The following is a 110637-nucleotide window of genomic DNA, read 5'->3' as shown; positions in this document are numbered from 1 at the left end:
CGGCGCCGAGGAGGGCGAGGACCTGGCGTTCGCGGGGGGTGAGCGCTTCGGCGCGGCGGCGGGCGGCGGCGCCGGCGGCCATGCGCCCGCCGGACAGCTCGGTGATGACGCGGTGGGCGACCTTGGGCGACAGGAACGCGGCGCCGGCGGCGACGGCGCGGACGCCGGCGATGAGTTCGTGGGGGTCGCCGGACTTGAGCAGGAAGCCGCTGGCGCCGCCGGTGAGGGCGCGGGCGATGTAGTCGTCCTCCCCGAAGGTGGTGAGGATGGCGACGGCGGTGGCGGGGGCGGCGCGGCGCAGTTCGTCGGCGGCGGTGAGGCCGTCCATGCGGGGCATGCGGATGTCGAGGAGGGCGACGTCGGGGTGGTGGGCGAGGGTGAGGTCGACGGCTTCGCGGCCGTCGCCGGCCTCGGCGACGACGTCGATGCCGGGGTCGGCGGACAGGATGGCGCGGACTCCAGCGCGGATCATGGTCTCGTCGTCGGCGAGCAGGACGCGGATCACTCGGGGCCTTTCGTGGCGGGGTCGGCGGTGCTGTAGGTGTCCTTGGCGGTGAGGCGGCCGCCGCTGAAGCACAGGCGGTAGAGGTGGCCGGTGCCGAGCAGGTCGGCGGTGGGGCGGTAGTAGCGGCAGCGGGCGCCGGGCGGTTCGGGGACGCGGGCGCGGACGGTGCCGGCCTCGGTGGCCTGGACGGGCGGGAGCAGGCGCTCGACGTGGTCGCGGGTGTCGCCGACGCGCAGGGCGGCGTAGTCGGCGGGCGGCAGGACGGAGTTGAGGGTGGCGTAGGTGTAGTAGCCGAGCATGACGGCGCCGAGCGCGGCGATGAGGGCGGCGGGGACGGCGATGGCGGTGATGAGGCCGCGGCGGACCTGGCGGCGTTCGCGTTCGAGGTGGCGCGCGGATTCGGAGGGGCCGTCGGGGGCGTCCAGGGGGCGGGGGCCGGGCGGCGGTGTCTCGGGCAGGACGGCGCGGACGGTAAAGCCGCCGCCGGTCGCGGGTGCGGCGTGCAGGGTGCCGCCGGCGAGGCGGGCGCGTTCGGTGAGGCCGGTGAGGCCGTGGCCGCCGCCGGGCGGGAGGAGGGCGGGGCCGCCGGGCGGGGCGTCGTTGGCGACGGTGACGGTGATCGCGGGCTCGGCGGGCTCGGCGGGCTCGGCAGGGTCGGCGCCGCCGGTGGCGGAGGCGCGGCGGGTGAGGGTGACGGTGATCGCGGCGCCGGGTGCGTGTTTGGCGGCGTTGGTGATGGCCTCCTGCACGATCCGGTGGGCGGCGAGCGCGATCATGGGCGGGAGGGGGCCGGGGGCCGGGCCGGCGGCGGTGTCCAGGCGGACGGGGACGCCGGAGGCGCGGGCGCGTTCGACGAGGTCGTGGACGCTTTCGTGGACGGGCCGGGCGGCGGCGTCCGGCGCGGCCCCGGTGGTGGTCTCCCCCGCCGCGGCGCGGCGGGCGGTGTCGTCGCGGAGGATCCCGATGATCTCGCGGAGGTGCTCGGTGGCGTCGGCGGCGCCGGCGCGCAGTTCGGCGGCGGCGGCGCGGTGGCGGTCCTCGAGGCCAGGGGCGACCTGCAGGGCGCCGGCGCGGACGGCGATGAGGGCGAGTTCGTGGCCGAGGGAGTCGTGCATGTCCTGGGCGATGCGGGCGCGTTCGCGCAGGCGCTCGCGTTCGGCGGTGATGCGCTGCTCGCGTTCGAGGCGGTCGGCGCGTTCCCAGCCGGCGTGCAGGAGTTCCTGGTACTGCTGCCAGTAGCGGCCGACGAGCCAGGGCAGGACGCCGAGCAGCACCAGCCACAGCGTCAGGGGGAACCAGGTGGTGACGTCGATGCCGCGGGCGATGTTGATGAGGGTGCCGGCGGCGAACACGGTGGTGAATCCCCACAGCACCGGGCGGGCGCGGGGCGTCCGCAGCCCGGTCAGGTAGGACATGACGGGCATCGCGAACACGAAGTTGCCGTGCACGGGGATCAGCGCGATGGCGGTGAGCAGCGCGGCGGTCGGGCGCGTCCGGGAGATCGCGACGGCGGCGGCCAGGACGCCGAGCGCGGCGATCCGCAGCCACCAGGACGGGGCCGCCGGGTCGAGCGGTGAGACCAGGTCGAACGCGGCGGGCAGCGCCAGGACCGCCCACAGGGCGATGTCCTTGACCAGCAGGGATCTGCGGGGCCGGTGGAGGGCGGCGCGGGCCTCCGCGCGGGCCGCCCGCAGCGCGGCGACGGCGGCATGGGAGACGCGGGTGGCGCGGGTGCCGGTCGGGTGGGCGGGCGCACGGGCGGCGGCGGGTGCGGGGGTGGCCGTGGCCCGCTCCCCCGGGCGCCGCGGGACGGTGGTGGCCGGGTCGTTCACCCGGACCACGGTACAAGCCGGTGATCTGCGGTGATACTGCCGAAAGTCAGGGGCCGCTACGGTGGGCGGGTGACCGTGCCCTCGCCGCGTCCCGGGCGTTCCGTCCCGCCGAGCCCGCCGTCGCGGCCGTGGTCGGCCCGGTTCCGGCGGGAGTGGGACGGCCGGTGGGGTCGCGGGCGGGTCGGCGAGGTGGTGCCGGCGGTGGCCGCGCTGGTGGTCACGCTGGTGATGAGCGCGGTCGCGGTCAAGCCCGGCGACCGCCCGCTGTGGCCGGGCGGGCTGGCGCTGATCGCGGTGACGACGCTGGCGCTGGTGTGGCGGCGCCGGCATCCGGTGGTGCTGCTGGTGGTGGCGACCGTGGTGCCGCCGCTGTACTACCCGCTGGGGTATCCGGACGGGCCGATCGCGTTCGTGTTCCTGGTGGCGCTGTTCAACGCGGCGGTGCAGTGCCGGCTCGCGGTGCCGCTGGGCGCGGTGATCGTGGTGAACGCGGGGTTCCTGACGACCTCGGCGGTGCGGGGCGGGGGCGGCGGCGATCCGGACGCGGTGGCCGACGCGCGGGGCGTGGCGTCGCTGTCGCTGGCGCTGCTGGTGACGGTCGGGATCGGGCAGTACGTGCGGGGGCGGCGGATCCGGGTCGAGGAGGCCGAGCGGCGCGCCGCCGCGGCCGAGCGCGGCCGGGAGGAGGAGGCACTGCGGCGGGCGGCGCAGGAGCGGCTGCGGATCGCGCGGGAGCTGCACGACGTGCTGGCGCACCAGATCTCGCTGATCAACGTGCAGGCGGGGGCGGCGCTGCACCGGCGCGACGATCCGGCGCGGGCGTACGCGGCGCTCGAGGCGATCAAGGCGGCGAGCCGGCAGACGCTGCGGGAGCTGCGCGGGGTGCTGGGGGTGCTGCGGCAGGTCGACGAGCCCGGCGGCGGGGCGGGGCCGGTGGAGCCGGTGCCGTCGCTGGCGCGGGTCGGTGAGCTGCTGGAGCGCACGGCGGCCGCGGGGCTGCGGGTGCGGCGGGCCGGTGACCTCGCCGCCGGTGACGGCACCGGCGGCACCGATGACGACACCGGCGGTGCGGGCGGTGGGCGGCTGGCGGCGGTGCCGGCGCCGGTCGGGCTGGCGGGGTACCGGATCGTGCAGGAGGCGCTGACCAACGTCGTCCGGCATGCGGGCGCGGGGACGGTGACGGTGGAGGTGCGGTGCACCGCGGACGCGGTGATCGTGCAGATCGACGATGATGGGGCGGGCCCGCCCGGCGGCACCGCCGCGGCGGGCGGGCGCGAGGACGGCCCGGCGGCCGTGCCGGCGAGCGTGCCGGCGAGCGTGCCGGCGGGCGGCAACGGGCTGCGCGGCATGCGGGAGCGGGCCGTGGCGGTCGGCGGCGAGCTGACCGCGGGCCCGGGCCCCGGCGGCGGGTTCCGGGTGCGGGCGCGGCTGCCGCTGGACGCCCCGGGCGGCCGCCGGGGGCACGACGAGGGAGCGGGAGAACAGGTGGCGGACGGAAGGCCCGGGCGGGCGATGCGGGAGGACACGTGATCCGGGTGGCGCTGGCCGACGACCAGACGCTCGTGCGGGCCGGGTTCCGCTCGATCCTGGAGGGCGAGGACGACATCGAGATCGTCGCCGAGGCCGGGGACGGCGAGCGGGCGGTGCGGCTGGCGCGCGAGCTGCGCCCGGACGTGGTGCTGATGGACGTGCGGATGCCGGTGCTGGACGGGCTGGAGGCGACCCGGCGGATCGTCACCGACCGCGCCCTGGCGGACGTCAAGGTGGTGATCTTGACGACGTTCGACCTGGACGACTACGTGTACGGCGCGATCAAGGCGGGGGCCAGTGGGTTCCTGGTGAAGGACACCGAGCCGCCGGAGCTGATCCACGGGGTGCGGGTGGTGGCGCGCGGTGACGCGCTGCTGGCGCCGGCGGTGACGCGGCGGCTGATCGCCGAGTTCGCCTCCCGGATCAGCGCGCCACCGCCGTCGGTGGAGCTGGACGTGCTGACGGCGCGGGAGCGGGAGGTGCTGGAGCTCGTCGCGCAGGGCCTGTCGAACGAGGAGATCGCCGAGCGGCTGGTGCTGTCGCCGGCGACCGCCAAGACGCACGTCAGCCGTATCCTGTCCAAGCTGGGGGCGCGGGACCGGGCGCAGCTGGTGGTGCTGGCCTACGAGTCGGGGATGATCCGCCCGGGCTGGCTCGGCTGACTCCGCTCCCCGGCCGGCGACCGGGGCCCGGGGCGGCGTCGCGGGCCCAAGGGCGCAACGGGCCGGGCGGCGGCGGTGTTGAAGGGGATGTGACGGTTACCGACGAGGTTTCGATCCGGCCCGCCGAGGCGTCCACCGGGGCTTCCGGCGGCGGGAGCGCCGAAGGCGGGGGCGACGCCGCGGGCGCGCGGGTCGTCGCCGCGCTGTCCGGCGACCTGGACGGCGGGTTCGCCGTGATGTACGAGGCGTACCGGGGGCCGGTGTTCTCCACCGCGCTGCGGCTGTGCGGCCGGTGGGCGGAGGCCGAGGACCTGTCCGCCGAGGCGTTCCTGCGGGCCTACCGGGCGCTGTGCGGGTACGGGCCGGAGCGGATCGCGGACCTGCGGCCCCGGGCGTGGCTGCTGACGATCCTGACGAACGTGTGGCGCAACGGGCTGCGCACGGCGGCGCGCAGGCCGCCGCCGGGTCCGCTGGAGGACGCACCGGACCCGCCCGACCCCGCCGAGGGCGTGGAGGACGCGGCGGCGCGGCACGAGACCGGGCGGGAGCTGGCGGGGCTGCTGGCGGCCCTGCCGGAGGCGCAGCGCGCCGCGGTGGTGCTGCGGCACGTCACCGACCTGCCGGTCGCGGAGATCGCGGAGGTGATGGGAGTGCCGGAGGGCACCGTGAAGTCGCACGTCTCCCGCGGCCTGGCGCGCCTGCGTCGCCTGCACCATGATCAGGAAGAAGGGGGTGCCCGATGAGCGGCATCGATCCCGCGTCCGACGCGCTGCTGGAGGGCCTGGCCGGGCTCGCCGCCGACGCGCCGCCCGCGCTGCTGGACCGGATCGCCGCGCGCCGCGTCGAGGTGGACGGGCCGCTGGAGCACCTGCGGGTGGCGTTCACCGACCGCGGTGTGGCGTACGTGCGGGCCGGGCTGGACGAGGAGGAGTTCACCGCGTCGTTCCGGGAGCGGTTCGCGCGGCCGCTGCTGCCCGCCGACGCGCCGCCCGCCGGGCTGGTCCCGGCGCTGCGGACGGGGCGGCTCGGCGACCTGGCGCTGGACCTGCGCGGGCTCAGCGGGTTCGAGGCGGCGGTGCTGCGGGCCGCGGCGACGATCCCGCGCGGGCAGACCCGCCCGTACGCGTGGGTGGCGCGGCGTGCGGGGCGTCCGAAGGCGGTGCGGGCGGTCGGGTCGGCGCTGGGCCGCAATCCGGTGCCGCTGCTGATCCCCTGCCATCGGGTGACCCGGTCGGACGGGTCGCTGGGCGAGTACGTGTTCGGGGCGGCGGCCAAGGAGCGGCTGCTGCGCGCCGAGGACGTCGACGTGGACGAGGTCGCCGGGCTGGCGCGGCGCGGGGTGCGGCTGGTCGGCAGCGACACCACCGGGATCGTGTGCTTCCCGACGTGCGCCGACGCGCGCCGGATCGCGCCCTCGCACCGGCGCGGGTTCCGGGACCTGGCCGCCGCGCGGGCCGCGGGGTACCGGCCGTGCCTGCACTGCCGCCCGGACGGCCCGGACCCGTCCCCCGCCTGACCGGCGGGCCCGGCGCCCCCGGGACGGGCCGGGCCCGCCGAACCGGCCGAGCGCGCGGGCCGGTCGTGGGCTGTGCGGGGCGGTGTCAGCGGCGGCCGGCCAGCAGGACGCCGGCGCCGCCGAGGACGAGCCCGGCGCCGGCGAGCGGGTCCAGCGCCTGCCCGAGCGCCGCCCACGCCAGCACCGCGGTGACCGACGGGGTCAGGAAGAACAGGGCGGCGACGGTCGAGGCCGGGGAACGGCGCAGCATGGTGTTCAGCAGAAGGAACACCCCGATGGAGTTCACCGCCACCATCCAGGCGAGCGAGGCGCCGAACGCGCCCCAGTGCGCGACGGCCGGTGTCTCGGTCAGCAGCGACAGCGCGCCGAGCGGCGGTGCGGCGACCAGGAACTGCACGGCGGTGCCGGTGCGCACGTCCATGTCGGTGACGTGGCGCTTCTGGTAGAGGGTGCCGAGGCTGAGGCCGAGGAGCCCGACCAGGCACAGGACCACCCCGAGGGGGGAGAAGGCGACGCGGTCGGCGACGGCCAGCACGACCCCGGCGGCGCCGAGCCCGAACCCGGCCCACTGGCGTCCGGTGACCCGCTCCCCCAGGACCCGCGCCGCCAGCAGCGCGATCACGACCGGGTTCAGGCCCTGGACGAGCGCGACGACCCCGGCGGGCAGGCCCATCGCCATGGCGCTGTAGAGGGCCCCGAACTGGACGGCCTGGATGAGCAGCCCCGACACCGCCAGGTGCGCGAGGGCGCGGCCCCGCGGCCACGGCGCCCGGACGGCGATCGCGTAGCCGGCCAGCAGGAGCCCGGCGGCGGCGAACCGCGCGAAGATCAGCAGCAGCGGAGGGGCGGCGTCCACCCCGATCGCTCCGGCGATGAACGCGCTGCTCCACAGCAGGACGAACACCGCCGGCATCGCCGCGCCCGCCACTCCCCTGCGCTCGCCGCCGGACCGGGTGCCGCTCGGGTCCGCCGGCGCCGCCCTTCGCCGTCCCGCCTTGGCGGACGCCGTCTCCGGAGACGGCGCGGCCGGGGTGCGCGGGACCACCATGAGGCACCTCCATAAGTAACCGGTCTTGATGGTTATTCATCCTCGGACCACCGTTCGTAACCTGTCAAGCCGGTTACCATGGGGGGATGGAGTTCACCTTCCACTCCGGCGACCTCGCCCTCGATCTCGCCGGGACCGTCCAGCACCGCCGCGACGACCGCCGCGACCTGCTCACCGCCCCCGACCGGCTCGCCCGCTGGGCCGTCGCCGCCGGGCTCGTCACCGACCCGCCCCCGGTGAGCGACGCCGACCTCGCCGCCGCCGTCGACCTCCGCGAGGCGATCTACCGCGCCGCGACCGCCGTCCTGCACGGCCGGGCCCCCGCCGCCGACGACCGCGACCTGATCAACCGCCGGGCCGCCGCCGCACCGCCCGTCCCCCGCCTCACCGGCGACGGCGCCGTGCACCGCGACGGCGACGCCACCGCCGTCCTGGCCGCCGCCGCCCGCGCCGCCGTCGACCTGCTCGCCGCCGCGGCCGGACCCGGAGAACGCACCGACGACGGCGTCGACGCCGGCCGCGGCGTGCTCAAGGAATGCCAGGCCGACCCCTGCACCCGCCTCTACCTGGACACCTCCCGACGCCGCACCCGCCGCTGGTGCGACATGCGCCAGTGCGGCAACCGCGCCAAGGCCGCCGCGTTCCGCGCCCGCCGCACCACCCCCGGCACGCACGCCTGACCCCGGCACGGCGCCCCCCCGCGGAAGGCACCGCGGAGGGCACCGCGGAGGCGCGCGCCGCCGGGCGTGTAGACCGGCGCATGGCGGGAATGGGGCCGTCCACCTGCAGGGACGACTGAGGGGGAACACCATGCGGGTCGTGGTCACCGGCGCCACCGGCAACATCGGCACCAGCACCGTCGAAGCGCTCACCGCCGATCCCCGCGCCACCTCCGTCCTCGGGCTGTCGCGCCGCGGCCCCGGCGCGCGGGCCGCCCGCGACGGCGGAGTCGAATGGGCGCAGGCCGACGTCACCGACACCGACCTGGTCCCGCTGCTGCGCGGCGCCGACGCCGTGATCCACCTCGCCTGGCTGTTCCAGCCCACCCACCGGCCCGCCGTCACCTGGGACTCCAACGTCGTCGGCACCACCCGCGTCCTGGACGCCGTCGCCGACGCCGTCGCCGACGCCGGCGTGCCCGCCCTGGTGGTGGCGTCCTCCGTCGGCGCCTACTCCCCCGGCCCCAAGGACCGCGCCGTCGACGAGTCCTGGCCCACCCACGGCTGGCCCGGCGCCGCCTACAGCCGCGAGAAGGCCTACGTCGAACGCCTCCTGGACGCCTTCGAGGCCCGCCGCCCGCAGACCCGCGTCGTGCGGATCCGCCCCGGCTTCGTGTTCGAGCGCCAGAGCGCCGCCCAGCAGCGCCGCCTGTTCGCCGGGCCGCTGCTGCCCGGCCGCCTCGCCCGGCCCGGCCGCGTCCCGGTCGTCCCCGACCTGCCCGGCCTGCGCTTCCAGGCCCTGCACTCCGCCGACGCCGGGCAGGCGTTCGCGCTCGCCGCGCTCGGCGACGCCCGCGGCGCCTTCAACATCGCCGCCGAGCCCGTCATCGACCCCGCCGTCCTGGCCGACCTGCTCGACGCCCGCACCGTCCGGCTGCCCGCCCGCGGCGTGCGCGCCGTCCTGGCCGCCGCCTGGAACCTGCACCTGGTCCCCGCCTCGCCCGGCCTGTTCGACCTGGCCCTGCAAGTGCCGATCATGGACACCGCGCGCGCCCGCGCCGAGCTCGGCTGGACGCCCCGCCACACCGCCCGCGACGCGATGGCCGCCTTCCTGGAGGGCCTGCGGACCGGCGCCGGACGCGACACCCCGCCCCTGGCGCCCGGCACCGGCGGCCCCACCCGCGCCCGCGAGATCGCCACCGGCGTCGGCCAGAAACCCTGACCCCGGGCGCGCAGCCCCCGCGCCGCGCCTCGCCCGCCTCGGCCCGCACGCCCCGCCGAACATCCACAGGAGGTCACCCGATGCCGACGATCACACCAGCCCACCTGCACGAACTGCTGGCCTCCACCGACCGCGGCGCCGCCCTCGTCGTCGTCGGCGGGCACGCCGCCGTCGTCCCGTCCACGCCCACCGGACGCGGCGAGGCCGACGACGCCCTGGTGATCACCACCCGCGACGCCGTCATCGCCGAACTCGACACCGGCGCCAACGACGAGCAGCTCGAACGCCTCGCCCAGCGCCTCGACACCGCCCTCGACAGCCTCGGCGGCTGACGCCCGCGCCACGCCGCGCCCCCGCGCCCTCGGGCGCCCCGCCGGGACCCGCCGGCGCCCGGGTCAGCCGTGCAGGGCCAGGTAGGGCGCCAGGGCGAACAGGCTGACGACCAGCGAACCGGTCAGCGCGCCCGCCGGGACCGCCCGCGCGATCACCCAGCCCAGCAGCACCCCCGCCAGCTCCGGCACCCCGGTCAGCGCCGCCAGCGGCCAGTCCACCGCCCCCGCCGCCACGTACCCGACCGTCCCCACGGTCGCGATCACCACCGACTGCGCCTGCGCCGCCGCCAGCGCCGACAGCACCGGCACGCCCAGCACCACCAGCAGCGGCACGCTCAGCATCGGCCCGCCGATCCCGAACACCCCGCTCGCCACCGCCACCGCGAACCCGACCGCCGCCACCACCGGCGCCCCCGGCCCCCGCGCGCCCCCCTCACCCGCGGGTGCATGGTCGGACGCGGCGGCGGGACGGCCCGCGCGGCGCCACACCAGCGCCCCCACCAGCGCCACGAACACCCCCAGCAGGATCCCGAACACCCGCCCCGGCACCACGCTGTTGACCAGCACGCCCAGCGGGGTCCCCGCGACCGCGGCGGCCGCCAGCACCACCGCAGCCCGCCGCGTGCCGCGCTCGCGCAGCTGCCCCGACCGGGTGTAGGCCGCCGTCGCCAGCGCCCCGGTCGCCACGTGCGTGACGATCGCCGTGCCCGCCACCTGCGCCGGCGACAACCCCGTGAGCGTGAACAGCCCGACCGTCACCAGCACCCCGCCCGGCCCGACCGCCGTGATGCCGACCCCCGCGACCAGCCCGACCAGCACCAGCCCCGCCAGCACGGGCACTCCGAGACCGCCCACGGCTCCTCCTCTCGCTCGCAACGGGACACCCCACGACCGGCACCGGCACCGAGCGCCGCGCCGGGCCCGCCCGGACCGGGCCCGCGCCGCCGCGGGCGCGATCAGGCGCCGGGCGGTCCCGGCGCGCGGTACAGGGTGGCGCGCAGCGTCAGGCGGTCCGCGCGGATGTGCACCGCCTCGCTGTCGACCGGACGCCCGTCGGCCAGATGCGCGAGCCGGTCGATCGCGAAGATCGCCGCGCCCGCCGGGACGCCCAGCGGCGCCGCCGTCGCCGGCGCGGCCGCCACCGCGTGCACCTGCACCTCCGCCCGGCCGAGCCGCTGCCCGGCGACCTTCTCGACCAGCCCGAACAGGTCCCGCCCGGCCAGCTCCCGGCCGAGGTCCGGGCGCCGCAGCAGGCCCTCGCCGATGTCGCCGGGAAGGTAGGTGGTGTCCAGCGACAGCGGCTCGCCCTCCAGCCGCCGCAGCCGCTCCACGCGCACCGCGCCCGCGCCGGGCGGCAGCGCGAGCCGCGCCGCCACCGCCGGCGGCGGCACCGGGACCCGGGCGATCTCGCGGACCTCGTTGGTGACCGTGCCGTGCCCGGTGAGCGCCTCCGCCAGTCCCGCCAGCCGGTCCAGCCCGTGCCCGTGCTTGGCCGCGACCACCGTGGTGCCCACCCCGCGCCGCCGCGTGATCAGACCCTCGGCGCGCAGCAGCGCCAGCGCCTCGCGGACGGCGTTGCGGGACGCGCCGAGCCGCTCGCCCAGCTCACGCTCGCCCGGGAGCGTCCCGCCGGGGAACGCGCCGCCGGTGATCTGCTGGCGCAGCACGTCGGCGGCCTGCCGGGCCCGCTCGGCCCGCGGCCGCGACGACACCCACTCGCCCCGCCCCGCCCGCGACGTCCCGCCCATGCCCCTCCCCGGTCCGGTGGCCGGCGCGCCGCCCCGCGCGGGCGGCCCGCCCCGTCCAGGATGCCCCAGCGAGATTGCGCCACTGTTACGCCACCCGTTTTGACCTGCGTCAACGCCCCACCAGCAGGTCTGCGGAGGCCATCAGGGAGTTCGGCCACCCGCCGACCGCGGCACCCGGCCGCGAGCCGGTGCGCAGGGCCCCCGCGATCTGGCATCCTGCCCGGGAGAGCGATCTCGTCCGGCGACCGCGGGAGGCCCTGTGCGCTACGTGCTGATGATCTGCAGCGACGAGACCGCCGGGACCGATCCCGAAGAGGCCGCCGCCACCGGCTGCGGCGGCTGGTCGGAGGAGATGACCCGCCGCGGCGTGGTGTACGGCGGCGCCGGGCTGGCCCCCGCCGACACCGCCACCACCGTCAAGGTCCGCGACGGCGAGGTGCTGCTCACCGACGGGCCGTTCGCCGAGACCAAGGACCAGGTCGGCGGGTTCAGCCTCATCGAGTGCGCCGACCTGGACGAGGCCGTCGAGATCGCGTCCCGGCACCCCTGGGCCCGGCTCGGCCAGATCGAGATCCGCCCCGTCCACGAACCGTGACCCTCCCCGCCCCCCGTCCCGAGCGACGCCCCGAACCGGCGCCAGGCGCGGCCGGGAACGCGGCGGCCGCGGCCGCCGCCGCGGCGTTCCGCACCGAATGGGGACAGATCGTCGCCACCCTGATCCGCATGACCGGCGACTGGGACCTCGCCGAGGACTGCGCGCAGGACGCCTTCACCGCCGCCCTGCGCCGCTGGCCCCGCGACGGCGTCCCCGCACGCCCCGGCGCCTGGCTCACCACCACCGCCCGCAACCGCGCCGTGGACCGGCTCCGCCGCGACGCCGCCGGCGCCGACCGTCTTCGCCGGGCCGCCCTCACCGCCCCCGGCCCGCCCGCCAGCGGCCCCGGCGAGGACGGCGGCCGCGAGGACGGGTTCGGTGACGACCGGCTGCGGCTGATGTTCACCTGCTGCCATCCCGCGCTCGCGCCCGAGGCCCGCGTCGCGCTGACCCTGCGCACCCTCGCCGGCCTCACCACCGCCGAGATCGCCCGCGCGTTCCTGGTCTCCGAACCCGCGATGTCCAAGCGCCTCACCCGCGCCAAACGCAAGATCCGCGCCGCCGGAGTCCCCTACCGCGTCCCGCCGCCGCACCTGCTGCCCCGCCGCCTCGGCGCCGTCCTCGCCGTGCTGTACCTGCTGTTCAACGAGGGGTACACCGCCGGGGACGACGCCTCGGGGAACGGGCCCGAGCGGCGCCGGCTGAGCGCCGAGGCGATCCGGCTGGCGCGCGTGCTGGCCGCGCTGATGCCCGCCGAGCCCGAACCGCGCGGCCTGCTGGCCCTGATGCTGCTGCACGACGCCCGCGCCGCCGCCCGCGTCGACGCCGCCGGCGCCCTCGTCACGCTCGAGCACCAGGACCGCGCCCGCTGGGACGCGGCCGAGATCGAGGAGGGCACGCGGCTCCTGGACGCCGCGCTGCTCGACGCCCGCGCCGCCGGACGCCCCGCCGGGCCCTACCTGGTGCAGGCCGCCATCGCCGCCTGCCACGTCACCGCCCCCGACGCCGCCTCCACCGACTGGCCGCAGATCGCGGCGCTCTACGACGTCCTCGCCCGCCTCGCCCCCACCCCCGTCGTCGCGCTCAACCGCGCCGTCGCCGTCGGCATGGCCCGCGGCCCCCGCGCCGGTCTCGACCTGGTCGAGCGGCTGGAGCGGGAAGGCGCCCTCGACGGCTACCACCTGCTGCCGGCCACCCGCGCCGACCTGCTGCGCCGCCTGGGACGCCGCGCCGAGGCCGCCGGGGCCTACCGCTCCGCCCTCGCCCTGGCCCCCGGCGACGCCGACCGCCGCTACCTGGCCCGCCGCCTCGCCGAGGTCACCGCCCCCGACACCGGAGCCGGGGCCGGGCAAGGCTGACGGGCGCGGCACGTCCGGGAAACCGGGTAGAAGAAAACTCGCGCCGGGGTGTCCGTTCGCGTCCCGCCCGTACGTCGGTGACACGAACGGGCCGCGCACCGCGGCCCTCCAGAGGCGACCGCCACACCCGGAAGGACACCGCCATGGACACCGTGCACTCCAAGGACGGCACCCCCATCGCCTACGACCGCACCGGCCGAGGACCGGCCCTGGTGTGCGTGGGCGGCGCGCTCAACGACCGCGGATCGGCCGCGCCCCTCGCGGCGCTGCTCGCCGCCCGCCGCACCGTCGTCACCTACGACCGCCGGGGACGCGGCGGCAGCGGCGACACCGCCCCCTACGCCGTCGACCGCGAGATCGAGGACCTGGCCGCCGTCATCGACGCCGCCGGCGGGCAGGCCGCGGTGTACGGGATGTCCTCGGGCGCCGTGCTGGCCCTGCGGGCCGCCGCGCACGGCCTGCCCATCACCCGCCTCGCCCTCTACGAACCCCCCTTCACCCCCGACGAGCCGGACCGCGTCCGGCACACCCGCGACCACGCCGCCGAGCTGAACCGCCGCCTGGAACAGGGCCGCCCCGGCGACGCCCTGGAGCTGTTCATGACCGGCGTCGGCATGCCCGCCGAACTCCTCGCCCAGATGCGCCACGCCCCCATGTGGCCCGCCCTGGAGGCGCTCGCGCCGACCCTCGCCTACGACTCCGCCGTCATGGACGACGCCGCCGGAGGCGTCCTGCCCACCGCGACCGCCGCCGCCGTCACCGTCCCGGCGCTGGTGCTGGCCGGCGGCGCGAGCCCCGCCTGGATGCGCGACGCCGCCCGGCGCCTGGCCGCCGCGCTGCCCGGGGGCGCGCACCGCGTCCTGGACGGCCAGACCCACGACGTCGCCCCCGACGTCCTCGCCCCCGCCCTGGAGGACTTCCTCGGCGCATGACCCCGCGACGCCGGGGTGCGGACCCGCCCGGAGCCCGCACCCCGGCGCCGGACGCCCGTCAGACCGGCACCTCGACGTGGCCGGCCGCGCCGCGCGCCACGGCGGCGCGGCCCGCGGTGACCTGCGCCGCCCACGCCTCGAACGCCTCCACCTCCGCCAGCGGCACCGCCACGTCCGCCTCCACCGCCTCGCCGTAGCGGACGTCGGACGGCTGGACGCCGCGGCCGTGCAGATCCCCCAGGAACCGGCCCGCCAGCGCGTGCTCCACCCGCACCGTCACCGTCAGCACCGGCCGCAGCTCCACCACCCCGACCGCGTCGATCGCCTCCGACACCGCCTGCCCGTAGGCGCGCACCAGACCGCCCGCGCCGAGCTTCACCCCGCCGAAGTAGCGGGTGACGACCGCGACCGTGCCGGTCAGGCCCCGCCGCACCAGCACCTCCAGCATCGGGATCCCCGCCGTCCCCGCCGGCTCCCCGTCGTCGCTGCTCTTGGTGATCTCGCCGTGCTCGCCGACCACGTACGCCGAGCAGTTGTGGGTGGCGTCGCGGTGCGCGCGGCGGTGCCGCGCCAGGAACTCCACCGCCTCGGCCTCGTCCGCCGCGCGCGCCAGCGTGCACACGAACCGGGACCGGCGGATCTCCAGCTCGCGGGAGCCCCCGCCTCTGATCATGCGCATGTCGGCCCCGAGTCTAGGCGCCGCACCGCCCGGGGGCCGGGGTCAGCCCTTGGGGAACGGCCACGGGTTCGGGGAGCAGCCGTACAGCGACTTGGTCTGCTGCACCATCACCGGCGCGGGACGCCCCTTGCCCGGGCACTGCCGGTGGCCGTGGCCGAGCGCGTGCCCGACCTCGTGGTTGATCACGTACTCGCGGTAGGAGGCCAGGTCGCGCCCGTAGGACGCGGCGCCCTCGCCGTAGCGCAGGGCGTTGATGACCGACCGGTTCCCCTGCCGGCACGACAGCTCCCCGCCGGTGACCAGCGGCGCGCACATCCGGTCGGTGAGCGCGGGGCTCGACAGCGACACCCGGAACCGCACCGGCCCGCGGCTCACCCGCTCGAACCGCATGGTGCCGCCGTGCCCCCAGCTTCGCGGGTCGTTGAGGACCCGCTGCACCTCCGCCGCGAACTCCGCGCCCGTGATCGGCAGGCCCCGCTCGACCTCCACCGTGTACCGGATAAGGGTGCCGCGCGACCCCTTCGGCTTCGCCGTGCCCGGGACCACGGCGTACCGGCCGCTCGCCGCCCGGGGGATGCGGACGCGCGGCGGCTGGCGGCGGCCGTTGACCACCGGTCCCTGCACCGCCCTCGTCCTGCCCGCCTTGCCCGTCGCGTTCGGGGACCGCCCGGACGCCGACGGTGACGACGACGCCGAGACCGCCCCCGAGGCAGGGGTCCCGGCGGCCGGGGCGCGGTCGTCGCGGCCCAGCGTCAGCCAGGCGCCGGCGGCGCCGGCGCCCAGCACGGCCGCGACGCCGACCGCCGTCACGGCGGTGCGGCGGCGGCGCGGCCCGCCGCGCGGCGGCAGCGGCGGGCGCGACGGGGCGGGAGGGTCCTGGAGGTCGTGCACGGCGCTCCGCTCGGCCAGGGCGCGCGCAGGCGTCCGGCGGCAGTGCGGCCCGCGGACCGCCGGCCGATCCCGCCGCGTGCCACCGAGCCCTCGACCTGCGCGAACGCACGACGGCGCCTATCGTCGATCTCGCCTTGATCGTATCGGTCGAACGCCGGCCCGGGAGCCGGTCGCAGGCCGGTCAGGCGCCGGTCAGGCGTCGATCAGCTCGATCAGGTCGGCGATGGAGGGCACCACCCGGTGCGGGCGGAACGGGAAGCGGCCCACCTCGTCCTTGCGGGTCACCCCGGTCAGCACCAGGATCGTCTCCAGGCCCGCCTCCACGCCGGCGACGATGTCGGTGTCCATCCGGTCGCCGACCATCGCGGTCTGCTCGCTGTGCCCGCCGACCACGTTCAGCGCGGTCCGCATCATCAGCGGGTTCGGCTTGCCGACGAAGTAGGGCTCCACCCCCGTCGCCCGGGTGATCAGGGCGGCGACGGCGCCGCAGGCGGGCAGCGAGCCCTCCTGGGACGGGCCGATCGGGTCGGGGTTGGTCGCCACGAACCGGGCGCCGCCCTCGATCAGCCGGATCGCCTGGGTGATCTGGGAGAAGCTGTAGGTGCGGGTCTCCCCCAGCACCACGTAGTCGGGCCGGATGTCGGTGAGGACGTAGTCGGCCTCGTGCAGCGCCGTGGTCAGCCCCGCCTCGCCGATCACGTACGCCGATCCCTCGGGCCGCTGGTCGGCCAGGAACCGTGCGGTGGCCAGCGCCGAGGTCCAGATGAACTCGGCCGGGACCTGCAGCCCGACCGCGGCCAGCCGCGCCGACAGGTCGCGGCGGGTGTAGATCGAGTTGTTGGTCAGCACGAGGAACGGCTTGCCGGAGGCGGCGAGCCTGCGGATGAACTCGTCGGCGCCGGGGACGGGGTGGCCCTCGTGCACCAGCACGCCGTCCATGTCCGACAGCCAGTACTCGATCGGCTTGCGCTCGGTCATGTCCCCATTGTCGCAGGTCGGGATCTTCGAGTGGAACGGTCCGCGGCGGTGTCGCCGGGTGGGCCGGCCGGGAGGGGGCCGGCGGCGGGCCGTGCGGGCGCGGGCGGCGGCGGACCGTTGACCAGGGAGTGAGACAAATCATAGATTTGCCCCACGGTGCGCCGAACCGCGTTCGGTGTAAGGGCCGCGCGGCGGCGCGCCGGTACGGTCCGCGGGAGGCGCGCGTGCAGAGCCGCGAAGTGAACGGCCCCGAACTGACGAGCATCGCCGAGGTCAGAGCCCGGCTGACGGCCCCGGGTCAGCTGTTCGAGATGGACGAGGTCGACATCCGCGGCGTCAGGACCCGCGTCTGGAAGAACGCCCCGACCACCCTGCGCGACATCCTGGAACTGTCGCGCGGGCACGGCGACGCCCCGTTCCTGGTCTACGAGGACGACCGGCTGAGCTTCGCCGAGCACCACCGCCGCGCGGCGGCGTTCGGGCGGCTGCTGGTCGCCGAATACGGCATCGCCAAGGGCGACCGCGTCGCGATCGCGATGCGCAACTACCCCGAATGGTCGGTGGCGTTCTTCGGCGCCGCCGTCGCCGGCGCCGTCGTCGTCCCGCTGAACGCCTGGTGGAGCGCCGACGAGCTGGAGTACGGGCTGCGCGACAGCGGCGCCAGGCTCCTCATCGCCGACGCCGAACGCGCCGAACGCCTCGCCGGGGTCCTGCCCGGCCTGGGCATCCCGGTGCTGGTCGCCCGCCCCGGCGGCGCCCCGCCCGCCGGCGGCGAGGACTTCGGCGCCGCCCTCGCCCGGGCGCTCGGCGACGGCGCCGACGGCCTGCCGGACGTGGCGCTCGACCCCGAGGACGACGCCACGATCTTCTACACCTCCGGCACCACCGGACGCTCCAAGGGCGCCCTCGGCACCCACCGCAACATCGCCACCAACCCCGTCAGCCTCGCCTACGGGCTGCTGTCGGCCGGCGTGCGCGCCGGCGCCACGATCGAGCAGCTCACCCGGCCGCAGCCCCGCGTCACCCTGCTGAGCGTCCCGTTCTTCCACGCCACCGGCTGCCACTCGGTCCTGGTCAGCAGCGCCCTGCAGGGCGGCACCGTCGTGCTGATGTACAAGTGGGACGTCACCAAGGCGCTGCAGCTGATCGAGCGCGAGCGCGTCACCGGGTTCGGCGGCGTGCCCACCATGGCCTGGCAGGTGCTGACCTCCCCCGACTTCGACAAGTACGACACCTCCAGCCTCACCGGCGTCAGCTACGGCGGCGCCCCCGCCGCGCCCGCCCTCGTCGACAAGATCAAGGAACGGCTGCCCCAGCGGGTCCCCGGCAACGGCTACGGCCTCACCGAGACCTCCTCGGTCACCACCTACAACGGCGGCGTGAACTACCTGGAGCACCCCGACAGCGTCGGCCCGCCCGTCGCCGTCTGCGACGTGCGGGTCGTCGACCCGGCCACCGGGGAGGACCTCCCGCCGGGCGAGGTCGGCGAGCTGCTCATCGCCGGCCCCAACGTCATCAAGGGGTACTGGAACAAGCCGGAGGCGACCGCGCAGGCGTTCGCGGACGGCTGGTTCCACAGCGGCGACCTGGCCCGCGTCGACGACGACGGGTTCGTCTACATCGTCGACCGCGCCAAGGACATGCTGATCCGCGGCGGCGAGAACATCTACTGCGCCGAGGTCGAGGCCGCCCTCTACGAGCATCCCGCCGTCGCCGACTGCGCCGTCATCGGCGTCCCCCACGACGTGCTCGGCGAGGAGGTCGGCGCCGTCGTCGTGCCCCGCCCCGGCACCGCGCCGGCCCCCGAGGAGATCCAGGCGTTCCTGCGCGAGCGGATCGCCGCGTTCAAGGTGCCCGTCCACTTCTGGTTCCGCGAGGAGGGACTGCCGCGCAACCCCGGCGGGAAGATACTCAAGACCCGCCTGCGCAGCGAACTGCTCGGCTGACCCCCGCCACCGCGACGCCGGCGCGCCCGTCCACCCCCGGGCGCGCCGGTTAACGTGATCACGTGAACGAACAACAGCGACCCAACGGCGGCGCCGTCCGCCAGATCAACGCGCCCGGCCTGGCGCCCGGCCCCGGCTACAGCCACGTGGTGTCGGTGGACGTCCCCGGACGCCTCGTCGTGGTCAGCGGCCAGATCGCGCTCGACGGCGAAGGGAACCTCGTCGGCCCCGGCGACCTGGAGGCCCAGACCCGGCAGGTGTTCACCAACCTGGAGGCCGCGCTCGCCGCCGCCGGCGCCCGCTGGGAGCACGTGATCCGGCTCGGCTACTTCCTGCTCGACGCGAGCGCGGTCGGCGTCGTGCGCGCCGTCCGCACGCAGATGCTGCCGGACGGCGTCGACCCCGCCGCGTCCCTGATCCAGGTGTCCGGGCTGGTCCGCGACGACCTGCTCATCGAGGTGGAGGCCCTCGCCGTCGTCCCCGCCGCCTGACCCCCATCGACCGAGCGCACGAACCGGAGCCCGCGAGCCGGAGCCCGCGAACGCCGGAGCGGCGGGGCGCGGGCCCCGCCCCTCCGGAATCCGAGGAGATCAGACGTTCACGCCGAAGTCGGCGGCGATGCCCGCCAGCCCGGAGGCGTACCCCTGGCCGACCGCGCGAAACTTCCACTCCGCCCCGTTGCGGTACAGCTCGCCGAACACCATCGCGGTCTCGGTGGAGGCGTCCTCGGTCAGGTCGTAGCGGGCGATCTCCCCGCCTCCGGCCTGGTTCACCACCCGGATGAAGGCGTTGCGGACCTGCCCGAAGTTCTGCTGCCGTCCGTCGGCGTCGTAGATCGACACCGGGAACACGATCTTGGCGACCTCGGCCGGGACGGTCTGCAGGTCCACCTTGATCTGCTCGTCGTCGCCCTCGCCCTCACCGGTCAGGTTGTCGCCGGTGTGCTCCACCGACCCGTCCGGGCTCTTCAGGTTGTTGAAGAACACGAAGTGCTGGTCCGACAGCACCTTGTTCTCCGCCGAGCACAGCAGCGCGCTGGCGTCCAGGTCGAAGTCGGTTCCGGTGGTCGTGCGCACGTCCCAGCCCAGACCCACCACGACCGCGGTCAGTCCGGGAGCCTCCTTGGTCAACGAGACGTTGCCGCCCTTGCTCAGACTGACTCCCACTGTGCCTACCTCCGTATCGGACCGGGCGGATGACGGTCACCCGCGGCCTGTCTATGCAGAACGGTAGCCAGTCCCCGCCGGTTCCCCCGCCGGTTTCGCCGATGACCGGCGTGGCGTGCGGTTTCGCGCCCGCACGCCACGTCCGCACCCCTCATCCGGCCCCCGACGGGCCGCCTCGACGGGCCGATCTGCCGCCGCCGCCCGGTCCGGCGCGGCGGGTCAGCCGCCGGTGAGGAACGCCGTCGGCGCGGTGATCACCGGCGGCAGCTCGAACGCCGCCGCCAGCTCCCCGGCGCGCGGCGCGAGCTCGTCGCAGGCCCGCCGCCGCGCGGCGTGCACGTCCTGCAGCCATCCGGGCGGCACGACGCCCTCGTCGAGCAGGCCGCCGGCGCGGCGCGCCATCCAGTTCAGGGCGTGCAGGCGCAGCACGGGCCGCAGCGCCGCCGGCCCGCCCTCCAGCGCCGAGTCGCAGATCTCCAGCGTGACGCGGTCGGCGCACGCGGTGGCGGCCTGCGCGGCGAGCACGAGGTTGTCGTTCCAGGCGGTGAACGGGTCGGCGCCCGCGTCGGCGGCGCCCCGGACCCGTTCGGCGAGCCGGTCGCGCATCCGCCGCTCGGCCTCGCGCGCCAGGAACAGCCACACCCGCGGCGAGTCCAGGTCCCCGTCGTCGGGCGGGCCCGGCACCGCCTCGGGCGGGGTGTAGCGGTCCAGGTCGGCCATCGCCCGCGCCGTGTCGTACAGGATCAGCTCGTTGTCGCCTCCGGCGTTCATGTAGGCGTGGGCGAGGCCCCGGTAGGCGTTGAGGCGCTCGACCGCCGCGAACCCGGGCGCGCCCGAATGCACCCGGCACATCGACACCGTCTCCTGCGCGGTGACGGTGGACGCCGCCTTCAGCAGCGCCAGGTCCCGGTCGACCGCCGACCACGGCGCCCACGCGGTCTGCGGGCCGTCGGCGGGCGCGTCGGCGGAGGTCCGGCGGGTTTTCACGTGGGCGGCGACCGCCGTCAGCGCGTACGCCGAGGCCAGCGCGCCCAGCACCGCCTCCTGCTGGTTGCGGTAGTCGGTCAGCGGGCGGCGCGGCGCCAGGCGGCCGAGGGTGGAGCGGCCCGCCGAGTGCGCCAGCAGCATCCCGGCGGACGCGCGGGTGATCGCGGCGGACGCGGAGATCACCGCGCGCCACACCGCCGGCGCGATGCCCATCGAGCGGGTCAGCCGCGCGGCGGGCGACCCGGCGGGGTCGTGGAAGGAGCCGTCGGCGTCGATGCGGGCGCCGTCGCGCAGCCACGCCTCGTAGGGGACGTGCAGGTCCTCCAGCAGCACGGCGGCGTAGTCGACCTGCAGGCCGGTCGTCTCGGGCGCCGGCACCACCCGCACCCCGGGCGGGACGGCGCCGTCGGGGCCGCGCACCGGCACCGCGAACACGAAGACCCCGCGCTCCTCGCCGCCGTGCACGAGGGTGGCGTAGACGCAGGCGGTCTTGGGCAGGTCGGGGTGGGCGGTGCTGGTGGGGAACTTGGCGGCCTGCACGTCGGGGGTGTGCAGCACGAACCCGCCGGTGGCGGGGTCGTGGCGGGCGATGGTGCGCGGCGACAGGTGGCTGTTGCTGCGGCCGACCTCGGTCATCAGCAGCGTCCCGAAGGAGTCCATCGACTCCAGCGACTCGCGGGCGGCGGGCGGGCCGTCCTGGCCGGCGCCGAACCGCAGGACGGGGCCGAGCGCCAGGGTGTAGTGCAGGAGCATCACGTGGAACAGTGCCGGGTCGGCGATCGCGGCGCGTTCCAGCAGCGCGCACAGCGCCGGCGGGTCGTCCAGCAGCTCCGACCCGGGCGGCGCGGCGAGCCCGGCGCGCCGCAGCCGAGCGTAGGTGAGGGCCTGGTGGTCGCGGGCGGTGAGCCCGCCGGGGTAGCTGAAGAACTCCTCGGGGACGGCGTCGGCGAGCCGCTCCCGGAGCTTGGGGCCGGGGGACGCGCCGCGCACGAAGCCGGCGAGGTCGTCATCGGGGGAGGTGCCCATGAACATGCCCATCGCGCTGCTCTCCTGTCGGGACGGAGTGGTCGGGCTGAAGGGATCGGGCGAAGGCGGGGGACGGGTAGGGGCGGGGCCGGGGCAGGGAAGGCGGAGACCAGGCCGGGAACGGGGTCGGCGGCGGGGTCAGGGCTGCGGGTCGGGGGTGATGCCGGGCGCGGACTTGCCGACCGGCGGGCCGTCCGCCCCGATCGCGTCGGCGGCGCCGCGGGCGGTCTCGGTGGCGCGGGGGCGCGGCGCTCCCTGGCGGGGCCGGTCGCGCAGCGGGACCAGGAAGGTCTGCGCGTCCGGGACGCTGAGGCGGGCGCACTGGCACAGCGCGTTGCCCGAGCCGGCCTCGGCGAACACCGTCGCGCCGGCGGCGTGCACGGCGCGCAGCGCCTCCGGCAGCCGGACGGGCTTGACGATGCAGTCGGCCAGCGCCCGGTGCAGGTCGTCGTCGTCGCGGTAGGCGCGCCCGCGGACCGGCGAGTGCACGACCAGCTCCAGGGGCCGCTGCGGGTACGCGCGGATCATCGCGTACCACTCGTCGTCGGCGCCGGCCATCGCGGGATGGTGCGACAGGTAGGGCACGGCGAGCCGGACGGCCCGCACCCCGCTGTCGCGGGCGGTCCGCAGCACCGCCTCCAGGGGGGCGTCGGGGCCGGAGACGACGGTGACCGACGGGGCGTTCAGGCACGCGACGACCACCTCGGGCGCGGCGGCGTCGTCGATGCAGGCGCGGGCGCCGTCCTCGCCGGCCTCCAGCAGCGCCATCCCGCCGCCCGCGCCGCGCCGCGCCAGGACGTCGACGAGGCTGACGGCCATCCGGGCGCCGTCGGCGATGGCGAACACGCCCGCGCACACCATCGCGGCGATCTCCCCGAAGCTCTGCCCGACGGCGAAGCCGGGCTGCACGCCCAGCGCGCGCAGGGCGCGGTCGACGGCCACGGAGGAGGCGTAGCCGGCGAGCTGGGCGACGCCGGGGACGCGGGCCGCGGCCCGGTACCCGGCGGGGTCCTCCAGCAGGATCGCGCGCATCGACGGCCAGCCGTCCGGCAGGCCCTCCTGGACGGCGTCCAGGACGTCGGCGGCGGCCCGCGCGGCCGCCGGACCGGACCGTGCCAGGGAGGGCAGGTCGGGGACGCCGGCCGAGCCGGTTCCGGCGAACAGGAACGCGCAGACGTCATCGGGTTTGAGTTCCCCGGCGGGGTCGAAGGGGCCGTCCGGCTGGAAAGAGGTGTGGGACACGCGAGGTCTCCTTACCTGGAAGGAAGGCTCTCTTTTCTTTTCGGATAATGGCCGCTTATCGAGGAGTTATAGAACGCAAATCCTGAAATGGGATTATTCACTCATGGAATCGGCCTGGCAACCATCGGTGCAACGGACGGACCGCAGAGGGACCGCCCGCCGGCGCCGGGCCCGGCGACGACCACCGGCCTCACCGCCGGTTGGGGGGAGCGACGCATGAACTGGAGCGACCAGCAGCCCGCGCACACCCGGTGGGCGATCCGCGGAACCGGCTCCTACCTGCCGGAACGGCGCGTTCCCAGCACCGAGGTGGCGCGCTCGCTCGGCCTGGAGGACGACTGGATCGAGCAACGCACCGGCATCCGCAACCGGCACGTCGCCGCGCCCGAGCAGGCCGCCTCCGACCTCGCCGCCGCCGCCGCGCGCGAGGCCCTCGACGCGGCCGGGCTGCGGCCCGACGACGTCGGGCTGATCGTCCTCGGCACCTCGACCCCCGACGAGCTCGGTCCCTCCACCGCCTGCCGCGTGCAGGCGCTGATCGGCGCCCGCGGCGCCGCCGCCTTCGACGTCGCCGCCGCCTGCACCGGGTTCGTGTTCGGGCTGCAGGCCGCCCTCGGCTGGCTCGCCGCCCAGCGCGGCGCCGCCCCGTACGCGCTGGTCATCGGCGTCGAGGTGTACTCGCGGTTCCTCGACCCCGCCGACCGCGGCACCACCGCGCTGTTCGGCGACGGCGCCGCGGCCGCGGTCGTCGGGCCCGTCCCCGCCCCCTACGGGTTCGGGCCGGTGACGCTCGGCTCGGACGGCACCCGCGCCGGCGACGTCCTCATCCCCGCCGGCGGCTCCCGCCGTCCCGCCGACGGCGCCACACTGGCCGATCTCGGCCACACCATCCACATGGACGGCCGCGCCGTCCGCGACTTCATCGCCGACGCCCTGCCCCGGCAGGTCGCCGAGGCGTGCGAGGACGCCGGGATCAAGCCCGCCGACCTCGCCCTGGTCGTCCCGCACCAGCCCAACCCGCGGCTGGTGGCGTCGCTGGCCGGGCACGCCGGTCTCGAGCCCGGCCAGCTGATGATCGCCGGGCAGGACGTCGGCAACATCGGCGCCGCCAGCCTCCCCTACGCCCTGGACCGCGCCGTGCGCACCGGCCGCATCGGCGGCGGGGACCTGGTGCTGCTCGCCGGCTTCGGCGCGGGCCTGACCTGGGGCCACACCCTCATCACCTGGCCCGGCGCCTGACTCCCCCGGGCGCGGTGCGGTCACCGGCGGAGCAGCCCGGTGACCGAGCGCCGCAGGTCCCGGGTCTCGGCGCGGCGGTCCCAGCCGATCACCGCGCAGACGGCGGCGAGCGCGGCGGGGAACAGCGCCCACGCGGCGTCCAGCACCAGCAGGTGGGTGAGGACCGCGCCCGCCAGCAGGCCGATCAGCGCGGTCGCGGCGAACCCGGCCAGCCGCGGGACCACGAGCCCGATCGCACCGGCGGCCTCGACGGCCCCGGTCACGTACCGGAACCACTGCCCCCAGCCGATCCTGGTGAAGGTCTCGACCGCGTCGGCCTGCCCGGCGAACTTCGGCATCGCCGAGGCGAAGAACAGGAACGCGGCGATGAGGATCTGCGCGGTCCACAGGACGCGGCGCAGGACGCGGCGGCGGCCCTCGACGGAGCCGGTGGCGGGGGCGGCGAGGATCTGGGTGACGGTCATGGCGGTGTCCTTCCGTGCGACGTGCTCGTCTCGTGCCTTCACTGACGCGTCGCACGGGCGCACGCCGGATCGACATCCCGCCCCGCTTTTTCTCCGATTTTTTTCGCCGGCCCCGTCAGCGCAGGTCAGGGACGGTCCGGAGCGCGCCCGCGTCCGTGTTCCGGCCTGCGGTGCCGCGGGCGGTGTCGCGAGCGTTGTGGCGGGCGGCGACCGCGGCGGTGACGCGGACGAACGCCGCCAGCGCCCGCGACCGCGACTCCTCGGGCCACGCCAGCACCAGCGTCGTCGGCGGCGCGTCGGGCACCGGCACCGCCGTGAGGTCGTCGCGCAGCAGCCGCCGGTAGGACCGCGGCAGCACCGCCACCATCCGGCCGAGCGCGATCAGCTGCATGACCTGGCCCCCCTCGGTCACCATCGGCCCGTCGCCGCCGGGCCGGGCCGGGGTCCGCGGCAGCACCTCCCCGTCCAGGTCGGCCATCGACACCCGCGCCCGGCCCGCGAGCCGGTGGGTGCGGGGCAGGACGACGACCTGCGGTTCCACCACCAGTTCCTCGACGGCCAGGCCGGTCAGGTCGGCGCGCGGCGCGTACAGCAGGGCGGCGTCGGCGCGCCCGTCGTCCAGCGCCTGCCGCGCCCCGTAGCCGAACACCATCTCCACCGGCAGCGCGTCCGGCTCCCGCTCGTACTCGGCGAGGACGTCCGGCAGCAGCCCGCCGCCGTCACCGCCGGGCTTCATCGCCAGGACGAGCCGGGCACCGGTCCCGCCGGCCCTGCGGGTGCGCAGCACCGCGGCCTCGACGGCCGCCAGCGCCGCGCCGCCCTCGGCCAGCAGGGTCTCGCCCGCCGGGGTCAGTGTCACCCGGCGGCTGGTGCGCTCCAGCAGCCGGACGCCGAGCCGCCGCTCCAGCCGCGCGATCGCGCGCGACAGCGGCGGCTGCGCGATGCCGAGCCGTTCGGCGGCCCGCCCGAAGTGCAGCTCGCGGGCGACCTCCAGGAAGTAGGCCAGCTCCCTCGTCTCCACCAGATCCATACCTCCAGGGTATCGATCGTGGCCCGGTCGGTGTTGGAGTCCGTCCGGGGCCCGGTGATGGGATCGAGGGCATGAGCGAAGCACCCACGAACGCGAAGGTCGCCCTGGTCACCGGGGCCAACAAGGGAATCGGACGCGCGGTCGCCGAGGGGCTGGCGGCGCGCGGCATGACCGTGCTGCTCGCCGCCCGCGACCCCGACCTCGGCGAGAAGGCCGCCGCGGAACTGCGCGACGCGGGGCACGACGTCCGGTTCGTCCGGCTGGACGTCACCGACGACGCGAGCGTGCGGGCCGCCGCCGCCACCGTGACCGCCTCCCCGGGACGGCTGGACGTCCTGGTCAACAACGCCGGCATCTCCGGCGGCCCGAACGACCCGCCCTCGGAGGCCGACCTGGACCGCGTCCGCCGCGTGTTCGACACCAACCTGTTCGGCGTGATGCGGGTGACCAACGCGCTGCTGCCGCTGCTGCGCCGCTCGCCCGCCGCCCGGATCGTCAACGTCTCCAGCGGCACCGGGTCGCTCACCCTCATGACCGACCCGGACCACTACTTCTGGAACCTGGGCGCCGTGGCGTCCTACCCGGAGTCCAAGGCCGCGCTGAACATGCTGACCGTCCAGTACGCCAAGCAGCTGCGCGACACCGGCATCCTGGTCAACGCCGTCGCGCCCGGCGCCTGCGCCACCGACTTCACCCTCGACCACATCCGCGCGGGCCGCACCATCACCCGCACCGCCGAGCAGGGCGCCGCGATCGCGATCCGGATGGCGACGCTGCCGGACGGCGGCCCGACCGGCGGCTTCTTCGACGACGACGGCGCCGTCCCCTGGTGACCACCGGCCTCGCCGGGGCGCCCTGTCCGGCCGCGGCGCGCGCCGACGGCCGTGACGAGGGCGCCCCCGGCCCGGCCCGCCGCGCGCTGTGGCTCAGGAGGGGACCGGCGCGCGCGGGTGGCGGGCGCGCACCGCGTCGATGCACACATCGCGCGACACCGGTCCGCCGAACCGCAGCCGGTCGAAGGCGGTGAACGGCGGCTCCAGCGCGTCGAGCTCGTCGACCAGGGCGTGCAGGCGCCGCGACCAGTCCGGCGAACCCGCGTCCTGCTCGTCCGGCGCCGCGGTGATGGCCGCCACGAGCTCGTCCTTGCGGCGGATCGTCTCCGGCGACACCGACCGCAGGCACACGTACTGCCCGCTCAGGTAGGCCGCCCACTCCCGCTCGCCCTCGGCGCGGTCGTCCCAGTGAGCGACGAACCACTCGCGCAGCCGGTCCTCGCCGCCCGCCCGTGAGGCGAGCCCGAACAGGTCGGCCGGCACCATCTCCGCGCCGTCGGACCGCAGGTAACCCGGGAGCGGCAGCCGTTCGTCCAGCATCAGGGCCCGGACCTGGTCGGCGTCGCGCCCTGCCGCCGCGCACAGCTCCTCCAGCTCCGCGTACCAGGCGGTGACGTAGGCGTCGTCGGCCGGCGTCATCGGATGGTCGCCGTTGACCTCGCGGAAGCGGTCGGCGAGCCGCGCCCGCAGCACAGAAGTACTCATGTTCCGACGCTAGTCCCGGATCGCTTCCACGCCCGTCGAAAGGTCGGTCACCAGGGCGAGAGCACCACCGCCTGGACGGCGAGGGCCGTCACCGCCTGCGCGGCCAGCCACCCCCGCACCGCCGTCCCGCCGGGCGGCCCGCCGGGTGATTCGCCGGGCGGTTCGCCGGCCCGGTCCGTCCGCGCCAGGGGCGCCGCGACCACCAGCCACGCCGCGAACGGCACCCAGATCCGCTCCACCTCGCCCTTGGTCACCCCGGACACGTCCAGGACGAGCGTCCCCAGCAGCGCCGCGAACGCGACCGACGCCACCACCGCCCGCGCCGACCACGCCCGCGCCCGCACCGCCCGCCGCAGCGCCCCCGCCGCCCCCGGCAGCGCGTAGGCGACCGCCGGGCCCGTCAGCAGCCCCAGCACCGCCAGATCACCGAACAGGAAATAGGTGAAGGACCGCTGCGCCGACCCGCGGCTGACCAGGTAGGTGTCCAGCGTGGCGCGCACGCCGTCCGGCCACCAGAACCCCAGCGAGGTGAACGCGGCCGGCGCCACCGCCAGCCCCGCGCCGAGCGCCGCGAGCACGAGCGGGCGGGGACGGCGCGCGGCCAGCACCGCCAGCGGCACCGCGAACAGCGGCAGCAGTCCGTAGGACAGGTAGGGCAGGCACCCCAGCAGCAGCCCGCCCGCCGCGGCGGCCGGCAGCGCCGACCGCAGCCGCGCCCGGCCCGCGGCGACCGCCGCGAGCGCGGTCCCCCACGCCCCGACCGCGAGGAAGAACGCGTCCATCGCGGTCGCGACCCACAGCGCCAGCGGCGCCAGCACCAGGAACGGCACCGCCGCCCGCGCCGCCCGCTCCCCCGCGGCGCACCGCAGCGTGACCGCGATCGCCGCGACCGCCGACGTGCCCGACGCGATCACGAACGCCGCCGCCCACCCGGTGCCGGGCAGCCCCGCCTTCTCCAGAGCCCACAGCGTCAGCGTCGGCAGCGGCGGATGCCCCCGCACGTGCGTGGTGTAGCCGCCGAGCCGCTCGGTGAAGGTCCGCAGCCACTCCAGCGGATCGGGCCGCACCTGTGCCAGGCCCGCCGGGTACTCGGTCGGCGCGTCCAGCGGCCGGGCGAGGGCGGCCCACCCGTCGGACGCGGCGAGCGCCACCGCCCACAGCGCCGAACCCGCCCACGCCACCGCGAGAAGCGCCCGCCACCGCAGCCGGGACGCCGCCCACGGCAGCACCGCGACCAGCGCGGCGGCGGCCGCCGCTCCCGGAGCCATCCGCCAGGTCAGCGGATGCGAGCGCGTCCGCGCGTGCAGCGGCGGCAGCGCGTCCTCGGTGGCGAGCCCGGCGCGCCGCAGGTACCAGCCGACGCCGAACACGGCCGCGATCCCCGCCGCCCACACCGCCACGGCGATCCATCCGGGACGGCTCCCGCGCCGCGCGACCGGGGACGGGACGCCCTGCGCCCGGGTATCGGTGGCGGTCACCTGTCCCGCTCCTTTCTCCTCGGCGGTCTCCCCGGCGAGACGGCGCGGTGCGCTCCGCCGCTCATGCCGTCCCGCCGCCGGCGCCCGGAGACCGCCCGCAAGGCCAGCATCGCGACCGCCACGGCGCCGATCACGCCCACGACGATCGCCAGGTTGCGGCCATAGGGCAGCGGCAGCTGCGACGGGACGTCCGGGCGGCGCCCGTAGCCCAGGACGAGCGGGATCGCCACCGCCGTCACGCACGCCGCCACCACCAGCGCGCCGCGCAGCACCCGCCGGTAGGCGACCGGGATCCAGCCCGTCACCACGCCCGCGGCCAGGACCGCCGGGACCAGGACCCCGTCGTGCAGGACCGCGGCGCCGACGAACCACGCCGCCCAGCGCCGCACCGGGACGTCCGCGACGATTCCGCTCAGCCCGTACCCGATCAGCGCCGTCCCCGCCGCGTACGCTGCGAACCTCGCGGCGCGCGCGTTCATGCGACCACCAGCCGGCCGACCCACTTGGTCTGCATGACGCCGGGGCGGTTCGGCGCGATGAGCCGGCACGGGTACCCGTGGTCGAGGTCGAGGGGCTCGCCGTTCACCCGCAGCGCCAGCAGCGTGAGGGGGTCGTGCCAGTGCGGCGGGCGCACCTCCGAGGTGCGGTAGCGGCCGTAGGGTTCCAGCGACTCGACGCGGACGTTCGCGTCGTCGTCGACGCCCGCCATGCGCAGCAGGTCCCGCATCCGCACGCCCTCCCAGGTGGCCTCCGCGCTCCAGCCCTCCACGCACGCGATCGGCAGCCGGGCCGTCCGCATCGGCATGGCCTGCAGCTGCGCCAGCGACAGGGTCAGCTCGCGCCGGACGCGCCCGGTGACGGTGAGCCGCCATCCCGGGTCGCGGGCGAGCGCGGTGACGCCCGATCCGGCCGCGGACTTGTTGACCGGCAGGCCCTGCGACCCGATCCCGGGACGGCGCGGCGCGAGCACCGCCAGCCGCGCCAGCGGCGAGAACGTCTCCCCCACGGTCGTCGCGACGACCACGCCGCTCGCGCCGAGCACCGTCAGCAGGAACGTGCGGCGCCGCAGCCCGTCCTGCGGCCGCGTCATCACCGTCCGGCGCGTCGTGGCCCACTGGTTGGCGATGTGGATCAGCAGCGCGCCGATGATGACGTAGGCGGTCCAGTAGTGCGCGGTGGTGAAGAAGAACCGGAACGCGTACCAGTAGTCGATGTTCATCACGCCGGTGACCAGCTGGAACAGGGACCCGCCGACGAGCACGAACACCATCAGCCGCTCGATCGCGTGCCCGGCCGAGCGGGCCGGGGGCCACTGCAGCAGCCGGGGGTAGACCGTCCACAGCTTGGCCAGCAGCAGCGGCACCGCCGCCAGGCCGGTCATGACGTGCAGGCCCTGCGTGACCCGGTACAGGTTCACCGGGCGCGACGGCCACGTCATCCAGTTCGCCGGGTTCTGCATCAGGTGGCTGACCAGCCCGGTGCAGAACGCGACGAGGAAGCACGCGCCGAGCGCGATGCCCAGCCACGCGGCGACCCGCTCGTCGTGCAGGCGGCTCGTGAACCGCTGCGGCAGCGTCGTCAGCGCCTCCGGCGGTACCGGCCTGCGGCCGAGGAGGGGCCGGGTCAGGGGCGCAGGGCGACGAACCATCGGCCGGCCTCCTCCCACCGCTCGGTGACCGCCGCCGCGCACGAGGCGGCCAGCGCGCCGACGCCGTCGGCGGACACGTGCGCCCAGGGGAACCATTCGCCGACCGCGCGGCCCGACCGCAGCCGCAGCGGCTCGGTCCGCGTCCCCGCGCCCGGCGGGTCCACCTCCGCCAGCACCCGGCCGCCGGGGCCCAGCAGCCCGAGGACGCGGCGCAGCAGCGCGGCGGGGTCGCCGCCGATGCCGATGTTGCCGTCGGCCAGCAGCACCGTCCGCCACCGCCCGGCGCCCGGCACCCGCCCGAACACGTCCCGGCGCAGCGCCGGGGCGCCCGCCGCGATGGTCAGTGCGACCGCGCGCGGCGCCACGTCGATGCCGAGCACCGGAAGCCCGCGGCCGGCCAGCGCGGCCGCCAGCCGTCCCGGGCCCGACCCGACGTCCAGGGTGGCGCCGCGGCAGCGGTCCAGCAGCCCCGCGTCGCCGGGGCGCAGCGCCAGCCAGTCCTGCACCGGCAGCGGGCGGCGGCGGCCGTCGGCGTGCTCGATCTCCACCGGCGCGGCGCCGCGCAGCGCCTCCTCGTACAGTTCGCCGATCATGCCGGGACGGTCCTGGTCCCGAGCGCGCGGACGGCCGCGGCGAACCGGCCGCCGGGAGCCCGCGCGGCGACGGTCTCGGCGTCGGCCGGGGTGTCGACGTCGGTCAGCTCCGGCATCGCCGCGACCGTCAGGCCGGCGGCGCGCAGGCGGGCGAGCTGGAGCGTTCCGGTGTCGGGCCGCGACATCGGGACGCCGCGCAGCAGCCGCTCGTCGGGGCGGCGCAGCCCCAGCAGCCAGAACCCGCCGTCGCGCGCCGCGCCGAACACCGCGTCGTGCTCGCGCAGCGCGCGCCCGGCGCGGGCCAGCAGCGCGGGCGTGACCTGCGGGGTGTCCATCCCGATCAGGACGAGCGGGCGGCCCTCGTAGGCGTCGGCGAAGGCGTGCGCGAGCCGCTCGTCCAGCCCGGCGCCGCGCTGCGCGAGGACCTCGAAGCCGCCGGGCAGCCACGGGCCGGGCGTCCCGGACAGCGCGAGCACGCGGCGCCGCGCGGGCGCGGCGGCCACCGCGGCCAGGGTGTCGCGCAGCGCGGCCGTGGCCAGCGCGGCGGCCTCGGCGGGCGTGTAGGCGGGCGTCAGGCGGGTCTTGACCCGGCCCGGCACCGGCTCCTTGGCGATGACGATCAGATCGGCGCCGGGGGCGCCGGGGGCGGTGGGGGCGTTCACGGGGCGACCTCCGTCAGGACGCGGCGCATGTCGCGGACGGCGCGGACGGTCCCGCCGACCGTCCCGGTCACCTTCGACTCCCCGGTGCGCGGCAGGTACGCCACCTCCAGCTCGCCGATCCGCCAGCCCGCGCGGGCGGCGCGCAGCACCATCTCCAGCGGGTACCCGAACCGGCGGTCCGCCAGCTCCAGCGCGAGGAGCCCGGCGCGCGGCGCGGCGCGCATCGGGCCGAGGTCGCGCAGCCGGGTTCCGGCGCGCCGGTTCAGCGACCGGGCGAGCACGGCGTTGCCGAGCCGGGCGTGCGGCGGCCACGCGCCGCGCCCGGCCGGGCGGCGCCGCCCCAGCACCAGCGCCGGCGCACCGCCTGCGGAGAGCCGGCCGAGTTCGGCGACCAGCCGCGGCAGCTCGGCGGGGTCCAGGGACGCGTCGGCGTCCATGACGCACACCACCTCGGCGGTGGCGGCCAGCAGCCCGGCGTGGCAGGCGGCGCCGAACCCGCGGGCCGCGGCGGGCACCACGTCGGCGCCGTGGTCCGCGGCCACGCGCGCGGATCCGTCGGTGGAGGCGTTGTCGACCACCAGGGGCCGGAAGCCCGCGGGCATCCGGGACAGCACCCACGGCAGGGCCTCCGCCTCGTTGAGGCACGGGAGAATCACGTCGATCACGGCTCTGACGCTACTTTCGGTGACGGGTCCGCGACCCTTACGAACTGGTGACGGGCCGCCGGGCCGGCTCCGCGGCGTCCCCGGCGGGCTCCGCCGCGGCACGGGCGAACTCGGCCATGCCCTCGCCGAATTCGACCGCCGCGCCGAACCCCAGCTCGCGGCGGGCGCGGTCGGGCCGGGCGACGATGTGGCGGACGTCCCCGAGCCGGTGACCGCCGGTGACGCGCGGCGGCGGGCCGCCGAACGCGCCGGCGAGCGCGTGCGCCATGTCGCCGATGGTGCGGGGCTCGCCGCTGGCGATGTTGTAGGCGCGCAGCCCGCCCGGCTCGGGCGGGCCGTCCGCGAGCCGCTCCAGGGCGAGCACGTTGGCGCGGGCGACGTCGCGGACGTGGACGAAGTCGCGGCGCTGCCCGCCGTCCTCGAACACCAGCGGCGCCTCGCCGTTCATCAGCCGCGACCGGAAGATCGCCGCGACGCCCGCGTAGGGGGTGTCGCGCGGCATCCTCGGCCCGTACACGTTGTGGTAGCGCAGCGCCGCGGCCGCGCCGCCGGTCGCGCGCGCCCACGACGCCGCCAGGTGCTCCTGCGCGAGCTTGGTGTCGGCGTAGACGTTGCGGGGGTCGAGCGCGGCGTCCTCGGCGACGGTGCCGGGCGCGAGGGGGCGCCCGCACTCGGGGCAGTCCGGTTCGAACCGCCCGGCGCGCAGCGCCTCCTCCGGGCGCGGCGCCGGACGCACCGGGCCGTGCGTCCCGCAGGTGTAGGCGCCCTCCCCGTAGACGACCATCGAGGAGGCCAGCACCAGCGTGCCGACCCCGGCGCGGGCCATCTCCGCCAGCAGCACCGCGGTGCCGTGCACGTTCACCGACGCGTAGTCCGGCAGGTCGGACACGTCCACGCCGAGGCCGACCTTGGCGGCCTGGTGGCAGACGGCGTCCGCGCCCCGCAGCCGCCGCGCCACGGCGGCCGCGTCGCGGACGTCGGCGGTGCCTCCCGGCCCGCCGGAGGGGGCGAGGCCGTCGGGCCGCAGGTCCAGTCCGCGGACCCGGTGGCCCGCGGCGGTGAGCGCCTCGGCGACGTGCGAACCGATGAAACCGGCCGATCCGGTGAGCAGTACGTCCATGCCGAGGAACGGTAGGCCGCGGCGGCGGCCGGATCCGGCGTGAAGGCGCCGGTCAAGGCACCTTGTTCGAGACTTGTAAGATCTGCGAATTTCCGCGCCGCCTCCGGCTCTGCCGCCGCCACGCCGCCGGCGGGGGCGGTCAGGCGGCGATGCGGTCGGCGAGCAGGTCTGCGGCCTTGTCGACGTCGGCCTCGGTGGTGGACAGGTGGAACGCGCAGCGAAGCCGCCCGGCGCGCACGGAGGCGATCACGCCGTTGGCGCGCAGCAGGTCGGCGGTGCCGGCGGTGACGGGCACCGACACGATCGCCGAGTCGCTCGGCTCGAGGCCGAGCGCGGTCTGGAAGCGGCGCGCCAGCGCCACGTCGTGGTCGTGGATCGCGGCGACGCCGACCCGCTCGACCAGCTCCAGGGCGGGGGCGTGCCCGGCCCAGCACTGCCAGGCCGGCGACAGGTCCAGGCGGCGCGCGTCGGACGCCAGCCGCAGCGGCGTCCCGTAGATGGAGTCCCAGACGTCGGCGCCGGCGTACCAGCCCGCGCCGACCGGCGGCAGCGCGGAGAGGGCCTCCTCGGTCCCGGCGAGGAAGGAGGTGCCGCGCGGGCCGAGCAGCCACTTGTAGCCCGAGCACACCAGCCAGTCGACGTCGCCGGCGGGCAGCGGCAGCCATCCGGCGGCCTGCGTGGCGTCCAGCAGGATCCGCGCGCCGTGCGCGCGTGCCGCGGCGATCAGGTCGTCCATGGGGGCGATGCGGCCGTCGGCCGACTGCACCGCCGACACGGCGACCACGTCGACGTCCGGTCCGGTCTCCTCGGCGACGCGTTCCAGCGGCACCTCCCGCACCGCCAGGTCGGGGCGGGCCAGGAACGGGAACAGCAGCGAGGTGAAGTCGCCCTCGGCGACCAGGACGCGGGCGCCGGCGGGCAGCGCCGCCGCGACCAGCCCGACGTGGTAGGACGCCTGCGAGCCGACGGCGACGCGGCTCGCGGGCAGCCCGACCAGCCGCGCGAACGCCTCGCGGGACCGGGCGACGGCCTCGTCGAGGTCGGTCGGCACCAGCAGGCCGGCGGCGCGGTCCCGCTCGGAGGCCAGCATCGCCTCGTGCGCGGCGCGCGGCGGCAGTCCGTAGGTGGCGGTGTTGAGGAAGGCAACGCCCGCGGTGAACTCCCGCTGCGCGTCCTGCACGGAAAGGGTCATGTCCCGATGGTCGTGCACCCGGCACCCATAGGACAAAGTGCGGTTCTCTGGGTGACCCATAAGCACGGTTGATATCTTGCGGGGATGCTCGACCTGCACCGCGGCCGGATCCTGCGGGAAGTCGCCCGCCTCGGCTCGATGACGGCCGCCGCGCGGTCCCTCGCCTACACCCAGCCGGCGGTGTCGCACCACATCGCCCGGCTGGAGGCGGAGGTCGGCACGCCGCTGGTGGTGCGGCACGGGCGCGGCGTCCGGCTCACCGAGGCCGGCCGGATCCTGGTGGAGCACGTCGAGGACGTCCTGGCCCGGATGGGCGACGCCGAGGAGCAGATCGCCGCGATCGCCGGGCTGCGCGCCGGGCGGGTGCGGATCGCGGTGTTCCCGACCGCGGCGGCGGCGCTGCTGCCCGCCGCGCTCGCGGGCCTGCGCGCCCGGGCCCCCGGCGTCGCCGTCACCCTGATGGACGCCGAACCGCCGCAGGCGCTCGCGGCGCTGCGCGCGGGCGAGGCCGACGTGGCGGTGGTGTTCAACCACGAGCACCTGCCGCCCGACCGCGACTCGCGGTTCCGGGAGGTGGAGCTGTGCCGCGACCCGATCCGCATCGCGCTGCCCTCCGCTCATCCGCTCGCCGCCGGGCCCGTCCGGCTGGCGGACCTGGCGGAGGAGACGTGGGCGTCGGGCTGCGCGCGCTGCCGCGAGCACCTGACGTGGGCGTGCGGGCGCGCCGGGTTCGTGCCGCGGATCGCGTTCGCCACCGACGACCATGTCGCCGTGCAGCGGCTCGTCGCGCACGGCCTCGCGGTCACCGCGCTGCCGGGACTGGCGCTCGGGCTGCACTCCGAGCCGGGCGTGACCGTCCCGCCGGCGCCCGATCTCGGCAGGCGGCGCATCGCCGCGCTCGTGCCGGCGGGGCCGCGCCCGCCCGCGGTCGCCGCGCTGCTGGACGAGCTCGCCGCGGTCGCCCCGCCCGGCACGACGGGCGGCGGGGCCGGCGGGGCCGGCGGGGCCGGCACGGTCGAGGCGGGCGGCGCGGAGGGCGCGGACGATGTGAAGGACGCGGTCAGGACAGGTGGCGGTGCAGGTCGGTGAGGCGCGTCGCCGCCTTCAGCACCGCCTCGGTCAGCTCCGGCATCCGGTCGTCGCCGAACCGCACCGACGGGCCTTGCAGCGCGACCGCCGCGAACGTGCGGCCCGCGCCGTCGCGGACCGGCGCCGCCACCGCGCGGACCCCGGCGAGGCGCTCCTCGTCGTTGACGGAGTAGCCGCGTTCGCGGATCCGCGCCAGCTCGGCCTCCAGCTCCGCGCGGGTGGTGAGCGTGGACGGGGTGAACCGCCGGTACGGCTCGTCCATCGCGACCTGGTCGTCCCCGAACGCCAGCAGCGTCTTGCCCATCGCGCAGGTGTGGATGGGGTTGCGGTCGCCGGGCGGCTGGTCGTAGCGCAGCGGGTGCGTGGAGGGCAGGTGCAGCAGCACCGCGACCTCGTCGCCGGCGCGGACGCCGAGGCTGACGGCCTCGCCGGTCCCGTCGCGCAGCGCGGTCAGCTCCGGCTGCAGCAGGGTGGTGCCCATCCGCTCCAGCGCCAGCCGCCCGAGGATCGCGGCGGTGGGGCCGAGGAAGTACCGCTCGGTCTGCGGGTCGCGGCCGAGCATGCCGGTGGCGTGCAGCGCGTGCACGATGCGGTGGGCGGTGCTCACCGACAGGCCCAGCCGGTGCGCGATCTCGGTGGGGGTCTGGCGGGCGGCGTCCTCGAAGGTGCGCAGCACCGCGACCGACCGGTCCACGGTCTGCGTGCCGGGTTTCGGGCGGTGGCCGCCCGGCTCCGGGGGTCCGGCGGGCACCGCGCTCACCCGTCCTGCGGCCGCGGGGCCCACAGGCTCGGCAGGTTGACCACGATGCCCTCCTGCGTGCTGCGGGCGATCACCACGACCGCCTCCTCGTCGCCGGACGGGTTCTCCTCGCGGTGCGGGACGTAGGGCGGGACGAACACGTAGTCGCCGGGCGCGGTCTCCACCCGGACCTCCCGGTCCTCCTCGGCGAACACGAACACCGGATGGCCCGACACCACGTAGATCGCCGTCTCGGCCTCGCCGTGGTGGTGGTCGCCGGAGCTGGTCGCCGGCGGGACGTGGGTGCGGCCCATCCACAGCCGCTCCGAGCCCACGGTCGTGCCGGAGATCGCCTCGAACCGGCGCATCCCGGATGTCTGGGCGGTGTCGGAACGCACCTGCGACCCTGGGACGTGCTCGATCCTCCCGTGCCAGGCCGCCGTTCCCCGCGTTTCGGTCTCGTCCGTCACGCGTCCCATCCTCGCACCGGGCCGGTGGTGGCGCCGACCGGGGGCGTCCGCCCCGGCGGGCGCGGCGGGCGCGGCGGGCGTGGGATAGTGGGCGCGTGGGATCCGCGACGATGACCCCGGCCGCGACGATGGCCCCCTCCCCGAGGGTGACCGCCCGACACGGCGTCGGGTTCGCCATGAACCCGTGCGCGAGCCTGCTGCGGCTGTACGCCGAGCACGGCCCGGTCGTGGCCGTCGGGACGCGCCGCAGGCCGTTCGTGCACCTGTTCGGCCCGGACGCCAACGCGTTCGTGTTCGCCAACTCCGGGCTGTTCCGCTGGCGGGAGGCGTTCGACCTGCTGGTACCGGTGAACGGGGAGACCGCGCTGATCGTCAGCGACGGCGCCGACCACCGCCGGCGGCGCCGCCTCGTCCAGCCGGCGTTCCACCACCGCCGCGTCGACGGGTACGTCGCCCGCATCGCCGCCAACACCGACGCCGCGCTGGCGTCCTGGACGCCCGGCCGCACGCTCGACGCCTACGCCGAGCTGCGCGGCGTCATCCGCCGCAGCACCGTGGAGGTGCTGTTCGGCGACCGGCTCGCCGCCGACGCCGAGGTCATCGGCCGCGGCCTGCAGGTCGCGCTGGCCGGCATCGACCGCAACTTCGTGGCGCAGATGATGCTGCGGGCGCTGCCCAACCCGTACTGGCGGCGCGTCACCGCCTCCCGCGCGGCGGTCGCCCGCCGGGTGGACGAGGAGATCGAGCGGCGGCGCCGCGAGGGCGGCGAGCACGACGACGTGCTCGGCATGCTGATGGCGGCCCGCGACGACGACGGCGCCGGCCTCACCCGGCAGGAGCTGCAGGACCAGGTCATCAGCCTGATCTCGGCCGGCTACGACACCACCAGCGCGGCGATGGCGTGGGCGGTGTACGCGCTGCTGACGCATCCGGACGCGGCCGAGCGGGGCCGCCGGGAGGTCGCCGAGGTGCTCGGCGACCGTCCGCCGGAGGCCGCCGACCTGCCGCGGCTGCCGTACCTGGACGGGGTGGTGCAGGAGACGCTGCGGCTGTTCCCGCCGGCGGTGCTGAGCGCCCGCGTCCCGGTGGAGGACTTCTCCTACGCCGGGCACCGGATCCCGGCGGGCGCGATGGTGCTGTACTCCCCCTACGTCACCCACCGGATGCCGGAGGTGTGGCCGCAGGCGGGGCGGTTCCGGCCCGAGCGCTGGATCCCGGGCTCGGACCTGCACCGCCCGACGACCCCGTCGACGTTCCTGCCGTTCGGCGGCGGGCCGCACCGCTGCATCGGCTCGACGCTGGCGACCGTGGAGCTCAAGACGATGCTCGCCTGCCTGCTGCGCGGGCCCCGGCTGCGGCTGGTGTCGTCCGCGGCGACGCCGACCAGCGTCACCGCGATGCGGCCTCGCGGTGGCCTGCCCGTGCGCGTCCTGCCGGCCTGAGACGCGCCGGGCCGCCGCCCCTGCTACTGGCTGCGCAGGCAGGCGCAGAACGGGTGCCCGGCCGGGTCGGTCAGCACCCGCCAGCGGTCGCCGCCCGGCTGGAAGTCCGGCTTGCCGCCGCCCAGCTCGGCGACCTGCGCCTCGGCCTTGTCGAGGTCGTCGACGTAGAAGTCGAGGTGGTACTGCTGGGGGCGCTCCCCGGTCGGCCACGTCGGCGCCTTGTGGTCCGCGACGCCCTGGAAGTAGAGGTTCTGCCCGCCGGGCAGGGCGACGGCCGCCGCCTCGGGGGTGTCGTAGGTGACCTCGCCGCCGGTGAGGGCCGCGTAGAACGCCGCGAGCTTCGGCGGTTCCGGGCAGTCGATGTTGACGGCGATGAATTCGGCGATACCGGACATGCATGTACTCCCTGGTCGTTCAAGGTCGATGCTGTCCAGCCTTCCAGGAGAGACTGACATCTCCTGTCAGGTACCCGAAGAAGATCGTCCGCCGCGCCGCCGCGACGCCGCGCGGACCACGGCGGCAGCCAGCGCGTGGTTCTCCGGGGCGCCGCCACCGCCGCCGTAGGAGAAGCGGCGGCGGGTGTAGGAGTAGGCGACGCCGCTGCGGGGGTCGGCGACCGACTGGGCGCCGTCGGCGCCGCTGTGCCCGAAGGCGTCCGGGCTGAGGAACGGGTAGCGGACGCCCTGCGCCTCGAAGCCGAGCAGGAAGTGGTCGCGTTCCCCGGTGACCAGGTCCATCTTCGCCAGGCCGCGGGCGTTGCCGACGCCGCCCGAGGAGGCCGGGCAGGGGCACCCGGACCTGCGCCCGCAGCACGGCGTGGTGCTCGCCTACCTGGACCCCGAGGGCAGCCGCGCGACCGAGCTGGCGCGCCGGTCCGGGCAGCACAAGCAGGTCGTCGGGAACGTCCTGGACGAGCTGGAGGACCTCGGGTGCGTCGAGCGGCGCCCCGACCCGAGCGACCGGCGCGCGAAGCTCGTCGTGCCGACCGCGCGGGCCTGGACCAGATGACCCGTTCCGACGCGATCCTGGAGGCGATCGAACGCGGGCACGCCGAGGCCCTCGGCGCCGACGCCTATACCGCGCTCAAGCGGATGTACCGGGAGATCGTCGAGCGTCAGAGCGCCCGCCGCGAGGACGCCGCCGGGCGAGGCCCGGGCCGGCGGCGCGCGTGAGGCGGGCGCCGACGGCGGCGAGCCGCTCGGCGAGCTCCGGCGGTTCGACGACCTCGAAGTCCAGGTCGAGGTAGGCGATGCGCAGCGCGGTGTACTCCAGCGAGTCGGGCGCGGTGCGCAGCACGCAGGTGCGCTCGTCGACCGGTTCGACCTCGTCGCCGGTGACGCGGAACCGGTCGATCAGCTCCTCGGCGGAGGCGTGCACGGTCAGCACCGCCGGCCGCACCGGCCGCGAGCGGGCCAGGGAGCGGGTGACGAACGCGGCGGCGTCGGCGGCGGGCAGGTCGCGGGGCGGGCAGCGGACGCCGGTGGGGTGCGGGCGGGCGACGCGGTCGACGCGGAACGTCCGCCAGTCGCCGCGGCCGGTGTCGAAGGCGACCAGGTACCAGCGGCGCCCGGCCGACACCAGCCCGTGCGGGTCGGCGAGGCGGGAGGTCTCGGCGCCGCCGCCGTCGCGGTAGGCGAACCGGATCCGCTCGCGGTCGCGGCTCGCGGCGGCCAGCACGGTGAGGGTCTCGGGGTCCACGGCGGGCCCGGCGGGCGGCCCGGTCAGCGGGGTGGTGGCGGTGTGCAGGGCGTTGACGCGGCGGCGCAGCCGGGCGGGCAGGATCTGCTCCAGCTTGGCCAGTGCCCGCACCGACGCCTCGCCGATGCCCTCGACCGCTCCCCCGGCGGCGCCGCGCAGCCCGACCGCGATCGCGACGGCCTCCTCGTCGTCCAGCAGCAGCGGCGGCAGCGCCGTGCCCGCCTCCAGCCGGTACCCGCCGACCTTGCCGAGCGTGGCGTGCACCGGGTAGCCGAGGTCGCGCAGGCGCTCGACGTCGCGGCGGACGGTGCGGACCGTCACGCCGAGCCGCTCGCTCAGCTCCGGGCCCGTCCATTCGCGGCGGGTCTGCAGGAGGGACAGCAGTTGCAGCAGTCGCGCCGAGGACATGCCGCCAGTATGCCCCTCAAATGAGGACCGTTCCCGACCTCATTGCTGCATAGCGTGGCCGGCATGAACGGGGACGACATCATCATCCGCAGGGCACGGGAGAACAACCTCAAGGACGTCTCGCTGCGCATCCCCAAGGGACGCCTGGTGGTGGTCACCGGGGTGTCGGGGTCGGGCAAGTCGTCGCTGGTGTTCGGGACCGTCGCGGTGGAGGCGCGGCGGCAGCTGGCCGAGACGTTCGGCTGGTTCGCCCGCGACCGGATGCCCAAGCACGAGCGGCCCGACGCCGACGCGATCGAGAACCTCGCCCCGGCCGTGGTCGTGGACCAGCGGCCCATCGGTGGCGGCGCGCGCTCCACGGTCGGGACGGCGTCGGAGATCAGCCCGGTGCTGCGGGTGCTGTTCTCCCGGCACGGCACCCCCAGCGCGGGCGAGGCGTCCGCCTACTCCTTCAACGACCCGCGCGGCATGTGCCCGGAGTGCGAGGGGCTCGGCCGCGTCACCCGCGTCGACCTGGACCGCTTCCTCGACAAGGAGAAGACCCTCAACGAGGGCGCGGTGAACTTCCCGCCGTTCGGCGTCGGCACGTTCGTGTGGCAGCTGTACGCCGAGTCGGGCCTGTTCGACCCGGACAAGCCGCTGCGCGACTTCACCGCCGAGGAGTGGGACCTGCTCCTGCACGGCAAGGGCTTCCGGGTGAAGCGGCTGAACCGGACCGGGTCGCTCGGCACCAACGCCTACGAGGGCCTCGTCGAGCGGTTCGACCGCCTGTACATCAAGCGGGACCTGGACACCCTGAAGGGGACGGTGCGGGAGGCGGCGCGGCGGGTCGTCCGCGAGGACGCCTGCGCCGAGTGCGGCGGCGCCCGGCTGAACGCGGCGGCGCGCGCGTCCCGGGTCGCCGGGCGGACGCTCCCCGAGATGTGCGCGCTGGAGATCGGCGACCTGATCGCGGTGCTGGAGGGCGTCACCGGTCCGGTCGCCGGCACCGTCGCGGGGGCGGCGGTCGCGCGGCTGCGGCGGCTGGAGGACATCGGCCTCGGTTACCTCAGCCTGGACCGGGAGACCCGCACGCTGTCGGGCGGGGAGGCGCAGCGGCTGAAGGTCGTCCGGCATCTCGGGTCGAGCCTGGCGGGGATGACCTACGTGTTCGACGAGCCGAGCGCCGGGCTGCACCCGCGCGACGTGGACCGGCTGATCGCGCTGCTGCGGCGGCTGCGCGACAAGGGCAACACCGTGCTGGTGGTCGAGCACGACCCGGACGTGGTCGGTGCCGCCGACCACGTCGTCGACATGGGTCCCGGTGCCGGTGCGCACGGCGGCGAGGTGGTGTTCACCGGGACCGTCGCCGGGCTCCGCGACGCCGGCACCGCGACCGGGCGGGCGATGCGCCGCGTCGTCCCGGTGAAGAAGGCGTTCCGGGAGCCGTCGGGGTGGCTGGCGGTGACGGGCGCGAACACCCACAATCTCGACGACGTCACCGTGCGGTTCCCGGCCGGTGTGCTGACGGCGGTGACGGGCGTGGCAGGGTCGGGCAAGAGTAGCCTGGTGATGGGCGAGTTCGCGGCCCGACACGAGCACGCCGTGGTGGTGGACCAGTCGGCGATCACCGGGTCGCGGCGCTCCAGCCCCGCCACGTTCCTCGGCGCGATGGACCCGCTGCGCCGCCTGTTCGCCCGCGCGAACGGGGTGGACGCCGCGCTGTTCAGCCACAACTCGGCGGGCGCGTGCCCGGAGTGCGACGGCGCCGGCGTCATCCGCACCGACCTGGCGTTCATGGACCCGGTCACGGTGCGGTGCGAGGCGTGCGGCGGGCGCCGCTACCGCCCCGACGTGCTGGCCCACACGCTGCGGGGACGCTCCATCGCCGACGTGCTGGAGACGCCCGCCGAGCAGGCCCTCGGGCTCTTCACCGGCGACGACCCGGCCGAGCGGACGATCGCCGCGCGGCTGCGCGCGCTCGTCGACGTCGGGCTGGGCCACATGGCGCTCGGCCGCTCGCTGTCGTCGCTGTCGGGCGGGGAGCGGCAGCGGGTGAAGCTGGCGGCGCGGCTGCACCGCACCGGCCAGCTGTACCTGTTGGACGAGCCGACGACCGGCCTGCACACCGACGACGTCGCCGGGCTGCTGGCGCTGCTGGACCGGCTGGTGGACGCCGGGAACACCGTCATCGTCGTCGAGCACGACCTGGCGGTGGTCAAGCACGCCGACTGGGTGGTGGACCTCGGGCCGGGCGGCGGCCGGCGCGGCGGCCGCGTGGTGTTCGAGGGCACCCCGGCGGCGCTGGCGGACGCGACGGGTTCGGTCACCGCCGAGTTCCTGCGCCGCTCCCTCGCCGCGCCCGCTCGCGAGGCCGAGCGCGCCGTCGCGAGCTGACGGGGCCGGTGGGCGACGGCCGTCAGCCGTCGCCGAGCACGACGGTCTTGTTCGGGGTCGGGGTGGGGGCGAGGTCGTCGGTGAGGACCAGGACGCCGTCGGCGGCGGTGCGGATGCCGTACAGGTGATCGGGGCGGGGAAGCGCGGGCGGCACCCGGGCCAGCAGTGCCCCGGTCCGGGCGTCGTTGACGTTGACGTGGTCGACGATCTCGCCGCCGTGGTCGCTGGTCAGGGTGTAGACGCGTCCGCCGGCGACGGCCATCGGCGAGCCGAGCTGCGTGGTCTCCTCGGCGCCGGGGAAGCGGAAGCTCCACAGTTCGTCAGGAAGGCGGTCCGGGCACGCGCGGGCCGGTGGTCAGTCGGTGGGGGCGAGGCGGGCGGGGAAGCCGCCGGTCGCGATCGGGCCCCAGCGGTCGATGGTGACGCGGATGAGGGACTTGTCCTGGCGTCGCATCGCCTCGCGGTACTCGTCCCAGTCGGGGTGCTCGCCGGCGATGCAGCGGTAGTAGTCGACCAGGGCGTCGGCGGCGTCGGGCATGTCGAGGACCTCGGCGGTGCCGTCGACCTGCACGTAGGGGCCGTCCCAGTCGTCGGACAGCACGCACAGCGACACCCGCGGGTCGCGGCGGGCGTTGCGGGCCTTGACGCGCTCGGGGTAGGTGGACACCACGACGCGTCCCTCGCCGTCGACGCCGCAGGTGACCGGTGACAGCTGCGGGCGGCCGTCGGCGCGCGTGGTGGCGATCAGCGCGCGGTGCCGGGGCCGCAGGAATTCCAGCAGTTCGGAGCGTTCGACGCGGTTCGCGGTGGCGATCGAAGGAGCCATGCCCCCACCTTAGGGACGGGCCGGGCGGCGCCCGTTGTCGCCCCGCACAATGATCGCCGGGAAGTTTTGAGGGCTCACCAGTTCATCGCCGTCGGGCGGGCCTGCATGATGACGGGCGTCCCCCTCTCCCCCGCCCTTCGAGGACCGCCATGCGCACCCCCCGCACGTCCGGAGTCCTGCTCGGCACCGCGCTGCTGGCCTGCGCGCTGACCGCGCCCCCCGCCCTGGCGGACGTCCCCGCGCGGGCGCCCGCCGCCTCCGCGCCGGCCGCCGCGTCGCTCTCCGCGGCGCCGCGGCTGGCGACGGCCGCCAACTTCCGCGACCTGGGCGGCTACGCGACCGCCGACGGCCATCACGTCCGCAGCGGTGTCGTCTACCGGTCCAACTCGCTGGCGAACCTGTCGGACGCCGACCAGCAGACGCTGCTGAGCCTCGGGATCACCCTGGACGTGGACCTGCGCAACGCCAAGGAGCGCTCGGACGACCCGGACCGGCTGCCCGCAGGGATCGCCTACAAGGTCGCCGACGTGGAGGACCTGACGCACGGCATCTCCTTCGCCGACCCGGCGCTGGGCAGCCTGCTGTACGGGTTCCTGATGGGCCTGATCACCGGGTCGTCCGACATCGGGCAGTCGATCGCCTACCCGTTCATGGTGGACTTCAGCGGCGCGAGCCGCGCCTACCGCGACCTGCTGACGTCCATCGCGGCCAACCCGGGCGCGACGGTGTTCCACTGCACCGCCGGCAAGGACCGCACCGGCTGGGGCGCGGCGGTGCTGCTGACGCTCCTCGGCGTCCCGAAGGCGACGGTCTACCAGGACTATCTGGCCAGCAACACCTACCTCGGCCGGCCGGACGCGGTGGAGTCGTCGTGGCTGGACGAGGCGTTCCACGAGGTCGACAACGTCTACGGGGGCTTCGACGGCTACGTCCACAAGGGCCTGGGCCTCAGCGACGCGACCATCGCGGCGCTGCGCGCCCGGCTCCTGACCTCCTGACCACCTTCTGACCACCCCTGCCCCTCTTGACCCGCGTCCCGCGCCGCGGTGGGGTCAGGGGCGTTCGACGGGCGGCATCAGCGGCGGTCCCTCGGCCTCGGCGGCCGCGGCGACCTTGCGGAGCAGGGCGGAGAGCTGCGCGAGCTCGTCGCCGGTCAGGGGTGCGAGCAGCGCGTGCTCGGCGGCGGCCTGGTCGCCGATGGTGGCCTCCCACGCGGCATGGCCCTTGTCGGTGAGCGCGACCAGGAGGCGCCGCCGGTCGGACGGGTCGTGCGCGCGGGTGAGATACCCCGATTCCTCCAGCCGGTCGAGCCTGCTGGTGAGGGTGGCGGGGTGGGCGTCCAGCGCCTGGGCGAGCCAGGTGGGCGTGGCCTGGTAGGGCGGTCCGGCGGAGCGGAGCCGCCAGAGGACGTCGTACTCCCAGCCTTTGAGGCGGCGCGCCTTGAGCGCGGCCTCGCGGCGCCGCCGCAGGAGCGCGACGAGGGTCTGCATCCGGGTGATCGCGCCCTCGACGTCGGGGTCGAGGTCCGCCAGTTCCCGGGACCAGTAGGCGATGTGCCGGTCGATCGAGTCCTCCACACCGCAAAGATACTATCTTTTCAGATAGTATGTTTTCGTAATAACAGAGAGTGAGGACTCCCCCATGCCCCTGTGGCCCCCCGGATTCGCCGGCCGGATCGACGAACGCACCATCGACAGCCGGCTGCTGCGCGGCAACCCCCTCGGGGACCCGCACAGCAGGCCGCTGTGGGTGTACACGCCCCCCGGCTACGACGACGAGCCCGATCGCCGCTACCTGGCCGTCTACATGCTGCTCGGCTTCGCCGGCACGCTCCCGGCCTGGAGCAACCAGCCCGGCGCCTTCCGCACCTCGGTGCCCGTCGCCACCGACGCGCTGTTCGCCCGCGGTGAGGCGCCGCCGATGATCCTGGTGTTCGTGGACGCCTGGACCACCTACGGCGGCAGCCAGTACGTCGACTCCGCCGGAACCGGCCCCTACCACTCCTACCTGTGCGAGGAGGTCGTCCCGTGGGTCGACGCCCGCTACCGGACGCTCGCCGACCGCGACCACCGCGCGGTCGCGGGCAAGTCCAGCGGAGGGCTCGGCGCCATGGTCACCTCGATGCTGCGCCCCGACCTGTTCGGCGCGTTCGCTACCCACTCGGGCGACGCCCTGTCCGAGGCCCAGTACATCCCGCACTTCCTGCGGGCCGTCCGGCATCTGCGCGCCTACGACGGCGACATCTTCGCCTGGTGGCGCGACTTCCGCTCCCGCGTCGCCTTCACCAAGGAGGAGGACCTGCGGCTGCTGGAGATCCTCGCGGTGTCGGCGTGCTTCTCGCCGGACGCCGACGGCACGCCGCTGCTGCCGTTCGACCCCGTCACCGGGGCGCTGCGGCCCGAGGTCTGGGAGCGCTGGCTACGCTGGGACCCCGTCCGGATGGCGCCCGCGCACGCCGAGGCGCTGCGGTCCATGCGCGCGATCTGGATCGACGCGGGGACCCGCGACGAGTGGTTCCTCGACCTCGGCGCCCTGGCCTTCCGCGAAGCGGTGCGGCAGGCGGGCGTGCCCGAGGACACCGTGCGGTTCGAGCTCTTCGAGGCGGGCCATATGGCGATCGAGTACCGCCACCCGCAGGCCCTCGCCTGGCTGGCCCACCGCCTCGCGCCTTGAGCCCACCGCCGGCGCCCGCCACCCCGTAGGCTTCCGTACATGATCGATCAAACGGCGTCGTACCTGTCCGGGCTGTTCTCGCTGGAGGGCAGGACGGCCGTGGTGACCGGCGGCAGCTCGGGGATCGGGCGGGCCATCGCGGTCGCGCTGGCGCGGGCGGGCGCGTCCGTCGTCGTGGTCGCGCGGCGCGAGCCCGAACTCGCCGGCACCGTCCGGGAGCTGGAGTCGCACGGGTGCCGGGCGGCATGGGTGAGCGCCGACCTCGGGTCCCGCGACGGCGTCGCGGGGGCGGCGCGGGCCATGGCGGAGCCGTTCGGCGAGCCCGACGTGCTGGTCAACGCGGCCGGGATCAACCTGCGGCCACCGATGGACGAGCTCGGCGAGGACGTGTGGGACGCGACGATGGCGGTGAACCTGGACGCCCCGTTCCTGCTCGGGCAGCGGTTCGGGCCGGGGATGGCCGAGCGCGGGTACGGGCGGCTGATCCACATCGCCTCGCAGCAGGCGTTCCGGGCGTTCGTCACCAGCGGCGCCTACGGGGTGTCGAAGGCGGGGCTGGTCGCGCTGGCCCGCTCGCAGGCGGAGGCGTGGTCGGCGCGGGGCGTCACCGCCAACACCCTCGTCCCGGGCTTCGTCCTGACGCCGTTGAACGCGCGGCTGCAGGACGACCCGGCGCGGGTGGAGGCGCTCGCCGCGCGGACGATGACCGGCCGCAACGGCCTGGCCGAGGACTTCGCGGGCGCGGCGGTGTTCCTGGCGTCGCCGTCGGCGTCCTACGTCACCGGGCAGGCGATCTTCGTGGACGGCGGCTTCTCCGTCCACTGACCCGCCTCGGGCGGGCGCGGGCCGGGCCCGCGCGGGCCTGGGCGGGTCAGTCCCACAGGCCGGTGGCCCGGAGGGCGTCGGCGGGGTCGGTGGCGTGCACGATCCCGGCGACGGGCCGGCCGTCCTCGTCGTGGACCAGCCAGCCGCCGAGCTGCACGACCGGGGCCCGCCCGGCGCGCATCGCCAGCGCCAGCTCCGACAGCGTCCCCCAGGACCCGCCGACGACGATGACGGCGTCGGCGGCGTTGACGATCACGTTGTTGCGGGCCTGGCCGAGGCCGGTCGGCAGCACGACCGTCAGGTCGGGGCCGGCGGCGGACCGGTCGGCGGCGGGCAGCACCCCGACCACGGTCCCGCCGGCCGAGCGGGCGCCGGCCGCGGCGGCGGCCATGACGCCGCCGTGCCCGCCGCAGATCAGCACCGCGCCGCGGCCGGCGAGCAGCCGGCCGGTCTCGTGGGCGCGGTCCCAGTCCCGTTCGGTGCACTCGGCCGGGCCGCACACCGCCACCTGGACGGCCACGGCCGGCTACTCGGCGCCGTGCCGGGCGGCGATCCGGTCGATCACCGCGGCGAGGTCGAAGTCCTTGCCGGTCAGGCCGCCGGCGCTGTGGGTGGACAGCGCGAACGTCAGGGTCCGCCACCGGATGTCGATGTCGGGGTGGTGGTCGGCGTCCTCGGCGGCCCTGGCGACCTCGTCGACCACCGCGATCCCCTCCGGGAACGACGGCGCCTTCACCTCCCGGCGGATCTCGTCGCCGTGCCGGCTCCAGGCGGGCAGGTCGCGCAGGCGGTCGGCGACGGCGGCGTCGTCGAGCGTGTCGGCCATCGGTGATCACTCCCTGTCGTCGGGTCGCTGCGGTCTCCTTTCCGAGTACATCACGGAACCCGCGGGCCCTTGCGGCGCGGGTCACGCGATCCACCGGCCCGCGGGTCACGCCGTTCCGGACGCGCCGGTCGACAGGTCGTACAGGGTGACGCCTCCGACGGACGCGGCCGTGAAGTTCGCCGCGACCCATTCGCTGATCTCCTGGGCGTCGTCGCTGCCGCTGCTCCCGCCGCGGCCCATCGTCATCCCGCCGCCGACGAAGTAGTGGATCCTGCCCTGGCGGACGAGCCGCTGGAACCGCGCGAGGGTGGGAGCGGGGTCGGTGCCGTTGAAGCCGCCGACCGCCATGACCGGCTCGCCGCTGGCGAGCTGGTAGCCGGCGGCGGTGTTGGACCCGACCGCGGCCGCCGCCCAGGTGGAGGACTCGGCGCCGGCCTTGAGCGCGGCGGTGACCTGCGCGCTGGGCGTTCCGGCGTTCAGCAGGCCGCCCGGGCCGCCGCCGGCGCCGCCGAACCCGCCGGGCGCCGTGCCCTGGGAAGCGCCCTGCCCGTTGCGCTGCCCGTTTCCCTGGCCGGCGGATCCGCCTCCGGGGACGCCGGCGCCGGGCTGCCCGCCCTGCGGCGGCGCGAACCCCTGGCCGCGGTTCCAGCCGCCGCCTGCACGGCCGGGGCCGCGCCCGCCGCCCGGTGCCCCGCCCGGTCCGCCGCGTCCGGGCCCGAAGCCGCCGGATGTGCGGGGACCGGCGGTGACGATCGCCCCGGTGTGGGGGGTGCCTGCCGTCTCCACCGCGTACGCGGCGGGTCCTGCGAGGGACGCGGCGACCGCCAGGACCAGCACGGCGGCCAGCAGCGGGCCGCGCAGCAGCCGGACCCCGGCGAGCGCGGCGGCCGCGACCAGCCCGGCCACGACGATCGCCGGGCCGAGCCAGGGGTGCCAGCCGGGGCTGCGGCCCAGCAGCACGTACGCCCACACGGCGGTGACGGCGACCGTCACCGACAGGAACGCGGCGCCCTCGGTGGTGCGGCGCCGCTCCCACAGCAGCGCGGCGCCGATGCCGGCCAGGGCGGCGACGGCGGGGGCGAGCGCGACGGTGTAGTACTCGTGGAAGATGCCCTGCATCTCGCTGAAGACGGCGCCGGTGAGCAGCAGCCACCCGCCCCACACCAGCAGCGCGGCGCGGGCCGGGTCGGTGCGGGGCGCGCGGCGGGTGGCCCACAGGCCGGCGGCGAGCAGGAGCAGCGCCGCGGGCAGCAGCCAGGAGATCTGGCCGCCGATCGCGGCGCCGAACATCCGGCCGACGCCGGCGTCCTGGTTGAGGTTGCCCAGGCCGCCGGTCTCGTCGCCGTTGAGGCGGCCGATCCCGTTGTAGCCGAGCGCCAGTTCCAGGACGGAGTCGTGCTGGGATCCGCCGATGTAGGGGCGGGACGAGGCGGGCACCAGCGCGACGGCGAGCACCCACCAGCCGGCCGACGCCACCAGGGCGGCGCCGGCGAGGACCAGTTGCCACAGCCGCCGCCGGACGGGTGCGGGCGCGGTGGCGAGGTACACCAGCGCGAACACCGGCACGACCAGGAACGCCTGCAGCATCTTGGCCAGGAACCCGGTGCCGACGAACGCGGCGGCGGCCAGCAGCCAGCGGGTGCTCGCGTTCTCCTGGGCGCGGAGCGTGGCGTAGGCGCCGGCGGTCAGCAGCAGCACCAGCAGCGCGTCGGGGTTGTTGAACCGGAACATCAGCGCGGCGACCGGGGTGAGGGCGAGCGCCGCCCCGGCCAGCAGCCCCGCCCAGGCGGGGAACCGGCGCCGGACCGCCGCGTACAGCGTCGCGACGGTGGCGACGCCGATCAGCGCCTGCGGGACCAGGATGCTCCAGGAGTTCACCCCGAAGATCCGCGCGGCGATCTCCATCGGCCACAGCGCGGCGGGCGTCTTGTCGACGGTGATGGCGTTGGCGGCGTCGGAGGAGCCGAAGAAGAACGCCTTCCAGCTGGTGGCGCCGGCCTGGACGGCGGCGGAGTAGAACGCGTTGGCCCATCCGGACGCGCCGAGGCCCCACAGGTACAGCACGGCGGTCGCGGCGAGCAGGACGAGCAGGGCGGGCCGCGCCCAGGCGGGGTCGGCGGCGGGTCCGCGCCACAGGCGGCGCAGGACCCGGCGGGGACGGCCTCCCCACCCGTCCGGGGTGCGGTGGGCGGGCGGGGAGGCCTGGATCGTGGAGGTCATCGTGGGATGTCCCAGGGGTCAGCCCAGCTTGTACAGCTGGGCGCCGGTGGAGCCGGACGACGCGGAACCGGACTGCGAGGTGCCCGACTGCGCGGTTCCGGACGAGGTGCCGGACGACGTGGTGCCGCCGTATTCGGAGGGGTCGACCAGGGTGCCGTTCTTCTGCACCCAGGCGGTGACGGAGGAGTTCCCGCCGCCGGGGCCCATGCCGCCGCCGAGCATGATGTAGCGCAGCTTGCCGTCCTTGACGTACTTCTGCAGCTTGGCGACGGTCATCGCGGGGTCGGAGCCGGTGAAGCCGCCCATCGCGATGACGGGACGTCCGGTGCTGAGGATGATCGAGCTCGCGGACTGGGCGCTGGAGACCGCCACCAGCCAGGTCGCGCTCCCCTGGTTCCTCTCCAGGTAGGAGATCATCTGAGTGCTGGCCTCGCCGCCGGGGCCGCCGCCGAACCCGCCGCGTGCGCCGCCGGACCGCTGGGAGCGGTCGCCGCGCGTCCACGGCATCTGCCCGCTGTCCGAGCGGGAGCCCTGGCCCGCGGAGGTCTGCCCGCCGGGCGCGGCGCCCGGCATCTGACCGCCGGGAGCGCCGCCCGGCGCGCCGCCGGGCATCTGACCGCCGGGGAAGCCGCCCCTGAACCCGCCGGGCATGCCGCCGGGTCCTCCGCGCATGCCTCCGGGACCGCCGAATCCGGTGGCCGGTCCGGCCTGCGGGTTGGTGCCGTTGGAGGCGGTGGACGCCGCCGACACCGCGTACGCGCCCGGTCCGGCGAGGGTCGCGACGGCGGCGAGGGCGGTCCCGGCCACGAGGGCGCGGGTTCCGGCGCGGCGCACGAGGCGGCCCAGCAGCAGCGCGGCGATGGACGCCGCGGTCGCGGCGACGATCGTCCAGCGCAGCCAGGGATGCCAGGACGGGGTGCGGTCCAGCAGGACGAACGCCCACGCTCCGGTCACGGCGATCGCGACCGCCCCCACCAGCGGCCGCACCCGGCCCCAGCGGGCCTCGCCGTGGTCCGCGCGGAACAGCAGGACGGCGCCCGCGCCGGTCAGCGCGGCGATCGCGGGTGCCAGGGCGGTGGTGTAGTAGGGGTGGAAGGTGCCTTCGGCGAAGCTGAAGATGACGTAGTGGACGGCCAGCCATCCGCCCCACAGCAGCAGCGCGGCGCGGGCGAGGTCGGTGCGGGGCCGCTTCCACAGCAGCACCAGGCAGGCGATCAGCGCGATCACGGCGAACGGGATCAGCCAGGAGATCTGGCCGCCGACGATGTCGTTGAACAGCCGTCCGGCGCCGGCCTGGCCGCCGAAGGAGGCGCCGCCGCCGGGTCCGCCGCGTCCCCCGCCGGGTCCGCTGTTCTCGCCGAAGACGCGGCCGAGGCCGTTGTAGCCGATGACCAGGTCCCAGACGGTGCCGTCGGTGCTGCCTCCGATGTAGGGCCGGCTGCCCGCGGGGACGGCGTCGACGATCAGCATCCACCAGGACGACGACACCGCCAGGACGGCGCCGGCGGCGACCAGGTGCCCGAGGCGCCGCACGATCCCCGGGCGTCCCGCGATCAGGTAGACCAGCGCGAACGCGGGGACGACCAGGAACGCCTGCAGCATCTTGGTGTTGAAGCCGCAGCCGACCAGGAACGCCGACAGCAGCAGGGGCCGCAGCCGCCCCGTCTCGACGGCGCGCTGGCACGCCCACGCGGCGGCGACCAGCAGCAGCACCAGCAGCGTGTCGGGGTTGTTGTCGCGGTTGATCGCGACGGTGATCGGGGTGAGGGCCAGCACGGCGGCGGCGATGAGCGCGGCGGGGTGCCCGAACGCGCGGCGCACCGTGGCGTGCAGGATCGCCACGGCGGCGACGCCCTCGAGGACCTGCGGGAGCAGCAGGGCGGGGGTGCCGAACCCGATGACGCGGGCGAACAGCTCCTGCGCCCACAGCGCCATCGGCGGTTTGTCGACGGTGATGTAGTTGCCGGCGTCCAGGGAGCCGAAGAAGAACGCCTTCCAGCTCTGGGTGCCGCTCTTGACGGCGGCGGAGTAGTAGCTGTTGGCGTTGCCGCCGGAGGTGAGGTCCCAGGCGTACAGGGCGGCGGCGAGGGCCAGCACCGCCCACAGCGCGGGGCGCGACCAGGCGGGGTCGCCGGGGCCGCCGAGCAGGATCCGGCGGATCCTGCCGCGGGGCGCGGGGGCCGCGGTTCCGGTGGGCGGCGCGGGGAGCGTCTGGGTCATGACAGGTTTCCTCCGGTCTCCCCGGCGGCCGGCGCGCGGCCGTCCCGGGAGATCGTGACGTCGGTGCGGAGGGCGGTGCGCGGGTCGCCGGCGTGCGGGGAGCCGGCGCCTTCCTCGCGGTGCCCCAGGCGGCGGGGGTGGAAGATCCAGGCGCGCATCAGCAGGAACCGCACCAGGGTGGCGACGGCGTTGGCGGCGACGAGCGCGCCGACCTCGACGGCGCGGGACGCGCCGGGCGCGGCGGCGTGCAGCAGCGCCAGCCCGCCGGTGGACAGCGCGAGGCCGAGCAGGAACGCCAGGCCGCCTTCGAGCTGCTGGCGCAGGGCGCGGCCGGTGCCGGTGACGCCGAAGGTGAAGCGGCGGTTGGCGGCGGTGTTGCCGACGGTGGTGATGATCAGGGACAGCGCGTTCGCCCACAGCGGGCCCATCGCCAGCCGCAGCAGCACGAACAGGACGAGCTGCGCGACGGTGCTGATGGCGCCGATGACGGCGAAGGCGGGCAGTTGCCGCGCCATCCCGGCGGGCAGCGCGTCCTTCGCGGCGGGGGCGCGGCGGCCGCCGACGGGGGCGCGGAACGCGCCGGTGAGCATGCGGCGGGCGACGCGGGCCATGCCGCGCAGGTCGTCGCGGGCGGTGCGGACGACGTCGACGCGGGAGTCGGGGTCGTCGACCCAGTCGACGGGGACCTCGTGGATGCGCAGCCCGTTGCGTTCGGCGAGCAGCAGCAGCTCGGTGTCGAAGAACCACTCCTCGTCCTCCACCGACGGCAGCAGCGCCTGCACGATCTCGGTGCGGGCGGCTTTGAAGCCGCACTGGGCGTCGGAGAAGCGGGCGGCGAGGGTGGTGCGCAGCAGCAGGTTGTAGCAGCGGGAGATGACCTCGCGGCGGGGGCCGCGCACGACGGCGGACCCGCGGGTGAGCCGGGACCCGATCGCCAGGTCGCTGTGCCCGGAGATCAGCGGCGCGACCAGCGGCAGGAACGCGTCCAGGTCGGTGGACAGGTCCACGTCCATGTAGGCGACGACGTCGGCGTCGCTGGTGCCCCACACGTGCCGCAGGGCGCGTCCCCGCCCCTTCAGGTCCAGGTGGACGGCGTGGACGTGCTCCAGCCGCGCCATCAGTTCCCGGGCGGCGCGCCAGGTGCCGTCGGTGCTGGCGTTGTCGGCGATGGTGATGCGGAACGGGTAGGGGAAGGTGTCGGCCAGGTAGGCGTGCAGCCGCCGCACGCTCGCGGCGAGGACGCGTTCCTCGTTGTAGACGGGGATGACCACCTCGACCAGCCTGCCCCGCCCGCCGTGGTCGTGCACGGGCGGGGGCGGCGCGGCGGGCGTGCCTCGTTCGGTGACAAGGTGACTCATGGGACCGAGGTTCGGGTGCGGGTGTGGGAAGCCCCTGAGCCGTTGATTAACGCGGTATGAGAAACCCGCGGGGCGCGCACCGGTCCCTTTGGCGCGGGTGGTCAGTCGCGGGGTGCGCCGGTGCCCGGGAGTCGGAGGCGGGCCAGGGCGCCGCCGCCCTCGGCGGGTCCGAGGTCGACGGTGCCGCCCATCTCGGCGACGACGCGGGCGACGATCGACAGGCCCAGCCCGGAGCCGGGGAGGCTGCGCGCCGACGGGGACCGCCAGAACCGCTCGAACACGTGCGGGAGGTCGGCGGCGGGGATGCCGGGGCCGTGGTCGCGGACGGTCAGCTCGCCGCCGGCGAGCCGGACGGTGACGGTCCCGGCGGGTGGGGAGAACTTCACGGCGTTGTCCAGCAGGTTCACCACGGCGCGTTCCAGCGAGGCGGGGTCGCCCTGGACGTACCAGGGTTCGGTGTCGGCCTGCACGGTCAGGCCGGGGCCGCGCAGCCGGGCGCGTTCGACGGCGCGGTCCACGACGTCGTGCAGCGCGACGGTCTCCAGGACGGGTTCGGCCTCGTCGGGCCGGGCGAGTTCCAGCAGGTCCCCCACCAGGCTGGACAGCTCCTGCATCTGCGCCTTGACGCTGACGAGGAGGTTGTGGCGGGCGGCGGCGGGCAGGTCGCGGCCGGTCGCCTCGGCGCGCAGCAGCAGGTCGATGTTGGTGCGCAGGCTGGTGAGGGGGGTGCGCAGCTCGTGCCCGGCGTCGGCGATCAGCTGCTGCTGCCGTTCCCGGGAGGCGGCCAGGGCGCCGGTCATGGCGTTGAAGGAGCGGCTGAGCCGGGCGATCTCGTCGGTGCCCTCGGCGGGGATGCGGGTGCCGAGGTCCTCGGTGCGGGCGATGTGCTCGACGGCGCCGGTCAGCTCGTCGACGGGGCGCAGCGACGCGCGGGCGATCATGAGGCCGGCGCCGGCGGACACCAGCACTCCGAGGGCGGTGACGGCGACCAGCAGCAGCGCGAGGTTGTCCAGCGGCCCCTCCACCTCGTCCAGGGACAGCGCGACCGACAGCGCGATCGGGGTGCCGTCGGCGGCGCGCGCGGGGAAGGTGAGGATCCGCACGTCCACGGTCTTGCCGCCGGGGCTGACGCCGGTGCCGTCGTGCAGGGCGCGGTCGCTGTCGCCGCGGGCGACGGCGGCGTCGGCGGCGGTGACCTTCAGCGACCCGGCGTCGGGGACCGTGCAGGGCCGCCCCTGCGCATTGACCACCTGGACGATCTCGTAGGGGCCGAACCCCCGGCCGTCGCTGGTGCTGGTGCTGCTGCTGGAGCGGCAGTCGAGCAGCGCGGCCTCGATCTGCCGGCCCAGCATCCGCTGGACGCCGCGGCCGGGCCCGCCGCCGGGCGCGCCGGGGCCCTCGGAGCCGGGCGGGCCGCCGACGTCGGCGGCGCCGAGCCGGCGGTCCAGCTCGCGGTAGAGCTGGTTGCGGGTGAGGTACCAGCCGGCGGCGGCGCAGACGGCGACGGCGAGCGCGACGGCGACGGCGGTGAGCAGCGCCATGCGGGCGCGCAGCGTCAGCCGCCGCGTCACCGGCGGGCGCTTGGGCGCGCGCGTCGCGCCGGGGCGCCGCCCGGCTGTCACGGGGACGCCGCCGTCCGCAGGACGTAGCCGACGCCGCGGACGGTGTGCACGAGCCGCGGCATCCCGCCGGCCTCGGTCTTGCGCCGCAGGTACATCACGTACACGTCGAGGGAGTTGGAGGCGGGTTCGAAGTCGAACCCCCAGACGGTCTCCAGGATCTGCTCGCGGGTGAGGACCTGGCGGGGGTGGGTCAGGAACATCTCCAGCAGCATGTACTCGGTGCGGGTGAGCGACAGGGGCCTGCCGGCGCGGGCGACCTCGCGGGTGAGGGTGTCCATCCGCAGGTCGTCGAAGGCCAGGACGTCCTCGCGGCGGGCGTCGCCGCCGGTGTCGGCGTTCATCGCGCTGCGGCGCAGCAGGGCCCGTACCCGCGCCAGCAGCTCGTCCAGCTCGAAGGGCTTGGCGAGGTAGTCGTCGGCGCCGGCGTCCAGGCCGGTGACCCGGTCGCCGACCATGTCGCGGGCGGTGAGCATCAGCACCGGCATGGTGGCGCCGAGGGCGCGCAGCCGCCGGCAGGTGGTCAGGCCGTCCATGCGGGGCATGAGCACGTCCAGCACGACCAGGTCGGGGCGGTCGGCCTGGACGCGTTCCAGGGCCATGGCGCCGTCGGCGGCCTCGGCGACCCGGTAGCCCTCGAATTCCAGGCTGCTGGACAGCGATTCGCGGACGGCGGGCTCGTCGTCGACGATCAGTATCCGTGCGGCGGGTGCCGCCTGCGGGGTGCCGGGCTCCATGCACTCACCGTAAACACCGCCGGTGAGGGCTCCGGCCGCGGACGGGCGTTTCTCATCGATCTTTCAGAAAGTTCTGAGCAGGCCTTCAGCGGGGCGGGGCGCCGCCGGCGTCGCCGCGATCGTCGCCGCGAACGTCATCGGTGGCGTCGGCCCAGGGGTCGCGGTGCGCCTCGCCGGCGCCGGGGATTCCAGCGGTGTCGGCGGTGACGGTCTCGGTGACGGTCTCGGTGACGGTCTCGGTGACGGTCTCGGTGACGACGGTCTCGGCGGTGACGCGGACGACGACGGATCCAGGGCCGGAGCCGGGACCGGGTGCGGGTGTGGGGCGGGCGGCGGTGGTCCAGGTGGTGCGGGCCACGTCCACGACGACGTCGCGGGCGACGTCCAGGACCATGTCGCGCAGCACGTCCTTCATCGCGATCTTCAGTGCTTCGCGGAGCAGTTCGGCCATGACCAGCTCGATCGCGGCGGTGGCGGCCTGCGTGGCGGCGCGGACGGCCAGGTCGCGGGCGGTGCGGGCGAACGCGCCGCCCGCGGCGGCGGCCAGCAGCCCGCCGGCGGAGCGGGCGGCGTCGCGGGCGCCGGTGCGCTCGGCCAGGTCGCGGCCGGCGTCGGCGGCGGCGCCGGCGATCGGGGTGAGCTCGGCGGCGATCGCGTTGAGCTCGGCGGAGCCGCGGGCGCGGTCGCGCAGCGCGGCGGCCAGGTCCCGGGCGGTCTCGCGGGCGGTCTCCCGGACGACGCGCCCGACGATGTCGCGGCCGGCGACCAGCGCGGCGTCGACGGCCGCGTCGGCGACGGCGTCGATCGCGGCGTCCACGACGGCGCGGGTGGCGGCCTGCACGGCGGGCGAGGCCGCGGCGGTGGTCATGGTGCGGCCCGCCATGTCCAGCGCGGTGGCGGTGGCGGCGCGTGCCAGGGGGCTGCGGGCGGCGAGGCGGCGCGCGGCGATCGCCATGGGGTGCCGGGCGGCCTGCTCGGCGAGGGTCATCGCGGCGGTGGCGGCCTCGACGGCGGGCGCGGTGGCGGGGTTGGCCTCGGCGGCGGCGCGGGCCTCCCGGACGGCCTTCTCCGCGGCGGCCGACGCGGCCTTGACGGCGGCGTCGCGGGCGGCCTTCTCCACGGCCCGCATCACCGGGGTGCTGGCCATCTGCTCGACGATGCGGGCGGCGGCGAGGGACGCGGCGTCGCGGGCGACGCGCCGGACGGGTTCGCCGGCGGTGGCGGCGAGGCGCGCGGCGCCGCCGGCGACGGGCGCGAGCCCGTTCCACAGCTCTTCCAGGCGCTCGGCCGCGGCCCGGTCGGCGCGCTCGGCGAGGCCCCGCTCCGGCTCGTGCGGCTCGTGCGGCCGCTCGTCCCGCCGGTCCCTTTCGTCCACGGTCACGCCCCCCATCACGGTCCGCCGCCCCAAATCACCATACTTTCCGTTTGCCCATTCCACTCCCCTCGCCCGCGCCGCCGGTCCCGCGACCGCCACGGGACGGCACGGCACGGGACGGCATGGCGGGGGCCGGTAATCGCCTGGCCCGGCGCGGGGTCGGCCGGTAAAGTGGGCGGCGGAACCGAAAGGGGGGTGAGGTGCATGGCCGTCGTTGCGGTCGCTGCTGCGCGCAGCAGCCAGCTCGTCCTCATCTCCCGGGCCTCCGGCTGACCCCGGTCCGTCTCGTCCGGCGTGCTCGCCGGGGCCCCTTCATGCAAAGGGTTCCATTCCGTTGTCTTCTTTCGACGGGTCTCCCCTGTCCGCCTATGGCTGGGACGAGACCTTGGAGAACGTCTTCTCTGCGCACCGCGCGGCCGGGCTGGTGCCGGCGCGTGTCGCCGCGGTGGACCGCGGCCTGTGCGACGTGGTGACCGAGTCGGGTCCGGGCCGGGCGTCGGCCGGGGCGCTCGGGTCACCGGCCGATCCGGCGGCGGCGCCGTGCACCGGCGACTGGGCGGCGCTGCGGCCCGGCGGTCCGGACGGGCGTCCGGTGCTGGCGGAGCTGCTGCCGCGCCGTACCGCGATCGTCCGGTCGTCGGCGGCGCGGGACTCGCGCGGCCAGGTGCTGGCCGCCAACGTCGACACCGTCGCGATCGCGGTGCCGCTGGTGCCCGATCCCGATCTCGGGCGCCTGGAGCGGCTGCTCGCGCTGGCCTGGGAGAGCGGGGCGCGGCCGGTGGTGGTGCTCACCAAGGCCGACCAGGTCGCCTCCGCCGCGGACGCCCACGCGGACGTCGCCGCCGCCGCTCCGGGCGTGGACGTGGTGGCGTGCAGCGCCGCGACCGGTGACGGCGTCGACGTGGTCGCGGCGGTCCTGTCGGGCACGGTGGTGCTGGTCGGGCCATCGGGCGCGGGCAAGTCCACGCTCGGCAACGCGCTGCTGGGCGCCGACGCCCTCGCCACCGGCGAGGTCCGGGCGTCCGACGGCAAGGGCCGGCACACCACCGTCCGGCGGGAGCTGCTTCCGCTGCCGGGCGGCGGCGTCCTGATCGACACGCCGGGGCTGCGGGGCGTGGGCCTGTTCGACGCCGACGACGGCCTGCGGCGGACGTTCGCCGACATCGAGGAGCTGGCCGGCGGCTGCCGGTTCGGCGACTGCGCGCACCTGAGCGAGCCGGGCTGCGCGGTGCTGGCGGCCGTCGCGGACGGGTCGCTGCCGCAGCGGCGCCTGGACAGCTACCGCAGGCTGCTGCGCGAGAACGCGTGGATCGCCTCGCGGACCGACGCGCGGCTGCGCGCCGAGCAGCGCGACAAGTGGAAGGCCGTGAGCCGATGGCAGCGGCAGATGTACAAGGAGCGGGGGCGCGACCGGTGAGCGGGCGGTGGACGGTGCGCCCGGAGACGGGCGCGGACGCCGCGGCGGTGCGCCGGGTGGTGGAGGCGGCGTTCCCGACCGCCGAGGAGGCCGACCTGGTGGACGCGCTGCGCGGTGACCCGGCGTGGCTGCCGGGCCTGTCGTTCGTCGCGGAGGCCCCGGACGGACGGGTCGCCGGGTACGCGCTGCTGACGCGCTGCCGGGTCGGCGGCGCGGACGCGCTGGCGCTGGCGCCGGTGGCGGTGCTGCCCGAGCACCAGCGGCGCGGTGCGGGCGACGCGGTGGTCCGCGCGGCGCTGGCCGAGGCGGCGCGGCGGGGCGAGCGGCTGGTGGTGGTGCTGGGGCATCCGGCGTACTACCCGCGGTTCGGGTTCGTGCGGGCGTCGTCGCTGGGGGTGTCGGCCGGGTTCGCGGTGCCGGACGAGGCGCTGATGGCGCTGGTGCCGGCCGGGTCGTCCGGTCCGGTGCCGTCCGGGCCGATCGAGTACGCGGCGCCGTTCGGGGTGTGAGCGAGCGGGCCGCGCCCCCGGTGGACGCCGGGGGCGCGGCCCGCGGGCGGTCACCGTCCGCGCCGGTGGAAGGTGCGGACCGACAGCGGCGCGAACACCGCGATCAGCGCGGCCGACCACAGCAGGGTCGCGGCGACGGGGTGCGCGAGGGGCCAGGCCAGGTCCCCGGCGGGCGCGCCGGGGTTGCCGAACAGCTGCCGGCAGGCGGCGGTGGCGGCGCTGACGGGGTTCCAGTCGGCGACGGCCTGCAGCCAGCCGGGCATCCCGCCGGTCGGGACGAAGGAGTTCGACAGCATGGTGACCGGGAACACCAGCGGGACGAACTGGTCGGCGGTCTGCTCGTTGCGCACCACCAGGCCGAGGAAGCAGCCGGCCCAGCTGAGCGCGTGCCGCAGCAGTATCAGCAGCAGGAACGCCTCGGCGGTGGGCCACGGGCCGCGGTGCGCGCGCCATCCGACGACCAGGCCGGTGGCGGCCATGATGGCCAGGGCGAGGACGCCGTTGACGAGGTCGGCGCCGGCCTGCCCGAACGGGACGGCCGAGCGCGCCATCGGCATGGCGCGGAACCGGTCCATGACGCCGCGGGAGGCGTCGGTGGCGACGCGCATGGTGACGGCCATGACGGAGGTGAAGGACACCATGACGAACAGGCCGGGCATCAGGTACTCGCGGTAGTTGCCGCCGCCGGGGACGGCGATGGCGCTGCCGAACACGTACCCGAACAGCACCACCATCACGGCGGGGAAGACCAGCGCGGCGATCAGCTCGCCGGGTTCCTGGCGCAGCCGGCTCAGCTCGCGTCCGACGAGGACGAGGCCGTCGGCGGCGGTCCAGCGCAGCCGTGCGGCCGGGGACGGGCGGGTGCCGAGGGCGGGGGCGGTCATCGGGCGGTCTCCTTCTCCCGGCCGGTCCGGTCCCCGGTCGCGGGCGGGGCGGCGGGGTCTGCGGTGCGTTCTGCGGTGCGTTCTGCGGTGGTTTCTGCGGCGGTGGCCGGGGTGGCGGGGTCGGTGTCGCGGCCGGTGAGGCGCAGGAACACCTCGTCGAGGGTGGGGCGGCGCAGGCCGACGTCCTCGGCGGTGACGCCGGCGCGGTCGAGCTCGCGGACGACGTCGGCGAGCCGGACGGCGCCGCGGGTGAGCGGGACGGTCAGCCGGGCGCCGTCCAGGTCGGGGTGGGCGCCGGCGAGGCCGGACAGGACGCGGGCGGCGGCGCCGGCGTCGGCGGGGTCGGTGAGCGCGACGTCGAGCCGGTCGCCGATGGAGGCCTTGAGCGCGTCGGGGGTGCCTTCGGCGATGACGCGCCCGTGGTCGATGACGACGACGTCGTCGGCGAGCCGGTCGGCCTCCTCCAGGTACTGGGTGGTGAGCAGGACGGTGGTGCCGTCGGCGACCAGGCCGCGGACGGCGTCCCAGATCTCGCCGCGGCTGCGCGGGTCCAGGCCGGTGGTGGGCTCGTCCAGGAACAGCACGCGGGGCCGCAGGATCAGGCTGGCGATCAGGTCGAGGCGGCGGCGCATGCCGCCGGAGTAGCCCTGCACCTGCCGGTCGGCGGCGTCCGCCAGGCCGAAGCGCTCCAGCAGCTCGTCGGCGCGGCGGTGGGCCTCGCGGCGGGGCAGGTGGTAGAGGCGGCCGAACATGCGGAGGTTGCCGCGTCCGGTGAGCTTCTCGTCGACGGCGGCGTACTGGCCGGCGAGGCCGATGGCGGCGCGGACCCGGTCGGGTTCGGCGGCGACGTCGTGGCCGGCGACGCGGGCGCGGCCGGAGTCGGCGTCGGCGAGGGTGGCCAGGATCCGCACGGCGGTGGTCTTCCCCGCGCCGTTGGGGCCGAGCAGCCCGCAGACGGTGCCGGGGGCGACGGCCAGGTCGAGGCCGTCCAGGGCCTTGGTGCCGCCGTAGCGCTTGTGCAGCGCCTCGGCGGACACGATCGGTTCTTCCGGCATCATCGCCTCCATTGGGTACGCCGTACGCGGTGGAACGACGCCAGGCTAGACAACCGAGTACGATGTACGCAACTAGAATCGCGGAAGGTGCCGGACGGGTCCGGGACAGCGGCGGAGGGAGCACGGTGGCGGACGTCGAGGCGGTCAGCATCTTCGCGGTCCCCGAACGGCAGGGCCGGGGCCCGAAACCCGCCTACAGCCGGGCGCAGATCACCGAGGCGGCGGTGCGGATCGCCGACGCCGACGGGCTGGAGGCGGCGTCGATGCGGCGGATCGCGGCCGAGCTCGGCACCGGCGCGATGTCGCTGTACCGCTACGTCCCCTCGCGCGACGACCTCATCGAGCTGATGTACGACCACGTGGTCGGCACCCTGGAGATCCCGGACCGGCCGACCGGCGACTGGCGCGCCGACCTGCGGCTGGTCGCCCGCAACACCCGGGAGATGTGGCTGGCGCACCCGTGGGTGGCCGACCTGCACCGCGCCCGCCCGACGTTCGGCCCGAACCAGCTGCGGATCACCGAGTTCGGCTTCGGCGCCCTGGACGTCGGCATCCCGGTCGACGACATCATCACGCTGGTGACCATGCTGAACGGCTACGTCGTCATGACCGTCCGCGCCGAGATCGAGTGGGAGCGCGAGCGGCGCCGCAGCGGGCTGACCATGCAGGACTGGATGCGCCAGAGCTCCCCCTACGTCCAGCGGCTGCTCGACGGCGGCGAGCACCCGATGTTCGCCCGCGTGGTGAAGGACGCGTCGCTGCCGCACATGGACCACGAGGCGCAGTTCGCCTACGGCCTGGAGCGCGTCCTGGACTGCATCGCCTCCTGCCTGTGACGCGCGCCCGCACGCCGAGTGCGGCCGGGGTGAGGGGCGTCCGGGCGGGCCGCGTCAGGGCAGGCGGTAGGCGCCGGACCGCAGCCCGTCGGCGACGGCCTGCGCGGTCTGCTCGGGGGTGAGGGCGCCGGAGTCCAGGACGCGGGCCTCGTGGTCGCCGAGGTCGGCGAACTCCTCGAACATCCGCAGGACCGGCGCGGGGTCGGTGAGCGCGCCGGGCCCGCGTCCGGCGGCGCGGGCGAGCACGGTGTCGCGGTCGGGGCGCAGCACCACGTAGTGCAGGGGGACGCCGGCGCTAGCGGCGGCGTCGCGGAAGGGGCCCAGGAACCACGGCCCGACGACCCCGTCGAACACCACGTGGTAGCCGCCGGCGGCGTACCCGGCGGCCGCGGCGGCCTGGACGGCGACGACGGTCTCGTTCTGCCGGTGCGCCTCGGGCAGGTACGGCGGGATCGCGCCCTGGGCGATGAAGGCGTAGAAGTCGTCGCCGTGCAGGCGCACGCTCGGGTCGAGCCGCCCGGCCAGCAGGCGCGCGACGGTGCTCTTGCCTGCGCCGCACGGCCCGGTCAGCACGGTGACGGTTCCGCGTTCCCCGCCGGTCATCGCTCCCCCCAGCGGCGGCTCGGGACGCGGGCGCCGGCGGGGCGCGGGCGGGACGCGGGGGCCGCCGCCTCGCGTCCGCGCGCCACGCTACCGCTCGGCCCCACCCTCGCCACCACCCGTTTATGTACCGCAAACTTCCCTATCCGTCCCTTCTTAGGGTAGTTTTCGGAGTGATGGAGGAGCGAATGTACTCGGTCGAGGAGGTCGCGGACCTTCTCGGGCTGCACGTGCGGACGGTGCGGGGCTACATCCGGGCCGGGCGCCTGGAGGCGGTGCGGATCGGCAAGCAGTACCGGATCCCCGCGGCCGCGCTGGAGGCGCTGACCGGGCGCCCCCGCCCGGCGCAGGACGGTTCCGGCGGGGGCGCGGGGCGGGCGGAGGCGTCGAGCATCGTGCAGATCGACGGGGTCGGCCGCGTCGCCGCCGACCGGCTCGCCACGTTCGTGCTGGCCGGGGTGAACACCGCGCGGGGCGGCGGGGACGCGGTGCGCGTCCAGACCGTCCACGACGAGGAGCGGAGACGCATGAAGATCGTGATACTGGGCGGGGTGCCGGCCACCGCGGAGGTGCTGCGGCTGATCGAGGCCGTCCTGGACGGCGGCGTGCTGGACGGCGACGTCACCGGCGGCGTCGCCCTCGGCGGCGCGGACGGCGACGGGCGGGAGGCCGGCGGTGCCTGACGAGGTGCGGGAGCGGGCGGGCGTGCAGGTGCTGATGTGCGACCCGGACGGGCCGCCGGTGGCGACCGAGCAGGACGCACTCGACCTGATCGGCGCGGTGTTCCTCGGCGCGCAGGTGGTGGCGGTGCCGGCGGCGCGGCTGGACGAGCGGTTCTTCTCGCTCGGCACCCGCTTCGCGGGCGACGTCATGCAGAAGTTCGTGAACTACCGGCTGCGGCTGGCGGTCGTCGGGGACATCTCCCGGCAGCTGGCGGCGAGCCCGGCGCTGCGCGCCCTGGTGCGCGAGTCGAACGCGGGCGACCACATCTGGTTCGTCGCCGACCTCGACGAGCTGGACGACCGGCTGCGCACGGTCGCCTGAGCGGCGGCCGGAAGCGGTCCGTTTGCGACCGGAGACGCCGTGTATCGCGAGAGACGACGCGTTCTGTGAGAATCTCACGACCGGATCCGGCCACCGGTCCGGTCGCTCTCGGTCCGGACGGCGGGCGCCGGGCGCACGGCGGAGACGCGCGGGGCGCGGGATGTGCCGATAAAGGCGCAGCGCATTCCGTTCGGAGCCGGAACTACCATACGCCGGTGCGGTCGTGCAAGGGTCGCGGCGGCGACGGTAATGGACCGGTGAAGGCGATATTGGGCGGGTGCTGAGCGTCGGTTAGGTTCTGCTGTTAGCGCGCCGCATCGCGCGTCCGCGGGGGCGCCCCCGACGGGCCCGCCGCCGGGCGGAAAACCGTCGAACCCCGCCTCGACGTGCGGCGATGATGGGAACAAAATGGCCGCAGACCATTGGAGAAACATGACCTCGCTCGCTGGATCCGCCGTATCGGCCGACCTGCTCGCCCATGCCTCCGGAACGCTGGACGACAGCGCGTTCTTTTCGGACCTGCGGACGGGAAAGGCTCCGGCCGAGATGGTCCGCGACGTTTTCGGGCAGTACTACCTGTGGCGGAACCAATTTCATCGGTGGCTCGGCGTCTGCGTGGTGAAGAGCCCGGCGTTCGGTACCGAGTTCGACGCCTCGCTGGTGCTGACCGGGCTGGTCGAGCACATCGCGGAGGAGGTCGGCGGGGACCATCACGGCCTGGCGGTGCGGATGCTGCGGGCGCTGGGCGTGCGGCGGCCGTCGTCGGTGGAGCCGCTGCCGGTGACCGCCGCCTACTGCGCCTCGTTCCCGGCGCGGTTCCTGGCCCCGGAGCGGGACGGCGCGGAGGCCGTCGCGGCGCTGGCCGGCCGGGAGATCGCCAGCCCCGTCCGCAACCGGGTCGTCATCGACGCGCTGGCGGAGCACTACGGGGTGGTGTCGGGGCTGGAGTTCCTCACCGTGCACGAGACCAAGGGCCCCGGGCAGTTCGCGGCGCTGTGGGACGTCCTGGTCAACGGCTACTTCGCCGACGAGACGCTGATGCTGCGGGCGGCGCGCCGGGAGATCGGCGAGCACGTGGCGTTCTGGGACGAGGTGTACGCGCACCTGTCGCGCCGCCTCACCGGCGCCCCCGCCTGACCGGCGCGGCCTGATCTCTCCGGTCCGGCCGGCGCCGCGCCCCGGCCACCGGCGACGCCCCCGGCCCGCTGCGACGCGGGCCGGGGGCGTCGCCGTGAGGGGCGCCGGGCGGGCGGTCAGCCTCCGGTGGTGGCGACGATCTTGCCGACCTGCGCGCCGGCCTCCAGGTAGCGGTGCGCCTCGACGATCTCCGGCAGGCCGAACACGCGGTCGACGGCGGGGGCGAACGCGCCGGTGCGCAGGCCCGAGGCGACGAACGCCTCGGCGCGGCGCAGCCGCTCTGGGTCCCGGGTCGTCTCGTACAGGGTGTAGGTCCGCATGTTCAGCGCGGGCATGCCGAGCACGAAGCCGGGATAGGGGGTCGTCTCGCCGCTGAGCGCCCCGTACTCGATGAGGGAGCCGCCGGGCGCGACGGCCCTGGCCAGGTCGATCACGCCGGGTCCGGCGACGGCGTCGAACACCAGCTCCGCGCCGCGCCCGCCGGTCAGCTCCAGGACGGGCGCGGCGACGTCGTCCCCGCGGCTGACGATCACCTCGGCGGCGCCGGCCTCGAGCAGCGCGTCCTTCTTCGCCGGGCTGCGGGTGACGGCGATCGGCCGGGCGCCGGCCCGGATGGCGACCCGGATCGCGGCCAGGCCCACGCTGCTGGAGGCGGCGGTGAGCACGACGGTGTCGCCGGCGCGCATCCCGGCGACCTCCACCAGCGCCCCGTAGGCGGTCAGGTACGGCATCCACACCGCGGCGCCGCCGACGGCGTCCAGGCCCTCGGGGCGCCGCAGCACGGCTGCCGCGGGGACGATCGCCTTCTCGGCGTAGACGCCGTAGTCGTTCATCGAGAACGCGGGGACGACGCTGACCGGCTCGCCGCGGCGGAAGCCGGTGACGCCGGCGCCGGCGGCCTCGACGGTCCCGGCGGCCTCGGCGCCGAGGCGGGCGGGGAACGACCTGACCGGCTCGATGTAGTCGCCGGCGCGGAACAGCGCCTCGGCGCGGTTGAGGCCGATCGCCTCGACGCGGACCAGCAGCTCGCCGGGCCCGGGTTCGCCGGTCTCCACGTCCTCCAGCCGCAGGACCTGCGGGCCTCCGAGCTCGTGGAACCGCACCGTGGTGGTCATCGCGCATCGCCTCTTCCGTGTCGGCGGGCGGCGCCGCGCGCCGTCCCGGGGAGATCACCCAATCCGAAAGTACGACCGCTGTCAAACTTTGACGCTCATCAAACTTTGACGGTCGCCGTACTTCGACGGACGTCGTACGATGGGGCGCGCGGAGGTGGACATGGCGGCGGTGCGCGACGGCGGGCGGGACCGGGTCCCGCCGCATCCCGACGTCCGGGACGTCGGCCTGCAGCGGGTGCTGGAGGCGCTGGTGGACCCGGTGCGCCGGCGGATCGTGGGCGAGCTGGACGCGGCGGGCACCGACCTGAGCTGCGGCACGATCGAGCTGCCGGTCAGCAAGTCGACCGCGACCCATCACTTCCACGTGCTCCGCGAGGCGGGCCTCATCCGCCAGTACTACGTCGGCACGTCCCGCATGAACGCGCTGCGCCGCGAGGAGTTCGACGCGGTGTTCCCCGGGCTGCTGGACACGGTGGCCGCCGAGCACGCCCGCTCCGCCTCCCCCTGACGCCGGCCCCGACGCCCCCGACTGGCGTCCTCCGTCTGGCATCCCCCGGTTAATGGTTTGCGGACGCGGGCGGGGGGCGGGGAGCCTCGGCGGCATGGATCGCGAAGTTCTGCGCTACTACGAGCGCGGCGAGGAGGACCGCCGGCTGCGCGAGGGCGACGGGCGGCTGGAGTTGTGGCGGACCCAGGACGTCCTGCGCCGGGTGCTGCCCGCGCCGCCGGCGCGGGTGGTGGACGTCGGCGGCGGTCCGGGGGTGCACGCCGAGTGGCTGGCGGCCGACGGCCACGCGGTGGAGCTGGTGGATCCGGTCCCGCTGCACGTGGAGCAGGCGTCACGGATCCCCGGGGTGGCCGCACGGCTCGGCGACGCCCGCGACCTGCCGGTGCCCGACGCGTCCGCCGACGCGGTGCTGCTGCTCGGCCCGCTGTACCACCTCCTGGACCGCGCCGACCGGGTGCGGGCGCTGCGGGAGGCGGCGCGGGCCGTGCGGCCGGGCGGTGTGGTGGCGGCGGCGACGATCGGGCGGCACGCGGCGCTGCACGACATGCTCCGCCGGCGCCGCTACCGGGACAAGCGCGCGATCGTGGACGCCTCGGTCGAGACCGGTGTGCTGCGCGCCACGCCTGACATGGGGTTCACCACCGCCTACCTGCACGGGGCCGACGAGCCGCCGCGCGAGTTCGCCGACGCCGGCCTGCCCGGCGCCCGCTCCTACGGGCTGGAGGGCGCGGTGTGGATGTTCGGGGACCTGGAGGAGCTGCTGGAGGAGGACCGGGAGGCGGTCCTTGATGCGCTGCGGGCGGTGGAGTCGGCGCCGTCGCTGCTCGGGGTGAGCGCCCACGTCATCACGGCGGCCACCCGCCCGCGCTGACCGGCGCCGGGAACAGGGGAGCGCCGGTCAGCGCGGGCGGGGCCGCACCGCACGCTTGAGGACGAACATGTTCGTGACGAACTTGTTCGGAACGAACATGTTCGTCTAGTGTGGGGGCATGACAGTCGATCCCGCTGCGGGCGGCGCGCCGCGCAGCCGCCGCGAGCGTCCCGCCAAGCCCGCTCTGACCAGGGAGGGCATCGTGGCGGCGGCGGTGCGGCTGGTGCGCGCCGAGGGCCTGGCGAAGGTGACGATGCGGCGGCTGGCCGCCGAGCTGGACACCGGCCCGGCGTCGCTGTACGTGTACGTCCGCAATACCGCGGAGCTGCACGCAGCGGTGCTGGACGAGCTGCTGGGGACGGTCGCGCCGCCGCCGGCGTCCGGGACGTTCGCCGAGCGGCTGGAGGCGGTCCTGACCTCCTACACCGCGATGCTGATGGAGCATCCGGGGCTGGCGCGGTCGGCGCTGGCGGCGCGTCCCAGCGGCGAGAACTACCTGGACCTGGTGGAGCGGCTGCTGGCGCTGCTGATCGAGGGCGGCGCGTCGCCGGGGCAGGCGGCGTGGGGGGTGGACGTGCTGCTGCAGCACGCGACGGCCACCGCGGCCGAGCAGTCCGCCCGCGACGCCGACACCGACGCCGACGGGGACTGGGACGCGCTGGTGGCGGCGCTGCGCGGCGCGTCGCCCGGCAGGCGCCCGCATCTGGCGGCGCTGGCCGGGCCGCTGCTGTCGGGCGCGCCGCACCAGCGGCTGTCGTGGGGGTTCCAGGCGCTGATCACCGGCATCCTGCGCACCCCCGCACCGGACGACCACGACGACATCGGGAGGACACCATGAACGGCGACGGCGAGAACGGCGGGGCGGGGCGGCGGGCGCACGAGCCGATCACGATCGTGGGGGCGGGCCTGGGCGGCCTGACCCTGGCGCGGGTCCTGCACGTCCACGGCATCGAGGCGGCCGTGTTCGATCTGGACGCCTCGGCGGGCGCCCGCGCGCAGGGCGGGATGCTCGACATCCACGAGGAGTCGGGGCAGCGGGCGCTGCGCGCGGCGGGCCTGCACGAGCGGTTCCTGCCGCTGGTGCACGCGGGCGGGGAGGAGATGCGGGTCCTCGACAGCGGCGGCCGCGTCCGGTTCGCCGAGCCCGACGGCGGCGGGCGGGGCCGTCCGGAGGTGGACCGCGGCGCGCTGCGGGACCTGCTGCTGGCCTCGCTGCCGGAGGGGACCGTGCGGTGGGGCGCGAAGGTGGAGGGGGCGCGGCCCCTGGGCGGCGGCCGCCACGAGGTGCGCCTGGCGGGCGGGGCGGTGTTCACCACGGACCTGCTGGTGGGGGCGGACGGGGCGTGGTCGCGGATCCGGCCGCTGGTGTCGGACGCGGTCCCCGCCTACACGGGGGTGGTCATGGTGGAGTCGGACCTGCGCGACGTCGACGTCCGCCATCCGCGGGCCGCGCGGATCGCCGGCGGCGGGATGCTGTTCGCGCTCGGCGGCGGCCGGGGGTTCCTGGCGCACCGGGAGCCGGACGGGAGCGTCCACGTCTACACGGCGCTGCGGGTCGCGCCGGAGTGGGCGGCGAGCGTCGACTTCGGTGACGCGGCGGCCGGGAAGGCGGCGGTGCTGGAGCATTTCGGCGGCTGGGACGAGGGGCTGCGGGCGCTGGTCGGCGACGCCGACGGGCCGCTGGTGCCGCGGCCGATCCACGCGCTGCCGGTCGGGCACCGCTGGGACCGGGTGCCGGGCGTGACGCTGCTGGGGGACGCGGCGCATCTGATGTCGCCGTTCGCCGGTGAGGGCGCGAACCTGGCGATGCTGGACGGCGCGGAGCTGGGCGAGGCGGTCGCCGCGCGTCCCGGTGACGTGGAGGCGGCACTGGCCGCCTACGAGGCGGTGATGTTCGCGCGCGGGCGCGAGGCGGCGGCGGGCTCGGCGGAGAACCTGGAGCGGTGCCTGGCCGCGGACGCGCCGGACGGGCTGGTCGCGATGTTCGCCGAGCACGCCGCCTGACCCCGCCCTCCGCCCCCGGACCCCTCCCCCGGTCAGGGAGGGGTCCGGATGTCACGGGGCGGTGACGGGGCCGGGTGTCAGGGGGCGGGGAAGTCGCGCCGCTTGATCTTGGCCTTGTCGCAGGCGGGGTCGGACGGATCGCGCCAGAACACGATGCCCTCGTAGGGGTGGGCGTGCAGCCAGGCGGCGAGGCCGTCGCGGTCGCGGGGGACGTCGCCGAGGTCGTCGGCGCCGTGCGGGACGAGGGTGTGCCTCTCGGCGCCCTCCGGATTCCCGTTGATCTTGGGGCCGATCAGCTCGTAGGTGCCGGGGGCGAGGCCGCCTCCGTCGCCTCCGTCCCGGTCGGCGTGGTCGTCCAGCGCGGCGCGCAGGTGCTTCCAGAACGCCGACTGCTCGGCCGGCTCCCATCCGACGGTCTTGCCGGTGACGGGATCGGTGGCGACGGGGTTGAATCCGGGCGGTGCGGGCCGGCCGGGCTTGACCTCGCGGCGGGCGTGCCAGCGGGCGCCGTCGAAGCGGACGCAGGTGCCGTCGTACTTGCGGGTGGCGCGGCCCTCACCGGCCAGCACCCAGGCGCAGGACGGGTCGGGCTCGGAGGTGACGTGGCGGGGGTCGCCGTCCCGGTCGCGGACGAACAGTGTCGGTATCTTGCGCATGCGGTCCTTCCCTGCGGTGGCGTTCCGCGCCCGGCCGGCCGTGGCTGCGGCGGCCGGTGCAGCGGCCGCGTCCGGTGGCGGGTGCGGGGTCTCCCCGGCAGGAATCGAACCTGCGGCGCCCGGCTTCGGAGTCCGGCGCTCTGTCCTCTGAGCTACGGGGAGGGGGCCCCGCCCCCGGGTGACGTGGGGGCGGGGCGGGAGACGCCGGTGGGATTCGAACCCACATGATCCGGATCTGCAATCCGGTGCCTGGATACCGTTCGGCCACGGCGTCGGGGCCCGCGGGACGCGGGCACGGGTGTCTTTCACCGGGGGTCTTTCACGGGCCTTCGGGAAGGGAAGGGCCGCCGTCCCGGGGCGGAAGGGCGGCCGTCACGCGCGGGACGCGCGGGTCAGGTGGCCGCCCGCCGGGTGGACCGGGAGCAGGCGCGGGTGCGGGTGCCGCATCGGCGCGTCATGGTCTGCTCCTTCCCGGTGGCCGGTCGATATGAGGAGTATGTGGGGCGCCGCGCGGCGCCCGCAACGGGTTTTCCCGCCGGGGGTGAGCGCGGTCTCGGCGCGGTCCGCCGCGGGACATTCCGTTCAGTGGAAACGTGTTGTTCCGCCGGTGGCCGGGTGCGGCGAGGCTGTGGGGACGGGCCGCGCCGCGCGGGCGGGCCCGCGTTGAGCCCGCGGGCGCGGGCGCGTGGTTCGAGGAGGAGCCGACGATGGCGTTGCTGGACCCCGGGACGTGGACGGGCAAGATCTTCACCGGCGGGTGGGCCGCCGCGGACGGCGGCGTGCTGGAGGTCGTCGAGCCGGCGACCGGCGCGGCCCTCGGCACGCTCGGGCAGGCGTCGGCGCGCGACGTCGCCGCGTCGGCCGCCGCGGCCGCCGACGCGCAGCGCGACTGGGCGGCCCGCACCTACGAGGAGCGCGCCGCGGTGCTGCGCCGCGCGGGCCGGCTGTTCGAGGAGCACGTCGCCGAGATCCAGGACTGGATCGTGCGGGAGGCCGGGTCGGTGCCGGCGAAGGCGGAGCTGGAGGCGCACTTCGCGGCGGGCCTGTGCTACGAGGCGGCGGCGCTCGCCTCGCACCCGCAGGGCCTGGTGCTGCCGTCGGCGCAGCCGCGGTGGAGCCTGGCGCGGCGCCGCCCCGCCGGGGTGGTCAGCGTGATCGCGCCGTTCAACTTCCCGCTGATCCTGTCGATGCGGTCGGTGGCGCCGGCGCTGGCGCTCGGCAACGCGGTGCTGCTCAAGCCCGACCCGCGCACCGCGGTGTGCGGGGGCGTCAGCGTCGCGCGGGTGTTCCAGGAGGCGGGCCTGCCCGAGGGGCTGCTGCATCTGCTGCCGGGCGGGCTGGAGGCCGGCGAGGCGGTGGTGGCGGCGCCGCAGGTGCGGGTGGTGTCGTTCACCGGGTCCACCGCCGCGGGCCGCAGGATCGGGGAGGCGTGCGGGCGGCTGCTCAAGCGCGCGCACCTGGAGCTCGGCGGCAACAACGCCCTCATCGTGCTGCCGGGCGCCGACATCGCCAAGGCGGTGTCGGCGGGGGCGTGGGGGTCGTTCCTGCACCAGGGGCAGATCTGCATGACCACCGGGCGGCACCTGGTGCACGAGAGCCTGCACGAGGAGTACGTCGCCGCGCTGGCCGACAAGGCCGACAAGCTGCCGGTCGGGGACCCGGCGGCCGGGCCGGTCGCGCTCGGCCCGATCATCGACGAGGGGCAGCTCGCCCACGTCGACGCGCTGGTCCGCGACACCGTCGCCGCCGGGGCGCGGCTGGCGGCGGGCGGCACCCACGAGGGCCTGTTCTACCGGCCGACGGTGCTGGCGGAGGTCACCCCGGACATGCCCGCCTACGCGCAGGAGGTGTTCGGGCCGGTCGCGCCGGTGGTGCCGTTCTCGGACGCGGACGAGGCGGTCGCGCTGGCCCGCGACAGCGAGTACGGGCTGTCGCTGGGGATCCTCGGCGACGTGGGGCAGGCGATGGCGATCGCCGACGCGGTCCCGACGGGGCTGGTGCACATCAACGACCAGACCGTCAACGACGAGCCGGTGGTGCCGTTCGGGGGGCTGGCGGCGTCGGGGAACGGGTCGCGGTTCGGCGGCCCGGACGCCAACATCGAGGCGTTCACCGAGACCCAGTGGGTGACGATGCGCGGGGAGATCGCCCCCTACCCGTTCTGACGCCCTCCCCGCCCGGCCGCCCGCCCCGCCGGCGCGGCGTCCTGTCCCGCCGGCGCGGCGTCCTGTCCCGCCGGCGCGGCGTCCTGTCCCGTGTCCTGTCCCGTGTCCGGTTCCGGGGCGGCGCGGGGCAGGACGCCGTCGAGGTACTCGGCGACGGCGGCGCGCAGGTCGGCGGCGCCCGGTTCGGGTCCGGCGCCGGCGACCGCGTCGAACAGCAGCCCCTCGACGAAGGCGACCAGCCGCGGCCCGTGCCGGCCGGGATCGGGGGACCCGGCCCGGCGCATGAGGTCGGCGGCGACGCCGCGGAACCCGCGCCCCAGCTCGTCGTAGATCGCGCGCAGCTCGGGGCGGCGGGTCGCCTCCAGCGCCAGCTCGTAGCGGGCCAGCACGGACGCGCGGTGGTCGCGCAGCTGCGCGTCCACCAGGGCGGTCAGCGCGTCGGTGAGCGCGCCGCGTCCCGGGCCCCGCAGGTCCCCGCCGAGCAGCGCGGCGGACCCGGCGAACCGCCGCCGCTCCACCTCGGTGAGGCGCCGCAGCGCCAGCTCCAGCAGCGCGGCGCGGGTGCGGGCCAGGTTGGAGGTGGACCCGGCGGGCAGCCCCGCGGCCCGGTCGACGGCGCGGTGGGTGAGGCCGCGCATGCCGGCGGCGGCGAGCAGCGCGATGGCGGTGTCGGCGACCAGCTCGGCGCGCGGGGACGTCATGCCCCGGATCCTACCGGCGCTCACTACAGGCGTAGTATCCGGACTACGGCTGTAGTGAGAAGGGGTGTCGGACATGGCGCACGCGATCGTGATCGGCGGCGGGATCGGCGGCCTCACCGCCGCCGCGGCCCTGCACGCCCACGGCTGGACGGTGACGCTCCACGAACGCGCCGCCTCCCTGGAACCCGTCGGCTCCGGGCTGGCGATCGGCCCCAACGCGCTGCGCGCCCTGGACACCATCGGCGCCGGCGACCCCGTCCGTGCCCTCAACGCCTTCCAGGGCGAGGGCGGCGTGCGCCGCGCCGACGGGCGATGGCTGTCGCGCACCTCCATCCAGACCGCCGCCGACCGCTACGGCGACCCGCTCGTCGTCACCCTCCGCGCCGCCCTCGTCGACCTGCTCGCCGCCCGGCTGCCCGACGGCGCCCTGCACCTGAACTCCACCGCGACCCTCGCCTCCCCCGGCGACGCCACCGCCCCCGCGACCGTCACCACCAGCACCGACACCGGAACCGGAACCGTCACGGGAGAGGAGACCGCCGACCTCGTCGTCGCCGCCGACGGCATCCACTCCCCGACCCGCGCGGCGCTGTTCCCGGGCCGCTCCCCCATCCGCTACACCGGCCTGACCGCCTGGCGCGCCGTCACCCGCGCCCCCGCCGGGAGCTTCACCCCCGCCGAGGCGTGGGGCCGCGGCACCGTCTTCGGGATCAATCCCCTCACCGGCGACCGCGCCTACCTGTACGCCACCGCCCCCGCCCCCGAAGGGGCCCGCGCCCCCGGCGGCGACGAGCGCGCCGAACTGCTGCGGCTGTTCGGCGACTGGTACGACCCCGTCCCCGCCCTGCTGAAGACCGTGGACCCGGACGCGGTGCTCCGCAACGACGTCTACCACATGCCCAGGCCGCTGCCGGCGTTCCACCGCGGACGAGCCGCGCTGCTGGGCGACGCGGCCCACCCCATGACCCCCAACCTCGGCCAGGGCGCCTGCCAGGCCGTCGAGGACGCGGTCGTGCTCGCCCACCACGCGACCCGCGCCGCGACCGGCGGCATGCCGGCCGCGCTCGCCGCCTACACCGCCGCCCGGCGGCGCCGCACCACCGAGGTGATGCGGCGCTCCCACCGGATCTGCCGGATGACGGCGCTGACGGGCGCGGTGCCGGTCGCCGCCCGCGACGCCGCCGTCCGCCTCGCCGGACTGCTCGGCCCGACCGCGCTCGTCCGGCAGGCCGACATGATCTTCCAGTGGCGGCCGCCCGCCGACCCCGCGTGAACCGGCACCCCACGGGAAACGCCGCGGTACATGTGGGGGGCCGCACCGGCTCAGCGGCCGGTCAGGACCCGCACCAGCACGATCCACCGGTCCGGATGGACCTCGGCCACCAGCGCACCGGACGCGACCCCCGCCGCGGCCAGCGCCGCGTCCACCCGCCGCCGCGGATACCGCGAGCACAGCGAGGCCCGCAGCGAACCGCCCTTCCCGGTGAACCCCAGATCGACGCAGCGCAGGTAGTCCCCCATCGCGGCCGCCGGCAGCAGCGGACACGGCCTCCGCACCAGCCGCAGCACCGCGCCGTCCACCCGCGGCACCGGCCGGAACAGCCCCCGCCCGACCCGGCCCCCCAGCTCCCAGCCGAACTCCGGCCAGGTCCGCACCGTCAGCCGCGACCACCGCCCGTACCCGCCGGTGCGCTTGCGCGCGTACTCCAGCTGCGTGATCAGCGTCGCCGACGCCAGCCCCGGCGCCTCCAGCGCCCAGCCGACGATCCGCGACGTCGCGCCGAACGGGATGTTGCCGGCCAGGTGGAACGCGCCCGACGGCGGGCGGGCGGCCAGGAAGTCGCCGGTCACGCACCGCACGTTCGGCAGCGCCGCGCACCGCGCGCGCAGCCGCGCCGCCAGCCGCGGATCGATCTCGTAGGCCACGACGCGGCCCGCGCGGGCGGCCAGCGCGGCGGTGATGCGGCCGTCGCCCGCCCCGGCCTCCACGATCAGCGCTCCGGGCGCGGGCACGGCGGCGCGGGCGTAACGGGCGATCGCCGCGGAATCGGACAGGAAGTTCTGCGACAGCGTGCGCCGCGCGTTCGCGCGCGGGCCGCCGTGATGGTGCTGGTTCAGGATCGCCGTCCTCGGCTTCCGGCCCACGGCGGGCCGGCCGGACGGGCACCGGAGGCACCAGAGGAACGCGTGCGGCGGCGTCACCGCACGCGTCACCGGCCGGAAAGACGTGCGAAGGCGCGGCCGGGCCCGTCCGAGGTGGTCATGGACGCTCGAAGGCCCTGGACCGCAGGCGGGAACGCCGACGAGCGCGCACGGCCTCGCGGGCCGCCGCGCCGACGCGCGACACAAGGCGGGCACCTCGAGACGGCCCCGCCGAGAAGATCAGGCGCGAACGCGCGCCACCGGCCGGTCCAGGACGGGACGGGCCTTACGCAGCCTCGCCGAGACGGCGTGCCCGGTCCCCAGGACCGCGCTCTTCGTGAAACCGGCCATGCCGGCGATCGTAGGAGACCACCGGCTCCGCGCCCAACAGGTTTTCCAGCCCCGGGCGGCGGCCGCGCGGCCCCGCCCTCGTAGGCTGGGCCGCCCACCGTCCGCCGCGCCGTCAGGGAGGGCCATGGGCCGCGATCCCGACTACCTGGCGTTCCTGCGCCGCCGCCTCAGCGAACCCCCGCCCCGGCCCCCGGCCGCCTCCCCGCCCGGACCGCCCACCGGACCGCCCACCGGGGCGGGCGGCCGCGACACCGCCCGCGCGATCGAGGACGCGCGCCGCGAGCACGCCGCCGACCTGGCCCGCTCCCCCCGCCCGCCCGTCGCGATCGTCCGGGACCTCGCCCTCGACGGCCCCGCCGGACCGCTGCCGGCCCGCCTCTACCACCCCGGCGGCGACCGCCCCGCACCCGCGATGGTGTACTTCCACGGCGGCGGCTGGGTCCTCGGCGACGTCGACTCCTACGACCCCGTCGTGCGGGCCCTCGCCCTCGCCAGCGGCGTCGCCTGGCTGTCGGTCGGCTACCGCCGCCCGCCCGAACACCCCTTCCCCGCACCGCTCGACGACGCCGTCACCGCCGTCCGCCGGACCACCGCCCGCGCCGGCCGCCTCGGCCTGGACCCCGCCCGCATCGGCGTCGCCGGCGACAGCGCCGGCGGGCAGCTCGCCGCCGCCGCGGCCGCCCTCCTGCGCCACGCCGGACCCGCCCGCCCCGTCCTGCAACTGCTCGTCTACCCGGCGCTGGACCTGCGGGACGTCCCGCCCGCCCCGCCCGACCCCGACGGCCTGGACTGGCCGCCGTCGGACGTGCACCGCGCCCTGCGCCTGTACCTCGACGGCGCCGACCCCGCCCGCCCCGAGGTGTCGCCGCTGCTCGACCCCGACCCCCGCGGCCTGCCGCCCGCGATCATCGCCACCGCCGAACACGACCGGCTCCGCCCCCAGGCCGAGGACCACGCCGAACGCCTCCGCGCCGCCGGCGTCCCGGTCACCCTCATCACCGGCACCGGCCTCGACCACGGCTTCCTCGGCTGGGGCTCGTTCGCGCGCCGCCCCGCCCAAGCCGTCGACCGCATCGGCGCCGCCGTCCGCACCGCCCTCACCGCGCCCGCGCCGACCGCACCACCACCGGCCCCGCAACCGCCCTCGCCTTGACCGGCCTTGACCGGCCTTGACCGGCCCGCACCGGCACCCGGCCCGCCCTCGCCGTCACTTGCCCCGGCCGTTTAACCGCCTTGACGTGGGCAATCACCATAGCGAGCCGGATTATCGCCGAGCCTCGCCGACGGTTGAGGAGGAACCCCGTCTTGAGGGCGACGCACCAGATGCGCATGGTCCGGACCGAAGAGTCCGGAGCCGAGGAATGGGCCTGCCCGACCTGCGGCCGCAGGATGCTGCTGCGCTGGCCGCCCCACTACAGCAAGCGGATCCTCGAACCGGGCGACGAGAGCGCCTCCCACGTCGGCTCCTGCACCGACCTGCCCGGCGAGCAACCGGCCCCCGGCACCACCGCCGCCCACCCGCCGCGCCGCTGGCTCCGCGAGACCGGCGTCGACCCGGCCGTCGGCCCCTCCGCCCCCGTCTGACCCCACCCTGACCCCGTCCACCCCAAGCCCCCGCCCGGGGTCACAGACCGGCCAGCTCCGACCGCAGAAGATCCAGCCCCATCGGCCCCAGATCGAGCGCCCGCCGATGGAACCCCTTCAGATCGAACGCCGAACCCGCCCGCCGCCGCGCCTCCTCACGCCCCTCCAACCACACCCGCTCCCCCACCTTGTACGCGATCGCCTGCCCCGGACGCCCCAGATACCGGTCGATCTCGAACGAGATGTACGCGTCCGTCTCCGGCCCCGTATGCGCACGCAGGAACTCCCACCCCAGCTCCGGCGTCCACCGCTCCCCCTCGTGGAACCCCGCCCCCTCCGGGATCTCCAACCCCAGATGCATCCCGATGTCCAGCACCACCCGCGCCGCACGGAACTGCTGCCCGCCCGCCAGCATCCCCAGCCGGTACGCCGGATCCCCGTAATACCCCAGCTCGTCCATCAAACGCTCGGCGTACAGCCCCCACCCCTCCGCATGACCCGGGAACAGCTCACCCGACAACCGCTGGAACCGGTTCAGCGTCGCGGCGTTCAACGTCGTCACACCCAGCTGCAGATGATGCCCCGGCACCCCCTCGTGGAACATCGTCGCCGGCACCGTCCACGTCACGACCTCCTCGTCCGGGCCGCCCACCGTCCACCACACCGTCCCCGGACGCGACAGATCCTCCGCCGGCGCCAGGTAGTACACCCCCGACTCCACCGGCGCGATCCGGCACTCCACCCGCCGCAACGGCTCCGGAATATCGAAATGCGTCCCGTCCAGATCCGCGATCGCCCCGTCCGCCAGCTCCTGGATCCACACCCGGAACGCCTCCGCGCCCCTGATCCGGTACGCCGGATCGGCGTCCAGCGCCGCCCGCACCGCCGCGACCGGCTCCCCCGGACCGATCCGCGCCGCCGCCTCCGCCATCTCCGCCTCGATCCGCGCCAGCTCCCGCCAGCCCCACGCGTAGGTCTCCTCCAGATCCAGCTCCGTCCCCAGGAAATCCCGCACCCCCAGCCGGTACCGCTCGGCGCCCAGCGCGTCCCGCTCCGGCGCCCGCGGCGCCAGCTCACCCGCCAGGAACCCCGCGAACTCCTCCAGCGCCCCCGACGCCGACGCCACCGCCGACTCCAAACGCCCCCGCAACGGCCCGTCCCCGTGCCGCCCCGCGAACCCGGCCAGGAACGCCGGCATCTCCCGGCACTCCCGCACGTTCCGCAGCACCTGCCGACGCGCCGCCACCCGGCCCCCGCGCAGCGCCTCCTCCAGCGACACCCGCAGCCCCGCCAGCGCCCCCGGCAGCCCGCCCACCCGCGCCGCCACCGACTCCCAGTCCGTCGTCGCCCCCTGATCCAGCAGATCCACCGCCGTCCGCAGCCGCTGCACCGGACCGTCGGTCGTGTCCAGCTCCCACGCCCGCACCCCCGCCTCGTCCAGCTCCCGCTCGCACTCCAGACGCTCGCGCAGCACCGCGGCCCCCAACCGCCCCGCAGCACCTCCCGCGCCCGCCCCGCCGGACGCGGTGATCCGATCCAGTTCCGCCAGCGTCGACCGCGTCAGCTCCGCCCGCGCCGCCCACCCCTCCGGCCCGAAATCGGTCAGCCGCGACTCCTGCCCCGCGATCCCCATCATCGCCGCCCTGCACGGATCCAACGCCGCGAAAGCGTCCACGTACCGGTCGGCCAGAGCGTCCACAGCGCTCACCTCAGAAGCGGTCATCGCCCCAGGCTAGGACAGCCCGCCCCACGAAGCGATCATGAAAGGGACCGCCCGGCCCCACCGCCGGCCGCCCCACCCGTCACAGCGGCCCGCCATCACCGCCACCACCCGAACCCGACGGCGACGGAGACGGCGACCCCGACGACGGCGGCGGCGACGGCCTCCCCGGCTGCTGCGGCACCGACGGCGGCGCCGACGGAGCCACCGACGGCGTCGGCTCCGGAGGCTCCGGAGGCGGATCCTTCGGCCGCGGCTGACACGCGAACAGAACCGCCAACAACAACACCAGGACCACCAGCGCCGCCGCCAGCGCCAGAACCGCCGCCACCAGACTCCGCTCCGGCGGACGCTCCGGAGCCGCCACCGGCCCCACCACCGGCTCCGGCCGCGGACGCGCCAACGCCGCCTCCGACGACCCCAGCCAATGCGGCTGGAACTGCGGACCACGCCGCCGCCCCCACCGCCGCGAACCCCCCAGCACGACCGGCTCCAAGAACCGCTCCGCACCCGGCCCGTCCGCCTCGTACGCCGTCGCCACCCACGGCGCCGGCCCGTCCGGCTGCGCCGCCACCACCGGCGCACCCCCGCCATCACCCGCACCACCGCGCCCAGCACCGGCACCACCGGCACCAGGCACCGCCGCATTGATCGCCGCCCGGAACCGGTCCCGCGCCGCCGCGTCCTCCGCGGCACCCCGGTTCAGCACCGCCACACTCGCGCGCCGCCCCTCACCGTCCACCCCCAGGAACACGATCCCGGCAGCGGACTCCGACAAACGCGCCGACAAACGGAACGGCCCCACCTGTGCGGGATCGCCCGGGGGCAACGGCCTCGACATGGCCGCAACACTAACAACCACCCCCACCCCCGGTCCGCACCACGACCACCCCCACCGCCACCTGCCCCGACCCCCCACACCACAGGCACCCAGACCACAGGCACGGATCGCGCATGAACGGGTACAAGTGATCGCGTAGGGTCGGAACGCGCCCGCTCACACCCGGCACACAGTGAGGGACACCCACATGACCATCGCCGCCAACGACGTCGACGAGGCCGCCGCGCTGCTGCAGAACACCCTCGCCGAGGTCAAGAAGGTCATCGTCGGCCAGGACCACATGGTCGAACGCATGGTCGTCGCCCTCCTCGCCCGCGGCCACTGCCTCATCGAAGGCGTCCCCGGCGTCGCCAAGACCCTCGCCGTCGGCACCCTCGCCAAAGTCGTCGGCGGCACCTTCGCCCGCCTCCAGTTCACCCCCGACCTCGTCCCCTCCGACATCGTCGGCACCCGCATCTACCACCCCTCCACCGAGCAGTTCGACGTCGAACTCGGCCCCGTCTTCGTCAACTTCGTCCTCGCCGACGAGATCAACCGCGCCCCCGCCAAGGTCCAGTCCGCCCTCCTGGAGGTCATGGCCGAACGCCAGGTCTCCCTCGGCGGCAACACCTATCCCCTCCCCCGCCCCTTCATCGTCCTCGCCACCCAGAACCCCATCGAGTCCGAAGGCGTCTACCCCCTCCCCGAAGCCCAGCGCGACCGCTTCCTCATGAAGATCGACGTCCGCCACCCCTCCGCCCACGAGGAACTCCACATCCTCCAGCGGATGAGCGTCGACCCGCCCGAAGCCAGCCGCCTCCTGGACCCCGACCGCCTCGCCGAACTCCAGCGCGCCACCGGAGAGGTCTCCGTCCACGAACTCGTCGCCGACTACATCGTCCGCCTCGTCATGGCCACCCGCGAACCCGAGCAGTACCGCCTGCCCGACCTGCGGCCCGTCATCGAGATCGGCGCCAGCCCCCGCGCCACCCTCGGCCTCGTCGCCACCTCCCGCGCCCTCGCCCTGCTGTCCGGACGCGACTACGTCCTCCCCGACGACGTCCAAGCCGTCGCCCGCGACGTCATCGCCCACCGCCTCGTCCTCACCTTCGACGCCCTCGCCGACGGCACCGACCCCGCCGAGGTCGTCGACCAGATCCTCGCCGCCGTCCCCCCGCCCCGCGTGGTCTGGAACCACGGCGCCGCGGCGGTGACCACCGCATGACCGCCCGTCCCCGCCGCGACGCCCTCGCCGAGCTCGCACCCGAACGCACCCTGCGCCGCCTGGAACTCCAGGTCACCCGGCGCCTGGACGGTCTGCTCAACGGCGAGCACCTCGGCCTGCTCCCCGGCCCCGGCACCGAACTCGCCGAAGCCCGCCTCTACCAGCCCGGCGAGGACGACGTCCGCCACATGGACTGGGCCGTCACCGCCCGCACCACCACCCCCCACGTCCGCGACCTCGTCGCCGACCACGAACTCGAAGCCTGGGCCCTGGTCGACCTCACCCCCAGCATGGACTTCGGCACCGCCGGCATGGTCAAACGCGAACTCGCCGTCGCCGCCCTCGCCGCCGTCGGCTTCCTCACCGTCCGCCTCGGCGACCGCGTCGGCGCCTACCTCCAGCACCCCGGCGGCCTGCGCCGCTGGCCCGCCCGCACCGGCAAGGCCGCCCTCTACGCCCTCCTGCAGGCCGTCCTCGACGCCCGCACCGAACCCGGCACCGGCCCGCCCGCCGCCATGACCGGCACCACCGCCGCCGCCGGCACCCCCCACAGCGGCCTCGCCGCCGCCATCACCTCACTGGCCCGCGGCCAGACCCGCCGCGGCCTGCGCGTCGTCATCTCCGACTTCCTCCCGCCCGCCCCCGGCGCCCCAGGCGCCGAACCCGGCACCGACCCGGACGCGCAACCCGACTGGGAGAGCCCGCTGCGCCGCCTCGCCGCCCGCCACCAGGTCCTCGCCGTCGAGGTCATCGACCCCCGCGAACTCGACCTGCCCGACGTCGGCCTCGTCGAGATGACCGACCCCGAGACCGGCGCCGTCCACGAGATCGTCCTCAGCCGCCGCACACGCGAACGCTACGCCCAGGCCGCCGCCGCCCAGCGCGCGCACACCCGCGCCGCACTGCGCCGCTGCGGCGTCCACCACCTCGTCCTGCGCACCGACCGCGACTGGATCGCCGACGTCGCCCGCTTCGCCGTCCGCCAGCGCCGCGCCGCCGGGCGCGCCGTCTCCACCGCGGGAGTGCGCCCATGACCTTCCTGTCGCCCGAACGCCTGTGGCTGCTGGCCCTCGCACCGATCCTCGTCGGCCTGTACATCGTGCTGCAGATGCGGCGCCGCAACTACGCGGTCCGCTTCACCAACCTCGCGCTGCTCTCCCAGGTCGCGCCCAAACGGCCGGGCTGGCGCCGGCACGTCGCCGCCGGCCTGTTCCTGATCATGATCGTGCTGATGATGATCGGGTTCGCCCGCCCCGCCAGCTCCGTCAAGGTGCCCCGCGACCGCGCCACCATCATGGTCGCGGTCGACGTGTCGCTGTCGATGATGGCCCAGGACGTCGCGCCGAACCGGATGGAGGCCGCCAAGGCCGCCGCCAAGAAGTTCATCCGCGAGCTGCCGTCCCGCTTCAACGTCGGCGTCGTGTCCTTCGCCGGCAACGCCAACCTCATCGCCGCGCCGTCCGCCGACCGCGACACCGCGATCGCCTCCCTCGACCAGCTCAGCCTCGCCAAGCGCACCGCGATCGGCGAGGCGGTGTTCACCTCGCTGCAGGCGATCCGCACCTTCGACTCCCAGGCCGCGCACGACCCGCCGCCCGCCCACATCGTGCTGCTGTCCGATGGGGACAACACCACCGGACGGTCCGTGCAGGAGGCCATCGACGCCAGCCGCACCGCGCACGTCCCGGTGTCCACCATCGCGTTCGGCACCCCCTACGGCACCGTCGACATCGAGGGGGAGACCACCAGCGTCTCGGTCAACAAGGAGGCGCTGAAGACCCTCGCCACCAGCACCCAGGGCAAGGCCTACGAGGCCGCCGACGCCGGCCAGCTCCGCGACGTGTACGCCAACATCGGCACCTCCCTCGGCTTCAAGACCGAGCACCGCGACGTCGCCGCCCGCTACACCGGCATCGCCCTGCTGTTCGCGCTCGCGGCCGGCGGGGCGTCCCTCGCCTGGTTCTCCCGCATGCCGTGACCTCCGGCCCGCCGATCTTGAACGGCTGATCCTCGCCCCGGGCGGGGCCGCGGCGGCGCGGGGACGTCCCGAACGCTGATACGGTCGGCCGACGTGGGGGAACACTACTTCGCCGCGCGGCCCGGGGCCGCGAGCCGCCGCCGCACCGTGGACCTGGTCCTGCCGGACCTGCACCTGCGGCTCGAGACCGACAGCGGCGTGTTCTCCCCCGACCGTGTCGACGCCGGCACCCGCGTCCTGCTGGAGACCGTCCCCGCACCGCCGCAGACCGGCGACCTGCTCGACCTCGGCTGCGGCTACGGCCCCATCGCGCTCACCCTGGCAAGCCGCTCGCCGCAGGCGAGCGTATGGGGCGTTGACGTTAATCGGCGAGCGCTGGAGCTCGCCGATTTGAATGCCACCACCGCCGGCCTTGACAATGTAAGGTTCATGTTGGCGGACGAGATCGACCCCGGCCTGCGCTTCGCGGCGATCTGGTCCAACCCCCCGATCCGGATCGGCAAGGCCGCCCTGCACGACCTCCTGCTCGCCTGGCTGCCCCGCCTGTCCCCCGGCGGCCTCGCCCACCTGGTCGTGCAGAAGCACCTCGGCTCCGACTCCCTGCAGCGCTGGCTGAACGACCAGGGCTTCCCCACCGAACGGATCGCCTCCCGCTCCGCCTACCGCGTCCTGCGCGTCTCGTCCCGCACGGAAGGCCACACCCGATGAGCACCACCGACTCCGCGCCCGGCCGCCGGCAGCTGCGTCCCACCGACGTCAAGCGCCTCAACCGCGACTGGCGGCGCCGCACCGAAGGCCGCCTCGGCCTGCTGGTGGAGTCGGTCACCCAGCCGTTCAACATGGGCTCGATCATCCGCAGCGCCGCCGTGTTCGGCGTCGAACGGCTCTGGCTCGCCGGCAACGCCACTCCCCCCGACCAGCGCAACGTCGCCAAGACCGCACTCGGCACCGAACGCCTCGTCCCCTGGGAGCACGCCGGCACGCCCGCCAAGGCCGCCGCCGCCATCCGCGAGGAGGGCATGCGGCTGGTCGCGATCGAGCTGACCGGCGACGCCGTCCCGCTGCACGAGGCCCCCCTGGACGGCGACGTCTGCCTGGCCGTCGGCGGCGAGGACCACGGCTGCTCCCCCGCCCTGCTGGCCGCCGCCGACGCCGTCGCCTACATCCCCCAGATCGGACGGGTCGGCTCCCTCAACGTCGCCGTCGCCACCGCCATCGCGCTCGCCGAGGCCCGCCGCCGCGAATGGTCGTCCTGACCCGCACCACCGGGTTATGATCACGCCGTGCTGTTCCTCCGTGCGTAGAGCGCCGCGCTGACCGCCCCTCTCCAGGGCGGCCCGCGCTCTCCGGCGTCCACGCACGTCCTCTCCGCGCACCCCGCGGACCCCTTTTCGAGGAACACGCACATGGCCCCCTCCTACACGGCCGTCCTGCGCGCCCCGCACGCCGCCCGCACCTTCGGCGCGGCGCTGCTCGGCCGCCTGTCCTACGGCACGGTCTTCCTCTCCCTCACCTTCGCGCTGACCGCCTCCACCGGCTCCTACACCACCGCCGGCGCGCTGATGGCGGCGCTGGGCCTGACCATCTCGGTGCTGTCGCCGCTGCGCGCCCGCCTCATCGACCGGCACGGGCCCCGCGCGGCCCTGCCGCCGATGTCGGGCGCCTACGCCCTGGCGCTGCTCGGCCTCGCCGCCGCCACCTGGCGTCCCGGCGCCCCCGTCGCCCTGCTCGTGGCCCTGATCGCCGCGGCCGGCGCGACCGCTCCCCCGCTCGGCCCCGTGATGCGGGCGCTGTGGAACGACCTGGCCGCCGGCGAGGCGCTCCGGCAGCGCGCCTACAGCCTCGACGCCGTCGCCGAGGAACTGCTGTTCATCACCGGCCCGCTCCTCGCCGGCCTCGCCGCCGCGGTGGCGAGGCCGGCCATCGGCGTCGCCGCGAGCGCCGCCCTCGTCGCGGCCGGGACGCTGGGGCTGGTCACCTCCCCCGCCGTCCGCCCGCGCCCGCTCGGACGCCGCCCGCTCCGCGGCGGCCGCGCGCTGCAGTTCGCGCCCGTGACCGCGGCGGCCGCGACCGGCGCCGCCCTCGGATGCATGGAACTGCTGGCCGTCGCGTCCGCCCGGCACCACCACCACGCCACCGGCGGCGCGTGGGCGATGGCGGCGATGTCCGCCGGCAGCGCGCTCGGCGGCCTCGGGTACGGCGCCGTCGCCTGGCGCCCGCCCCCGCGCGTGCGCCTGGCCGCCCTCGCCGGCGCGCTGGGCGCCGCCGTCGCCGCCGCGGGGCTCGCCCCGACCGTCGCCCTGCTCGCCGCCGCGATGTTCGCCGCCGGCGCGTTCGTCGGGCCGTCGCTGACCACGTCCTACCTGATGGCCGACGCCGACGCCGCCCCACGCGACCGCGTCCGCGCGAGCGCCTGGGTCAACACCGCGGTCAACCTCGGCTCGTCCGCCGGGACGGGGGCCATCGGCGCCTGCCTGGACGCGCTGCCGCTGCCCGCGTGCTTCGCGGTCGCCGCCGCCCCCGCCGTCCTCGCCGCGCCCGTGCTGATGGCACCCCGGATTTTGCGGAAACGGCAAAAGAGTTCGCCGAGAACGGTCCCGGGAACGAGCATGGCACCGGAAAACACCACCTACACATCCCAAGGACGCATGATGAGCGACGACGGCACCACCGCCGAGGAGTTCTGGGACGCCCGCTACTCCGAGAGCGAGCGGATCTGGAGCGGCGATCCCAACACCGTCCTGGTCCGCGAGACCGCGGACCTGCCGCCCGGCACCGCCCTCGACCTCGGCGCGGGCGAGGGCGCCGACGCCGTCTGGCTGGCCCGCCGCGGCTGGCGCGTCACCGCGGTCGACATCTCCCGCGTGGCCCTGGAGCGCGGCGCCCGGCACGCCGCCGACGCCGGAGTCGGCGACCGGATCGACTGGCAGCACCACGACCTCGCCGTGTCCTTCCCCAAGGGCGAGTTCGACCTGGTGTCCGCGCACTTCCTGCACTCCCCCCGCGATATGCCCCGCGACGAGATCCTTCGGGCCGCCGCCGCTGCCGTCGTTCCCGGCGGGGTCCTGCTGATCGTCGGTCACGCCGGACCGCCGCCGTGGGAGCAGCAGGACGATGGCCACGCCGACGGGCACGACCACCACCACGACATGCACCTGCCCACCCCCGAGGAGGTGCTGGAGTCGCTGCGCCTCCCGCAGGACGCCTGGGAGGTGCTCCACAGCGGCGAGCACGAGCGCGTCCAGACCGCCCCCGACGGCCGGACCGTCACCCGCACCGACAACGCCCTCAAACTGCGCCGTCTCACCTGACCCCGCCTTCCGGCCGTCCCCGCCGCGCACACGGCCGGGGACGGCCCGCATCGGCATCGCACCATCTGCCCCCCGGCTACGAGGCGGTCGTCGGTGCCGCCTCGCCCTTCTCGGGCCCGCCGACCGAGCCCGGCCGCCCGGAGCCGGCACCGTCCTCAGAGGCCGGCTTCCCCGACGGGGGCCCGGCCTTGCCGCGCAGCGGGACCTCCTTCACCAGCAGCGCCGCGACCAGCGAGACGGCGCACACGACCGCCCCCACCAGGAAGATCTGGTGCGTGGCGGTGGCGAACGAGTGCAGGTAGGCCTCCCTGGCGGGACCCCGCAGGGACGCCGCGTGCACCGCGCCCGCCCCGCCGGCCCGGAGCCTCCCGTCCAAGGCCCGGTTGAACAGCGACCCGAACACCGCCACCCCGACCGACCCGCCGATCGTCCGGAACAGGGTGATCGCCGCCGACGCGGCCCCCATGTCGCGCATCTCGACGCTGTTCTGCGCGATCGTGGTGACCATCTGCGTCAGGAAGCCCGTCCCCACGCCCACCAGCGCCATGTAGCGGCCGGTCAGCGTGCGGGACGTCGAGGCGTCCATGGTCGAGAGCAGCAGCAGGCCCGCCGTCATGCACGCCGTGCCGAGCACCGGGAAGACCTTGTACCGGCCGGTCGCCGACATCACCCGGCCGCCGATCTGCGAGACCAGCACCACGGGCGCCATCATCGGCAGGAGCAGCAGCCCGGAGTCCGACGCCGACGCGCCCTGGACGGCCTGCTGGAACAGCGGCAGGTACAGCGAGCATCCGAAGAGCGTCACCCCCGACACCAGCATCAGCACCGACATCAGCGGGAAGTTGCGGTGCCCGGTGAAGATCCGCAGGGGCAGCAGGGGCTCGGCGACCCGGCGCTCCACCGCCACGAACGCCGCGACGCCCGCCGCGGCCGCCGCGAACAGCGCCAGAACCCGCCACGACGTCCACGGGTAGGCGCTCCCCGCCCACGTCGTCGCCAGCACCAGCGCGGAGATCACCGCCGTCATCAGGGTGATGCCCGCCCAGTCGACCCGGGCCTCGGCGCGGACCGCCGGGAGCCGCAGCAGGAACCAGCACCACACCAGCGCGATCGCGCCGAGGGGCAGGTTGACGTAGAACGCCCAGCGCCAGCCGGCGTGGCTCGTGACGAACCCGCCGACCAGCGGCCCGCCGATCGTGCCGACGGCCATCACCGACGCGGTCATCCCCTGGTAGCGGCCCCGCTCCCGGGGCGGCACCAGCGTTCCGATGAGCGCGAACGCGAGGGCGCCGATGCCGCCGGCGCCGAGCCCCTGCACGGCGCGGAACACGATCAGCTGGACCATCGACCGCGCGGCGCCCGACAGCGCCGACCCGGCCACGAACACCGCGACCGACAGCAGGTAGACGCTCTTGCGGCCGAACAGGTCGCCGCACTTGCCCCAGACGGGCGTGGACGCCGCGGTGGCCAGCGTGTAGGCGGTGACCACCCAGGAGATGTGCTCCAGGCCGCCCAGGTCGCCGACGATCGTCGGCATCGCGGTGCCGACCACCATGTTGTCCAGCATCGACAGCAGCATCGCGAGCATCACGCCCAGCAGGGCCCACCGGACGGCGCGCGCCGGCGGGGACGGATCGGGTGCGGACACGGCTGATCACCTCACTCGTCGCGGGAATCGGGGAGCGCCGGGCCGCATCGGGGCGTCGCCGCCATGCCCGGCGGACCCACGAAAGCACACTCGATACAAAAGTGCAACGAGTCAACTTTTCAATCGAGGCAACCGAAGAAGGCTAGGATGGCCGCATGACGGAGACGATGGGCCGCCGGGAACGCAAGAAGGCCGCCACCCGCAAGGCGCTCGCCGACGCCGCCCTGCGGCTGTTCCTCGAGCACGGCTACGACAACGTCGGCATCAAGGACGTCGCCGAGGCCGCCGACGTCTCCACCACCACGCTGTTCAAGCACTTCCCCAGCAAAGAGGCCCTGGTGTTCGACCTGGACGCCGACGTCGAGGCCGCCCTCGTCGCGGCCGTCCGCGACCGGCCCGCCGGCACCTCGGTGCCGGCCGCGCTGCGCGAGCACATCCTGCGTCGCAAGTTCATCGACCCGGACCGCGCCACCGCGGACTTCACCAGGCTCGTCGAGGGCCACCAGGCCCTGCGCGACTACAGCCACCGCATGTGGATGCGCCACGAGACCGCGCTCGCCCGCGCCATCGCCGAGGACGCCGGCCGCCCCGAGGACGACGCCGCCTGCGCCGCCCTCGCCCACTTCGCGCTCGAGACCTCGGCCCTCGCCCGCGGCCGCTCCGACCCCCGCGAGGCCGTCGAGCGCGCCTTCGACCTCCTCGAGGGCGGCTGGTCCGCCGCCCTCGGCGCCGTCCCGCCGGCCGGCTGACGCGCCCCCGGCCCCGTGCCCGCATGACGACGGCCCGGCCGCAGCCCCATGGGGGCGCGACCGGGCCGTCGATCCCGGTGGTTACGCGGTCCGCTCCATCAGCGCCGCGAACTCCTCCAGCGAGATCTTCCCGTCGTGGTTGGCGTCGGCCGCCACGACGACCTCCACGGCGCGCGTCTCGGTGATGCCCTGCCCGAGCCTGGACATCAGGTTCTTCAGCTCGGCCGTGGAGATGTACCCGTCGCCGTCCACGTCCACCAGCTCGAACGTCGCGCGGTACTCGTTCACGTCGGCCATGGGGTTGCTCCTCCTGCTGATCGCCTGGGGAGGCGACGTTAGCAGCCACGGCCACCGCCCGGCGCCTTTACATAGTAAGGTAAGGTCGGGTCCGGGCGTCGGCCATAATCGGACGGGTGCCCCGCTCGTACCCCTTCCTCGACCACCCGGGCCCGATACCGTTCGCCCACCGCGGCGGCGCGAGCGGCCGGCCGGAGAACTCGATGGCCGCCTTCCAGCGCGCGATCGACCTCGGCTACCGCTACCTGGAGACCGACGCCCACGCCACCGCGGACGGTGTCGTCGTCGCCTTCCACGACCGCACCCTCGACCGGGTGACCGACCGGACGGGAGCGATCGCGCGGCTGCCCTACGCCGAGGTCGCCAAGGCCCGCATCCGCGGCACCGAGCCCATCCCCCGCCTCGAGGACGTCCTGACCGCCTGGCCGGACGCGCGCGTCAACATCGACCTCAAGGACGCGCCGGTCATCGGCCCGCTCGCCGAGGTCCTGCACCGCACCGGCGCGTGGGACCGGGTCTGCATCACCTCGTTCTCCACCCGCCGGCTCGCGCAGATGCGGGCGCGCCTGCCGCTGTTCGACGCCGAGAACGTGTGCATGGCGCTCGGGCCGCGCGGGCTGATGGCGCTGCGCGCCAGGTCCTACGGGGGGCCGACCGCCAAGCTCGTCCGGCTGGCCGCGACCGGCATCGCCTGCGCCCAGGTCCCCTACGGCCTCGGGCCCGTCCCGTTCGTCACCGAGTCGTTCATCGCCGAGGCGCACCGGCTGGGCCTGAAGGTGCACGCCTGGACGGTCAACGACCCCGCCGCGATGAACCGGCTCCTCGACATCGGCATCGACGGCATCATGACCGACGACCTGGTCGCCCTCCGCCACGTCATGGCGTCCCGCGACCTGTGGCCGCGCCCCACCCCGGCGTCCTGAGCCCGGCTCCCCCGGCCGGGACGGATCAGCGGCCGAAGCCCGGCGGGCGCGGCGGGCCGCCGGGACGGTACTCCGCGGCGATCCGCAGCGGCGCGTGCTGGGGCCGGTCGGGCTGCGCGCGGTCGGACTGCGGCGAGGCGGAGGGGCCGGCCTGGGTGAGGTCGACGCGCCCGGCGCGCAGGCTCTCCAGAAGCTCCAGGTCCTCCGCCGACACGAGGGCGGCCATCACCTTCCCACGGCGGGTCAGCGCCACGCGCTCCCCCGTGTAGGCGACCCGGTTCACCAGGTCGGCGAACTCCTTGCGTGCCTCCGTCACCGGCTTCTCCACGCTGTTCATCGTATAGCGAACTCCCCTGGCCCCCTCCGGTGCGCACCTGTAGCGTCTCGATCTGTACAGAGTGTACGTTCCGTACAGATCGAAGGAGGGTGCATGTTCGAACGACCGCAGGAGGACCGTCCCGGCGGGCGGGCGGAGACGTTCGCGCCGCGGACGTCGGCGGCGGTGGCCGAGGCGCCGCGGCTCGCGGACGCGCAGCTGCACGAGCGGCTGCTCGCCCGGCGGATCGTGTTCCTCGGCACGGAGATCGACGACCAGGTCGCCAACCGGGTCAACGCGCAGCTGCTGCTGCTCGCCGCGCAGGACGCGCGGCGCGACATCACCATCTACATCAACTCCCCCGGCGGGGTGGTCGACGCCGGGATGGCGATCTACGACATGATGCAGTTCGTCCCGAACGACGTGTCGACGGTGGCGATGGGCATCGCGGCCTCGATGGGGCAGACGCTGCTGTGCGCGGGGACGGCCGGCAAGCGGTACGCGCTGCGGCACGCGCGGGTGATGATGCACCAGCCGCACGGCGGGATCGGCGGCACCGCGTCCGACATCAGGATCCAGGCGGAGCAGTCCCTCTACCTGAAGCGGATCCTGGCCGAGCGCACCGCCTTCCACACCGGCCAGCCGCTGGAGAGGATCGAGGCGGACGGGGACCGGGACCGCTGGTTCACCGCCGAGCAGGCCCGCGAGTACGGGTTCGTCGACCACGTCGCCGACGGCACCGACCGGGTCGGGTCCTGACGGGCGACGCGGACGGCCGGCTCCGCCGGACGATCGGCGCGGGCGGCGCGGCGCGGCCGCAAAGAGCAGGGTTGGGCGCCGCATGATCCGGGAATCTTGTGATGGTGTCCGGCGTTGGTGAGGACAAGACCGCAAGCCGTCTGGGAGGCACGTGACGATGGCCGAGCGCGCACTTCGCGGCACCCGACTCGGAGCGACGAGCTACGAGAACGATCGCAACACCGATCTGGCCCCTCGGCAAGAGGTGGACTACACCTGCACGAAGGGCCACCGGTTCACGGTGACGCTCGCAGCCGAGGCCGAGGTGCCGATGACCTGGGAATGCCGCAGCTGCGGCGCCACGGCCCTGCGGGTCGACGGGGAGCTGCCCCAAGCCAAGAAGGGGAAGCCGCCGCGCACCCACTGGGACATGCTCATGGAGCGCAGAACCGTGGAGGACCTGGAGGAGGTCCTCGCCGAGAGGCTGGAGATCCTGCGAGCGGGGCGCAGGAGATCGGCATGACCCGCTGAGGGTCGGCGAAAGGGCCCGCACCGGAAGGTGCGGGCCCTTTCGCATGCCGTGGACTCGCATGCCGTGGACCCTTCGCGGGCCGCACCCGGGGCGCGGCCGTGTCAGGTCCGGGACGGGTGGTCGTCCTCCTCGACGACCTCGCCGCGCACGACCGGGCCGCGCGGAGTGCCGGGGTCGCGCGCGTCCGCGCCCGGATCGAACGGGTCGAAACGGCCGAACGGCCCCAGCCCGGGACCGCCGGCGGAAGGCGGGAACGTCATCGACGCGCGGTCGCCGGCCAGGCGCGTCCGCCGGGCGGCGTACCGGGACGCGGCGCGGCGGACCAGCGGCCGGGTGAACGGAAGCACGAACAGCAGGCCGAGGACGTCGGTGATCAGGCCGGGGATCAGCAGCAGGACGCCGCCGGCCATCACCAGCGCGGCGTCGCCGAGCCCGCGTTCGGGCACGGTCCCCCGCCGCAGCGCGTCCTGCAGGACGTGCCAGGCGCGGCGGCCCTCCCGGCGGACGATCCAGGCGCCCAGCACGGTCTCGGCCGCCAGCAGCGCCAGCGTCGGCCACAGGCCGATCACCTCGCCGACCTGGACGAGCAGGACGATCTCCACGACCGGTATCAGCAGGAACGCCAGGACCAGTGCGAGCGGCAGCATGGCTCCATTTTCGGGTTGCGGATTGCCTGTACCGGTGTCAACGCCGGGACGCGCCCGAACGTTTCCCCTGGAGGCGCCCGCGGCGCGTCAGCCGGACCGGTCGCGCTTGCCCGAGCGCTCGGCCATCCCCCACTGGGTGATGCGCAGCGCCGCCTCCATCATCACGTCCCGGCTCATCTTGCTGGTGCCGTGGACCCGCTCGACGAAGGTGATCGGCACCTCGACGACCCGCAGGCCCTTGTGGAGCGCGCGCAGCGCGAGGTCGATCTGGAAGCAGTAGCCGCGCGAGTCCACCCCGTCCAGGCCGATCTTGTCGAGCGTCGCGGCGCGGAAGGCGCGGTAGCCGCCGGTGGCGTCGTGCAGCGGGATGCGCAGCATCATCCGCGCGTAGGTGTTGGCGCCGCGCGACAGCGCCTCCCGGCGCCTGGGCCAGTTCTCCACCTTGCCGCCGGGCACCCAGCGGGCGCCGATGACCAGGTCGGCGTCCTCCAGCGCGGCCAGCAGCCGAGGCAGCTCCTCGGGCTGGTGGGAGCCGTCGGCGTCCATCTCCACCATGACGTCGTAGCCGTGCTCGGCGGCCCACCGGAACCCGGCGATGTAGGCGGGGCCGAGGCCCTCCTTGCCGGTGCGGTGGAGCACCTTCACCTGGTCGTCCGCGGCGGCCATGGCGTCGGCGACCTCGCCGGTGCCGTCCGGGCTCGCGTCGTCCACGACCAGCACGTCCACCGACGGCACGGCCTTGCGCACCCGGCCGGTGATGCCCTCGATGTTCTCCCGCTCGTTGTAGGTCGGGATGATCACGAGCACCCTGCCGAGGTCGGCTGGGATCTCCATCGGTGTCAATTCCCCTCGTTCTTCCTGGCCGTCGTCCATGCCGCGGCGCACAGCGCCCCGATACCCACCACGACCAGCACCCATTCCGGCAACTCGCCGACCCGGTCCGCCAGGGTCCGCTCGGTGCGCTCGGGGACGCTCGCGACCTGGATGTCCGGCACGAACTCCCTGGACCGGTCGATCATCCGCCCGTCCGGGGCGACGATCGCGCTGATCCCGCTCGTCGCGGCAACCAAGATCGTACGGCCATGCTCGACCGCGCGCAGCCTCGACATGGCGATCTGCTGGGGCGGCAGGCTGGTGCGGCCGTAGGTGGCGTTGTTGGTCTGGACGACCAGGATCCGGCCGCGGGAGACGTCGCGGACCTCCCGGTCGTAGGCGACCTCGAAGCAGATCACGTCGCCGATGTCGACGGGCCCGAGCCGCATGACACCGGACCGGGTGCCCTTCGCGAAGTCGCGGGGGATCAGCTCGAACCGCTTGATGATCTTGGTGAGGACGTCCCGGTACGGCAGGTACTCGCCGAACGGGACGGGGTGCCGCTTGACGTAGTAGTCGCCGGGGCCGGTCACCGGGTCCCACACGATGCCGCGGTTCTCGACCTTCTTGCGGTCGGGCGTGTCGGTGAGGGCGCCGACCAGGACGGGCACGCCGACGTCCCTCACGGCCCCGTCGATGGCCCGGTAGGCGTCGGGCTCGGTGTAGGGGTCCAGGTCGCTGGAGTTCTCCGGCCAGACGACCAGCTGCGGCTTCGCGACCTTGCCGGCGCGGATCTCGGCGGCCAGCTCGTGGGTGGCCGTGACGTGGTTGTTCAGGACGGCCTTGCGCTGGCCGAGGAAGTCCAGGCCGAGGCGGGGCACGTTGCCCTGGATGACGGCGACGGTGACGTGCGGGCCGTCGGCGGGCGTCGGGATGAGGGCCCCCGCACCGGTGACCGCGCCGGCCACCACCAGGGCCAGGGCGGCCGAGACGGCCGCACGGCGCCTGCCCGGCCCTCCGGGTGCGCGTGCGGCGCCGTCCGCCCCGTCGCCGCCGGCCTCGGCCTCGGGCGCCGGGCGGGGCGGGCGCAGCCGCCAGGCGGCGACGGCCGCGAAGGCGAGCAGGCCCCCGACCAGGGCGGTCAGGAAGGTGACCAGCGGCGCGCCGCCGATCGAGGCGTAGGGGGTCAGGGGCGTCGCGGTCTGGCTGAAGGCCAGCCGCGCCCACGGGAACCCGCCGAACGGCTCGCGGCCGCGCAGCGCCTCCTGGCCGACCCACAGCGCCGCCGTCCACACCGGCCAGCCGGGCAGCCGGGTGACCAGCGCGATGGCGGCGCCCATGGGGATGAAGTAGAGCGCCTGCACCAGGCTCAGCACGGCCCAGGCGTCGGGGCCGACCGGGATCAGCCCGTCCAGGGTGGGCAGGAAGAACGCGGCGCCGCCGAGGAAGCCGAGCCAGGCGCCGGTACGGGCCGCCTGGCCGCGCATCGCGAGGGTGAGCGCGGCGACGGCGACGGGGCCCAGCGGCGTGAGGTCGAACGGCGGGAACGCCAGGCACAGCGCGCCGCCGGCGACCAGGACCACGAGCGTGCGGGGCCAGCCGGCGCGCCCGCCGGTGCGCAGGAAGCGGCGCAGCGCGCGGCCCCGCCGGGCGAGGCGCCCGGGGCGCGCTGCCGGGCCGGGCCCGCCGCCGGCGTCCGCCGGTCCGCCGGCCGGCGACCGGTCCGGGAGGGTCTCCTGGGCCAACGTCCACCCCTCGTTCGCTCGATCCGTCCGCCGGAACGCTACCGGCCCGTGGCGGCCGGGGCGACCACGCCCCGATCACGGTGTCACCGCCGCTGGGGCAACGGTATGCGTTCGCGGCCGAGGTCGGGGCGCCGCGGGCGGCGGAAGGCGGGGCCGGATCCGGCGGGAACGGGGCGGACAGGACGGCTTCCGGGGGGCGCGCGGACGCGGAAGAGGGCCCGTGACATCCATCGGGCCGGAGCCGTCCCACAGGCGGTGAGAGCGGGCCTCCGTTTTCTACTGGATGTCCGGGCCCTTCCCGGGTCCAACCCCCCGCGCGATCGGGCGGCTCCGCCCGGACACCGGCCCGGACCACCGCACTGGCTCGGGCGGGCGCGGCGTCCGCCACCGGTGTGGCCCGCTCTCGTCCCGCCGCGGCGCGGTGCCCGGTGACGACCCGGGCGGCCGATCGGTGAGTCCCGTGCTGGACTGCAGCAAAACTACCGGCTTCGCGGCCCTTGTCAACCGCCGCATGTTCTGCGGCGACTCTCTGTTCTCCCAGCTCAGCACCATGATCGCAGGTCACCGCCAATTCCGGCCCGGACGCGCCGGCGCCGCCCCGCGGCGCGCGCCCGCGGGGCGGCGCGCCGGGGGCCCGGACGGCCCGGCGGATCAGCCGACGGGCGCGGGGACGACCACCGTGCCGGTGGCGGTGACGGCCACGATCGGCTCGGCCAGCACCTCGGCGGACGACTCGCCCTTGTCGGGGCGGCCCCGGCACACCACGCGCGCCTCGAAGTCCAGCGTGCGGCTGCGGGTGCCCACGCGGGTGACGACGGCGGTGGCCTCCAGCACGTCCCCGGCCCGGACGGGCGCGCGGAACTGCACGTCGGAGTAGGAGGCGAACAGGCCCTCGTCGCCGTCGGTGCGGATGCACACCTCGGTGGCGACGTCGCCGAAAAGGCCGAGCATGTAGGCGCCGTCGACCAGGTCGCCGGCGTAGTGGGCGTGGGCGTAGGGCACGTAGCGCCGGTGGGTGACGGTCAGGCCCTCGCGGGGGTCGGTCATCGTCCGTCCTCTCCTTCGTCGTCGTCCGCCTGCCGTGCCTCCCGCACGGCCTCCCCCGGAAGCAGGGCGTGGACGAGGTAGCTGGCGACCTCGGCGGGCGTGGTGCCCTTGCCGAAGATCCGGTCGACGCCGAGGTCCTCCTCGGTGACTGTGTCGAACCGGGGCCCGCCGACCACCAGCAGCGGGCGCCCCATCCCGGCGGCGACGGCGGTGGGGTACTCGGCGTGGAACGCGGCGGCCGTCTGCTTGGTGTTGTGCAAATGCGCGTTCTTCTGCGTGACGACCTGGGAGACCAGCACGGCGTCGGCGTTCTCGGCCTTGGCGCGCTCGACGAGCTCTTCGACGGTGACCTGGGCGCCCATGTTCACCACCTGGATCTCCCGGTAGTACTCCAGGCCCTTCTCCCCCGCGAACCCCTTGACGTTGAGGATCGCGTCGATGCCGACGGTGTGGGCGTCGGTGCCGATGCACGCGCCGACGACGACGAGCCGCCGGTTCAGCGCGCCCCGGATGGCGAGGTTGACCTCCTGCGAGGACAGCAGCGGGTACGCCCGCTCCTCAGGGACGGGGATGGAGGCGTAGTCGATCAGGTGCCCGACCCGCCCGTAGACGATGAAGAAGGTGAAGTCGGGGCCCATCGGCTTGGCGTGCACGACGCTGGCGGGATCCAGGCCCATCTTCCCGGCCAGCTGGAGCGCGGCGGCGTCGGCGCGCTTGCCCGCCGGGATCGGCAGGGTGAACGACATCTGGACCATGCCGTCGCCGGTGGTGTCGCCGTAGGGGCGGATCACCTGGCGGGTGTCGGCGGGCTGGACCGGGGCCTGCGTCCCGGGCGTCTCGACCGTCATGCGGGCACCTCCTGGGCGTCGGCCGTGCTGCGGGGGGCGTGCGGGTCCTCGGTGTCGAGGATCTCGATCGCGGGGTTGACGTAGCCGTCGGCGCGCTCGACGACGCCGTCCAGGCCCTTGCCGCCGTCGGGCGGGCGGCGGGTGACGCCGAAGGTGCCCTCGGCGATCGCGGTGAGCAGCCCGTCGTCGCTGATCCGCTCGAGCAGCTCGACCGACTCCGACAGCACCTGCCTGGCCCGCTGGACGATCATCCCGTCGGGGCGGGGCATGAAGTCCTCGGCGAGGGCGCCGCAGGCGTCGCGGACGTAGCGGACGTTCTCCAGCGCGAGGTCGCGGTCCGACAGCCAGGGGGTGTGGATGCCCTCGGTCATCATCCCGATCAGGATGATCGACTGCCCGGTCAGCACCCCGGCGAGGTTGAAGAACGCGTCCAGCAGGTAGCCGGCGAAGATGTTGCCGGTCATGTGCTTGGTCGGCGGCATGTACTTCAGCGGCGCGCCGGGGAACAGCTCGCGGACGAGCTGGGCGTGCGCCAGCTCCAGCCGGAACGAGTCGGGGATCGCCGGGTTGATCTCGAAGGCGTGGCCGAGGCCGAGCTGGGCGTCGGCGAGGCCCGCCTCGTGCCCGAACCGCTCGTTGAGCAGCTGGCTGACGATCACGGTGTGCGCGGCGTCGACCGCGTCGGCGGTGGTGAGGTAGTTGTCCTCGCCGGTGTTGATGACGATCCCGGCGCGGGCGTGGATCTGCCGGGAGAAGCGCTGGTCGATGAAGGTGCGGCGAGGGTTGATGTCGCGGAAGATGATGCCGTACATGCAGTCGTTCAGCATCATGTCCAGGCGCTCCAGCCCGGCGAGCGTGGCGATCTCCGGCATGCACAGCCCGGAGGCGTAGTTGGTCAGCCGGACGTAGCGGCCGAGCTCGCGGGACACGTCGTCCAGCGCCGCGCGCATGAGCCGGAAGTTCTCCTGGGTGGCGTAGGTGCCGGCGTAGCCCTCGCGGGTGGCGCCCTCGGGGACGAAGTCGAGCAGCGACTGCCCGGTGGAGCGGATGACCGCGACGACGTCGGCGCCCTCGCGGGCGGCGGCCTGGGCCTGCGGGATGTCCTCGTAGATGTCGCCGGTCGCGACGATGAGGTAGACGAGCGGGCGCGGCGGGTCGGCGGTGTCCGGGGTCGGCAGCCGCCGCAGCAGCGCGTCGCGCTCGGCGCGGCGGCGGTCGATGCGGGCGATGCCGCCGCGGGCGGCGGCGGTCGCGGCCTCGCGGGCGTGCGCGGCGTCGGTGCCGGCGGGCAGCCGGAAGGACACACGGCCCCGGGCGGCGGCCTGCGCGAGGTCGCCGAGGGTCCGGTGCGGCCCGTTCAGCAGCGCGTCCCACACCGGCAGGGCGAGGCCGTGCTCGAGGCCGACCTGGTCGCGGACGGCGTCGGCGAGGTGGTTGGCCCAGGGCCGGCCCTCGTCGTCGGCGCCGGTCAGCCCGGCCAGCCGCAGCAGCGCCCGCTCAACCGAGACGGTGGTGTGGGAGCGGGCCATCCGGATGATCGGTTCCGCGGCCCGCGCGGCGAGCCGCCGGGCGGCGGCCACCACCTGCGGATCGAGGTCCAGCTTCCCCTGCGGCGCCATTGCCGTCTCCCCTCACGCTGCCGCCCCTCTCAGGCCGGTTACCGATAATCGTCCTTCTATACGAGTTCTCTACCGGAGATCTTCCGGCATCTGAACCACAAATCGCAAGAACTAGCAGCAGATACTCAGGTCAGGCGCGTGCACCGCACCGCCCCCTCCAGTCCTTCCCCTCCCACGCGACGCGCTCCCCCGCCGGCCGAAAGCCCGTCCGGGGCCAGCCTTTGCTCCCCGCGCCGGACGGCGGGCTCACTTCCAGGTGACGACCAAGGGGAAACCAGAGACCGGGCACGCTTGGTGAAAATACAATCACCGACAGTGGCAGACGGGCGGGGACCCGGCCCCGCCCGAGCACGTCCGGTTCCGCCTGGAGGGGCATGATCATTTATATTGCGGCCGCCGTGTGCGCCGTCATCGTGGTGATCCTCGCGAGCCGGCTGGTGCGGCGGGGGCGGCACGGCGTCGACGACCCCGACCCCGACGGCCCCACCACCGCGCACACGGGGGCGATGCTGTCGGCGCTGTTCCTGCTCGCGTTCGCCATCGCCATCGTGGTCCCCTGGACCTCCGCCGACTCCGCCCGGTCCAACACCTACGCCGAGAGCCAGGCGGTCGTCGAGGCGTACTGGGCGGCGTCCCGGCTGCCCGCCGCCGACGCCCAGCCGATCCAGGCCGGGCTGCGCGACTACGTGCAGCTCGTCCGCGGCCCCGAATGGCGGCTGATGCACGACCACGGCCGGCTCAGCGCCGCGGGATGGACGAAGCTCGACGCCCTGCGCCGCGAGGTGATGGCCGTCAAGACCCCCACCGACGAGCTCCAGAACGCCCAGGGCTCCGTCCTGGACCACCTCACCGAGATCTCCGCCGCCCGCCACCAGCGGGCCATGGACGCCGGGACCACCCCGCCCGCCGGGCTCCTGGCGGTCACCGTGCTCACCGGCATCGTCGTGATGCTGCTGCCCCTGTTCGCCGGCGCCAGGCCCCGCGGGATGACGCTGGTCCCGCTCGCGCTCATGGCGGGGCTGCTGGCCGCCGGCGTCTACCTGGTCTTCGACATCGCGCACGTCTTCCGGGGCGGCCTCGCCGTCCATCCCGACGCGTTCACCGGCGCGGCGGCGGAACTGCGGCGCATCTCCGGAGGTGGCTGAGCATGCGCCGCCTGCCGCTGCTCCCCGCCGCGGTCTGCGGGGCGCTCGCCGGGACGCTGGCCCTGCCGACCTGCGCGTTCGCCGATCCCTCGCCCGACCCCTCGTCCTCGTCCTCGTCCTCGCCGTCGTCCTCGGTCACGGTCACCGGGCAGGGCGGCGGCGGGGTGAGCGTGTGCGTCGACGGGCTGGTCCACGTGCACGTCGGCCCGGGCGCGCCGGGCTGCGTGAAGCCGCCGGCCCCCGCGCCGGAGCCGCCTTCCGAGCCCGCGCCACCGCCGCCGACGCACGCCGCACCGCCGACCCACGCGCCTCCGCCCGAGACGCCCGCGCCGCCGGCGACCGAACCCGCGCCGCCCGCCGCGAAGCCGCCGCCCCAGGCCGCGCCGCCGGTGCACGTCCCCGAGGCGCCCCCGCCCGAACCGGTGCCGAGCCCGCCGCCGCCCGCACCGCCTCCGGCGCGCGCGGCGGCCCCCGCCCCGGCCGCTCCGCACGCGCCGCCGAGGAAGCCGAGCCCGCCCGCCTCGCCGCACCCCGTCAACCGGGCCGCGACGTCCGAGCCGAAGGCCCTGGAGCGGCGGCACGACCCGCTCAGCACCTCGCTGGTCCTGGTCGTCATCGCGGTCGTGGTCAGCGCCGGGACGGCCATCGCGTTCGCCCGCTGACCCGGCCGGCCCGCCGACCCCGGTGAGCCCGCCGACGCGGGCTGAACCACCGGGCCGGCGCGCCCCCGCCCGTCCCGCCGCGCCGGGGTCGGGCGGGGGCGCGTCACGCACACCGCGCACACCGCGCGCGCGTCAGCGCAGCCGGGCCTTCAAATACGGGGCGGTGCGGCTCGCCGCAGAGGCCGCCACCCGCGCGGGCGTCCCCTCGGCGACGACGCGGCCGCCCTCGCCGCCCCCGCCCGGTCCCAGGTCGACGACGTGGTCGGCGGACGCGACCACGTCCATGTCGTGCTCGACGACCACGACGGTCGCGCCGCCGTCCACCAGGGCGTGCAGTTGCCGGTCCAGCAGCTCGGTGTCGGCCGGGTGCAGGCCGGTCGTCGGCTCGTCCAGCAGGTACAGCACGTGGCCGCGGCGGGCGCGCTGCAGCTCGGCGGCCAGCTTGATGCGCTGCGCCTCGCCGCCCGACAGCTCCGTCGCCGGCTGGCCCAGCCGCAGGTAGCCGAGGCCGACGTCGCGCAGCGCCGCCAGCGCGCGGGCGGCCGGGGCGACCTCGGCGAGGAACCCGGCGGCCTCCTCGACCGTCATCGTCAGGACGTCGGCGACGCTCGCGCCGTGCCAGGTGATCTCCAGCGTCTCCGGGTTGTAGCGGGCCCCGCGGCACACCTCGCACACCGCGTAGGTCGACGGCAGGAACAGCAGCTCCACCGACACGAACCCCTCGCCCTGGCAGTTCTCGCACCGGCCGCCCGGCATGTTGAAGGAGAACCGGCCGGCGCCGTACCCGCGCGCCCGCGCCTCGTCCGTGGCGGCGAACCGCGCGCGGACGGCGTCGAACAGGCCGGTGTAGGTCGCCAGGTTCGAGCGGGGCGTGCGCCCGATCGGGCGCTGGTCCACCCGCACCACCCGCTGCACGGCGCCGCCCGCCTCGGCGCGCTCGGCGAGCACGTCCACGAACGTCGACTTCCCCGACCCCGACACCCCGGTCACCGCGGTGAACACGCCGAGCGGGACGTCGGCGTCCAGCCCGCGCAGGTTGTGGCGGGTGACGCCGCGCAGCTCCAACGCCCCCGACGGCGCGCGCGGCGCCCGCCGCGGACGGGCGGCCTCCCCGAACAGGAACCGGCGCGTGACCGACTCCGGCACGTCCCGCAGGCCCTCGACGGGCCCGCTGTGCAGGACCCGGCCGCCGTGCACGCCCGCGCCGGGACCGACGTCCACGACCCACCCGGCGCGGCGCACGACCTCCATGTCGTGCTCGATGACGAACAGGCTGTTCCCCGCCGCCTTCAGCCGCTCCAGCACCACCATCAGCGCCTCGGTGTCGGCGGGATGCAGCCCGGCGGACGGCTCGTCCAGCACGTACACCACGCCGAACAGCCCGGACCGCAGCTGCGTCGCCAGCCGCAGCCGCTGCAGCTCCCCCGCCGACAGCGTCGGCGCCGGCCGGGACGCGGCGAGATACCCCAGGCCCAGCTCCTCCAGCACCTCGATGCGGGCGGTCAGGTCGCGGGCCAGGACGGCCGCGGGCCCGTCACCGGCCAGATGCGGGCGCAGCACGTCCGCCAGCGCCGACAGCGGCAGCGCGGCCAGATCGGCGATGGTGCGGCCGGCGAAGGTGACCGCGAGCGCCTCGGGCCGCAGCCGCCGCCCGCCGCACACCGGGCACACCGCCGCGACCAGGAACGATTCGGCGCGACGGCGGCGCGCCTCGCTCTTGGAGTCGGCGTAGGCGCGCAGCAGCAGCCGCTTGGCGCTGGAGTAGGTGCCCTGGTAGGGCCGGTGGATGCGGTGGGCCTCCCGGACCGGGTGGACGGTCACGACGGGCTGCTCGTCGGTGAACAGGATCCAGTCGCGCTGCTCGCGGGGCAGGTCCCGCCAGGGCCGGTCGATGTCGTAGCCGAGGGCGTCGAGGATGTCGCGCAGGTTCTTGCCCTGCCAGGCGCCCGGCCAGGACGCGATCGCGCCGTCGCGGACGCTCAGCGACGGGTCGGGGACCAGCGAGTCCTCGGTGACCTCGTGGACCTCGCCGAGGCCGTGGCAGTGCGGGCACGCGCCGGCGGCGGTGTTCGGCGAGAACGCGTCGGAGTCCAGCCGTTCGGCGCCCGGCGGGTACTCCCCCGCGCGCGACATCAGCATCCGCAGCGAGTTCGACAGCGTCGTCACCGTGCCGACCGACGACCGCGACGACGGCACCGACCGGCGCTGCTCCAGCGCCACCGCCGGCGGCAGCCCCGTCACCTCCTCGACGGCGGGCGCCGCGACCTGGTGCAGCAGCCGCCGCGCGTACGGCGCGACCGACTCCAGGTAGCGGCGCTGCGCCTCGGCGTACAGCGTGCCGAACGCCAGCGACGACTTGCCCGACCCGGACACGCCGGTGAACGCCACCAGCGCGTCGCGGGGGATCGCGGCGTCCACGCCGCGCAGGTTGTGCTCGCGGGCCCCGCGCACCCGCACGAACGGGTCGTCGGCGGCCTGCACGATCAGCACACTACCGGCCCGCCGCCGCGCCCGGCCGCGCCGGGACCGCGGGTCAGGGGAGGCGGCCCACCCCGCCGAACACCAGGAACCGCTCGGGGTCCCTCACCTCGTCCCCGTCGTCGGGACGCCACAGCGGCACGTACACCAGGCCCGGGTCCAGCAGGTCCCAGCCGTCGAAGAAGCGCAGGATCTCCGCGTGCGACCGCGACACCGCCGGGGAGGTCGCCCGGTCGTACAGCTTGCCGATCGCGGCGGTCTTGCCCGGCTGCGCCTCGTGGGTGAGGTGGGACAGCACCAGGTGGCTGCCCGGCGCGCCCGCGTCGCGCAGCGCCGCGGCGATCCCGGCCGGGTCCTCGTCGTCCTTCACCAGGTGCAGGGCCGCGACGAGCAGGAACGCCACCGGCTTCGACAGGTCGACGACCCGGTTCAGCCCGGCGTGCTCCAGGATCTCCGCGGGCCGGCGCATGTCCGCCTGGATGACCGCGGCGCGGTCGTTGCCCGCCAGGATCGACCGGCTGTGCGCGACGGCCACGTCGTCGTTGTCGACGTACACCACCCGTGCGGCCGGGTTGACACTCTGTGCGACCTCGTGCACGTTGCCCTGTGTGGGGATCCCCGACCCGATGTCGACGAACTGGTCGACGCCGGCCCGCGCCGCCGTGCGGACCGCGCGGCGCAGGAACGCCCGGTTCGCGTGCGCCAGTTCCCGCGCCTGCGGCTCGATCCGCAGCAGCCCGGTCGCGAGGTCACGATCGGACGCGAAATTGTGGTCTCCGCCGAGCAGGAAGTCGTACACCCGTGCGACGCTTGGCCTCTGACCGTCGACCTCGGGTGGGATCCACTCGGAGTCCATGCATCGTCTCCCTTTTCCGCCGAGGGGCTCGTCCGCGGGGGATTCAGCGTAACGGCAATCCCGCCGGGACCACCCTGACGCAGCCGACAGTGAAGGACCGACGTCAGAGCCATTCGCAGCGCACGCCGGTCCGGTGACCGTCCTGCTGACCCCGGACGGCGAGGTCACCGCCTGCGGCGACGGCGCCGCCCGCCTGTTCGGCTGCCCGGCGTCGGCGGCCGTGGGCGCGCGGCTGCCCGAACTCCTCGGCGCCGCGTCCGCCGGACCGCTGGAGGCGGCGCTCAAGCAGGCCGCGACGGGCCGGCCGTGGCGCGGGACGCTGGCGCTCGCCGGCGGGACGCTGGAGGTGTCGTGCGACCCGATGGCGGCCGGATCCGGCCGGACGCTGGTGGCGCTGACCGCCGCGCCGCCCTGGGCGGCCGGGCTGGAGCTGCTGAACGAGGCCGGCCGCCGGATCGGCTCCACCCTGGACCTGCACCGCACCGCCGCGGAGATCGTGGGAGTGACGGTGCCGCGGTTCGCCGACGCGGGCGCCATCTACGTCCTGGAGTCGCTGCTGGCCGACGGGCGGCCCGCTCCGCACGCCGGGGGCGCGGGCGGGGCGGCGGTGGTGCGGCGGCTCGCGATCGCCTTCGCCGAGGACGACCCGAGCCGCTGGGCCCGCGAGTTCCCCGTCAACGAGGTCATCGTCTACCCGCCCGACACCCCTTACGCCCGGTGCGTCGGCACCGCCCGGATGGTGGAGTTCGGCAGCGACGCCATCCCGGACGCGATCGCGCACCGCACCGGCCCCGCCATGGACGGCCTGCTCGACCACGTGTCGCTGCTCGCGGTGCCGCTGGTGGCGCGGGGCCGGGTGCTGGGGTTCGCGGTGTTCAGCCGCAAGCGCGGCCGGCCGCCGTTCGCGGCCGCCGACACCGCGCTCGCCGCCGAGCTGGCGTCGCGGGCCGCGACGTGCGTCGACAACGCCTGCCTGTATCGGCGCGAGCACCGCACGGCGGCCGCGCTGCAGGCGACCCTCAAGCCGGGCCGCGTCACCGCGCCCGCCGGGCTGGAGATCGCGCACCGGTACGTGCCGGCGGGCGGCGACGTCGGCGGCGACTGGTACGACGTCGTCCCGCTGCCCGACGACCGGGTCGCGATCGTGATCGGCGACTCGGTCGGGCACGGGGTGACCGCGGCCGCCGCGATGGGCCAGCTGCGGATCGCCGCGCACACCCTCGCGGGCAGCGAGCTGCCGCCCGCCGAGGTGCTGACCCGGCTCGACACGATCGCGCAGGGCCTGGACGCCGCGCAGTTCGCCACCTGCCTGTGCCTGGTCTGCGACCCGGCGACGATGCGCTGCGAGCTGGCGTGCGCCGGGCATCCCCCGCCGCTGCTCGCCCTCGCCGGCGGGACGGCCCGGCACTTCGCCGTCCCGCACGGGCTGCCGCTCGGGGTGTCGGACCCGGCGCACCCGCCCGAGTACGAGCAGCTCTCCGCGGTCATCCCGGCGGGCGCGACCCTCGCGTTCTACACCGACGGGCTGGTGGAGAGCCGGATGCGCAACGTCGACGAGGGCATCGCCCGGCTGGCGTCCGCGCTCGTCGCCTCGCGGTCGGAGTCGCTGGACGCCACCGCCGACGGCGTCCTGGCCCTGCTGTCCGACCAGCAGGGCCACGACGACATCGCCCTCCTCCTGGTCCGCGCCACCGGCCCCGGGGGCGCGGCCGGCGGCGGGACCGGCGACCGGGCCGGCTGACCCGGCCGGCGGCCGCTACAGGCCGGGGATCAGGTGGTTGCGGAAGGCGTCCACGAAGTACTCGTGGTCGCGGCGCACGACCTCGGCGTAGCCGGTGCCGAACGCGACCATGTCCTCGACGAACGCCGACTCGTCGGCGCCGATCACCGCGTTGATGGCGTCCTCGACCTGGAAGCCGACCAGTGTGTGGTCGGAGTCGGTGTCGGACACGCAGTGCACCTTCGCGGTGGCGCGGCCGAGGTCGTCCAGGACCGACAGCATGTCCTCCGGCTCGGTGAGCCCGCCCCAGTCCAGGTCCTCCTCGTAGGGCGACAGCTCCTGCACCACGTAGCCGACCCCGTCGATCTGGGTGTAGCCGAGCCACGGGTCGGTGTTGGCCTGCAGCGCCCGGCGCGACACCGCCGTGCGGTGCCCGTGGTGCTGGAAGTACTCGCGGATGCGGGCGTCGTCGACGACCCGGCTCGGCGCGGCGACGTTGCCCTGCTTCATCGACAGGATGACGTCGTTCTCCAGCGCCTGCGTGTTGCCCTCCACCAGGATGTTGTACGCCGACAGGCCCGCCGAGCCGATCCCGAAGCCGGACGCGCCGACGATGTCCTTCACCTGGTAGGTGAGGCTGCCGAACCGCTTCTCCGACGGGATGGTGCGCAGGTAGTCCTGGTAGGCGGCCTCGACCTTGGCGCGCTCGGCGTCGTCCAGCCGGCGGACGCCGGCGCGGTCGCGGAACCGGCGGTCCGGGCCCTCCACGACCGTCATGCCGTCCAGCAGCGCGATCCGGGTGCCGCCCATCGCCTCGATCAGCACGTCCCGCACGTAGCCGTCGGAGTTGTCGAGGGTCAGCGCGAACTTCTCGTCGCCGTCGTGGGCGGCGAACAGGCGGACCTGGTCGACGTAGGCGCGCACGTAGGTCTCGATGAGCCGCCGGATGTCGGCGTCGGAGATCGCCTTCTGCCAGGCCAGCAGCGCCAGGCTCGCCACGAGCCGCTTGACGTCCCAGGTGAAGTGCCCGACGTAGGCCTCGTCGAAGTCGTTGACGTCGAACACGAACACGCCGTCGTCGTTCATGTAGGTGCCGAAGTTCTGCGCGTGCAGGTCGCCCTGGATCCACACGCGGCTCGTCCGCTCGTCGGCCCACGGGTCGTCGTCGTGCTGCACGTCGGCGTAGAACAGGCAGGCGCTGCCGCGGTAGAACGCGAACGGGTCGGAGGCCATCTTGCGGAACCGGCGGCGGAACTCGGCGGGGCTGCGCTCCATGAGGTCCGAGAACGCCTGGACGAGCACGTCCACGATCTGCGTCTGCCGCTCCTTGGGATCGCGCCCGTGCAGTTCCCCGATGACGCTCGCCATGCTCTCTCCCTCGATGATCACCTGATCCCGCCGCTTACGGGGGATTCGACGATCATTCTGCCGAATCGGCTCCCGCCCGGGCGGTGAACAGCGGGAGAAGGGCCGGTTCCGACCGCAACAGGCCGAGCGCGGTCTCCGCGTGCCCCGGCACGTAGCCGTTGCCGATGAGCATGGTCACGTCGGCGGCCAGGCCCTCGGCGCCGAGCGCGGCGGCGGAGAACGACGTCGCCATCGAGAAGAACACCACGGTCCCGCCGCGCGCGGTGGCGAGGATCGCGCCGTGCTCGCAGCCCGGCACGTCCACGCACACCACGGTGACGTCGGCGGGCTCGCCGATCGCGGCGGCGACCGCGACCGGGTCGCGGGCGTCGGCGCGCACCACGGTGTCGGCCAGGCCGGTGGCGGCCAGCCGTTCCTCCTCCTCCGCGGTGGGGACGAGCCCGATGGTGCGGGACGCGCCCGCCCGGCGCGCCGCCGCCAGCGACAGCGAGCCGCTCTTGCCGGCGCCGCCCAGCACCGCCACGACCGGGCGCTCGCGGGCCGCGACGACCCGCTCGGTGAGCGCGGGCGCGCCGCACACGTCCATCACGGCCAGCGCGACCGGCATCGGCAGGTCGCCGGGCAGGACGGCGGCGATGGAGCGGGCGAACAGGATCGCGTGGCCGTCGGCCGGGACCTGCTCGGACCGGCCGTCCCAGCGGGCGAGGCCGTCGGTGACCGCGAGCGGGGTCAGGGTCAGCGAGACGAGGGTGGCGACGCGGTCGCCGGGCTCCAGCCCGAGCGGGGAGTCCGGCCCGACCTCCTCGACGGTGCCGACGAGCATCCCGCCCGAGCCGGTGACCGGGTTGTGCATCTTGCCGCGCTCGCCGATGATCCGCAGCACCTCGGCGCGGATCGCGTCCGGGTCGCCGCCGTGCGCGGTGTGCAGCTGCCGGTAGGACGCGGCGTCCAGGTTGAGGCGCTCCACCCGGACGCGCACCTCGTCGGGGCGGATCGCCGGATCGGTGTCCAGCCGCGCCGCCGCCTGCGGCAGCACGCCCGCCGGTTCCAGCACCCGGTGCAGCCCCACCGCGGTCCCCGTCCCCGCCGCCGTCCCGGCTCCGCTCATCCCCGCGCCCCTTCGCAACGTCCGTGTCCCGTGTGATCCATGGTGATGCCCCGGAAGATATCCCGAGTACCTCTGGTTTCGGTGGAAGTCTTCCCGTAACGTCGGCTCCATACAAGACTTTTATGTGATCGATGTGACGCGAGGAGGCGGTCGACGATGACCACTGCCCTGCATCCGGACCCGGACGCGGCCGTCCGGGACCCGGCGGACGGCCGGGACGCGGCCCGCCAGCCCTACGCCTACCGGCGCCGGCCGCTGGAGGAGCCCGACTGGCGGCGGCTGCCCGGCTGGCGCGACGTCACGGACGCGGAGTGGGAGTCGGCGCAGTGGCAGCGCGCGCACTGCGTGAAGAACGTCCGCCAACTCCGCACGGTCATGGGCGACCTGCTGGACGAGCCGTTCTACGCCGACCTGGAGCGCGACCAGGCGGAGCGGGCGACGATGTCGATGCTGCTGCCGCCGCAGATGCTCAACACGATGGACACCTCGTCCACCGAGGCCTTCTACGCCGACCCCGTGCGCCGGTACATGCTCCCGGTGTTCAGCGACCGGCGCACCGACTGGCCGTCGCACCCCTACGCCACCCGCGACTCCCTGCACGAGGCCGAGATGTGGGCCGTGGAGGGGCTGACCCACCGCTACCCCACCAAGGTGCTGGCCGAGCTGCTGCCGACCTGCCCGCAGTACTGCGGGCACTGCACCCGGATGGACCTCGTCGGCAACTCCACGCCGAACGTCGACAAGCACAAGTTCACCATCCGGCCCCCGGACCGGCACGAGGCCATGCTCGACTACCTGCGCCGCACGCCCGGCGTCCGCGACGTCGTGGTGTCCGGCGGCGACGTGGCGAACCTGCCCTGGCCGCGGCTGGAGTCGTTCGTCGACGCGCTGCTGGACATCGACAACATCCGCGACATCCGGCTGGCCAGCAAGGCGCTCATGGGCCTGCCGCAGCACTGGCTGCAGGACGAGGTCCGCGCCGGCATGGAGCGCCTGGCGACCAAGGCGCACGAGCGCGGCGCGCAGATCGCGATCCACACCCACGTGAACGCTGCCCGGTCGGTGACGCCGCTGGTCGCGAAGGCGGCGCGGGCGATGCTCGACACCGGCATCCGCGACGTCCGCAACCAGGGCGTGCTGCTGCGCGGGGTCAACGACTCCCCGGACGCGCTGCTCGACCTGTCGTTCGCGCTGCTCGACGAGGCGGGCATCATGCCGTACTACCTCTACATGTGCGACATGATCCCCAACAGCGAGCACTGGCGGCTCGCGGTCTGGGAGGCCCAGGAGCTGCAGCACGCCATCATGGGCTACCTGCCCGGCTTCGCGACCCCGCGCATCGTGTGCGACGTCCCCTACGTCGGCAAGCGCTGGGTGCACCAGCTGTCGGACTACGACCGCGAGCGCGGCGTCTCCTACTGGACGAAGAACTACCGCACCGGGCTGGAGCTGTCCGATCCGGACGCGCTGACGCGCCAGTACGAGTACTACGACCCGATCTACACGCTGCCCGACCGCGGCCGGGAATGGTGGCGGGAGCGGGCCGAGGCCGCGTGACGACCCGGCGCCTTTACAATGTAGATCTGTTCCGGGGGCGATCGGGCGGAATATCCTCGGACGGGTGACCTCCGAGCCGACGTCCCGTTTCCCGGTCGGCGCCGCCGCGACGGTGGCCGACCTGGAGGACGACCCGCATCCCCTGCTGGCCCGCCTGCGCGCCGCCGAGCCCGTCTCCTGGCTGCCCGCCCTCGGCGGCTGGCTGGTCACCTCGCGGGACCTGGCGCAGCGGGTGATGCGGGACGCGGCGGCCTTCACCGTCGACGACCCGCGCTTCTCCACCGCGCGGGTCGTCGGGCCGAGCATGCTGTCGCTGGACGGGCCCGTCCACACCCGGCACCGCGACCCGTTCGCGCGGCCGTTCCGGCCCGCGCGGACCCGCGAGCGCTTCACCGCGTTCGTCGAGGCCGAGGTCGCGCGGCTGGTCGGCGGGCTCGCTCCGGCCGGCCGCGCGGAGCTGCGCGGCGAGCTGGCCGGGCCGCTCGCCGTCGCGGTCGTCGCCGAGGCGCTCGGCCTGGAGGGCGTCGACGCCGCGACCGTCCGGTCCTGGTACGGGGCGTTCGTCGAGGCCGTGTCCGCCATCACCGCCGGCGGGGACGCGCCCGCCCGCGCGGACGAGGCGTACGCGCTGCTGCGCGCGGCCGTGGAGAAGGCGATCACCGCGGACGCCCCCGGGTCGCTGCTGGCGGAGGCCGCCGCGGACGGGGCGGGCCTGACCACCGCCGAGGTCGTGGCGAACGCGGCGATCCTGATGTTCGGCGGCATCGACACCACCGAGGGGATGATCGCCAACACGGTGCTGCACCTGCTGGGCCACCCCGCCGAGCTGCGGCTCGTCCTGGACGACCCGGACCTGCTGCCCGCCGCGATCGAGGAGTCGCTGCGGCTGGAGCCGTCGGCGTCGGTCGTCGACCGCTACGCCACCCGCGACACCGCCCTCGGCGGCGTCACGGTGCGCGCGGGCGACCTGGTGCGCGTGTCGATCGCGGGCGCCAACCGCGACCCCGCCGTGTTCCCCGACCCCGACCGGTTCGACGTGCGGCGCGCCAACGCCGGCGAGCACCTGGCGTTCGCGCACGGGCCGCACTTCTGCTTCGGCGCCCATCTGGCCAGGCTGGAGGCCCGCACCGCGGTCGCCGCGCTGCTGGAGCTGCCCGGGCTTCGGCTCGACCCGGCCCGCCCGGCGCGCGCGCACGGGCTGGTCTTCCGCAAGCCGCCGCATCTGCACGTCCTCTGGGACCGATAGCGGCCGCACCGGCGCGGGCGCGGCGGGCCGGAACGGCGCCGGTTTTATGGGAACATTCCGCTCATGATCGTGGAACGCCAGGTCGCGCTGCGCTTCGGGCTTGAGAGCCGGGAAGCCGGGACGCACACCAACCTGTCCGCCGTGCGCCAGGACGGCCGCTGCCTGTGGGTGGCGGGCGACGAGACCGCCACCATCGAGCGGCTCACCGCCACGCTCGACGGCGACGGGCTCGTCACCGGCTACGAGGGGCACACCACGGTCGCGCTCGCCGATCTGGTCGACCTGCCCGCGGGCCCCGACGAGGAGGCCGACATCGAGGGCCTGGCGCGGAGCAACGGATGGCTGTGGGCGATCGGCTCGCACAGCCTCAAGCGCAAGAAGATCAAGGCGGGCCAGACGGGAGCGAAGGCCCGCAAGCGGCTGGCGTCGGTGGTGCGCGAGGACAACCGCTTCGTGCTCGCCCGCCTCCCCCTGGCCGCCGGCGCGGACGGGCTGCCCGAGGTCGTCCGCGAGGACGGGGACCGCACCGCCGCCGTGCTCGGGCTGGACGGCGACTCC

At 75.7% G+C, this 110637-nt stretch carries 111 protein-coding genes and 2 tRNA genes (2 of these 113 running past the window's edge); 51 read left to right on the top strand and 62 right to left on the bottom strand.

What is annotated here, in order from left to right; genetic code table 11:
• Together J4557_RS25550 and J4557_RS49855 are read right to left on the bottom strand one after the other, a co-directional pair.
• Window positions 1-505: the 5' portion of a response regulator gene (locus tag J4557_RS25550; RefSeq protein ID WP_208269256.1), read on the bottom strand. It extends 158 nt beyond the left edge of the window; only the first 505 of its 663 coding nucleotides appear in the window; its start codon is at window positions 503-505; its stop codon lies off the left edge, out of view.
• Window positions 502-2337 carry a sensor histidine kinase gene (locus J4557_RS49855; RefSeq protein WP_208269255.1) on the bottom strand — a complete coding sequence of 612 codons (1836 nt, stop codon included), beginning with the start codon at window positions 2335-2337 and terminating at the stop codon, window positions 502-504. The genes J4557_RS25550 and J4557_RS49855 overlap by 4 nt, the downstream gene beginning before the upstream one ends.
• A gap of 69 nt (window positions 2338-2406) precedes the next feature.
• Between J4557_RS49855 and J4557_RS25540 the strand changes: the two genes are divergently transcribed.
• The 4 genes from J4557_RS25540 to J4557_RS25525 all read left to right on the top strand — a co-directional run bounded on the left by J4557_RS25540 (window position 2407) and on the right by J4557_RS25525 (window position 6045).
• Window positions 2407-3867 (top strand): sensor histidine kinase, encoded by a 1461-nt coding sequence (locus J4557_RS25540; RefSeq protein WP_307800203.1) that lies wholly within the window; start codon window positions 2407-2409, stop codon window positions 3865-3867.
• Window positions 3864-4529, top strand: a complete 666-nt coding sequence (locus J4557_RS25535) for a response regulator (RefSeq protein WP_208269254.1) — start codon at window positions 3864-3866, stop codon at window positions 4527-4529. The genes J4557_RS25540 and J4557_RS25535 overlap by 4 nt, the downstream gene beginning before the upstream one ends.
• Window positions 4530-4618: 89 nt before the next feature.
• Window positions 4619-5272, top strand: a complete 654-nt coding sequence (locus J4557_RS25530; RefSeq protein WP_307800202.1) for an RNA polymerase sigma factor — start codon at window positions 4619-4621, stop codon at window positions 5270-5272.
• Window positions 5269-6045 carry a methylated-DNA--[protein]-cysteine S-methyltransferase gene (locus J4557_RS25525; RefSeq protein WP_208269253.1) on the top strand — a complete coding sequence of 259 codons (777 nt, stop codon included), beginning with the start codon at window positions 5269-5271 and terminating at the stop codon, window positions 6043-6045. Before J4557_RS25530 ends, J4557_RS25525 begins: the two co-directional genes overlap by 4 nt.
• Window positions 6046-6130: 85 nt before the next feature.
• Here the strand turns inward: J4557_RS25525 and J4557_RS25520 are convergent, their stop codons facing one another.
• A complete protein-coding gene (locus tag J4557_RS25520) occupies window positions 6131-7093 on the bottom strand; it encodes a DMT family transporter (RefSeq protein WP_243776315.1) in 963 nt (320 codons plus the stop codon).
• An 86-nt stretch (window positions 7094-7179) separates the two neighbouring features.
• On the opposite strand from J4557_RS25520, the gene J4557_RS25515 reads away from it, so the two are divergent.
• The 3 genes from J4557_RS25515 to J4557_RS25505 all read left to right on the top strand — a co-directional run bounded on the left by J4557_RS25515 (window position 7180) and on the right by J4557_RS25505 (window position 9306).
• Window positions 7180-7773: a CGNR zinc finger domain-containing protein gene (locus J4557_RS25515; protein ID WP_208269252.1), complete on the top strand. Its 594-nt coding sequence runs from the start codon at window positions 7180-7182 to the stop codon at window positions 7771-7773.
• Window positions 7774-7903: 130 nt separating this feature from the next.
• A complete protein-coding gene (locus J4557_RS25510; RefSeq protein ID WP_208269251.1) occupies window positions 7904-8974 on the top strand; it encodes an NAD-dependent epimerase/dehydratase family protein in 1071 nt (356 codons plus the stop codon).
• Between the two features lie 80 nt (window positions 8975-9054).
• Entirely contained in the window at window positions 9055-9306 is a 252-nt protein-coding gene (locus J4557_RS25505; protein ID WP_208269250.1) for a hypothetical protein, read from the top strand.
• Between the two features lie 63 nt (window positions 9307-9369).
• On the opposite strand, the gene J4557_RS25500 is transcribed toward J4557_RS25505, so the two are convergent.
• A complete protein-coding gene (locus J4557_RS25500; RefSeq protein WP_307800200.1) occupies window positions 9370-10161 on the bottom strand; it encodes a sulfite exporter TauE/SafE family protein in 792 nt (263 codons plus the stop codon).
• A 101-nt stretch (window positions 10162-10262) separates the two neighbouring features.
• On the bottom strand, window positions 10263-11054 hold the full coding sequence (locus J4557_RS51095; protein ID WP_208269249.1) for a GntR family transcriptional regulator: 792 nt from the start codon (window positions 11052-11054) through the stop codon (window positions 10263-10265).
• Window positions 11055-11313: 259 nt separating this feature from the next.
• Here J4557_RS51095 and J4557_RS25490 point away from each other — a divergent pair, with 259 nt between their 5' ends.
• From J4557_RS25490 to J4557_RS25480, 3 genes are all read left to right on the top strand, one after another.
• The gene (locus J4557_RS25490; protein WP_208269248.1) at window positions 11314-11649 is read left to right on the top strand and encodes a YciI family protein; all 336 of its coding nucleotides are present in this window, start codon (window positions 11314-11316) and stop codon (window positions 11647-11649) included.
• Window positions 11646-13007, top strand: a complete 1362-nt coding sequence (locus J4557_RS25485; protein ID WP_208269247.1) for an RNA polymerase sigma factor — start codon at window positions 11646-11648, stop codon at window positions 13005-13007. The genes J4557_RS25490 and J4557_RS25485 overlap by 4 nt, the downstream gene beginning before the upstream one ends.
• A gap of 143 nt (window positions 13008-13150) precedes the next feature.
• Entirely contained in the window at window positions 13151-13939 is a 789-nt protein-coding gene (locus tag J4557_RS25480) for an alpha/beta fold hydrolase (RefSeq protein WP_208269246.1), read from the top strand.
• Between the two features lie 58 nt (window positions 13940-13997).
• Here the strand turns inward: J4557_RS25480 and J4557_RS25475 are convergent, their stop codons facing one another.
• The 3 genes from J4557_RS25475 to J4557_RS25465 form a co-directional block, all read right to left on the bottom strand.
• The gene (locus J4557_RS25475) at window positions 13998-14618 is read right to left on the bottom strand and encodes a YigZ family protein (RefSeq protein WP_208269245.1); all 621 of its coding nucleotides are present in this window, start codon (window positions 14616-14618) and stop codon (window positions 13998-14000) included.
• Window positions 14619-14660: 42 nt separating this feature from the next.
• Window positions 14661-15509: a DUF3152 domain-containing protein gene (locus tag J4557_RS25470; RefSeq protein WP_307800199.1), complete on the bottom strand. Its 849-nt coding sequence runs from the start codon at window positions 15507-15509 to the stop codon at window positions 14661-14663.
• Window positions 15510-15701: 192 nt separating this feature from the next.
• The gene (locus J4557_RS25465; protein ID WP_190856716.1) at window positions 15702-16487 is read right to left on the bottom strand and encodes an HAD-IIA family hydrolase; all 786 of its coding nucleotides are present in this window, start codon (window positions 16485-16487) and stop codon (window positions 15702-15704) included.
• A gap of 224 nt (window positions 16488-16711) precedes the next feature.
• Between J4557_RS25465 and J4557_RS25460 the strand changes: the two genes are divergently transcribed.
• Window positions 16712-18433, top strand: coding sequence for a class I adenylate-forming enzyme family protein (locus J4557_RS25460; protein ID WP_307800198.1), 1722 nt, complete (start codon window positions 16712-16714; stop codon window positions 18431-18433).
• 62 nt (window positions 18434-18495) lie between these two features.
• Entirely contained in the window at window positions 18496-18924 is a 429-nt protein-coding gene (locus tag J4557_RS25455; RefSeq protein ID WP_307800197.1) for a RidA family protein, read from the top strand.
• Window positions 18925-19023: 99 nt separating this feature from the next.
• Here J4557_RS25455 and J4557_RS25450 read toward each other — a convergent pair whose 3' ends face one another.
• The 3 genes from J4557_RS25450 to J4557_RS25440 all read right to left on the bottom strand — a co-directional run bounded on the left by J4557_RS25450 (window position 19024) and on the right by J4557_RS25440 (window position 22854).
• Window positions 19024-19599 (bottom strand): TerD family protein, encoded by a 576-nt coding sequence (locus J4557_RS25450; RefSeq protein ID WP_190856718.1) that lies wholly within the window; start codon window positions 19597-19599, stop codon window positions 19024-19026.
• A gap of 219 nt (window positions 19600-19818) precedes the next feature.
• On the bottom strand, window positions 19819-21624 hold the full coding sequence (locus J4557_RS25445; RefSeq protein ID WP_243776313.1) for an acyl-CoA dehydrogenase family protein: 1806 nt from the start codon (window positions 21622-21624) through the stop codon (window positions 19819-19821).
• A 126-nt stretch (window positions 21625-21750) separates the two neighbouring features.
• On the bottom strand, window positions 21751-22854 hold the full coding sequence (locus J4557_RS25440; protein WP_208269244.1) for an ACP S-malonyltransferase: 1104 nt from the start codon (window positions 22852-22854) through the stop codon (window positions 21751-21753).
• Window positions 22855-23070: 216 nt separating this feature from the next.
• Between J4557_RS25440 and J4557_RS25435 the strand changes: the two genes are divergently transcribed.
• Complete coding sequence (locus tag J4557_RS25435) at window positions 23071-24093, top strand: 3-oxoacyl-ACP synthase III family protein (RefSeq protein WP_208269243.1); 1023 nt, start codon at window positions 23071-23073, stop codon at window positions 24091-24093.
• A gap of 20 nt (window positions 24094-24113) precedes the next feature.
• Here J4557_RS25435 and J4557_RS25430 read toward each other — a convergent pair whose 3' ends face one another.
• Window positions 24114-24557 (bottom strand): DoxX family protein, encoded by a 444-nt coding sequence (locus J4557_RS25430; protein WP_208269242.1) that lies wholly within the window; start codon window positions 24555-24557, stop codon window positions 24114-24116.
• Window positions 24558-24672: 115 nt separating this feature from the next.
• Window positions 24673-25587, bottom strand: a complete 915-nt coding sequence (locus J4557_RS25425) for a LysR family transcriptional regulator (RefSeq protein ID WP_208269241.1) — start codon at window positions 25585-25587, stop codon at window positions 24673-24675.
• A 71-nt stretch (window positions 25588-25658) separates the two neighbouring features.
• Between J4557_RS25425 and J4557_RS25420 the strand changes: the two genes are divergently transcribed.
• Complete coding sequence (locus J4557_RS25420; RefSeq protein ID WP_208269240.1) at window positions 25659-26420, top strand: SDR family oxidoreductase; 762 nt, start codon at window positions 25659-25661, stop codon at window positions 26418-26420.
• Between the two features lie 93 nt (window positions 26421-26513).
• Here J4557_RS25420 and J4557_RS25415 read toward each other — a convergent pair whose 3' ends face one another.
• The 9 genes from J4557_RS25415 to J4557_RS25375 form a co-directional block, all read right to left on the bottom strand.
• Entirely contained in the window at window positions 26514-27125 is a 612-nt protein-coding gene (locus tag J4557_RS25415; RefSeq protein ID WP_208269239.1) for a DUF6058 family natural product biosynthesis protein, read from the bottom strand.
• 47 nt (window positions 27126-27172) lie between these two features.
• Complete coding sequence (locus J4557_RS25410) at window positions 27173-28603, bottom strand: hypothetical protein (RefSeq protein WP_208269238.1); 1431 nt, start codon at window positions 28601-28603, stop codon at window positions 27173-27175.
• Window positions 28600-29082: a hypothetical protein gene (locus J4557_RS25405; protein WP_208269237.1), complete on the bottom strand. Its 483-nt coding sequence runs from the start codon at window positions 29080-29082 to the stop codon at window positions 28600-28602. Before J4557_RS25405 ends, J4557_RS25410 begins: the two co-directional genes overlap by 4 nt.
• Window positions 29079-30251, bottom strand: a complete 1173-nt coding sequence (locus tag J4557_RS25400; protein ID WP_208269236.1) for a molybdopterin-dependent oxidoreductase — start codon at window positions 30249-30251, stop codon at window positions 29079-29081. The genes J4557_RS25405 and J4557_RS25400 overlap by 4 nt, the downstream gene beginning before the upstream one ends.
• Window positions 30227-30844, bottom strand: a complete 618-nt coding sequence (locus tag J4557_RS25395; protein WP_208269235.1) for a methyltransferase domain-containing protein — start codon at window positions 30842-30844, stop codon at window positions 30227-30229. The genes J4557_RS25400 and J4557_RS25395 overlap by 25 nt, the downstream gene beginning before the upstream one ends.
• Window positions 30841-31506 carry a TIGR04282 family arsenosugar biosynthesis glycosyltransferase gene (locus J4557_RS25390; protein WP_208269234.1) on the bottom strand — a complete coding sequence of 222 codons (666 nt, stop codon included), beginning with the start codon at window positions 31504-31506 and terminating at the stop codon, window positions 30841-30843. The genes J4557_RS25395 and J4557_RS25390 overlap by 4 nt, the downstream gene beginning before the upstream one ends.
• Window positions 31503-32171: a glycosyltransferase family 2 protein gene (locus J4557_RS25385; protein WP_208269233.1), complete on the bottom strand. Its 669-nt coding sequence runs from the start codon at window positions 32169-32171 to the stop codon at window positions 31503-31505. Before J4557_RS25385 ends, J4557_RS25390 begins: the two co-directional genes overlap by 4 nt.
• A gap of 37 nt (window positions 32172-32208) precedes the next feature.
• Window positions 32209-33291, bottom strand: a complete 1083-nt coding sequence (locus J4557_RS25380) for an NAD-dependent epimerase/dehydratase family protein (RefSeq protein ID WP_208269232.1) — start codon at window positions 33289-33291, stop codon at window positions 32209-32211.
• A gap of 139 nt (window positions 33292-33430) precedes the next feature.
• Entirely contained in the window at window positions 33431-34483 is a 1053-nt protein-coding gene (locus J4557_RS25375) for an aminotransferase class V-fold PLP-dependent enzyme (protein ID WP_208269231.1), read from the bottom strand.
• A gap of 84 nt (window positions 34484-34567) precedes the next feature.
• Between J4557_RS25375 and J4557_RS25370 the strand changes: the two genes are divergently transcribed.
• A complete protein-coding gene (locus J4557_RS25370; RefSeq protein WP_208269230.1) occupies window positions 34568-35572 on the top strand; it encodes a LysR family transcriptional regulator in 1005 nt (334 codons plus the stop codon).
• Here J4557_RS25370 and J4557_RS25365 read toward each other — a convergent pair.
• Both J4557_RS25365 and J4557_RS49840 read right to left on the bottom strand, forming a co-directional pair.
• Window positions 35544-36323, bottom strand: coding sequence for an IclR family transcriptional regulator (locus J4557_RS25365; protein WP_208269229.1), 780 nt, complete (start codon window positions 36321-36323; stop codon window positions 35544-35546). The genes J4557_RS25370 and J4557_RS25365 overlap by 29 nt on opposite strands.
• Window positions 36324-36328: 5 nt before the next feature.
• Window positions 36329-36781 (bottom strand): cupin domain-containing protein, encoded by a 453-nt coding sequence (locus J4557_RS49840; protein ID WP_307800196.1) that lies wholly within the window; start codon window positions 36779-36781, stop codon window positions 36329-36331.
• 95 nt (window positions 36782-36876) lie between these two features.
• Between J4557_RS49840 and J4557_RS25355 the strand changes: the two genes are divergently transcribed.
• Window positions 36877-38223 (top strand): cytochrome P450, encoded by a 1347-nt coding sequence (locus J4557_RS25355; protein WP_307800195.1) that lies wholly within the window; start codon window positions 36877-36879, stop codon window positions 38221-38223.
• Window positions 38224-38246: 23 nt separating this feature from the next.
• Here J4557_RS25355 and J4557_RS25350 read toward each other — a convergent pair whose 3' ends face one another.
• Window positions 38247-38618: a VOC family protein gene (locus tag J4557_RS25350; RefSeq protein ID WP_208269227.1), complete on the bottom strand. Its 372-nt coding sequence runs from the start codon at window positions 38616-38618 to the stop codon at window positions 38247-38249.
• Between the two features lie 66 nt (window positions 38619-38684).
• On the bottom strand, window positions 38685-38960 hold the full coding sequence (locus J4557_RS25345) for a hypothetical protein (RefSeq protein WP_208269226.1): 276 nt from the start codon (window positions 38958-38960) through the stop codon (window positions 38685-38687).
• Between J4557_RS25345 and J4557_RS49835 the strand changes: the two genes are divergently transcribed.
• On the top strand, window positions 38947-39231 hold the full coding sequence (locus tag J4557_RS49835; protein WP_307800194.1) for a MarR family winged helix-turn-helix transcriptional regulator: 285 nt from the start codon (window positions 38947-38949) through the stop codon (window positions 39229-39231). The genes J4557_RS25345 and J4557_RS49835 overlap by 14 nt on opposite strands.
• Before the next feature lie 75 nt (window positions 39232-39306).
• On the opposite strand, the gene J4557_RS25335 is transcribed toward J4557_RS49835, so the two are convergent.
• Entirely contained in the window at window positions 39307-40329 is a 1023-nt protein-coding gene (locus J4557_RS25335) for a helix-turn-helix transcriptional regulator (RefSeq protein WP_208269225.1), read from the bottom strand.
• A gap of 63 nt (window positions 40330-40392) precedes the next feature.
• Here J4557_RS25335 and J4557_RS25330 point away from each other — a divergent pair, with 63 nt between their 5' ends.
• Window positions 40393-42705, top strand: a complete 2313-nt coding sequence (locus tag J4557_RS25330) for an ATP-binding cassette domain-containing protein (protein ID WP_208269224.1) — start codon at window positions 40393-40395, stop codon at window positions 42703-42705.
• A 22-nt stretch (window positions 42706-42727) separates the two neighbouring features.
• Here the strand turns inward: J4557_RS25330 and J4557_RS25325 are convergent, their stop codons facing one another.
• Complete coding sequence (locus J4557_RS25325) at window positions 42728-42967, bottom strand: hypothetical protein (protein WP_208269223.1); 240 nt, start codon at window positions 42965-42967, stop codon at window positions 42728-42730.
• A 93-nt stretch (window positions 42968-43060) separates the two neighbouring features.
• Window positions 43061-43531 (bottom strand): PPOX class F420-dependent oxidoreductase, encoded by a 471-nt coding sequence (locus tag J4557_RS25320; RefSeq protein WP_208269222.1) that lies wholly within the window; start codon window positions 43529-43531, stop codon window positions 43061-43063.
• Window positions 43532-43680: 149 nt separating this feature from the next.
• Here J4557_RS25320 and J4557_RS25315 point away from each other — a divergent pair, with 149 nt between their 5' ends.
• Window positions 43681-44529: a tyrosine-protein phosphatase gene (locus J4557_RS25315; RefSeq protein ID WP_208269221.1), complete on the top strand. Its 849-nt coding sequence runs from the start codon at window positions 43681-43683 to the stop codon at window positions 44527-44529.
• 54 nt (window positions 44530-44583) lie between these two features.
• Here J4557_RS25315 and J4557_RS25310 read toward each other — a convergent pair whose 3' ends face one another.
• Window positions 44584-45108 carry a MarR family winged helix-turn-helix transcriptional regulator gene (locus J4557_RS25310; protein WP_208269220.1) on the bottom strand — a complete coding sequence of 175 codons (525 nt, stop codon included), beginning with the start codon at window positions 45106-45108 and terminating at the stop codon, window positions 44584-44586.
• A 64-nt stretch (window positions 45109-45172) separates the two neighbouring features.
• Here J4557_RS25310 and J4557_RS25305 point away from each other — a divergent pair, with 64 nt between their 5' ends.
• Both J4557_RS25305 and J4557_RS25300 read left to right on the top strand, forming a co-directional pair.
• Entirely contained in the window at window positions 45173-46204 is a 1032-nt protein-coding gene (locus tag J4557_RS25305; RefSeq protein WP_208269219.1) for an alpha/beta hydrolase, read from the top strand.
• A 39-nt stretch (window positions 46205-46243) separates the two neighbouring features.
• The gene (locus J4557_RS25300) at window positions 46244-47029 is read left to right on the top strand and encodes an SDR family NAD(P)-dependent oxidoreductase (protein ID WP_208269218.1); all 786 of its coding nucleotides are present in this window, start codon (window positions 46244-46246) and stop codon (window positions 47027-47029) included.
• Window positions 47030-47075: 46 nt separating this feature from the next.
• Here the strand turns inward: J4557_RS25300 and J4557_RS25295 are convergent, their stop codons facing one another.
• From J4557_RS25295 to J4557_RS25260, 8 genes are all read right to left on the bottom strand, one after another.
• Window positions 47076-47549, bottom strand: coding sequence for a TIGR00725 family protein (locus J4557_RS25295; RefSeq protein WP_208269217.1), 474 nt, complete (start codon window positions 47547-47549; stop codon window positions 47076-47078).
• 6 nt (window positions 47550-47555) lie between these two features.
• Window positions 47556-47855 (bottom strand): 4a-hydroxytetrahydrobiopterin dehydratase, encoded by a 300-nt coding sequence (locus J4557_RS25290; protein WP_208269216.1) that lies wholly within the window; start codon window positions 47853-47855, stop codon window positions 47556-47558.
• Between the two features lie 105 nt (window positions 47856-47960).
• Complete coding sequence (locus J4557_RS25285; RefSeq protein ID WP_208269215.1) at window positions 47961-50075, bottom strand: glycosyltransferase family 39 protein; 2115 nt, start codon at window positions 50073-50075, stop codon at window positions 47961-47963.
• An 18-nt stretch (window positions 50076-50093) separates the two neighbouring features.
• Window positions 50094-52295 carry a glycosyltransferase family 39 protein gene (locus tag J4557_RS25280; protein WP_243776312.1) on the bottom strand — a complete coding sequence of 734 codons (2202 nt, stop codon included), beginning with the start codon at window positions 52293-52295 and terminating at the stop codon, window positions 50094-50096.
• A complete protein-coding gene (locus J4557_RS25275; protein WP_208269214.1) occupies window positions 52292-53653 on the bottom strand; it encodes a bifunctional glycosyltransferase family 2/GtrA family protein in 1362 nt (453 codons plus the stop codon). Before J4557_RS25275 ends, J4557_RS25280 begins: the two co-directional genes overlap by 4 nt.
• Window positions 53654-53754: 101 nt before the next feature.
• Window positions 53755-55275: a sensor histidine kinase gene (locus J4557_RS25270; protein ID WP_307800193.1), complete on the bottom strand. Its 1521-nt coding sequence runs from the start codon at window positions 55273-55275 to the stop codon at window positions 53755-53757.
• Window positions 55272-56009, bottom strand: coding sequence for a response regulator transcription factor (locus J4557_RS25265; protein ID WP_208269213.1), 738 nt, complete (start codon window positions 56007-56009; stop codon window positions 55272-55274). The genes J4557_RS25270 and J4557_RS25265 overlap by 4 nt, the downstream gene beginning before the upstream one ends.
• 85 nt (window positions 56010-56094) lie before the next feature.
• Window positions 56095-57390 carry a hypothetical protein gene (locus tag J4557_RS25260; protein WP_208269212.1) on the bottom strand — a complete coding sequence of 432 codons (1296 nt, stop codon included), beginning with the start codon at window positions 57388-57390 and terminating at the stop codon, window positions 56095-56097.
• Window positions 57391-57718: 328 nt separating this feature from the next.
• On the opposite strand from J4557_RS25260, the gene rsgA reads away from it, so the two are divergent.
• Window positions 57719-58801 (top strand): ribosome small subunit-dependent GTPase A, encoded by a 1083-nt coding sequence (rsgA, locus tag J4557_RS25255; RefSeq protein ID WP_243776311.1) that lies wholly within the window; start codon window positions 57719-57721, stop codon window positions 58799-58801.
• Window positions 58759-59310 (top strand): GNAT family N-acetyltransferase, encoded by a 552-nt coding sequence (locus J4557_RS25250; protein WP_208269211.1) that lies wholly within the window; start codon window positions 58759-58761, stop codon window positions 59308-59310. The genes rsgA and J4557_RS25250 overlap by 43 nt, the downstream gene beginning before the upstream one ends.
• 50 nt (window positions 59311-59360) lie before the next feature.
• On the opposite strand, the gene J4557_RS25245 is transcribed toward J4557_RS25250, so the two are convergent.
• Window positions 59361-60194, bottom strand: coding sequence for an ABC transporter permease (locus J4557_RS25245; protein WP_208269210.1), 834 nt, complete (start codon window positions 60192-60194; stop codon window positions 59361-59363).
• Window positions 60191-61252: an ATP-binding cassette domain-containing protein gene (locus tag J4557_RS25240; protein ID WP_372442527.1), complete on the bottom strand. Its 1062-nt coding sequence runs from the start codon at window positions 61250-61252 to the stop codon at window positions 60191-60193. Before J4557_RS25240 ends, J4557_RS25245 begins: the two co-directional genes overlap by 4 nt.
• Before the next feature lie 122 nt (window positions 61253-61374).
• On the opposite strand from J4557_RS25240, the gene J4557_RS25235 reads away from it, so the two are divergent.
• Window positions 61375-62085: a TetR/AcrR family transcriptional regulator gene (locus J4557_RS25235; RefSeq protein WP_307800192.1), complete on the top strand. Its 711-nt coding sequence runs from the start codon at window positions 61375-61377 to the stop codon at window positions 62083-62085.
• A 54-nt stretch (window positions 62086-62139) separates the two neighbouring features.
• Here the strand turns inward: J4557_RS25235 and J4557_RS25230 are convergent, their stop codons facing one another.
• On the bottom strand, window positions 62140-62688 hold the full coding sequence (locus J4557_RS25230) for an AAA family ATPase (protein ID WP_208269207.1): 549 nt from the start codon (window positions 62686-62688) through the stop codon (window positions 62140-62142).
• A 173-nt stretch (window positions 62689-62861) separates the two neighbouring features.
• Between J4557_RS25230 and J4557_RS25225 the strand changes: the two genes are divergently transcribed.
• From J4557_RS25225 to J4557_RS25215, 3 genes are all read left to right on the top strand, one after another.
• On the top strand, window positions 62862-63368 hold the full coding sequence (locus J4557_RS25225) for a helix-turn-helix domain-containing protein (protein WP_208269206.1): 507 nt from the start codon (window positions 62862-62864) through the stop codon (window positions 63366-63368).
• Window positions 63361-63729 (top strand): DUF4180 domain-containing protein, encoded by a 369-nt coding sequence (locus J4557_RS25220; protein WP_208269205.1) that lies wholly within the window; start codon window positions 63361-63363, stop codon window positions 63727-63729. Before J4557_RS25225 ends, J4557_RS25220 begins: the two co-directional genes overlap by 8 nt.
• A gap of 432 nt (window positions 63730-64161) precedes the next feature.
• On the top strand, window positions 64162-64866 hold the full coding sequence (locus tag J4557_RS25215) for an iron-containing redox enzyme family protein (RefSeq protein ID WP_208269204.1): 705 nt from the start codon (window positions 64162-64164) through the stop codon (window positions 64864-64866).
• A 116-nt stretch (window positions 64867-64982) separates the two neighbouring features.
• Here the strand turns inward: J4557_RS25215 and J4557_RS25210 are convergent, their stop codons facing one another.
• Complete coding sequence (locus J4557_RS25210; protein WP_208269203.1) at window positions 64983-65981, bottom strand: zinc-dependent alcohol dehydrogenase family protein; 999 nt, start codon at window positions 65979-65981, stop codon at window positions 64983-64985.
• Window positions 65982-66120: 139 nt separating this feature from the next.
• Between J4557_RS25210 and J4557_RS25205 the strand changes: the two genes are divergently transcribed.
• The 4 genes from J4557_RS25205 to J4557_RS25190 all read left to right on the top strand — a co-directional run bounded on the left by J4557_RS25205 (window position 66121) and on the right by J4557_RS25190 (window position 69364).
• Entirely contained in the window at window positions 66121-66489 is a 369-nt protein-coding gene (locus J4557_RS25205) for an ArsR/SmtB family transcription factor (protein ID WP_243776310.1), read from the top strand.
• 94 nt (window positions 66490-66583) lie between these two features.
• Window positions 66584-67360, top strand: a complete 777-nt coding sequence (locus J4557_RS51085) for a methyltransferase domain-containing protein (protein WP_279576172.1) — start codon at window positions 66584-66586, stop codon at window positions 67358-67360.
• Window positions 67361-67478: 118 nt separating this feature from the next.
• Entirely contained in the window at window positions 67479-68198 is a 720-nt protein-coding gene (locus J4557_RS25195; protein WP_208269201.1) for a TetR/AcrR family transcriptional regulator, read from the top strand.
• Window positions 68195-69364 (top strand): FAD-dependent oxidoreductase, encoded by a 1170-nt coding sequence (locus J4557_RS25190; protein WP_208269200.1) that lies wholly within the window; start codon window positions 68195-68197, stop codon window positions 69362-69364. The genes J4557_RS25195 and J4557_RS25190 overlap by 4 nt, the downstream gene beginning before the upstream one ends.
• Window positions 69365-69441: 77 nt before the next feature.
• On the opposite strand, the gene J4557_RS25185 is transcribed toward J4557_RS25190, so the two are convergent.
• The 3 genes from J4557_RS25185 to J4557_RS25175 all read right to left on the bottom strand — a co-directional run bounded on the left by J4557_RS25185 (window position 69442) and on the right by J4557_RS25175 (window position 70294).
• Window positions 69442-70020, bottom strand: a complete 579-nt coding sequence (locus J4557_RS25185; protein WP_208269199.1) for a hypothetical protein — start codon at window positions 70018-70020, stop codon at window positions 69442-69444.
• 89 nt (window positions 70021-70109) lie between these two features.
• Window positions 70110-70182: transfer RNA gene (locus tag J4557_RS25180), tRNA-Arg, on the bottom strand.
• 37 nt (window positions 70183-70219) lie between these two features.
• Window positions 70220-70294, bottom strand: a tRNA-Cys gene (locus J4557_RS25175).
• Between the two features lie 433 nt (window positions 70295-70727).
• Between J4557_RS25175 and J4557_RS25170 the strand changes: the two genes are divergently transcribed.
• A complete protein-coding gene (locus J4557_RS25170) occupies window positions 70728-72185 on the top strand; it encodes a benzaldehyde dehydrogenase (protein WP_208269198.1) in 1458 nt (485 codons plus the stop codon).
• Here J4557_RS25170 and J4557_RS25165 read toward each other — a convergent pair.
• On the bottom strand, window positions 72173-72886 hold the full coding sequence (locus J4557_RS25165) for a TetR/AcrR family transcriptional regulator (protein ID WP_208269197.1): 714 nt from the start codon (window positions 72884-72886) through the stop codon (window positions 72173-72175). The two genes, J4557_RS25170 and J4557_RS25165, sit on opposite strands and share 13 nt — an antisense overlap.
• 73 nt (window positions 72887-72959) lie before the next feature.
• Here J4557_RS25165 and J4557_RS25160 point away from each other — a divergent pair, with 73 nt between their 5' ends.
• Window positions 72960-74159 (top strand): FAD-dependent monooxygenase, encoded by a 1200-nt coding sequence (locus tag J4557_RS25160; protein ID WP_208269196.1) that lies wholly within the window; start codon window positions 72960-72962, stop codon window positions 74157-74159.
• Between the two features lie 50 nt (window positions 74160-74209).
• On the opposite strand, the gene erm is transcribed toward J4557_RS25160, so the two are convergent.
• On the bottom strand, window positions 74210-75004 hold the full coding sequence (gene erm / locus J4557_RS25155) for an ErmE/ErmH/ErmO/ErmR family 23S rRNA (adenine(2058)-N(6))-methyltransferase (RefSeq protein ID WP_279576176.1): 795 nt from the start codon (window positions 75002-75004) through the stop codon (window positions 74210-74212).
• Between the two features lie 499 nt (window positions 75005-75503).
• Between erm and J4557_RS25150 the strand changes: the two genes are divergently transcribed.
• On the top strand, window positions 75504-76532 hold the full coding sequence (locus tag J4557_RS25150) for an alpha/beta hydrolase (protein ID WP_208269195.1): 1029 nt from the start codon (window positions 75504-75506) through the stop codon (window positions 76530-76532).
• Between the two features lie 152 nt (window positions 76533-76684).
• Entirely contained in the window at window positions 76685-76963 is a 279-nt protein-coding gene (locus tag J4557_RS25145) for a hypothetical protein (protein WP_208269194.1), read from the top strand.
• 40 nt (window positions 76964-77003) lie between these two features.
• On the opposite strand, the gene J4557_RS25140 is transcribed toward J4557_RS25145, so the two are convergent.
• Together J4557_RS25140 and J4557_RS25135 are read right to left on the bottom strand one after the other, a co-directional pair.
• Window positions 77004-78686 carry a DUF885 domain-containing protein gene (locus J4557_RS25140; protein WP_208269193.1) on the bottom strand — a complete coding sequence of 561 codons (1683 nt, stop codon included), beginning with the start codon at window positions 78684-78686 and terminating at the stop codon, window positions 77004-77006.
• A 79-nt stretch (window positions 78687-78765) separates the two neighbouring features.
• The gene (locus J4557_RS25135; RefSeq protein WP_208269192.1) at window positions 78766-79524 is read right to left on the bottom strand and encodes a hypothetical protein; all 759 of its coding nucleotides are present in this window, start codon (window positions 79522-79524) and stop codon (window positions 78766-78768) included.
• Between the two features lie 187 nt (window positions 79525-79711).
• On the opposite strand from J4557_RS25135, the gene J4557_RS25130 reads away from it, so the two are divergent.
• From J4557_RS25130 to J4557_RS49825, 6 genes are all read left to right on the top strand, one after another.
• Window positions 79712-80728: an AAA family ATPase gene (locus tag J4557_RS25130; protein WP_208269191.1), complete on the top strand. Its 1017-nt coding sequence runs from the start codon at window positions 79712-79714 to the stop codon at window positions 80726-80728.
• Window positions 80725-81762 (top strand): DUF58 domain-containing protein, encoded by a 1038-nt coding sequence (locus J4557_RS25125; protein ID WP_208269190.1) that lies wholly within the window; start codon window positions 80725-80727, stop codon window positions 81760-81762. Before J4557_RS25130 ends, J4557_RS25125 begins: the two co-directional genes overlap by 4 nt.
• On the top strand, window positions 81759-82706 hold the full coding sequence (locus J4557_RS25120) for a VWA domain-containing protein (RefSeq protein ID WP_208269189.1): 948 nt from the start codon (window positions 81759-81761) through the stop codon (window positions 82704-82706). Before J4557_RS25125 ends, J4557_RS25120 begins: the two co-directional genes overlap by 4 nt.
• 93 nt (window positions 82707-82799) lie before the next feature.
• On the top strand, window positions 82800-83414 hold the full coding sequence (locus tag J4557_RS25115) for a class I SAM-dependent methyltransferase (protein WP_208269188.1): 615 nt from the start codon (window positions 82800-82802) through the stop codon (window positions 83412-83414).
• Window positions 83411-83962, top strand: a complete 552-nt coding sequence (locus tag J4557_RS25110; RefSeq protein WP_208269187.1) for a TrmH family RNA methyltransferase — start codon at window positions 83411-83413, stop codon at window positions 83960-83962. Before J4557_RS25115 ends, J4557_RS25110 begins: the two co-directional genes overlap by 4 nt.
• 150 nt (window positions 83963-84112) lie before the next feature.
• Window positions 84113-86017, top strand: a complete 1905-nt coding sequence (locus J4557_RS49825; RefSeq protein WP_243776309.1) for a class I SAM-dependent methyltransferase — start codon at window positions 84113-84115, stop codon at window positions 86015-86017.
• Between the two features lie 76 nt (window positions 86018-86093).
• On the opposite strand, the gene J4557_RS25100 is transcribed toward J4557_RS49825, so the two are convergent.
• Window positions 86094-87665: an MDR family MFS transporter gene (locus J4557_RS25100; RefSeq protein WP_307800189.1), complete on the bottom strand. Its 1572-nt coding sequence runs from the start codon at window positions 87663-87665 to the stop codon at window positions 86094-86096.
• 155 nt (window positions 87666-87820) lie between these two features.
• Between J4557_RS25100 and J4557_RS25095 the strand changes: the two genes are divergently transcribed.
• The gene (locus tag J4557_RS25095; protein WP_208269186.1) at window positions 87821-88414 is read left to right on the top strand and encodes a TetR/AcrR family transcriptional regulator; all 594 of its coding nucleotides are present in this window, start codon (window positions 87821-87823) and stop codon (window positions 88412-88414) included.
• Between the two features lie 81 nt (window positions 88415-88495).
• Here J4557_RS25095 and J4557_RS25090 read toward each other — a convergent pair whose 3' ends face one another.
• Window positions 88496-88711 (bottom strand): EF-hand domain-containing protein, encoded by a 216-nt coding sequence (locus J4557_RS25090; RefSeq protein WP_190867595.1) that lies wholly within the window; start codon window positions 88709-88711, stop codon window positions 88496-88498.
• A gap of 116 nt (window positions 88712-88827) precedes the next feature.
• Between J4557_RS25090 and J4557_RS25085 the strand changes: the two genes are divergently transcribed.
• On the top strand, window positions 88828-89634 hold the full coding sequence (locus J4557_RS25085) for a glycerophosphodiester phosphodiesterase family protein (RefSeq protein WP_208269185.1): 807 nt from the start codon (window positions 88828-88830) through the stop codon (window positions 89632-89634).
• A 25-nt stretch (window positions 89635-89659) separates the two neighbouring features.
• On the opposite strand, the gene J4557_RS25080 is transcribed toward J4557_RS25085, so the two are convergent.
• Window positions 89660-89971, bottom strand: coding sequence for a type II toxin-antitoxin system Phd/YefM family antitoxin (locus J4557_RS25080; protein ID WP_243776308.1), 312 nt, complete (start codon window positions 89969-89971; stop codon window positions 89660-89662).
• A 93-nt stretch (window positions 89972-90064) separates the two neighbouring features.
• Here J4557_RS25080 and J4557_RS25075 point away from each other — a divergent pair, with 93 nt between their 5' ends.
• Together J4557_RS25075 and J4557_RS25070 are read left to right on the top strand one after the other, a co-directional pair.
• Complete coding sequence (locus J4557_RS25075; RefSeq protein WP_208269183.1) at window positions 90065-90709, top strand: ClpP family protease; 645 nt, start codon at window positions 90065-90067, stop codon at window positions 90707-90709.
• Between the two features lie 157 nt (window positions 90710-90866).
• The gene (locus J4557_RS25070) at window positions 90867-91211 is read left to right on the top strand and encodes an RNA polymerase-binding protein RbpA (protein WP_067472838.1); all 345 of its coding nucleotides are present in this window, start codon (window positions 90867-90869) and stop codon (window positions 91209-91211) included.
• A gap of 110 nt (window positions 91212-91321) precedes the next feature.
• On the opposite strand, the gene J4557_RS25065 is transcribed toward J4557_RS25070, so the two are convergent.
• From J4557_RS25065 to kamD, 6 genes are all read right to left on the bottom strand, one after another.
• A complete protein-coding gene (locus J4557_RS25065) occupies window positions 91322-91867 on the bottom strand; it encodes an FxsA family protein (RefSeq protein WP_243776307.1) in 546 nt (181 codons plus the stop codon).
• 87 nt (window positions 91868-91954) lie between these two features.
• Window positions 91955-92701: a polyprenol monophosphomannose synthase gene (locus tag J4557_RS25060; protein WP_208269182.1), complete on the bottom strand. Its 747-nt coding sequence runs from the start codon at window positions 92699-92701 to the stop codon at window positions 91955-91957.
• Window positions 92702-92706: 5 nt separating this feature from the next.
• A complete protein-coding gene (gene lnt, locus J4557_RS25055) occupies window positions 92707-94425 on the bottom strand; it encodes an apolipoprotein N-acyltransferase (RefSeq protein WP_208269181.1) in 1719 nt (572 codons plus the stop codon).
• A 651-nt stretch (window positions 94426-95076) separates the two neighbouring features.
• Window positions 95077-95472: a 3-aminobutyryl-CoA ammonia lyase gene (gene kal / locus J4557_RS25050; protein ID WP_208269180.1), complete on the bottom strand. Its 396-nt coding sequence runs from the start codon at window positions 95470-95472 to the stop codon at window positions 95077-95079.
• Window positions 95469-96320 carry a lysine 5,6-aminomutase subunit beta gene (kamE, locus tag J4557_RS25045; RefSeq protein ID WP_208269179.1) on the bottom strand — a complete coding sequence of 284 codons (852 nt, stop codon included), beginning with the start codon at window positions 96318-96320 and terminating at the stop codon, window positions 95469-95471. Before kamE ends, kal begins: the two co-directional genes overlap by 4 nt.
• A complete protein-coding gene (gene kamD / locus J4557_RS25040; protein ID WP_208269178.1) occupies window positions 96317-97939 on the bottom strand; it encodes a lysine 5,6-aminomutase subunit alpha in 1623 nt (540 codons plus the stop codon). The genes kamE and kamD overlap by 4 nt, the downstream gene beginning before the upstream one ends.
• Before the next feature lie 374 nt (window positions 97940-98313).
• Here kamD and J4557_RS25035 point away from each other — a divergent pair, with 374 nt between their 5' ends.
• Together J4557_RS25035 and J4557_RS25030 are read left to right on the top strand one after the other, a co-directional pair.
• Window positions 98314-99084 carry a bestrophin-like domain gene (locus J4557_RS25035; protein WP_208269177.1) on the top strand — a complete coding sequence of 257 codons (771 nt, stop codon included), beginning with the start codon at window positions 98314-98316 and terminating at the stop codon, window positions 99082-99084.
• Between the two features lie 2 nt (window positions 99085-99086).
• Complete coding sequence (locus J4557_RS25030; RefSeq protein ID WP_208269176.1) at window positions 99087-99746, top strand: hypothetical protein; 660 nt, start codon at window positions 99087-99089, stop codon at window positions 99744-99746.
• A 132-nt stretch (window positions 99747-99878) separates the two neighbouring features.
• On the opposite strand, the gene J4557_RS25025 is transcribed toward J4557_RS25030, so the two are convergent.
• Window positions 99879-102230, bottom strand: coding sequence for an ATP-binding cassette domain-containing protein (locus tag J4557_RS25025; protein WP_208269322.1), 2352 nt, complete (start codon window positions 102228-102230; stop codon window positions 99879-99881).
• Between the two features lie 49 nt (window positions 102231-102279).
• Window positions 102280-103080, bottom strand: coding sequence for an SAM-dependent methyltransferase (locus tag J4557_RS25020; protein ID WP_208269175.1), 801 nt, complete (start codon window positions 103078-103080; stop codon window positions 102280-102282).
• Window positions 103081-103213: 133 nt separating this feature from the next.
• Here J4557_RS25020 and J4557_RS25015 point away from each other — a divergent pair, with 133 nt between their 5' ends.
• The gene (locus tag J4557_RS25015) at window positions 103214-104821 is read left to right on the top strand and encodes a SpoIIE family protein phosphatase (RefSeq protein ID WP_208269174.1); all 1608 of its coding nucleotides are present in this window, start codon (window positions 103214-103216) and stop codon (window positions 104819-104821) included.
• 15 nt (window positions 104822-104836) lie between these two features.
• On the opposite strand, the gene J4557_RS25010 is transcribed toward J4557_RS25015, so the two are convergent.
• Window positions 104837-106168 carry a DUF2252 domain-containing protein gene (locus J4557_RS25010; protein ID WP_208269173.1) on the bottom strand — a complete coding sequence of 444 codons (1332 nt, stop codon included), beginning with the start codon at window positions 106166-106168 and terminating at the stop codon, window positions 104837-104839.
• A 52-nt stretch (window positions 106169-106220) separates the two neighbouring features.
• Entirely contained in the window at window positions 106221-107276 is a 1056-nt protein-coding gene (gene kdd / locus J4557_RS25005) for an L-erythro-3,5-diaminohexanoate dehydrogenase (protein WP_243776306.1), read from the bottom strand.
• Between the two features lie 156 nt (window positions 107277-107432).
• Between kdd and J4557_RS25000 the strand changes: the two genes are divergently transcribed.
• The 3 genes from J4557_RS25000 to J4557_RS24990 form a co-directional block, all read left to right on the top strand.
• Window positions 107433-108833, top strand: coding sequence for a KamA family radical SAM protein (locus tag J4557_RS25000; RefSeq protein WP_208269172.1), 1401 nt, complete (start codon window positions 107433-107435; stop codon window positions 108831-108833).
• Between the two features lie 64 nt (window positions 108834-108897).
• Window positions 108898-110079: a cytochrome P450 gene (locus J4557_RS24995; protein WP_208269171.1), complete on the top strand. Its 1182-nt coding sequence runs from the start codon at window positions 108898-108900 to the stop codon at window positions 110077-110079.
• A 63-nt stretch (window positions 110080-110142) separates the two neighbouring features.
• On the top strand, window positions 110143-110637 hold the 5' end (the start) of the coding sequence (locus tag J4557_RS24990; RefSeq protein WP_208269170.1) for a DUF3616 domain-containing protein. 585 nt of this gene lie beyond the right edge of the window; 495 of the gene's 1080 nt are visible here — the first part of the coding sequence; the start codon lies at window positions 110143-110145; the stop codon falls past the right edge of the window.

The organism is Actinomadura nitritigenes, assembly GCF_017573545.1.
In the GTDB taxonomy this organism is placed as follows: Bacteria; Actinomycetota; Actinomycetes; order Streptosporangiales; family Streptosporangiaceae; genus Spirillospora; species Spirillospora nitritigenes.
The sequence above is the reverse complement of the archived record's forward strand: the minus strand, read 5'-3'. Positions and strand labels throughout refer to the sequence as shown.

Bases quoted from the DNA above. Each gene is read 5' to 3' on its own strand.
- J4557_RS25525 (WP_208269253.1), top strand. From the start codon at position 5,269: ATGAGCGGCATCGATCCCGCGTCCGACGCGCTGCTGGAGGGCCTGGCC.
- J4557_RS25430 (WP_208269242.1), bottom strand. From the start codon at position 24,557: ATGACCGTCACCCAGATCCTCGCCGCCCCCGCCACCGGCTCCGTCGAG.
- J4557_RS25035 (WP_208269177.1), top strand. From the start codon at position 98,314: ATGATCATTTATATTGCGGCCGCCGTGTGCGCCGTCATCGTGGTGATC.
- J4557_RS25210 (WP_208269203.1), bottom strand. From the start codon at position 65,981: ATGACCACCACGGTGCGGTTCCACGAGCTCGGAGGCCCGCAGGTCCTG.
- J4557_RS25435 (WP_208269243.1), top strand. From the start codon at position 23,071: ATGAACTGGAGCGACCAGCAGCCCGCGCACACCCGGTGGGCGATCCGC.
- J4557_RS25240 (WP_372442527.1), bottom strand. From the start codon at position 61,252: ATGATGCCGGAAGAACCGATCGTGTCCGCCGAGGCGCTGCACAAGCGC.
- J4557_RS25285 (WP_208269215.1), bottom strand. From the start codon at position 50,075: ATGACCTCCACGATCCAGGCCTCCCCGCCCGCCCACCGCACCCCGGAC.
- J4557_RS25275 (WP_208269214.1), bottom strand. From the start codon at position 53,653: ATGAGTCACCTTGTCACCGAACGAGGCACGCCCGCCGCGCCGCCCCCG.
- kamE (WP_208269179.1), bottom strand. From the start codon at position 96,320: ATGACGGTCGAGACGCCCGGGACGCAGGCCCCGGTCCAGCCCGCCGAC.
- J4557_RS25140 (WP_208269193.1), bottom strand. From the start codon at position 78,686: ATGACCGCTTCTGAGGTGAGCGCTGTGGACGCTCTGGCCGACCGGTAC.
- J4557_RS25215 (WP_208269204.1), top strand. From the start codon at position 64,162: ATGACCTCGCTCGCTGGATCCGCCGTATCGGCCGACCTGCTCGCCCAT.
- J4557_RS25080 (WP_243776308.1), bottom strand. From the start codon at position 89,971: ATGAACAGCGTGGAGAAGCCGGTGACGGAGGCACGCAAGGAGTTCGCC.
- J4557_RS25205 (WP_243776310.1), top strand. From the start codon at position 66,121: ATGGGGCGCGCGGAGGTGGACATGGCGGCGGTGCGCGACGGCGGGCGG.
- J4557_RS25185 (WP_208269199.1), bottom strand. From the start codon at position 70,020: ATGCGCAAGATACCGACACTGTTCGTCCGCGACCGGGACGGCGACCCC.
- J4557_RS25065 (WP_243776307.1), bottom strand. From the start codon at position 91,867: ATGCTGCCGCTCGCACTGGTCCTGGCGTTCCTGCTGATACCGGTCGTG.
- J4557_RS25280 (WP_243776312.1), bottom strand. From the start codon at position 52,295: ATGACCCAGACGCTCCCCGCGCCGCCCACCGGAACCGCGGCCCCCGCG.
- J4557_RS25135 (WP_208269192.1), bottom strand. From the start codon at position 79,524: ATGTCGAGGCCGTTGCCCCCGGGCGATCCCGCACAGGTGGGGCCGTTC.
- J4557_RS25370 (WP_208269230.1), top strand. From the start codon at position 34,568: ATGCTCGACCTGCACCGCGGCCGGATCCTGCGGGAAGTCGCCCGCCTC.
- J4557_RS25400 (WP_208269236.1), bottom strand. From the start codon at position 30,251: ATGGTTCGTCGCCCTGCGCCCCTGACCCGGCCCCTCCTCGGCCGCAGG.
- J4557_RS25330 (WP_208269224.1), top strand. From the start codon at position 40,393: ATGAACGGGGACGACATCATCATCCGCAGGGCACGGGAGAACAACCTC.
- J4557_RS25090 (WP_190867595.1), bottom strand. From the start codon at position 88,711: ATGGCCGACGTGAACGAGTACCGCGCGACGTTCGAGCTGGTGGACGTG.
- J4557_RS25000 (WP_208269172.1), top strand. From the start codon at position 107,433: ATGACCACTGCCCTGCATCCGGACCCGGACGCGGCCGTCCGGGACCCG.
- J4557_RS25165 (WP_208269197.1), bottom strand. From the start codon at position 72,886: ATGACGTCCCCGCGCGCCGAGCTGGTCGCCGACACCGCCATCGCGCTG.
- J4557_RS25230 (WP_208269207.1), bottom strand. From the start codon at position 62,688: ATGACCGGCGGGGAACGCGGAACCGTCACCGTGCTGACCGGGCCGTGC.
- J4557_RS49825 (WP_243776309.1), top strand. From the start codon at position 84,113: ATGGCCCCCTCCTACACGGCCGTCCTGCGCGCCCCGCACGCCGCCCGC.
- J4557_RS25170 (WP_208269198.1), top strand. From the start codon at position 70,728: ATGGCGTTGCTGGACCCCGGGACGTGGACGGGCAAGATCTTCACCGGC.
- J4557_RS25350 (WP_208269227.1), bottom strand. From the start codon at position 38,618: ATGTCCGGTATCGCCGAATTCATCGCCGTCAACATCGACTGCCCGGAA.
- J4557_RS25075 (WP_208269183.1), top strand. From the start codon at position 90,065: ATGTTCGAACGACCGCAGGAGGACCGTCCCGGCGGGCGGGCGGAGACG.
- J4557_RS25060 (WP_208269182.1), bottom strand. From the start codon at position 92,701: ATGGAGATCCCAGCCGACCTCGGCAGGGTGCTCGTGATCATCCCGACC.
- J4557_RS25465 (WP_190856716.1), bottom strand. From the start codon at position 16,487: ATGACCGAGCGCAAGCCGATCGAGTACTGGCTGTCGGACATGGACGGC.
- J4557_RS25245 (WP_208269210.1), bottom strand. From the start codon at position 60,194: ATGACCGCCCCCGCCCTCGGCACCCGCCCGTCCCCGGCCGCACGGCTG.
- J4557_RS25095 (WP_208269186.1), top strand. From the start codon at position 87,821: ATGACGGAGACGATGGGCCGCCGGGAACGCAAGAAGGCCGCCACCCGC.
- J4557_RS25265 (WP_208269213.1), bottom strand. From the start codon at position 56,009: ATGGAGCCCGGCACCCCGCAGGCGGCACCCGCCGCACGGATACTGATC.
- J4557_RS25020 (WP_208269175.1), bottom strand. From the start codon at position 103,080: ATGGACTCCGAGTGGATCCCACCCGAGGTCGACGGTCAGAGGCCAAGC.
- J4557_RS25130 (WP_208269191.1), top strand. From the start codon at position 79,712: ATGACCATCGCCGCCAACGACGTCGACGAGGCCGCCGCGCTGCTGCAG.
- J4557_RS25030 (WP_208269176.1), top strand. From the start codon at position 99,087: ATGCGCCGCCTGCCGCTGCTCCCCGCCGCGGTCTGCGGGGCGCTCGCC.
- J4557_RS25345 (WP_208269226.1), bottom strand. From the start codon at position 38,960: ATGGACCTGGTCACCGGGGAACGCGACCACTTCCTGCTCGGCTTCGAG.
- J4557_RS25290 (WP_208269216.1), bottom strand. From the start codon at position 47,855: ATGGCCGACACGCTCGACGACGCCGCCGTCGCCGACCGCCTGCGCGAC.
- J4557_RS25415 (WP_208269239.1), bottom strand. From the start codon at position 27,125: ATGAGTACTTCTGTGCTGCGGGCGCGGCTCGCCGACCGCTTCCGCGAG.
- J4557_RS25150 (WP_208269195.1), top strand. From the start codon at position 75,504: ATGGGCCGCGATCCCGACTACCTGGCGTTCCTGCGCCGCCGCCTCAGC.
- J4557_RS25010 (WP_208269173.1), bottom strand. From the start codon at position 106,168: ATGGCGAGCGTCATCGGGGAACTGCACGGGCGCGATCCCAAGGAGCGG.
- J4557_RS25375 (WP_208269231.1), bottom strand. From the start codon at position 34,483: ATGACCCTTTCCGTGCAGGACGCGCAGCGGGAGTTCACCGCGGGCGTT.
- J4557_RS25250 (WP_208269211.1), top strand. From the start codon at position 58,759: ATGGCAGCGGCAGATGTACAAGGAGCGGGGGCGCGACCGGTGAGCGGG.
- J4557_RS25300 (WP_208269218.1), top strand. From the start codon at position 46,244: ATGATCGATCAAACGGCGTCGTACCTGTCCGGGCTGTTCTCGCTGGAG.
- J4557_RS25120 (WP_208269189.1), top strand. From the start codon at position 81,759: ATGACCTTCCTGTCGCCCGAACGCCTGTGGCTGCTGGCCCTCGCACCG.
- J4557_RS25125 (WP_208269190.1), top strand. From the start codon at position 80,725: ATGACCGCCCGTCCCCGCCGCGACGCCCTCGCCGAGCTCGCACCCGAA.
- J4557_RS25425 (WP_208269241.1), bottom strand. From the start codon at position 25,587: ATGGATCTGGTGGAGACGAGGGAGCTGGCCTACTTCCTGGAGGTCGCC.
- J4557_RS25380 (WP_208269232.1), bottom strand. From the start codon at position 33,291: ATGGACGTACTGCTCACCGGATCGGCCGGTTTCATCGGTTCGCACGTC.
- J4557_RS25505 (WP_208269250.1), top strand. From the start codon at position 9,055: ATGCCGACGATCACACCAGCCCACCTGCACGAACTGCTGGCCTCCACC.
- J4557_RS25445 (WP_243776313.1), bottom strand. From the start codon at position 21,624: ATGGGCATGTTCATGGGCACCTCCCCCGATGACGACCTCGCCGGCTTC.
- J4557_RS25520 (WP_243776315.1), bottom strand. From the start codon at position 7,093: ATGGTGGTCCCGCGCACCCCGGCCGCGCCGTCTCCGGAGACGGCGTCC.
- J4557_RS25420 (WP_208269240.1), top strand. From the start codon at position 25,659: ATGAGCGAAGCACCCACGAACGCGAAGGTCGCCCTGGTCACCGGGGCC.
- kamD (WP_208269178.1), bottom strand. From the start codon at position 97,939: ATGGCGCCGCAGGGGAAGCTGGACCTCGATCCGCAGGTGGTGGCCGCC.
- J4557_RS25195 (WP_208269201.1), top strand. From the start codon at position 67,479: ATGACAGTCGATCCCGCTGCGGGCGGCGCGCCGCGCAGCCGCCGCGAG.
- J4557_RS25480 (WP_208269246.1), top strand. From the start codon at position 13,151: ATGGACACCGTGCACTCCAAGGACGGCACCCCCATCGCCTACGACCGC.
- J4557_RS25190 (WP_208269200.1), top strand. From the start codon at position 68,195: ATGAACGGCGACGGCGAGAACGGCGGGGCGGGGCGGCGGGCGCACGAG.
- J4557_RS25305 (WP_208269219.1), top strand. From the start codon at position 45,173: ATGCCCCTGTGGCCCCCCGGATTCGCCGGCCGGATCGACGAACGCACC.
- J4557_RS25110 (WP_208269187.1), top strand. From the start codon at position 83,411: ATGAGCACCACCGACTCCGCGCCCGGCCGCCGGCAGCTGCGTCCCACC.
- J4557_RS25160 (WP_208269196.1), top strand. From the start codon at position 72,960: ATGGCGCACGCGATCGTGATCGGCGGCGGGATCGGCGGCCTCACCGCC.
- J4557_RS51095 (WP_208269249.1), bottom strand. From the start codon at position 11,054: ATGGGCGGGACGTCGCGGGCGGGGCGGGGCGAGTGGGTGTCGTCGCGG.
- J4557_RS25395 (WP_208269235.1), bottom strand. From the start codon at position 30,844: ATGATCGGCGAACTGTACGAGGAGGCGCTGCGCGGCGCCGCGCCGGTG.
- J4557_RS25325 (WP_208269223.1), bottom strand. From the start codon at position 42,967: ATGGCCGTCGCCGGCGGACGCGTCTACACCCTGACCAGCGACCACGGC.
- J4557_RS25515 (WP_208269252.1), top strand. From the start codon at position 7,180: ATGGAGTTCACCTTCCACTCCGGCGACCTCGCCCTCGATCTCGCCGGG.
- J4557_RS25405 (WP_208269237.1), bottom strand. From the start codon at position 29,082: ATGAACGCGCGCGCCGCGAGGTTCGCAGCGTACGCGGCGGGGACGGCG.
- J4557_RS51085 (WP_279576172.1), top strand. From the start codon at position 66,584: ATGGATCGCGAAGTTCTGCGCTACTACGAGCGCGGCGAGGAGGACCGC.
- J4557_RS25475 (WP_208269245.1), bottom strand. From the start codon at position 14,618: ATGCGCATGATCAGAGGCGGGGGCTCCCGCGAGCTGGAGATCCGCCGG.
- J4557_RS25225 (WP_208269206.1), top strand. From the start codon at position 62,862: ATGGAGGAGCGAATGTACTCGGTCGAGGAGGTCGCGGACCTTCTCGGG.
- J4557_RS25315 (WP_208269221.1), top strand. From the start codon at position 43,681: ATGCGCACCCCCCGCACGTCCGGAGTCCTGCTCGGCACCGCGCTGCTG.
- J4557_RS25070 (WP_067472838.1), top strand. From the start codon at position 90,867: ATGGCCGAGCGCGCACTTCGCGGCACCCGACTCGGAGCGACGAGCTAC.
- kdd (WP_243776306.1), bottom strand. From the start codon at position 107,276: ATGAGCGGAGCCGGGACGGCGGCGGGGACGGGGACCGCGGTGGGGCTG.
- J4557_RS25510 (WP_208269251.1), top strand. From the start codon at position 7,904: ATGCGGGTCGTGGTCACCGGCGCCACCGGCAACATCGGCACCAGCACC.
- J4557_RS25335 (WP_208269225.1), bottom strand. From the start codon at position 40,329: ATGTCCTCGGCGCGACTGCTGCAACTGCTGTCCCTCCTGCAGACCCGC.
- kal (WP_208269180.1), bottom strand. From the start codon at position 95,472: ATGACCGACCCCCGCGAGGGCCTGACCGTCACCCACCGGCGCTACGTG.
- J4557_RS25320 (WP_208269222.1), bottom strand. From the start codon at position 43,531: ATGGCTCCTTCGATCGCCACCGCGAACCGCGTCGAACGCTCCGAACTG.